The 115,343-nt window shown below is 37.8% G+C and carries 120 protein-coding genes, 2 pseudogenes and 1 other annotated feature (1 of these 123 cut by a window edge); of the genes and pseudogenes, 95 read left to right on the forward strand and 27 right to left on the reverse strand.

Annotation, left to right across the window (positions count from 1 at the left end):
• On the forward strand, nt 1-801 hold the 3' portion of the coding sequence (locus ACWATA_RS09965; RefSeq protein ID WP_473049795.1) for a hypothetical protein. Its footprint begins 36 nt before the window's first position; only the last 801 of its 837 coding nucleotides appear in the window; the start codon falls outside the window, past its left edge; its stop codon occupies nt 799-801.
• 29 nt (nt 802-830) lie between these two features.
• Here ACWATA_RS09965 and ACWATA_RS09970 read toward each other — a convergent pair whose 3' ends face one another.
• On the reverse strand, nt 831-965 hold the full coding sequence (locus ACWATA_RS09970) for a hypothetical protein (protein ID WP_014459590.1): 135 nt from the start codon (nt 963-965) through the stop codon (nt 831-833).
• 81 nt (nt 966-1,046) lie between these two features.
• The gene (locus ACWATA_RS09975) at nt 1,047-1,538 is read right to left on the reverse strand and encodes a hypothetical protein (RefSeq protein ID WP_028409022.1); all 492 of its coding nucleotides are present in this window, start codon (nt 1,536-1,538) and stop codon (nt 1,047-1,049) included.
• Between the two features lie 407 nt (nt 1,539-1,945).
• On the opposite strand from ACWATA_RS09975, the gene ACWATA_RS09980 reads away from it, so the two are divergent.
• From ACWATA_RS09980 to ACWATA_RS09990, 3 genes are all read left to right on the forward strand, one after another.
• A complete protein-coding gene (locus ACWATA_RS09980) occupies nt 1,946-2,365 on the forward strand; it encodes a hypothetical protein (RefSeq protein ID WP_028412901.1) in 420 nt (139 codons plus the stop codon).
• Nucleotides 2,366-2,437: 72 nt separating this feature from the next.
• Nucleotides 2,438-3,412: a UCP032817 domain-containing protein gene (locus ACWATA_RS09985; RefSeq protein WP_473049796.1), complete on the forward strand. Its 975-nt coding sequence runs from the start codon at nt 2,438-2,440 to the stop codon at nt 3,410-3,412.
• A 127-nt stretch (nt 3,413-3,539) separates the two neighbouring features.
• Complete coding sequence (locus ACWATA_RS09990; protein WP_033579376.1) at nt 3,540-4,118, forward strand: HAD-IA family hydrolase; 579 nt, start codon at nt 3,540-3,542, stop codon at nt 4,116-4,118.
• A 2-nt stretch (nt 4,119-4,120) separates the two neighbouring features.
• Here the strand turns inward: ACWATA_RS09990 and ACWATA_RS09995 are convergent, their stop codons facing one another.
• The 3 genes from ACWATA_RS09995 to ACWATA_RS10005 all read right to left on the reverse strand — a co-directional run bounded on the left by ACWATA_RS09995 (nt 4,121) and on the right by ACWATA_RS10005 (nt 9,047).
• On the reverse strand, nt 4,121-4,717 hold the full coding sequence (locus ACWATA_RS09995; protein WP_028412904.1) for a mechanosensitive ion channel family protein: 597 nt from the start codon (nt 4,715-4,717) through the stop codon (nt 4,121-4,123).
• An 843-nt stretch (nt 4,718-5,560) separates the two neighbouring features.
• The gene (locus ACWATA_RS10000) at nt 5,561-6,583 is read right to left on the reverse strand and encodes a hypothetical protein (RefSeq protein ID WP_033579375.1); all 1,023 of its coding nucleotides are present in this window, start codon (nt 6,581-6,583) and stop codon (nt 5,561-5,563) included.
• Between the two features lie 1,000 nt (nt 6,584-7,583).
• Nucleotides 7,584-9,047, reverse strand: coding sequence for a hypothetical protein (locus ACWATA_RS10005; protein WP_013083667.1), 1,464 nt, complete (start codon nt 9,045-9,047; stop codon nt 7,584-7,586).
• Between the two features lie 313 nt (nt 9,048-9,360).
• Here ACWATA_RS10005 and ACWATA_RS10010 point away from each other — a divergent pair, with 313 nt between their 5' ends.
• The 5 genes from ACWATA_RS10010 (at nt 9,361) to ACWATA_RS10030 (ending at nt 15,330) form a co-directional block, all read left to right on the forward strand.
• Entirely contained in the window at nt 9,361-10,242 is an 882-nt protein-coding gene (locus ACWATA_RS10010) for an HAD family hydrolase (protein ID WP_099331105.1), read from the forward strand.
• A 504-nt stretch (nt 10,243-10,746) separates the two neighbouring features.
• Nucleotides 10,747-11,571, forward strand: coding sequence for a pyruvate, water dikinase regulatory protein (locus ACWATA_RS10015; protein ID WP_473049797.1), 825 nt, complete (start codon nt 10,747-10,749; stop codon nt 11,569-11,571).
• A 120-nt stretch (nt 11,572-11,691) separates the two neighbouring features.
• Nucleotides 11,692-13,194, forward strand: a complete 1,503-nt coding sequence (locus ACWATA_RS10020; RefSeq protein WP_473049798.1) for a malate:quinone oxidoreductase — start codon at nt 11,692-11,694, stop codon at nt 13,192-13,194.
• 251 nt (nt 13,195-13,445) lie between these two features.
• The gene (locus ACWATA_RS10025) at nt 13,446-14,105 is read left to right on the forward strand and encodes a 2OG-Fe(II) oxygenase (protein ID WP_033579371.1); all 660 of its coding nucleotides are present in this window, start codon (nt 13,446-13,448) and stop codon (nt 14,103-14,105) included.
• A 400-nt stretch (nt 14,106-14,505) separates the two neighbouring features.
• Entirely contained in the window at nt 14,506-15,330 is an 825-nt protein-coding gene (locus tag ACWATA_RS10030) for a thermonuclease family protein (RefSeq protein WP_473049799.1), read from the forward strand.
• A gap of 65 nt (nt 15,331-15,395) precedes the next feature.
• On the opposite strand, the gene ACWATA_RS10035 is transcribed toward ACWATA_RS10030, so the two are convergent.
• Entirely contained in the window at nt 15,396-15,539 is a 144-nt protein-coding gene (locus tag ACWATA_RS10035; protein ID WP_158307786.1) for a hypothetical protein, read from the reverse strand.
• A 159-nt stretch (nt 15,540-15,698) separates the two neighbouring features.
• Between ACWATA_RS10035 and ACWATA_RS10040 the strand changes: the two genes are divergently transcribed.
• The 9 genes from ACWATA_RS10040 to ACWATA_RS10080 all read left to right on the forward strand — a co-directional run bounded on the left by ACWATA_RS10040 (nt 15,699) and on the right by ACWATA_RS10080 (nt 23,865).
• Nucleotides 15,699-16,253, forward strand: coding sequence for a GNAT family N-acetyltransferase (locus tag ACWATA_RS10040; RefSeq protein ID WP_013057535.1), 555 nt, complete (start codon nt 15,699-15,701; stop codon nt 16,251-16,253).
• 197 nt (nt 16,254-16,450) lie between these two features.
• Nucleotides 16,451-17,011, forward strand: coding sequence for a hypothetical protein (locus tag ACWATA_RS10045; RefSeq protein WP_460092121.1), 561 nt, complete (start codon nt 16,451-16,453; stop codon nt 17,009-17,011).
• Nucleotides 17,012-17,210: 199 nt separating this feature from the next.
• Nucleotides 17,211-18,041: a YitT family protein gene (locus ACWATA_RS10050; protein ID WP_116740831.1), complete on the forward strand. Its 831-nt coding sequence runs from the start codon at nt 17,211-17,213 to the stop codon at nt 18,039-18,041.
• Between the two features lie 312 nt (nt 18,042-18,353).
• The gene (locus tag ACWATA_RS10055; protein WP_165635331.1) at nt 18,354-18,767 is read left to right on the forward strand and encodes a DUF4395 domain-containing protein; all 414 of its coding nucleotides are present in this window, start codon (nt 18,354-18,356) and stop codon (nt 18,765-18,767) included.
• 244 nt (nt 18,768-19,011) lie between these two features.
• Nucleotides 19,012-20,535: a nickel ABC transporter substrate-binding protein gene (gene nikA / locus ACWATA_RS10060; protein WP_367078057.1), complete on the forward strand. Its 1,524-nt coding sequence runs from the start codon at nt 19,012-19,014 to the stop codon at nt 20,533-20,535.
• Between the two features lie 2 nt (nt 20,536-20,537).
• Nucleotides 20,538-21,479 carry a nickel ABC transporter permease gene (gene nikB / locus ACWATA_RS10065; protein WP_028412916.1) on the forward strand — a complete coding sequence of 314 codons (942 nt, stop codon included), beginning with the start codon at nt 20,538-20,540 and terminating at the stop codon, nt 21,477-21,479.
• Entirely contained in the window at nt 21,476-22,282 is an 807-nt protein-coding gene (gene nikC, locus ACWATA_RS10070; protein ID WP_165635329.1) for a nickel transporter permease, read from the forward strand. The genes nikB and nikC overlap by 4 nt, the downstream gene beginning before the upstream one ends.
• Before the next feature lie 5 nt (nt 22,283-22,287).
• Nucleotides 22,288-23,085 (forward strand): ABC transporter ATP-binding protein, encoded by a 798-nt coding sequence (locus ACWATA_RS10075; protein WP_165635328.1) that lies wholly within the window; start codon nt 22,288-22,290, stop codon nt 23,083-23,085.
• A gap of 9 nt (nt 23,086-23,094) precedes the next feature.
• Nucleotides 23,095-23,865 (forward strand): ABC transporter ATP-binding protein, encoded by a 771-nt coding sequence (locus tag ACWATA_RS10080; protein WP_165635327.1) that lies wholly within the window; start codon nt 23,095-23,097, stop codon nt 23,863-23,865.
• A 64-nt stretch (nt 23,866-23,929) separates the two neighbouring features.
• Here ACWATA_RS10080 and ACWATA_RS10085 read toward each other — a convergent pair whose 3' ends face one another.
• The gene (locus ACWATA_RS10085) at nt 23,930-24,226 is read right to left on the reverse strand and encodes a hypothetical protein (RefSeq protein WP_034268885.1); all 297 of its coding nucleotides are present in this window, start codon (nt 24,224-24,226) and stop codon (nt 23,930-23,932) included.
• Between the two features lie 134 nt (nt 24,227-24,360).
• Between ACWATA_RS10085 and ACWATA_RS10090 the strand changes: the two are divergent.
• A pseudogene (locus ACWATA_RS10090) lies at nt 24,361-24,462 on the forward strand (DNA topology modulation protein FlaR); the annotation flags it as partial.
• 46 nt (nt 24,463-24,508) lie between these two features.
• Here the strand turns inward: ACWATA_RS10090 and ACWATA_RS10095 are convergent.
• A complete protein-coding gene (locus ACWATA_RS10095; protein ID WP_473049800.1) occupies nt 24,509-25,828 on the reverse strand; it encodes a DUF2254 domain-containing protein in 1,320 nt (439 codons plus the stop codon).
• A gap of 173 nt (nt 25,829-26,001) precedes the next feature.
• Here ACWATA_RS10095 and ACWATA_RS10100 point away from each other — a divergent pair, with 173 nt between their 5' ends.
• Nucleotides 26,002-26,448, forward strand: a complete 447-nt coding sequence (locus tag ACWATA_RS10100; RefSeq protein WP_034268877.1) for a DUF4385 domain-containing protein — start codon at nt 26,002-26,004, stop codon at nt 26,446-26,448.
• Here the strand turns inward: ACWATA_RS10100 and ACWATA_RS10105 are convergent, their stop codons facing one another.
• Entirely contained in the window at nt 26,449-27,762 is a 1,314-nt protein-coding gene (locus ACWATA_RS10105) for a hemolysin family protein (RefSeq protein WP_033579360.1), read from the reverse strand.
• A gap of 269 nt (nt 27,763-28,031) precedes the next feature.
• Here ACWATA_RS10105 and ACWATA_RS10110 point away from each other — a divergent pair, with 269 nt between their 5' ends.
• Nucleotides 28,032-30,065, forward strand: a complete 2,034-nt coding sequence (locus tag ACWATA_RS10110) for a Na+/H+ antiporter (RefSeq protein WP_028412925.1) — start codon at nt 28,032-28,034, stop codon at nt 30,063-30,065.
• 47 nt (nt 30,066-30,112) lie between these two features.
• On the opposite strand, the gene ACWATA_RS10115 is transcribed toward ACWATA_RS10110, so the two are convergent.
• A complete protein-coding gene (locus tag ACWATA_RS10115; protein ID WP_325076384.1) occupies nt 30,113-30,649 on the reverse strand; it encodes a histidine phosphatase family protein in 537 nt (178 codons plus the stop codon).
• A 263-nt stretch (nt 30,650-30,912) separates the two neighbouring features.
• Between ACWATA_RS10115 and ACWATA_RS10120 the strand changes: the two genes are divergently transcribed.
• Nucleotides 30,913-31,794 carry a M23 family metallopeptidase gene (locus tag ACWATA_RS10120; RefSeq protein ID WP_473049801.1) on the forward strand — a complete coding sequence of 294 codons (882 nt, stop codon included), beginning with the start codon at nt 30,913-30,915 and terminating at the stop codon, nt 31,792-31,794.
• Nucleotides 31,795-31,823: 29 nt separating this feature from the next.
• On the opposite strand, the gene ACWATA_RS10125 is transcribed toward ACWATA_RS10120, so the two are convergent.
• On the reverse strand, nt 31,824-32,282 hold the full coding sequence (locus ACWATA_RS10125) for a hypothetical protein (protein WP_098113156.1): 459 nt from the start codon (nt 32,280-32,282) through the stop codon (nt 31,824-31,826).
• A gap of 211 nt (nt 32,283-32,493) precedes the next feature.
• Here ACWATA_RS10125 and ACWATA_RS10130 point away from each other — a divergent pair, with 211 nt between their 5' ends.
• The 4 genes from ACWATA_RS10130 (at nt 32,494) to ACWATA_RS10145 (ending at nt 35,419) form a co-directional block, all read left to right on the forward strand.
• Complete coding sequence (locus tag ACWATA_RS10130) at nt 32,494-33,126, forward strand: GntR family transcriptional regulator (RefSeq protein WP_473049802.1); 633 nt, start codon at nt 32,494-32,496, stop codon at nt 33,124-33,126.
• A gap of 81 nt (nt 33,127-33,207) precedes the next feature.
• The gene (locus ACWATA_RS10135) at nt 33,208-34,239 is read left to right on the forward strand and encodes a zinc-dependent alcohol dehydrogenase (protein ID WP_205664127.1); all 1,032 of its coding nucleotides are present in this window, start codon (nt 33,208-33,210) and stop codon (nt 34,237-34,239) included.
• Nucleotides 34,236-34,997 (forward strand): glucose 1-dehydrogenase, encoded by a 762-nt coding sequence (locus ACWATA_RS10140; RefSeq protein WP_013083640.1) that lies wholly within the window; start codon nt 34,236-34,238, stop codon nt 34,995-34,997. Before ACWATA_RS10135 ends, ACWATA_RS10140 begins: the two co-directional genes overlap by 4 nt.
• A gap of 62 nt (nt 34,998-35,059) precedes the next feature.
• Nucleotides 35,060-35,419, forward strand: a complete 360-nt coding sequence (locus ACWATA_RS10145; protein ID WP_155017333.1) for a hypothetical protein — start codon at nt 35,060-35,062, stop codon at nt 35,417-35,419.
• Between the two features lie 42 nt (nt 35,420-35,461).
• On the opposite strand, the gene ACWATA_RS10150 is transcribed toward ACWATA_RS10145, so the two are convergent.
• Complete coding sequence (locus tag ACWATA_RS10150; protein ID WP_033579352.1) at nt 35,462-35,692, reverse strand: hypothetical protein; 231 nt, start codon at nt 35,690-35,692, stop codon at nt 35,462-35,464.
• A gap of 253 nt (nt 35,693-35,945) precedes the next feature.
• Here ACWATA_RS10150 and ACWATA_RS10155 point away from each other — a divergent pair, with 253 nt between their 5' ends.
• Nucleotides 35,946-36,458 (forward strand): P-loop NTPase family protein, encoded by a 513-nt coding sequence (locus tag ACWATA_RS10155; RefSeq protein WP_473049803.1) that lies wholly within the window; start codon nt 35,946-35,948, stop codon nt 36,456-36,458.
• Between the two features lie 77 nt (nt 36,459-36,535).
• Here ACWATA_RS10155 and ACWATA_RS10160 read toward each other — a convergent pair whose 3' ends face one another.
• A complete protein-coding gene (locus tag ACWATA_RS10160) occupies nt 36,536-37,207 on the reverse strand; it encodes a VOC family protein (RefSeq protein WP_155010062.1) in 672 nt (223 codons plus the stop codon).
• A 43-nt stretch (nt 37,208-37,250) separates the two neighbouring features.
• Complete coding sequence (locus ACWATA_RS10165; protein ID WP_028412934.1) at nt 37,251-37,655, reverse strand: hypothetical protein; 405 nt, start codon at nt 37,653-37,655, stop codon at nt 37,251-37,253.
• A gap of 128 nt (nt 37,656-37,783) precedes the next feature.
• Between ACWATA_RS10165 and ACWATA_RS10170 the strand changes: the two genes are divergently transcribed.
• From ACWATA_RS10170 to ACWATA_RS10180, 3 genes are all read left to right on the forward strand, one after another.
• Nucleotides 37,784-39,016 carry an MFS transporter gene (locus ACWATA_RS10170; RefSeq protein WP_155010063.1) on the forward strand — a complete coding sequence of 411 codons (1,233 nt, stop codon included), beginning with the start codon at nt 37,784-37,786 and terminating at the stop codon, nt 39,014-39,016.
• On the forward strand, nt 39,013-39,462 hold the full coding sequence (locus ACWATA_RS10175; protein WP_155010064.1) for a GNAT family N-acetyltransferase: 450 nt from the start codon (nt 39,013-39,015) through the stop codon (nt 39,460-39,462). Before ACWATA_RS10170 ends, ACWATA_RS10175 begins: the two co-directional genes overlap by 4 nt.
• An 85-nt stretch (nt 39,463-39,547) precedes the next feature.
• Nucleotides 39,548-40,285 (forward strand): YdeJ family lipoprotein, encoded by a 738-nt coding sequence (locus tag ACWATA_RS10180; RefSeq protein WP_155010065.1) that lies wholly within the window; start codon nt 39,548-39,550, stop codon nt 40,283-40,285.
• A gap of 186 nt (nt 40,286-40,471) precedes the next feature.
• Here ACWATA_RS10180 and ACWATA_RS10185 read toward each other — a convergent pair whose 3' ends face one another.
• Entirely contained in the window at nt 40,472-41,383 is a 912-nt protein-coding gene (locus tag ACWATA_RS10185) for a DMT family transporter (protein WP_473049804.1), read from the reverse strand.
• A gap of 167 nt (nt 41,384-41,550) precedes the next feature.
• Nucleotides 41,551-41,697 (reverse strand): hypothetical protein, encoded by a 147-nt coding sequence (locus tag ACWATA_RS10190; protein ID WP_013057506.1) that lies wholly within the window; start codon nt 41,695-41,697, stop codon nt 41,551-41,553.
• Nucleotides 41,698-41,915: 218 nt separating this feature from the next.
• On the opposite strand from ACWATA_RS10190, the gene ACWATA_RS10195 reads away from it, so the two are divergent.
• Together ACWATA_RS10195 and ACWATA_RS10200 are read left to right on the forward strand one after the other, a co-directional pair.
• Nucleotides 41,916-42,806, forward strand: a complete 891-nt coding sequence (locus tag ACWATA_RS10195) for a LysR family transcriptional regulator (protein ID WP_028412938.1) — start codon at nt 41,916-41,918, stop codon at nt 42,804-42,806.
• Nucleotides 42,807-42,891: 85 nt separating this feature from the next.
• Nucleotides 42,892-44,064: an iron-containing alcohol dehydrogenase gene (locus tag ACWATA_RS10200; RefSeq protein ID WP_473049805.1), complete on the forward strand. Its 1,173-nt coding sequence runs from the start codon at nt 42,892-42,894 to the stop codon at nt 44,062-44,064.
• A 36-nt stretch (nt 44,065-44,100) separates the two neighbouring features.
• Here the strand turns inward: ACWATA_RS10200 and ACWATA_RS10205 are convergent, their stop codons facing one another.
• Nucleotides 44,101-44,433 (reverse strand): hypothetical protein, encoded by a 333-nt coding sequence (locus tag ACWATA_RS10205; protein ID WP_154973649.1) that lies wholly within the window; start codon nt 44,431-44,433, stop codon nt 44,101-44,103.
• Between the two features lie 199 nt (nt 44,434-44,632).
• Here ACWATA_RS10205 and ACWATA_RS10210 point away from each other — a divergent pair, with 199 nt between their 5' ends.
• From ACWATA_RS10210 to ACWATA_RS10240, 7 genes are all read left to right on the forward strand, one after another.
• A complete protein-coding gene (locus ACWATA_RS10210) occupies nt 44,633-45,670 on the forward strand; it encodes an EAL domain-containing protein (protein ID WP_473049806.1) in 1,038 nt (345 codons plus the stop codon).
• Between the two features lie 172 nt (nt 45,671-45,842).
• The gene (locus tag ACWATA_RS10215; protein ID WP_473049807.1) at nt 45,843-47,087 is read left to right on the forward strand and encodes a YeeE/YedE family protein; all 1,245 of its coding nucleotides are present in this window, start codon (nt 45,843-45,845) and stop codon (nt 47,085-47,087) included.
• Between the two features lie 313 nt (nt 47,088-47,400).
• Nucleotides 47,401-48,507 carry a CapA family protein gene (locus ACWATA_RS10220; protein ID WP_335707120.1) on the forward strand — a complete coding sequence of 369 codons (1,107 nt, stop codon included), beginning with the start codon at nt 47,401-47,403 and terminating at the stop codon, nt 48,505-48,507.
• 93 nt (nt 48,508-48,600) lie between these two features.
• The gene (locus ACWATA_RS10225) at nt 48,601-48,786 is read left to right on the forward strand and encodes a DUF4083 family protein (protein ID WP_013057499.1); all 186 of its coding nucleotides are present in this window, start codon (nt 48,601-48,603) and stop codon (nt 48,784-48,786) included.
• A gap of 100 nt (nt 48,787-48,886) precedes the next feature.
• Nucleotides 48,887-49,120, forward strand: coding sequence for a ribosome rescue factor BrfA (brfA, locus tag ACWATA_RS10230; RefSeq protein ID WP_028412944.1), 234 nt, complete (start codon nt 48,887-48,889; stop codon nt 49,118-49,120).
• Between the two features lie 104 nt (nt 49,121-49,224).
• A complete protein-coding gene (locus ACWATA_RS10235) occupies nt 49,225-49,710 on the forward strand; it encodes a GNAT family N-acetyltransferase (RefSeq protein WP_028412945.1) in 486 nt (161 codons plus the stop codon).
• Nucleotides 49,711-49,837: 127 nt separating this feature from the next.
• Complete coding sequence (locus tag ACWATA_RS10240; protein ID WP_473049808.1) at nt 49,838-51,169, forward strand: TIGR00366 family protein; 1,332 nt, start codon at nt 49,838-49,840, stop codon at nt 51,167-51,169.
• A 69-nt stretch (nt 51,170-51,238) separates the two neighbouring features.
• Here ACWATA_RS10240 and ACWATA_RS10245 read toward each other — a convergent pair whose 3' ends face one another.
• Nucleotides 51,239-52,078, reverse strand: coding sequence for an SDR family oxidoreductase (locus ACWATA_RS10245; protein WP_473049809.1), 840 nt, complete (start codon nt 52,076-52,078; stop codon nt 51,239-51,241).
• 230 nt (nt 52,079-52,308) lie between these two features.
• Here ACWATA_RS10245 and ACWATA_RS10250 point away from each other — a divergent pair, with 230 nt between their 5' ends.
• The 5 genes from ACWATA_RS10250 to ACWATA_RS10270 all read left to right on the forward strand — a co-directional run bounded on the left by ACWATA_RS10250 (nt 52,309) and on the right by ACWATA_RS10270 (nt 57,409).
• Entirely contained in the window at nt 52,309-53,271 is a 963-nt protein-coding gene (locus ACWATA_RS10250) for a carbohydrate ABC transporter permease (RefSeq protein WP_057244664.1), read from the forward strand.
• The gene (locus ACWATA_RS10255) at nt 53,271-54,098 is read left to right on the forward strand and encodes a carbohydrate ABC transporter permease (RefSeq protein ID WP_013057493.1); all 828 of its coding nucleotides are present in this window, start codon (nt 53,271-53,273) and stop codon (nt 54,096-54,098) included. The genes ACWATA_RS10250 and ACWATA_RS10255 overlap by 1 nt, the downstream gene beginning before the upstream one ends.
• A gap of 70 nt (nt 54,099-54,168) precedes the next feature.
• Nucleotides 54,169-55,452, forward strand: coding sequence for an ABC transporter substrate-binding protein (locus tag ACWATA_RS10260; protein WP_430079039.1), 1,284 nt, complete (start codon nt 54,169-54,171; stop codon nt 55,450-55,452).
• A gap of 219 nt (nt 55,453-55,671) precedes the next feature.
• Nucleotides 55,672-57,075: a suppressor of fused domain protein gene (locus ACWATA_RS10265; RefSeq protein ID WP_473049810.1), complete on the forward strand. Its 1,404-nt coding sequence runs from the start codon at nt 55,672-55,674 to the stop codon at nt 57,073-57,075.
• Between the two features lie 133 nt (nt 57,076-57,208).
• The gene (locus ACWATA_RS10270) at nt 57,209-57,409 is read left to right on the forward strand and encodes a hypothetical protein (RefSeq protein WP_176343894.1); all 201 of its coding nucleotides are present in this window, start codon (nt 57,209-57,211) and stop codon (nt 57,407-57,409) included.
• Between the two features lie 63 nt (nt 57,410-57,472).
• Here the strand turns inward: ACWATA_RS10270 and ACWATA_RS10275 are convergent, their stop codons facing one another.
• A complete protein-coding gene (locus tag ACWATA_RS10275; protein WP_014459650.1) occupies nt 57,473-57,796 on the reverse strand; it encodes a YnfA family protein in 324 nt (107 codons plus the stop codon).
• Between the two features lie 312 nt (nt 57,797-58,108).
• Between ACWATA_RS10275 and ACWATA_RS10280 the strand changes: the two genes are divergently transcribed.
• Nucleotides 58,109-59,095, forward strand: coding sequence for an MBL fold metallo-hydrolase (locus tag ACWATA_RS10280; protein WP_367031960.1), 987 nt, complete (start codon nt 58,109-58,111; stop codon nt 59,093-59,095).
• 42 nt (nt 59,096-59,137) lie between these two features.
• Here the strand turns inward: ACWATA_RS10280 and htpX are convergent, their stop codons facing one another.
• Nucleotides 59,138-60,010: a protease HtpX gene (gene htpX, locus ACWATA_RS10285; RefSeq protein WP_014459652.1), complete on the reverse strand. Its 873-nt coding sequence runs from the start codon at nt 60,008-60,010 to the stop codon at nt 59,138-59,140.
• Nucleotides 60,011-60,261: 251 nt separating this feature from the next.
• Here htpX and ACWATA_RS10290 point away from each other — a divergent pair, with 251 nt between their 5' ends.
• Together ACWATA_RS10290 and ACWATA_RS10295 are read left to right on the forward strand one after the other, a co-directional pair.
• Nucleotides 60,262-60,600: a PadR family transcriptional regulator gene (locus tag ACWATA_RS10290; protein WP_028412951.1), complete on the forward strand. Its 339-nt coding sequence runs from the start codon at nt 60,262-60,264 to the stop codon at nt 60,598-60,600.
• Complete coding sequence (locus ACWATA_RS10295; protein ID WP_049165142.1) at nt 60,590-61,267, forward strand: DUF1129 family protein; 678 nt, start codon at nt 60,590-60,592, stop codon at nt 61,265-61,267. Before ACWATA_RS10290 ends, ACWATA_RS10295 begins: the two co-directional genes overlap by 11 nt.
• A 180-nt stretch (nt 61,268-61,447) precedes the next feature.
• On the opposite strand, the gene plsY is transcribed toward ACWATA_RS10295, so the two are convergent.
• Complete coding sequence (plsY, locus tag ACWATA_RS10300) at nt 61,448-62,035, reverse strand: glycerol-3-phosphate 1-O-acyltransferase PlsY (RefSeq protein ID WP_028412953.1); 588 nt, start codon at nt 62,033-62,035, stop codon at nt 61,448-61,450.
• 465 nt (nt 62,036-62,500) lie between these two features.
• On the opposite strand from plsY, the gene ACWATA_RS10305 reads away from it, so the two are divergent.
• The 15 genes from ACWATA_RS10305 (at nt 62,501) to ACWATA_RS10375 (ending at nt 74,134) form a co-directional block, all read left to right on the forward strand.
• On the forward strand, nt 62,501-62,689 hold the full coding sequence (locus ACWATA_RS10305) for a hypothetical protein (RefSeq protein WP_016764545.1): 189 nt from the start codon (nt 62,501-62,503) through the stop codon (nt 62,687-62,689).
• Between the two features lie 306 nt (nt 62,690-62,995).
• Nucleotides 62,996-63,307, forward strand: coding sequence for a hypothetical protein (locus ACWATA_RS10310; RefSeq protein WP_028412954.1), 312 nt, complete (start codon nt 62,996-62,998; stop codon nt 63,305-63,307).
• A 364-nt stretch (nt 63,308-63,671) separates the two neighbouring features.
• The gene (locus ACWATA_RS10315; RefSeq protein WP_028412955.1) at nt 63,672-63,998 is read left to right on the forward strand and encodes a nucleoside triphosphate pyrophosphohydrolase; all 327 of its coding nucleotides are present in this window, start codon (nt 63,672-63,674) and stop codon (nt 63,996-63,998) included.
• A gap of 38 nt (nt 63,999-64,036) precedes the next feature.
• Entirely contained in the window at nt 64,037-65,011 is a 975-nt protein-coding gene (locus ACWATA_RS10320; RefSeq protein ID WP_028412956.1) for an HNH endonuclease, read from the forward strand.
• Nucleotides 65,012-65,149: 138 nt separating this feature from the next.
• Complete coding sequence (gene deoR, locus ACWATA_RS10325; protein ID WP_026106623.1) at nt 65,150-66,094, forward strand: DNA-binding transcriptional repressor DeoR; 945 nt, start codon at nt 65,150-65,152, stop codon at nt 66,092-66,094.
• 5 nt (nt 66,095-66,099) lie between these two features.
• Nucleotides 66,100-66,423, forward strand: coding sequence for a hypothetical protein (locus ACWATA_RS10330; RefSeq protein WP_165635313.1), 324 nt, complete (start codon nt 66,100-66,102; stop codon nt 66,421-66,423).
• 182 nt (nt 66,424-66,605) lie between these two features.
• Nucleotides 66,606-67,907 carry a pyrimidine-nucleoside phosphorylase gene (locus ACWATA_RS10335; protein WP_013057477.1) on the forward strand — a complete coding sequence of 434 codons (1,302 nt, stop codon included), beginning with the start codon at nt 66,606-66,608 and terminating at the stop codon, nt 67,905-67,907.
• A gap of 21 nt (nt 67,908-67,928) precedes the next feature.
• The gene (gene deoC, locus ACWATA_RS10340; RefSeq protein WP_014459662.1) at nt 67,929-68,603 is read left to right on the forward strand and encodes a deoxyribose-phosphate aldolase; all 675 of its coding nucleotides are present in this window, start codon (nt 67,929-67,931) and stop codon (nt 68,601-68,603) included.
• Nucleotides 68,604-68,662: 59 nt separating this feature from the next.
• A complete protein-coding gene (locus ACWATA_RS10345; RefSeq protein ID WP_013057475.1) occupies nt 68,663-69,061 on the forward strand; it encodes a cytidine deaminase in 399 nt (132 codons plus the stop codon).
• Nucleotides 69,062-69,080: 19 nt separating this feature from the next.
• Nucleotides 69,081-70,262: a NupC/NupG family nucleoside CNT transporter gene (locus ACWATA_RS10350; protein ID WP_028412960.1), complete on the forward strand. Its 1,182-nt coding sequence runs from the start codon at nt 69,081-69,083 to the stop codon at nt 70,260-70,262.
• Nucleotides 70,263-70,410: 148 nt separating this feature from the next.
• The gene (locus tag ACWATA_RS10355; RefSeq protein ID WP_013057473.1) at nt 70,411-71,025 is read left to right on the forward strand and encodes an AmiS/UreI family transporter; all 615 of its coding nucleotides are present in this window, start codon (nt 70,411-70,413) and stop codon (nt 71,023-71,025) included.
• 42 nt (nt 71,026-71,067) lie between these two features.
• Nucleotides 71,068-71,312, forward strand: a binding site (T-box leader).
• Nucleotides 71,313-71,379: 67 nt separating this feature from the next.
• Complete coding sequence (locus tag ACWATA_RS10360; RefSeq protein WP_325077830.1) at nt 71,380-72,609, forward strand: MFS transporter; 1,230 nt, start codon at nt 71,380-71,382, stop codon at nt 72,607-72,609.
• 84 nt (nt 72,610-72,693) lie between these two features.
• Nucleotides 72,694-73,110 (forward strand): DUF4275 family protein, encoded by a 417-nt coding sequence (locus ACWATA_RS10365; RefSeq protein ID WP_473050215.1) that lies wholly within the window; start codon nt 72,694-72,696, stop codon nt 73,108-73,110.
• Nucleotides 73,111-73,378: 268 nt separating this feature from the next.
• Nucleotides 73,379-73,726 (forward strand): DUF805 domain-containing protein, encoded by a 348-nt coding sequence (locus ACWATA_RS10370; RefSeq protein WP_028412962.1) that lies wholly within the window; start codon nt 73,379-73,381, stop codon nt 73,724-73,726.
• 51 nt (nt 73,727-73,777) lie between these two features.
• Nucleotides 73,778-74,134 carry a DUF805 domain-containing protein gene (locus ACWATA_RS10375; RefSeq protein ID WP_028412963.1) on the forward strand — a complete coding sequence of 119 codons (357 nt, stop codon included), beginning with the start codon at nt 73,778-73,780 and terminating at the stop codon, nt 74,132-74,134.
• A 283-nt stretch (nt 74,135-74,417) separates the two neighbouring features.
• Here ACWATA_RS10375 and ACWATA_RS10380 read toward each other — a convergent pair whose 3' ends face one another.
• Nucleotides 74,418-75,494 carry an LLM class flavin-dependent oxidoreductase gene (locus tag ACWATA_RS10380; protein ID WP_473049811.1) on the reverse strand — a complete coding sequence of 359 codons (1,077 nt, stop codon included), beginning with the start codon at nt 75,492-75,494 and terminating at the stop codon, nt 74,418-74,420.
• A 320-nt stretch (nt 75,495-75,814) separates the two neighbouring features.
• Between ACWATA_RS10380 and ACWATA_RS10385 the strand changes: the two genes are divergently transcribed.
• From ACWATA_RS10385 to ACWATA_RS10410, 6 genes are all read left to right on the forward strand, one after another.
• A complete protein-coding gene (locus ACWATA_RS10385) occupies nt 75,815-76,627 on the forward strand; it encodes an amino acid ABC transporter substrate-binding protein (protein ID WP_421545011.1) in 813 nt (270 codons plus the stop codon).
• Between the two features lie 153 nt (nt 76,628-76,780).
• Complete coding sequence (locus tag ACWATA_RS10390) at nt 76,781-77,590, forward strand: SRA domain-containing endonuclease (protein ID WP_325075324.1); 810 nt, start codon at nt 76,781-76,783, stop codon at nt 77,588-77,590.
• Between the two features lie 180 nt (nt 77,591-77,770).
• A complete protein-coding gene (locus tag ACWATA_RS10395) occupies nt 77,771-78,682 on the forward strand; it encodes an NAD(P)/FAD-dependent oxidoreductase (protein ID WP_257042432.1) in 912 nt (303 codons plus the stop codon).
• Between the two features lie 114 nt (nt 78,683-78,796).
• On the forward strand, nt 78,797-79,075 hold the full coding sequence (locus tag ACWATA_RS10400) for a hypothetical protein (RefSeq protein WP_028412968.1): 279 nt from the start codon (nt 78,797-78,799) through the stop codon (nt 79,073-79,075).
• A 252-nt stretch (nt 79,076-79,327) separates the two neighbouring features.
• Nucleotides 79,328-80,329 (forward strand): DUF3231 family protein, encoded by a 1,002-nt coding sequence (locus ACWATA_RS10405; RefSeq protein ID WP_473049812.1) that lies wholly within the window; start codon nt 79,328-79,330, stop codon nt 80,327-80,329.
• Between the two features lie 160 nt (nt 80,330-80,489).
• The gene (locus ACWATA_RS10410; RefSeq protein WP_367078079.1) at nt 80,490-80,837 is read left to right on the forward strand and encodes a DUF805 domain-containing protein; all 348 of its coding nucleotides are present in this window, start codon (nt 80,490-80,492) and stop codon (nt 80,835-80,837) included.
• Nucleotides 80,838-80,869: 32 nt separating this feature from the next.
• Here the strand turns inward: ACWATA_RS10410 and ACWATA_RS10415 are convergent, their stop codons facing one another.
• Together ACWATA_RS10415 and ahlS are read right to left on the reverse strand one after the other, a co-directional pair.
• Entirely contained in the window at nt 80,870-82,054 is a 1,185-nt protein-coding gene (locus ACWATA_RS10415; protein ID WP_473049813.1) for an iron-containing alcohol dehydrogenase, read from the reverse strand.
• Nucleotides 82,055-82,108: 54 nt separating this feature from the next.
• On the reverse strand, nt 82,109-82,957 hold the full coding sequence (gene ahlS / locus ACWATA_RS10420; protein WP_098999503.1) for an AhlS family quorum-quenching N-acyl homoserine lactonase: 849 nt from the start codon (nt 82,955-82,957) through the stop codon (nt 82,109-82,111).
• Between the two features lie 321 nt (nt 82,958-83,278).
• On the opposite strand from ahlS, the gene ACWATA_RS10425 reads away from it, so the two are divergent.
• The 8 genes from ACWATA_RS10425 to ACWATA_RS10460 all read left to right on the forward strand — a co-directional run bounded on the left by ACWATA_RS10425 (nt 83,279) and on the right by ACWATA_RS10460 (nt 91,105).
• On the forward strand, nt 83,279-84,667 hold the full coding sequence (locus tag ACWATA_RS10425; protein WP_098999504.1) for a sigma-54 interaction domain-containing protein: 1,389 nt from the start codon (nt 83,279-83,281) through the stop codon (nt 84,665-84,667).
• Entirely contained in the window at nt 84,664-85,761 is a 1,098-nt protein-coding gene (locus ACWATA_RS10430; RefSeq protein ID WP_473049814.1) for a sugar diacid recognition domain-containing protein, read from the forward strand. The genes ACWATA_RS10425 and ACWATA_RS10430 overlap by 4 nt, the downstream gene beginning before the upstream one ends.
• Before the next feature lie 126 nt (nt 85,762-85,887).
• Nucleotides 85,888-87,156, forward strand: coding sequence for a GntP family permease (locus ACWATA_RS10435; RefSeq protein WP_047750704.1), 1,269 nt, complete (start codon nt 85,888-85,890; stop codon nt 87,154-87,156).
• Nucleotides 87,157-87,176: 20 nt separating this feature from the next.
• Nucleotides 87,177-88,313, forward strand: coding sequence for a glycerate kinase (locus ACWATA_RS10440; RefSeq protein ID WP_473049815.1), 1,137 nt, complete (start codon nt 87,177-87,179; stop codon nt 88,311-88,313).
• A 325-nt stretch (nt 88,314-88,638) separates the two neighbouring features.
• A complete protein-coding gene (locus ACWATA_RS10445; RefSeq protein ID WP_473050216.1) occupies nt 88,639-89,532 on the forward strand; it encodes an alpha/beta fold hydrolase in 894 nt (297 codons plus the stop codon).
• A 134-nt stretch (nt 89,533-89,666) separates the two neighbouring features.
• On the forward strand, nt 89,667-90,338 hold the full coding sequence (locus ACWATA_RS10450; protein ID WP_098600098.1) for an HAD family hydrolase: 672 nt from the start codon (nt 89,667-89,669) through the stop codon (nt 90,336-90,338).
• A gap of 19 nt (nt 90,339-90,357) precedes the next feature.
• Nucleotides 90,358-90,813 carry a GNAT family N-acetyltransferase gene (locus ACWATA_RS10455; RefSeq protein ID WP_473049816.1) on the forward strand — a complete coding sequence of 152 codons (456 nt, stop codon included), beginning with the start codon at nt 90,358-90,360 and terminating at the stop codon, nt 90,811-90,813.
• Nucleotides 90,814-90,889: 76 nt separating this feature from the next.
• Nucleotides 90,890-91,105 (forward strand): DUF3951 domain-containing protein, encoded by a 216-nt coding sequence (locus tag ACWATA_RS10460; RefSeq protein WP_014459685.1) that lies wholly within the window; start codon nt 90,890-90,892, stop codon nt 91,103-91,105.
• A gap of 55 nt (nt 91,106-91,160) precedes the next feature.
• Here the strand turns inward: ACWATA_RS10460 and ACWATA_RS10465 are convergent, their stop codons facing one another.
• On the reverse strand, nt 91,161-91,943 hold the full coding sequence (locus tag ACWATA_RS10465; RefSeq protein ID WP_098999509.1) for a class I SAM-dependent methyltransferase: 783 nt from the start codon (nt 91,941-91,943) through the stop codon (nt 91,161-91,163).
• A gap of 117 nt (nt 91,944-92,060) precedes the next feature.
• Between ACWATA_RS10465 and ACWATA_RS10470 the strand changes: the two genes are divergently transcribed.
• Nucleotides 92,061-92,486, forward strand: coding sequence for a hypothetical protein (locus ACWATA_RS10470; protein ID WP_310876482.1), 426 nt, complete (start codon nt 92,061-92,063; stop codon nt 92,484-92,486).
• Nucleotides 92,487-92,516: 30 nt separating this feature from the next.
• Here ACWATA_RS10470 and ACWATA_RS10475 read toward each other — a convergent pair whose 3' ends face one another.
• Complete coding sequence (locus ACWATA_RS10475) at nt 92,517-93,272, reverse strand: hypothetical protein (protein ID WP_310876481.1); 756 nt, start codon at nt 93,270-93,272, stop codon at nt 92,517-92,519.
• Between the two features lie 333 nt (nt 93,273-93,605).
• Between ACWATA_RS10475 and ACWATA_RS10480 the strand changes: the two genes are divergently transcribed.
• From ACWATA_RS10480 to abc-f, 6 genes are all read left to right on the forward strand, one after another.
• Nucleotides 93,606-94,640, forward strand: coding sequence for a LacI family DNA-binding transcriptional regulator (locus tag ACWATA_RS10480; RefSeq protein WP_310876480.1), 1,035 nt, complete (start codon nt 93,606-93,608; stop codon nt 94,638-94,640).
• A gap of 311 nt (nt 94,641-94,951) precedes the next feature.
• The gene (locus ACWATA_RS10485) at nt 94,952-96,211 is read left to right on the forward strand and encodes an ABC transporter substrate-binding protein (RefSeq protein ID WP_063247804.1); all 1,260 of its coding nucleotides are present in this window, start codon (nt 94,952-94,954) and stop codon (nt 96,209-96,211) included.
• 89 nt (nt 96,212-96,300) lie between these two features.
• Nucleotides 96,301-97,233: a carbohydrate ABC transporter permease gene (locus ACWATA_RS10490; RefSeq protein WP_033579310.1), complete on the forward strand. Its 933-nt coding sequence runs from the start codon at nt 96,301-96,303 to the stop codon at nt 97,231-97,233.
• The gene (locus ACWATA_RS10495; RefSeq protein ID WP_028412981.1) at nt 97,233-98,063 is read left to right on the forward strand and encodes a carbohydrate ABC transporter permease; all 831 of its coding nucleotides are present in this window, start codon (nt 97,233-97,235) and stop codon (nt 98,061-98,063) included. Before ACWATA_RS10490 ends, ACWATA_RS10495 begins: the two co-directional genes overlap by 1 nt.
• A gap of 26 nt (nt 98,064-98,089) precedes the next feature.
• A complete protein-coding gene (locus ACWATA_RS10500; RefSeq protein WP_014459694.1) occupies nt 98,090-99,412 on the forward strand; it encodes an alpha-glucosidase/alpha-galactosidase in 1,323 nt (440 codons plus the stop codon).
• Nucleotides 99,413-99,782: 370 nt separating this feature from the next.
• Nucleotides 99,783-101,411, forward strand: a complete 1,629-nt coding sequence (gene abc-f, locus ACWATA_RS10505; RefSeq protein WP_473049817.1) for a ribosomal protection-like ABC-F family protein — start codon at nt 99,783-99,785, stop codon at nt 101,409-101,411.
• A gap of 221 nt (nt 101,412-101,632) precedes the next feature.
• Here abc-f and ACWATA_RS10510 read toward each other — a convergent pair whose 3' ends face one another.
• On the reverse strand, nt 101,633-103,765 hold the full coding sequence (locus ACWATA_RS10510; RefSeq protein WP_473049818.1) for a GDYXXLXY domain-containing protein: 2,133 nt from the start codon (nt 103,763-103,765) through the stop codon (nt 101,633-101,635).
• Nucleotides 103,766-104,101: 336 nt separating this feature from the next.
• Between ACWATA_RS10510 and ACWATA_RS10515 the strand changes: the two genes are divergently transcribed.
• The 12 genes and pseudogenes from ACWATA_RS10515 (at nt 104,102) to ACWATA_RS10570 (ending at nt 115,186) form a co-directional block, all read left to right on the forward strand.
• Nucleotides 104,102-104,455, forward strand: coding sequence for a YwqH-like family protein (locus tag ACWATA_RS10515; RefSeq protein WP_043983084.1), 354 nt, complete (start codon nt 104,102-104,104; stop codon nt 104,453-104,455).
• Nucleotides 104,456-104,461: 6 nt separating this feature from the next.
• A complete protein-coding gene (locus ACWATA_RS10520) occupies nt 104,462-104,734 on the forward strand; it encodes a DUF5344 family protein (RefSeq protein ID WP_045292218.1) in 273 nt (90 codons plus the stop codon).
• Nucleotides 104,735-104,934: 200 nt separating this feature from the next.
• The gene (locus tag ACWATA_RS10525; protein ID WP_323873714.1) at nt 104,935-107,343 is read left to right on the forward strand and encodes a T7SS effector LXG polymorphic toxin; all 2,409 of its coding nucleotides are present in this window, start codon (nt 104,935-104,937) and stop codon (nt 107,341-107,343) included.
• Between the two features lie 12 nt (nt 107,344-107,355).
• Nucleotides 107,356-107,757, forward strand: coding sequence for a ribonuclease toxin immunity protein CdiI (gene cdiI, locus ACWATA_RS10530; protein WP_098999515.1), 402 nt, complete (start codon nt 107,356-107,358; stop codon nt 107,755-107,757).
• Nucleotides 107,758-108,026: 269 nt separating this feature from the next.
• On the forward strand, nt 108,027-108,338 hold the full coding sequence (locus ACWATA_RS10535) for a hypothetical protein (protein ID WP_098999516.1): 312 nt from the start codon (nt 108,027-108,029) through the stop codon (nt 108,336-108,338).
• A gap of 561 nt (nt 108,339-108,899) precedes the next feature.
• Nucleotides 108,900-109,100 (forward strand): annotated as a pseudogene (locus ACWATA_RS10540) (tetratricopeptide repeat protein); the annotation flags it as partial.
• A 212-nt stretch (nt 109,101-109,312) separates the two neighbouring features.
• Complete coding sequence (locus ACWATA_RS10545; protein ID WP_098999518.1) at nt 109,313-109,780, forward strand: DUF2004 domain-containing protein; 468 nt, start codon at nt 109,313-109,315, stop codon at nt 109,778-109,780.
• Nucleotides 109,781-110,333: 553 nt separating this feature from the next.
• Nucleotides 110,334-111,878 (forward strand): pre-toxin TG domain-containing protein, encoded by a 1,545-nt coding sequence (locus ACWATA_RS10550; RefSeq protein ID WP_473049819.1) that lies wholly within the window; start codon nt 110,334-110,336, stop codon nt 111,876-111,878.
• A 17-nt stretch (nt 111,879-111,895) separates the two neighbouring features.
• The gene (locus ACWATA_RS10555) at nt 111,896-112,627 is read left to right on the forward strand and encodes a PoNi-like cognate immunity protein (RefSeq protein WP_325075341.1); all 732 of its coding nucleotides are present in this window, start codon (nt 111,896-111,898) and stop codon (nt 112,625-112,627) included.
• 430 nt (nt 112,628-113,057) lie between these two features.
• Nucleotides 113,058-113,525: a DUF6985 domain-containing protein gene (locus tag ACWATA_RS10560; protein ID WP_325077811.1), complete on the forward strand. Its 468-nt coding sequence runs from the start codon at nt 113,058-113,060 to the stop codon at nt 113,523-113,525.
• A 381-nt stretch (nt 113,526-113,906) separates the two neighbouring features.
• A complete protein-coding gene (gene cdiI / locus ACWATA_RS10565) occupies nt 113,907-114,296 on the forward strand; it encodes a ribonuclease toxin immunity protein CdiI (RefSeq protein ID WP_452637465.1) in 390 nt (129 codons plus the stop codon).
• Between the two features lie 410 nt (nt 114,297-114,706).
• Nucleotides 114,707-115,186, forward strand: coding sequence for an Imm30 family immunity protein (locus ACWATA_RS10570; protein WP_098578644.1), 480 nt, complete (start codon nt 114,707-114,709; stop codon nt 115,184-115,186).
• Nucleotides 115,187-115,343 lie beyond the last annotated feature (157 nt).

A 115,343-nucleotide genomic window follows, 5' to 3' on the forward strand; every position in this document is an offset into this window, starting at 1 on the left:
GACCAATTATTTGGCAAAAATTATGTGCAATTGATTACTTATTTATTAATAGCATTAATTGGAACATGGTTGTACAAAGAGTTCAGAACTCAATTACTAAATAGTGAAAACTATAAAAGAGAAAAGTACAGTGAGGTATTAACAATTTTATTAGAATTGGAGTATGCACTAAATAGATTCTTAATAAATGAAGTAGAGTTTACTCAATTAGAAGAGAATTTAAAGGCTGCTTATCCGTATTTATCTTATGATCTAAGTAAGGAGGTTGGAAGCTTCAGTACTGGAATAGAAAAGAAAAAAGTCGAGGAATTCGTCGAAAGATTGAGTACAGAGAGAACTAACCTTAAATATAACCAACCTAATGCTTTCTCTTATTTAAATGAAAGAAGTATATCTCGGTCATTTGGTCACTTATTTAGAACAATGCTTTCACCTGTGCTTATACCTTTCTTGTTGACTTTATTAACTGTAGTGGTTTCATTTATGCTATTATATCTCACGTCTGCTATGTCAACTGTTGAATCTGTTGTCAAACAATATTATTTGATACAAGGTGTAATAGATTACATATGTTTCTTAATGATATTAGTTGGTATCGCTGATATTATTAATAACCAAAAGGTGTCTAGCATGAAACACTTAGTTATTTTTCTTATTATTTTTATAACTTTGTCTATTACTGCATTTTTACTTTTTTCAAAATTCATTATTATTCCTACAATTCTATTTGTATGCTACGGAATATTATTAAAAATTTACTTACCAAAAATTATTGTTGGGCTAAAAATAAATAATATATAAATAAAAAGAAGAATCACGGCAGGCGAACTTCACTCAGTTCCACCTTGCTGTGATTCTTCTTTTTTTACCGGAGCGTCACGCTTGAACATGTGATAGTAGGTAAACCCTAAGCATAGAGCGCCGGCAATTGAACAAAAATATTGCAAAAAACGGACGAAATCCATTGGAATGACCTCCCATTTTCAGTTTCGCTTCTAGTATGTACAGGGAAGTGAAATAATATGTGAAAAAAGGGAGGTTTTCTCTTATAGTTCGTATGGTTCTTGGAGAGTAAGGTAAGGCTGCTGATCTTCAAGACCAAGACGCTTATTTAATTGTCTTTTCATTAAATCGTACTGGTAGATGAGGTGAAATTGATTTTTTTTCGGTGTTTCACAGCGAATGTATGTTTCTTGCCCGTTCTTGTCTGTGAAATGAATGGTTAACTCACCGAAATAGCGTTGAACAGGAGCTCCGTGAAGGCCTTTTTCATTTTTGACAACCTTTGAAAATTCTGCTCGTTGAATACGGTTAAATGGAATAATAGCTACTTGATTGATAACAAGACGCTGATCGTACATGTCAATTTTAGATATGGAAATTTGATTAATTCCTTCTGCAAATTTAACATGCCCGTTTACAGAAACAAGCGGTTTGCGATCCTCAGGATCAACAGCGCCTTGAGGTCGCTTAATGACGTAGAAGCTAGCTACGCCAAGTGCTACGATACCAACCACAACAATAAGTGCAAACATCATTTTGCATTCCACCTCCTGAGTATAGATGTGTAATCTGAATTTAACAGCAAGCTGTTTCAGTTGCCATATTGCCTCAACAATGAGGATAGAGAAAAGCAGTTCGGCAGTTCATTATAAGTATATACATACGTTCGACAATATGGTGTGATATTCCTTCTTATTATGACTTTTTTACGACAAAATGGGCAAAACTCTTTCCGAAAATGAAGTGAATCAGTTACAATTTAAGGATAAGGTACCAAATTTCTTTTCTATCTCAAAAAAGTGCAGAAAAGCGTAAAAAATTCTAGGTACTTTCTCATATTTTTACTATTTTTATAGAATTTATCCCAATTTCTAATCCTTTATCGTGTATAATCTCTTGTGTGCAGCATGATATACATAAAGGTGTAAGGAGGCACAGTTCATTGTCTTTATCAGCAAAAAAGATATTATTATTAGTTTTAGTAGTTATATGTTTAGTGTTAGTTGTGATGCAATTCATAAATCGATCAGCAGAGCCGACTTCTGGACAGGCCCAAGAAACACTGAGTAAGCTTCCTGAACAAGAAACCGTTAAAGAAAAAGCGAAAGGCGACGAGGAAGCGCACAAATATCGAGTGTATTATATTACTATTGAAAAAATCGAAAATGGTACATACAGCGGAACAACAAAAGAAGGAACGGGCATTAAATTTTCCGATAAAAATTTAAATGAACCGATTCCAAGTAATTTGAAAAAAGGGGATATCGTTAAAGCATACTTTGATCTTGAATATAGCACGAAAGGTCTAGTCAAAGTAGAAAAGGTAGACGAGATACCCGATGATGACGAGAGCTCAAGTTAATTGAGCTCTTTTTTTGTGTTTTACGAATGTGGTAAAATATTGAATATATAGATACGATACAGGGGGAAGAAGATGATAGCAGCCATTATAGTAGGAGCGGTAATTCTTTTAGCTTTGATTATTAAAGGGATTGTAAAGTCGAGAAGATTTCGCTTGTATAAAGAGGAGCTTCCAGATGAGCTCGGAATACATAAAAATCAAGGGTTTGAAGATATTGTTCATTCACTAGAAGATTCTTTACCGGCAGCCTATGTTCAGCAAGTGAAACAGCGCATGAAAGGAAAAAATACAAAAGACGATGAAGTGGAATGGACGTTTTTTGAGATGAAGCGCTACTTTTTATTAAATGCAGTCATCAAAGACGTACCGATGTTTAGTGCAAAAGTGGATGAAGTATGGCATGAAATGATTATGTTTACAGTAGATTATGAACGTTTTACAGACCGTTTTTTCAACCGCTTTTTGCATCACCAGCCAAATGTAGAAACAGCTCCATCCCCACAGCCGGATAAGCGAGCGTTCTTCGATTGGATGTATGCTCATTTGTTTGACATAACGGGTAACAGCCGACTGCTTTGGGGGAAGTTTTTTCAGCATCCGCTTGATAAAAGTACGCTTCAAGATTTTCAAAGGTTATCAGAAGATGAATTACTAGATCGCTATTTTTTAAGAAACGGCAAATGGGAAACACAACAGAGGCATTTGATTCAAACATTAAAAGAAGAAGTCACTGCTGCACGAAAAAGAAAAAAAACGGGCGGATCAACTTATTTTAAAAAAGCGGCTAAAAAAGGAAATGTATCAAACGAACTTCTTCTTCAAGGCTTTGTTTTTTATTCTCTCTACAAAGCCACCAACTTTTCAAGCCATATGAATGAACTGTTGCTATATAAAAAGACGATGTATGCGGGAGAGACAGCCTCTTACAGTGGGTATAGCTGTTCAAGCCCCTGGGAAGATAACCGCCACCATCACCACAACGATGGAGGTCATCACCATCATGACAGCGGCAGCAGCTGTTCGAGTTCAAACTGCAGCAGCAGCTAATAAAGTAAAAAAACTCGTTTTATACGAGTTTTTTTACTTTAAATGCAACGACGACAAAATGATTCACTGACAAGCAGTGAAAAATTTGGTATAATCGTTACGTTTTTAAAAAGGAGAGACAGCGAAAATGAATATTTTATGGGACTTTGATGGAACCATCTTTGATACCTATCCGACTATCGTGAAAGCATTCAAAGAATTACTAACAGATCAAACGATTTCAGAAGATGATATTTTAAAACAAATGAAAATATCTTCTGACGTAGCAATCAAGCATTTTGATATTGAAAAGTCTTTGTTTGATAAACACTTCCATGTGCTCGAACAAAAAATCAATCCTAAAGATAAGCCTGCTTTTTCTCACGTAGAAGACGTACTGAGCTTTGCGGATACAAATGTAATTGTTACGCACAAGTCTAGACAATCTACGCTTGATATCCTGGCATTTTTTAATATGGAGCACTACTTCACGGAGATTATTACAAAGGATGATGGCTACAAACGAAAGCCTGATAGCGGAGCTTATGCCTATCTTCACGATAAGTATCAGCTCGATTTAGTAATTGGGGATCGCGAACTCGACTTAAAACCTGCCCGTGAACTGGGAATTAAAACATGTGCATTTCAAAATAACGATATTGAAGCAGATTATCACCTTACATCATATGATCAATTCTTTACAACGGTCGTAAATAAAAACTCGTGAAGCTATTCTTCACGAGTTTTTATTTGTTCAGGTGTATGTATTTCGGGGATTTCACCGAGCGTGTAGTTCGCTACTTTTGTAATGTTACTATTAGCAAAAAAATAAAACTCTCCGTCGACTCCGCGAATTTTTGTCGTGCGCAATCCAATTTCTTCAACAGTTCCTTTCGTATCATTTATAGATACGTGATCTCCTACTGAGAATTGATCTTCAAATAGAATAAAAAACCCATTTAAAATATCTTTAATCAAATTCTGTGCACCTAAGCCTGTAATAAACCCTGCTACGCTAATACCAGCTAAAAGTGCTTTCATATTAATTCCGATTGCCTCTAAAGACGTAATAAGTGCAATAAAATATACAACGTACATGACAATGCTCAGACAAAGTTTTTTCAGCGTTATTTCTTTTCGTTCGTTGTACCTCAGCAGTTTAGTTTTAAATCTGAAATCAAAGATTTTATTAATGACACTGCGAGCAAACCGGATGACAATTTGAGCAATGATAAAAATGAGGATAATCTTTATGATTACTTCACTAATGTCAATCCACCTACCGGTATTAAATAAAGTTTGCTGTACCCACTGTATGTATTTCATGACTAAGTCCCTTTCTTGCTTTATAAATTTTTCTCTACTGAATAGTATAATTTATTTTAAAAAATATACTACTAGAATTTATTAAGAGGCGTTTGAACTATTGTTTTATTTTAATTTATTTGTATTTGGTATATGTAATGAAAACTCCTTAATTTAGAAAAAGTGAAAATCCTCAGGTATAGATATTTTTAAAACATTTCTTTATACAAATATTAAATAAAATCTTATAGCAGAGATTAGTATAGATCTTATTAGCAAACATTATATACAGATATTAAAGAAAGAAAAATCCTCTAAAAACCCAATGATATCAAGGGTTAGAAAGAAAATAGTATTTCAATAAATAACTGTGTGGAAAATAGCCCTTTTTTGTGAACAGCATCCTTTGGCTAAAGGATGTTTTTTATCGTAGTAGATATGGAAGCTATTTTATTTACTATGTTTTTTCTTCTACAATAGATGGATTTTAAAATCAATAGTATGAAGATTGCTGTTAAAAGTATGAATTATTTCCACTGTGGATAAAAGTAGTTATATTAAAGAGTAAATAACCTGGAAATTATCGTTAATAAAAAAATAAAAGGGATGTTTTTATTAATAAAGAGGATGATATAACAGTCATTGAATATGTTTTCTTTCTTTTGTGGATAAGTATGAAGGTGTTTTTTTAGTAATATTCCATAGTTATACACAAGAAATATCATTTATTTAAACTCATTACGTTTATATAGATAGGATAATGAAATTTGAGAGCTGAAAAAATGGGTGTTTGTTTGTACTATTTGTATCAAAAAGAGAGGAGAAGGGATAGAAAATAAAAAAAAGGCATGCCAAAGAAGCCCCTTATGAAGCTGTAAGTTCGGCAGGGACTTGATCTTGAAGATTTTTTGAAAGCTCTTTTCGAATGAGCGTACGGATTTTCCCACCGTAATTTTCAACGACTTGAGCATCATGGCTGAAGAAGGCCTGTTCAATCAATGTATAAAGGGCAGACTTCACTCGTTCAATACCATATTCAAAAGAAAGCTGAACCAAATCAGCGATGTCTTCGTTTTGGAATGAAGACATAACAATTCCTGTAGAATCTGTGCTGTGTCCAGATAATTTTACAAAAGTCTCTTCAATAGTACGTCGAATCGCCGCATCGTATTGATCTCTCTTTTCTTGTTTTGACATCTTGCCATTTTTAGCTCCGTCTTTTAAAACAAAGAAAATAGTAGATCCTTGGACAACGGTTTTAAATGCGCTCGCCTGCGTTTCAGCTATTTTTTGCATCATACCCTTGTAGTGAGTATATTTCGGCGTAAAAATTTTATAGTCATTAAAGCTAATTTTTGAAGTGTTTTCTCCAGGATTAAACTGACGCTTAATCGTATCGTTGTCATAAACCAATTCTTTGCGCAGCTCTAAGCGAAGGGCATTTACGTTTTCAATTAGAATAAGTTCTTCAAAGCGAGTATATTCTAATTCCATAAACCCAAAGCCGTGTTCTTCAAAATATTGGGGGTAGGGAACAATACAAATATTGATTCCTTTGCCGCTGCGAGAATAGGAAATTAATTCTGTTTCTGCTAATACTACATTGTTGTTGCGAACTGTTCGAACTGTACAATTCAAAGCGGCTGCAATCTCTTTTTCAGAAACATCACAAATAATACCTCTTTCATCAACGTGAAGGAAGTGATAAAAAATTAATTGTGAAATTTGAGATTTAGATAAACGGTGATGTTCTGCCACTGTTTTGATTGTAGGGTTCCCATGAGCGTCTAGGTCCATGTGATCTTCAATATCTTTATATTTTTCTACGGTGCTAGACAATTGGCGAATAATTTGTTTTCCAATTTTCGCAAATTCTTTTTTTATCATGAGAATCCCTCCAATCTATTTCATATCAACAATAATTTATTAGGGTAAAATAACAAAGAATACCTTGTGAAAATTATATCAATAAGAAACAGAATCGCAAACGAACGAGTAGTACGCGAAAAACGGCAAAAGGCTCAAAGAATGCTGTCATAGCAAGGGATTCAGCGTATAGGTTTTTTAGTACGACAAAAACGGCAAAAGCAAGCAAGCGCCGGTAGAACAGTGTTTGTTACGATCAGTAAAAATCAAAAAAAACTTTATGCGTTTTAGTACGACAAAAACGGCAAAAGGCTCAATATAGTACGCCGAAAATAGCAAAAGTGAAGAGTGGTACGCCAAAAACAGCAAAAGTGATCTCGATTCACCTAAAAAAAGGGAAAAAAATCACTTCTCTGATCGCTGTAAATAACACAATGAATTTCAATAGTACGTCAAAAATGGCAAAAGCTATTTTTAGTACGTGAAAAACGTCAAAAACGACCTGGTAGTACGCTAAAAACAGCAAAAGTTATCGTTTGGTACGTCAAAAATGGCAAAAGCTTTATATATGCTGCGAAAAAAATAAAAAATAGGGTTTGAAAAGGACATAACAAAGGGAAAAGCAATGTTTAGTACGCAGAAAACGGCAAAAGTAGTGAAGGAGTACGTAAAAAACGGCAAAAGGTAGGATTGTTTTACGAAAAAAAGAGAATAATTAACAATTAATAAGTGATGACGAGTAAATAAAATGAATTTAGTACGTCAAAAACAGCAAAAGAAGCAAAGTAGTACGTCAAAAACAGCAAAAGAAGCAAAGTAGTACGTCAAAAACAGCAAAAGACAGTAATTAGTACGCAGAAAACGGCAAAAGTAGCGGAGGAGTACGTCAAAAACGGCAAAAGCTTTTGTGTAGTACGTTAAAAATGACAAAACTTCCAAACTATGAAATGAAAATAGAGGGAGATTTTGTATCAAAAAGACGAAAATGGCAAAATGTCAAATAAAAAAGGAAGGGAATGATTTACCCTTCCAATGTTTCTCTATGTTCTCCTCCAAAATAGTCTTGAATTTCATAATTTTGAAGAGGAATAAAAGAGATTTCAAATCCTTGAAGTTTTTGCTGATAACTTTGGATCAGTACTTGATTGCTAACAAATTCTGCTAGAGATTCATTAATTAATTTTAGGTTTACATCAATTTTCTTTGAACGAAAACGAACTTTTGAAGCAAAATATTGATACGGGTAAAAATGAGTGTAAGACTTTTCTTGTAAATAACAGTCTAAACGCTCTTTTTGAAATGCATAAAGCAGTAAAGAAGACAGCGAGTTATCTTTAAACTTTTTAATAACATCACTGTAAATTTGTACAAACTGCTGATTTAAAAAGCCTTGATGCGTATCATCGCTAAATACAATCGTTGCATATCGTCTGCCCGTTACTTCATCGGTTTCAATAACAGCCTTTTGAAAGAAGTTGATCGCAAATTTTGTATCTCTGGAATTTTTCTTCTTTGCTACACCTTCTACGTGATATCTGGCAATTTTCATAATGCGGGCTTCAACGGCTTCATAGTTTTTTACACCTTTTGAATTATAAATTTCTTTCACGATATCCGCTAAATCAAGAGTCACCGTTTTTTCTTTATAAAACATCTCGTCGCGCTGTGAAAGAGCAAACTGGATAATTTGGGAATCTTTTGGGTCTAAAACCATATTTCGTTTGGAAAGAACCGTTTGATTATCATTCACAGGGATAATGGTGCGAATGAAATATTCTTCATCAACTTTATAGTCATTATATAAAACGACTTCTTGGGAGTTTGTTTTAACTTCCATATTGGTTTTAAGAGAATGACTTTCGTTTGAGAAGATAGGCGCCTCTACCCACGAATTTAATCGTTTATCAATCCAGTTGCTTAAATTTCCATTGTATTTTTCTAAGATGATTTCCGCAATTAAAAAAGTAAAGTCCGTGTGAAATGCTTTCTCTATTTGATAATTCATTTTTGAATCTAAATAAGGAAAATCGGTAATGTTTGTTTTTTTGCTTTTAGCCCATGCCTCTACTTCTTTTAACTTTATCTTTAAAATATCTTCAGGTTTTTCCACGCCAAACAGCTTTTTTAAGTGTTCGGTATCCACTTTTTTATCCATCACTTTTTTGGCTAATTCAATGTCTTCAAAAATAGGATTAGGCTTTTCTGCTTTAATATCTTTTTTTAATGTTTGCAGCCAGTTTTTTTTATTTGATTGTCTTCTTTTGTAGGCTGGGTTTCGTATTTCCTTAGGATTTATTAATTTATTCTCTAAAACAAACGTATCTTGCAATATATTTAAAATGTAGTCTTCTATAAAATCTTTTTCATTCGAAAAAAACGAATGAGAATCATATAAAAAGTCTATGCACTTTGCTTTGATATTGTCATCGATCGCATCGCTGATTTGTTTAATAAGGTAAGGAGAAAAATTGGATGGTTCGTTCATGTTGACCTCCTCTGTATGTATTTAATCTGTAACACTCTTATTATATCTTTTTTGAACGATACTCTAAAGGCTAAAAGGAAAATTCGTTTTTGTGAATGCTGTTTTATATCAAATTAGCCTAACCAGCTATTAGTATATAAAGGCTTATTGCAAATATAAAATTCTTTCTTTATAGCGCTTGTACAATTTTAGATGTAAGGAGAGTATTATAGTAGCTTTATAAAAGAGAAAAGCAAAGTACATTCATTGAGTTTGAAAATGGAAAAGTTTATACTTGCCAAGTACACTCTTTTTACAAATAGGGGGAATAAATATGTTGTTAAAACCTAAAGCAATTTTTTTAGATATGGACGGTACGATATTAAATCGCTCCAACAAAGTAAGTATTCAAACAAAAGAAACCATTGACGAATTACGAAAACAGGGAATTTTTGTTTTTATTGCTACGGGAAGAGCGTTTGATGAAATAGAAGAGTTAGTTCCTGAAGGCTTTCAAGTAGATGGATTTATCACATCAAATGGTATGGCAGGATACGTAGGAAAAGAATCAGTCTTTCAGCATTCGCTTTCACTTCAATTGGTGGAAACTATTATTGAAAAAGCAAGAGCGAACAAGGTATACTACGAGCTTTTCCCGTATGGCACACCTCGCGTGACGTTAAAACAAGATCAGCCGTATGTTGAAAATGAAATTAAAGAGCCAAAGCCAGACAGTGTGGAAATTAACGAATGGCTTTCTCGTAAACAAGCAATTAAAGAAGAAATTGACTGGAAAGATTCCGTAGAAGGAAGTGAATTTTCAAAGTTCTATTTCTTTGCAAGAACGCACGAGCATATCGATAAATGGAAAGAAGAGCTTGAAAAACTCAAGCAAGAAACAGACTTTACAACTTCTACTTCATCTAAACACAATGTCGAAGTGATGGTGGCAAACGTAAATAAAGCAACGGGAATTCAGCAAATGCTAAAACATTTTAATTTGCCCGAGCAAGACATTCTAGCAATTGGCGACAGCAACAATGATTTACCAATGTTTCAGTTTGCCAGCTATGCTGTAGCGATGAAAAACGCGCCGGATCATATTAAAGAAATTGTCGATGACATAACGGAATTTAACTGTGACGAAAACGGCGTATCTCATTATCTTTCTAAATTTTTATTGCAAAAATCTACTAGAAGTAATCCCGTTTTATAAAAATGAATCTATTTCACGACAATGCATTATAACCAGCTCTTCAAAACATCGTCTGTTAGGCGATGTTTTTAGTATACATAAGGTGAAAAGTAAACCGTTCATTATTTTTATTTATAAACAACATAATTATATAACTATCCTCGTACCTATCCCTGCAAAACACCTCTCAGCCCTGATGAGTGCCACCATGCCAAAGCATAAAACATTTTAAAATCTAAACTTTTTCTTTCTTCAAACTTTTTATAAAATGCGCAGAAAAGGGATTGTATCTCCGTATATTTAATGCTAATATAACATTTAATGAAAATAGTATAACATATTTATATTTATTTCGTAATTAGTATGACATAAATTCTTAATTTAATTGTTTTGTTAAAGTGTTTATAATCACAGTGACCAGCATATTTATCTATTCATTACTATTAAATTGTGTATCTTGTAAGCTGCTAAATAAAAATATTAGCGTTATTAAACTATCAAAATCAAAGAATAGGAAGATTTAATGTGATTAAAAGAAAAATTGTCTATATAGTTTCCGACTCAGTAGGTGAAACGGCTGAGCTGCTGGTAAAAGCAGTTTTAACTCAATTTAGTGGAGAAGATATTGAAATTCAAAATACTTCTTACGTAGAAAATGAGGAAAATATTGATAATATCATTGCCGAAGCAAGGTGTAACGAAGCCATCATTGCGTATACTATCGTCATCCCACCTTTAAAACAGTATCTTGACCAAACGGCACAAGAAGAAGGAATTGTAGCCATTGATTTGATGACCCCTCTTATGAGTGCCTTTAGCCAAACCTTTAATAAAGAACCTAATCTTCAACCGAGATTAACAAGAAAATTAGACGATAACTATTTTCGAAGAGTAGAAGCAGTTGAATTCGCTGTTAAATATGATGATGGACAAGACTTCAGAGGCATCAAGCGAGCTGATCTAGTGTTGATTGGTGTTTCGAGAACATCTAAGACGCCACTTTCTATGTATTTAGCTCATAAAAGTCTTAAAGTAGCGAATATACCGTTAGTTCCAGAAGTGACGCCTCCTGATGAACTTTTTACTATTCCAAAAAATAAATGTATTGGTTTAGTTATTACACCGGATAAGCTCAATGAAATCCGAAAAGAACGATTAAAAAATTTAGGTTTAGCGTCTCAAGCCAATTATGCCAATGTAGATAGAATCCTTGAAGAGCTGGAATATGCTGAGAAAATTATGAAGCGCATTGGTTGTCCTATTGTTAATGTCTCAGGTAAAGCAGTTGAAGAAACCGCTGAAGTGATATTGAGCATGTTAAAAAAGGACAAGATGAAAGGGTATGTATAAAAATTCCCATTATGTAAGACAGACAACTTGTCAGACATACTTAATTTATAGAGAGTCAGGTAGAACAGGCGTGTTGCTAAAAGGTGCTTTTTTAAAATATAAAAGATAAGGAAGATTGTGATGAGCAATGTATATAAAAAAACAGACGTTATCTTAATTGGGGCCGGAGTGATGAGCGCAACGTTGGGATCTTTACTAAAAGAGTTAGCGCCGGAATGGGAAATCAAAGTATTTGAGAAACTCGCAGATGCAGGAGAAGAAAGCTCCAATGAATGGAATAATGCAGGGACGGGCCATGCTGCACTGTGCGAGTTGAACTATACATCTGAACAAGCTGACGGATCCATAGATATTACGAAAGCAGTGCGAATTAATGAACAGTTTCAGCTTTCAAGGCAATTTTGGTCGTATCTTGTAAGCAGTAATTTAATTCATCATCCGCAAGAGTTTATTATGCCAATCCCTCACATGAGTTTCGTACAAGGAGAAAAGAACGTATCCTTTTTGAAAAAACGTTTTGAAGCGCTATCAAATAATCCGTTGTTTCAAGGGATGGAGTATTCGGATTGTCCTGAAAAGTTAAAAGAATGGATGCCGCTTGTTATGAAAGGCCGTACATCGACTGAAGCAATTGCGGCAACCAAAATTGACTCAGGGACGGACGTGAACTTTGGAGCTTTAACTCGTATGTTGTTTACACATTTAAAAAGTAAAAGCGTAGAAATAAACTATAACCACAGCGTTGAAAATCTGACACGTAACGCAGACGGCTCGTGGGAAGTAAAAGTACATGATATTCATAGCGGCAAACAGGAATATCACACGGCAAACTTTGTTTTTATCGGAGGAGGAGGCGGAAGTCTGTCTTTACTCCAAAAAACGGATATTCCTGAGTCCAAACATATTGGAGGGTTCCCGGTAAGCGGATTATTTATGGTATGCACTAATCCCGAAGTTGTAGCGCAGCATCACGGGAAAGTGTACGGAAAAGCAAAGGTTGGCGCTCCACCGATGTCGGTTCCGCACCTTGATACACGCTATATCGACCGCAAAAAAACACTGCTGTTTGGACCTTTTGCCGGATTTTCACCAAAGTTCTTAAAAATGGGTTCAAATTTGGATTTAATCAATTCTGTAAAACCGAATAATATCTTAACGATGTTAGCAGCAGGCGTCAAAGAGATGGGCTTAACGAAATACTTGATTCAGCAGGTGCTGTTGTCCAATGAAAAGCGTATGGAAGAACTTCGCGGGTTTATTCCAAACGCAAAAAGCGAAGACTGGGATATCGTCGTAGCGGGTCAGCGTGTACAAGTAATCAAAGATACGGAAGCCGGAGGTAAAGGAACTCTTCAATTTGGTACAGAAGTTGTGAGTTCAGCGGATGGTTCCGTTGCTGCATTGCTCGGGGCTTCGCCAGGTGCTTCGACTGCCGTTCATGTTATGCTTGAAGTGCTAGAAAAATGTTTCCCGCAGCATATGAAGAACTGGGAACCAAAAATAAAAGAAATGATTCCTTCTTACGGCTTGTCACTGGTAAAAAATCCAGCGCTTTTTAACGAAATTCATGCTTCTACAGCACAAACGCTGAATTTAAGTAAAAAAGAACTTGCGTACCGCTGATTTTAGGCGGCCTTTGGCACGTATGCTTTAGATTAAAAGAATTTTTTTAGGCTACTTTATAAAGTGTTTAAAATATAAGTGAAATCTATAAGAAAAAATGAAGAAGCTCCGTTATATTGCGGGCTTCTTTTTATTTATTTCCTTTGCTAGCAGAATTTACTTCGTATGCATGATATAATTCTTATTAGTAAGCGTTTACATATAATGGAGTGAAGAATTGGAAAATAGCTATTTTGAGGAGCCGATAAAAGATGATTACAACTAATACATCTTTACTAACGAAAGAACAAACGATTTTTAGCCATTCAGGGAATAAAATTAAATTAGAAGACAGAGAGATTAATATTGTTGCTCGATTTGAAGAGCCTCTTGTTCTAGTTTTAGGAAATGTCCTAAGTACCGAAGAATGTGACGAACTTATACAGCTATCCAAAGATAAAATGCAGCGATCAAAAATTGGAGCTGAACGTGAAGTAAACAGTATTCGAACGAGCAGCGGCATGTTTTTTGAAGAAAGTGAAAACGAGCTTGTACATCAAATTGAAAAGAGACTTTCTAAGATAATGGGACCGTCTATTGAATATGCTGAAGGCCTTCAAGTTTTAAAATACTTGCCTGATCAAGAATACAAAGCGCATCACGATTATTTCACTTCTGCAAGTAAAGCATCTAAAAATAACCGTATTAGTACATTGGTTATGTACTTAAATGATGTGGAAGAAGGAGGAGAAACTTATTTTCCTAAGCTGGGTCTTTCCGTATCTCCGACAAAGGGAATGGCCGTGTACTTTGAATATTTTTATAGTGATGCTGAACTTAATGACCGTACTCTCCACGGGGGAGCTCCTGTTATAAAAGGAGAAAAGTGGGTCGCTACCCAGTGGATGCGCAAACAAAAAATTCGATCGTAAAAACAAAGGTTTGAAGAGCCCTATTAGCTATTGTTAGTAAGGGCTCTTATTTATGTTACAAAAAAATAGTCATCATGGTAGTCAGTTATTATATTGAAATATTCACACTTATTCTATTTGTGCGGCTATTCCTTATTCTTATAAGCCGGTAGACGATAAATGTATTTGTAGTGTAAAATATCCTCATGATTAAAAATCTGGATACACAAAAACGAAAAATGTGTTCGTGAAATAAAAATAAAATAAATGCTATTTAAAATAATGACTTTAAAACAAGCTGCGCGAAAAACTCGTGAAAGGTATTTTCACGAGTTTTTGTTTTTAGGTGATTTACACTATTTATAAAATCATTTTACTTTTATATAGTAGATAGGGAATGTGTTAAAGGAGGACCCGGGTTTTGAAAGAAATAAAAGCAATTATTTACATCATGATCGCGACGTTTGTGCTGCTTCTTACTGGATGCAGTGATGAGCAGGCAAGTCATTCAAGCACACCTTCTACGGATACAAAACAAGAAGTTCAAGTAGAAGGTTCATCAGATCAAGAAGAAGACCATAGTCCTTCTAAAGCAAGTCGTGAAGACGTAGTAGGTGAGGCAGCTACGGTAGAAAGAGTGGTGGACGGCGATACGCTTAAAGTAAAAATGCTGAACGGAAAGACGGATCGCGTACGACTACTTCTTGTCGATACCCCAGAAACAAAGCATCCCAAACTAGGCGTACAGCCCTTTGGTCCAGAAGCATCTGCTTACACGAAAAAAAGGCTAGAAGGGCAGGAGATCACTCTTGAATTTGATGTGCAAGAACGTGATCAATATGGACGGTTACTTGCGTATATATGGATAGACAATGAGCTATACAATGAAGAGCTGCTAGCAAAAGGGCTAGCCCGCGTAGCGGTATTTCCTCCTAATACAAAGTACGTAGACGAATTTAAGAAAATACAGGAGCAGGCTCGAAAAAGCGAAAAAGGCATCTGGAGTATTGAAAACTATGCACAAGAAAAAGGATATAACACGGATGCTGTAAAAAATCAGTCCTCTTCTAATCAAAAAGATACTCAATCTGCCACAAGCTGTGAAGGTAAAATAAAAGGAAATCAAAACTCTAAAATTTATCACGTGCCAACAGGGGCGCACTACAATCAAACCATGAACAACATCATTTGGTTCTGTACCGAAAAAGATGCACAAGAAGCAGGATACAAAAAAGCAAAAAACTAACAAAGAAATTCAGTAGCTGCTGAGTTTCTTTTTTGTGAGTTCCGTAAGTATGTGTATAGGATTGGCTAAATACCGTCCAACAAAGAACGACCAATTCGTATAAGAAGACGCACGGGCCATATGAGCAACTGAGGCACTTGTAAAAGAACCTCCGCTATAAGTTCTCTCCCGCTCATCGTATTATCTTTCTGCTGCCGGCGTTTTTTCATAGTCATCATCCATTCATTTGAAAATATACATTAATTATACAATGAAAGGAAGATTAGGAGTTAATTTTTTCTTTCTTTTCTTTTTCGTGTTAAAGTAGATAGGTAAGAAGTTTTGCTGCAAATAAAGCAAGCAAAGAGGATAAAGGGAGTTTGAAAATCGTGAAAATAAGGAAAGCAAGAAAAGAAGATGCTTCTGCTGTAACGGAATTACTTTATGACATGCTTGGCAGTATTGCACGCTCTCATACGGCGGCTACAACGAATGAAGAAGCGCTTTTAAGACTTAAAGCGTTTATTCTGTCTGAGAAGAATCGCTATAGCTATCATCATATTACAGTCGCAGAAGTCGATGAGAAGGTAGTTGGACTTATGCTTTGCTATGAAGGAAGTATGTTACAAACGCTTTATGAACCAGTTAAGCGTTTTGTACGTGCTAAACTTAATAATCCAGCGTGGGAAATTGATATAGAAACGGAACATGGAGATTATTATATTGACTCTCTATGTGTAGATGAAGCTTACCGCGGAAAAGGGATAGGAACGGCTCTTTTAAATGTAGCCAAGCAAGAAGCCAAAAAGCGTAAGATGTTTTTATCGTTAAACGTTGAATATAATAACGTAGAAGCCAAAAAATTGTATCAGCGTATAGGCTTTCAAGAGCATAAAACCATTTTTATTGATAAAAAACCATTTTTTTATATGAAGACTGCCTGATCATCTTTACGGTAGTATTTTTTGTGATAAAATGGATATATAAGTAAAATAATAAGAACCAACAGCTCAGCAGTTTTGCTGAGCTTTCCTGTAAATCGCGTAAACGTATCAAAATGGAAAGAACCCTACATCCAATGGACCATAAGCAAGCGGTCATGAAAGTATGTTTGCTGATGTGCCACATGAAAGGAGCGTGCATGAACATCAGAGATCTTCCGTTTAATATGAGTTATCGATTTAATGAACAGCTTCGAGAAGTTCCGGTTAACCCACACCAAATGAAGCAGGGAATTATCTATTTAAAGAAACGAGCTCTTGAAGAAGAGGATGAGTGTGCCGCTGCTAAAACATATGGACATATTGGTGTATATGAGCGCATACTTGGAGAATTAATGAGCAGTGAAAGACATCTGCAGCTGGCCATTTATCTATATGACCGACATGCTGATACAAAAGGTGAATTTTTGAATACGATCCGACTTGGACATACATATCACTGGCAAGAACAGTGGGATAAAGCGAATGAAACGTTTCAGCTACTCATTGAACAATTAAAAGCAGATGAAGACCTTCACATATATGAAGACTTTGTCTATCAGCATTATGGAAAATGTTTACTTGATCAGCGGGTTGTTTCCAGAGCGCATCACTATTTTCAACGCTCGTTAGAAATTCGATTGAAAAAAGGCGATAAAGAATTAATTGAGTCGACTAATTCCTGCATCCGTCTTTGTTTAAATAAATTAAAACATTCCTAGTATACATAAAAGATAAATGACTCATAGCCTTGGTTACACATAATGCATAAACTTTCCGTTTGACAAACGTATGTGAACATATTATAGTCATACATGGCAATTTAAGAATACGTAATATAAAAACTAAACATAAGCGTCTCTTCTCTTTTGGAGAAGGGGCTTTTTTATGTGAATTTTTATGCTGAGGAGGGTTTAATCGATGAGTAAAACAGTAAAAGATGTCATCTTTTTATTAATAGGTTCGTTTGTATTTTCACTTGCAGTTAACATGTTCGTCATTCCAATAGGACTAGGTGAAGGCGGCGTTACGGGTATCTCCATTATTTTATATTATACAACGCATCTTTCAACGGGCATCACTAACTTTATTTTAAACGGTATCTTACTTATCGTAGGGTATAAATTTTTAGAGAAAAAAACCATCGTTTATACGATGATTACGATTATCGCTACATCTATTTTTCTTCACGTAACTGAAGGCTGGGGTCTTCATCTTCATGAAGAGCTCATCGGCATGGTTTTTGCCGGTGTACTGCTAGGGGTTGGAATTGGGATGATTTTGCGAGTTGGCGGAACGACAGCAGGTTCAGCCATTATTGCTCGAATTCTAAATAAGTTTTTAAACTGGAAAGTCAGTTACGCACTTTTAGCTGTTGATTTACTAGTGGTATTGGCTTCTTATTTTATTATTGGAGCCGAAAAGTTATTATTTACAATCGTTATGCTTTACATTACAACAAAGGTAATTGATTTCGTTATTGAAGGATTTGATGCGAAAAAAGCCGTTACCGTTATTTCAAGCAACAAAAACGAGGTGGCGGACCAAATCAATGAACAGCTTGATCGCGGTGTAACGATTCTAAACGGTCGAGGGAACTATACAAAAGAGTCAAAAGAAATCTTGTATGTTGTTATTAACAAGCAAGAGCTTATTAAGCTTAAAAAGCTGATTAAAAAAATTGATGATGAAGCATTTGTGATTGTACACGATGTACGAGACGTAATTGGAAAAGGCTTTTTAAGCGCATAAAGCCGCAATTCTTGGCAATTTTTTCTGACGTTGGTGTTTTCCGAAAAAGTATGATATAAGTGTGTCTAAAGACAATTCAATATACGAAAGGAAGAACCCATATGCGTAATAAAAGGCATGTAAAACGTCTTCTTCAACGTCGAATCCGTTCTTTACGATACGTTGTCTTGATTTTATTTACGATACTGATTTTAAAGTACGTTAGTGAAATTATGTAACTTTTTTATATGAGTCTTATCGCTCATTTGGAGTGCTTTTTCTTTTAAATTAGTAAACCAATTTGTATAATAGGTTTTAAGAAGGAGGAGTTCCATGAGCATTCCCAAACCATTAGTTCAGCTTAATCAACTCTTTATCGTTATAACGGTTTTGCTCGCTTTACTTGCGGCAAAGTGGCTTTTACTTTTGCCTTTTCTCGTTGGAGTAGTCACACTTGCAACAAAGCGTAATCCCGTAATTATGGCAGGGAAAACGCTTCTCAAAAAGCCTGCTTCTTCTTATCAAATGGAAGACCGGGATCAGCAGCTTTTTAACCAATGGATTGCAACGATATGTATGGGAGTTGCTTTCATTTCCTTTTTAATGGGTTATACGCTTGTCGGCTATTTATTTAGTATAATGGTGATTCTTGCTGCAGGTGTAGCGCTGATGGGGTATTGTATAGGCTGCACGATTCGTTATCGATATATGATGTGGAAATATAAAAGAAAAAAATACCCTGCATAAACAAAGCCTCGAGAAGGCTTTGTTTTTTTTTGCTCATTTGTATACGTTATCAATAAATTCAATCATCATAACGGATGAAAACAGATGTTAGAGCACCTGTATACTTTAAAAACCTTTGTTGACAAAGTAAGGTAAACAAATTAAACTTTTTATGATAATAATAATCGTTACGATTTAAAGGAGGGGAATTATAGTTAGAGACAGTACATAAAAAAGGATAGCTTTTAATAAAGGAAGGGTTTATATGAAAAAAAAGATAAGTCTGCTATGCTTAACGCTTGCTACGATAGGTATGCTAGCGGCATGTTCGAGTAAATCCGCGAGTACCGGACAAGAGAGGGAAACAAAATCACTTACTTTTGTATCGAATTTTCCAAGTGACACGCTCGATCCACAGTTAAATTATACCACTGTACGAGCCGGCATTGCGGAAACACTAGTCAAAGTGAATGAGCAATTACAGATTGAACCATGGCTTGCAAAGAAATGGAAAACAGAAGATAATGGGACGACATGGATATTTGAGATTAGAGACGGGATTACGTTTCAAAATGGCAAGGATTTGAATGCTGAAGCCGTGAAACATTCGTTAGAAAGAACGATAAAAGAAAGCGAAGCAATGAAAAGTGCACTTAAAATTAAAGAAATGAAAGCCAGTGGCCAAATCTTGATCATTACAACAACAGAGCCGCTTGCTACGTTGCCTTCTGAACTTGTTCATCCAAACACGGCAATTATTGATGTAGATACTTCAGATATAAAAAGTAAACCAGTGGGAACGGGACCATTTAAAGTAGCTTCGTTTAAACCGGATAGTGAAATGAAAGTAAAAAAATACAAAGAATACTGGGACGCGGAACCAAAATTGGATGAAGTTGTGTTAACATTTAATGATGATGAAAATGCACGCACGTCTGCTTTACAATCAGGTGAAGCTGATATTGTATATCGTCCGGCAATTGAAAGCTTAAATACTTTAAAACAAGATTCATCTATTGTAGTAGATATACAGCCGAGCCTCAGAAATCAAATGCTTTTCTATAATTCAAGGCAAGAAGCGTTTAAAGATAAAAATGTGAGAAAAGCGTTTGATGTATTATTAAATCCCACGGATGTTGTCAACACAGCGCTCGCAGGTCAAGGTTCACCAGCAGCAGGTCCATTTTTAGATAGTTTGGATTTTTCGAACGATCAAAAAACGAAAACCTACGGACCAAGTGAGGCTCAAAAACATTTAGAAAAAGCCGGTTATATACTCAAGGATGGAAAAGCAATAAAAAATGGAAAACAACTTTCTTTTAAGCTTGTTACATACCCTTATCGTCCAGAACTGCCTTTAATGTCGCAAATGCTTCAGTCAGAAGCAAAAAAGATTGGTGTGAAAATAGACATTCAACAAGTGGAAAATATGGATGAGTATATGACAACAAAAGATGATTGGGGAATCGTTACATACAGCCTAGTAACCGCGCCGCGAGGAGATGCAGGATATTTCTTTAATGCTCTTTATACGGAGGGAGGGGCATTTAATGTTGGACATTTTCATGAACCAGCATTAGCTTCCATTATTGATGAGCTTAATAAAACCATTGATCAAAAACAGCGCAATAAGTTAGCAAGACAAGCCGGAGAAATAGCAGAAAAGGAAACGCTGCATTCTTCGATTGTTCACCCGAACAATTTTGTAGCCTATAGAGACAATGTGAAAAATTGGGTTACAGCCAAAAGTGAATACTATGTGATAACAAAGGATTTAGATGTGAAGTAGATATGAAATTAATTGGTAAAAGAATAATAGAATTACTCATTTTTTTAGTTATACTATCGTTTCTCAGCTTTGTTTTAATGAAGCTAGCTCCGGGAGATCCGGTTAAGCAAATGCTTCGCGTAGATGACGTGGCAGTGTCTGAGGAACAAATAAATAGTTTGAGAACAGAGCTAGGGTTTAACGAACCTGTATATATTCAATATGGAAAATGGCTGACGCGTTTTTTTCAGTTTGATTTAGGATCTTCGTATATGACAAAAGAGCCAGTCATCGACGAATTAGTTGAGAAGTTTCCGGCTACGCTGCGCTTGACGGTTGCATCTTTGGTTGTGATGCTGTTAATAGCTGTGCCACTCGGAACGCTGTCAGCACTATATCCAAATAAGTGGATTGATTATCTCAGCAGAAGTATTTCTTTAATTGGAGCGTCTATTCCAAGCTTTTGGCTCGGTCTTTTGTTTATACAGCTGTTCTCTGTACGTCTTCAATGGCTTCCTTCAATGGGTACAGGCACAGCAGCCCATCTTGTGCTGCCTTCTTTAACACTTGGTTTTGCCATGTCCGCTGTGTATATGCGAATGATTAGAGCTAGTCTGCTAGAAGGATTGAAACAAGATTTTGTACGATCTGCTCGAGCAAGAGGAATAAGTGAAAGCCGCATTTTTATTTTCCATGCGTTTCGGTATAGCTTAACACCCATTCTTACCATTTTAGGGACAAGCTTAGGGAGTTTACTTGGAGGAACGGTTATTATTGAAGTGCTTTTTGCTTATCCTGGAATTGGAAAACTAGTTATTGATGCGATTATGAATCGTGATTATCCTGTGATTCAAGGGTATATTTTGTGGATGGGCCTGTTTGTTGTTTTAATCAATTCACTTGTGGATTTGAGCTACAAATATGTAAATCCCCAGCTCTATGTAAAGGGAGGGGATAAAACGTGAAAAAGCCGCAGCTTCTTTTTGTAGTAATAAGCATGTGTGGTATTGTGCTTATTTTATTTTGTCTGTTTGGAAGTCAGCTAATACCAATGGACCCCACACAAGTCAATATGCAAGACCGGCTTCAAAAAGCCAACAGTGATCACTGGCTAGGGACTGACCACTTAGGCAGAGATCTTTTTTCACGAATCATAGCTGGATCTCAGACTACGATTGGAACTAGTTTTCTTGTCTTAGCGCTCTCTCTTTTGATTGGAGTCCCGGTTGGTTTAGTTTCAGGGTATATTGGAGGAAAGATAGATCGCTTTTTAATGAGAATTGTAGATGCTTTTTTAGCTTTTCCTGATTATATTGCAGCCATTGTCTTAAGCGGACTGTTAGGGCCTGGATTATTTAACTTAATTGCTGCAATGGTTATTGTAAAGTGGGTTAGTTATGCAAGGGTAGTGCGGAGTATTGTGCTTCAAGAGAAGTCAAAAGAATATGTGCTGATCGCTAAATTAAATGGAGTGGGAACACTGCCTTTAATCCTTCGCCATTTTCTTCCTCACGTCGGGGGACATATTCTTGTTCTTGCTACGCTGGATATAGGGAAAATTATTTTAATGATGGCTTCATTATCCTATATTGGACTAGGGACTCAGCCGCCTACTCCGGAATGGGGAACGATGCTAAATGAAGGCAGGGCTTACTTTTACAATGCTCCGCAGCTAATGTTGATACCAGGTGTGGCCATTATTTTATTTGTGCTGACGTTTACAGCTTTAGGTGAATATATTCGAGGGAAATATCAAGTTAATCGATAAAAGAGGTGATCGTCATCGTTTTAGAAGTAAAGCATCTAGCCATTTATAATAAAACAAAACAAATCATAAAAGACGTTTCTTTCACAATCGAACAAGGACAGTGGATGGCGCTCGTTGGAGAAAGCGGAAGCGGGAAAAGCATCACTGCTGCTTCGATAGGAGGACTGCTGCCTTCAGGTGTAACGCTTAAAGAAGGCTCTATCACCTTTAAACAGAAAGGAGAGGCTCCTATCCTTGGAAAAGATATTTCGTATATCTTTCAAGATTATCGAAGCGCTTTTACGCCTTTTTTAACAATTGGAAAGCAGTTTGATGAAACGGTTCGTACTCATAGTGAGCTGTCTAAAAAAGACAGGAAATCCGCCATTTTTCAGGCTTTAAAAGCGGTGAATTTACCTAATGAACGCGTGTATAAAAGCTATGCTGCTCAGCTGAGCGGAGGACAGCTTCAGCGAGCAGCGATTGCTTTAGCGCTGGTGATGAAGCCTGCCTTGATTATCGCAGATGAACCAACTACGGCTTTAGATAGCGTGGCAGCAGCTGAAGTTCTTCAGCTGCTGTATAAGCTGAAAGAAGAAGCTGGCTGTGCCATTCTGTTTATTACTCATGATTTGCGTCATGTGCGGAAATATGCGGACCGGGGAGCCATTATGCTAGCAGGAGAAATCGTGGAAGAAAACAGTATCGAATCTCTGCTTCACACTCCGCGTCATTTTTACACAAAAAAACTGTTTAACGCCATTCCTTCTTTACGGAAAACGCCTGATCGATTGTTAGATACGCAGAAAAAAGTGTTGATATAGGAGTGAGATATGAAAGAAAAAAATATATTACGCGTCACGCAGCTTGTGAAACAGTATAAAGACGTTAAAGCGCTAAATAATGTTTCCCTGCATATCGATAAAGGGGAATGTGTAGGGATTGTCGGAGAAAGTGGAAGCGGAAAAAGTACGCTTGTAAAAAGCGTGCTAAGGTTAACAGAGGCTCAGCAGGGAGAAGTATGGTTTGCAGAGAAACCTCTTCACCGGTTAAAAGGGAAAAAACTGCAGCAAGCTCGTCTAGGCATGCAAGTGGTATTTCAAAACCCCGCGGCTTCTTTTAATCCAAAAGTAAAAATCATCGATTCTTTGCTCGAGCCTTTGCGGCAGCAGCGAACCGTTCCTTCATTTTTATCTCATGTGAGCAGAAATGAAAAAGAAATCGCTTTTTATTTGTTAGAAAAAGTTGGAATTAACGCAGAATATGCGTTGAATTATCCCCATGAACTCAGCGGAGGACAGCTTCAGCGTGTAGCGATTGCGCGTGCCATTAGCGTAGGTCCGTCTCTGGTACTGTTAGACGAACCAACAGCGAGCCTTGATGTTACGGTACAAGCAAAGATTTTAAATTTATTAAAAGATTTGCAGGAGACTTTTCAGCTGTCTTATCTTTTTATTTCGCATGATTTAGCAGCAGTAAAATTTATGAGCAGTCGCATGATGGTTATGCAGCAAGGCGAGGTTATCGATCAATTTGACCGTGCACAGCTATTTGATAAAAACAGGCATCCCTATACAAAAAAGCTTGTGCGTTTATTTGAATAGAAAATAAAGCTCTTCGTTTAATATACTAAACGAGAGCTTTTTTATAAATGAGAATGAGACAAAGTCAGGGACGCGGCGGTGGAGTATGCATATGGATAAAGTGATAGCCTGCTTGGCAGAGCATGATAAAACTAATGGTGAGTACAACAAGAGGAATTAGCTTGTTTTTTCCTCGTTCTTCATATAGTCCGGCTGCGCTTAAAAGAAAGCCAATAGTAGCTAAAGGAGGAGAGGAGCGAAAGAATAAATCTGCAGCTGTAAACCCTTGGTTTGTATATTTATAATAAAAAAATAGACCTGTAATTAATAAAAATAGTCCAATCCAAAACAGCGTAAGTTTTCCAAAAAGGGTTTTAGGCACTGTGTTTTCACTCCTTTTGTCAGTCAAGTACCATAAAATACTAGCATAAAACGTTTTGGTTTGCATTAGAGAAAAAGAACTTGAATGATACAATATGTGTAAAAGAACAGGTTTGAAGTAGGAGGAGATGAAGTATTCAAAGCGCTTCATGTAAAAAAATACATATCGTTGGATCCGTTGGAAGTGGAAAAACGACTCTAGCCCGTTTGTTATCCCATAGATTAGAAGTTCCTCACATCGTAAGAAAAAGCCGCTCAGTTGATGAGCGGCTTTTTTTGGTTTTTATTCTATCAACATAGACCGGCATTTTTTTTCACAAGCTTTTGCAAGGTTTTTGAGAAGCTGATTAAGAAACTCTTTGTCCATTTTAAGCCACTCTTCCTTTTGCAGTCCTTCTACGATATAGGAAGAAAAAAACCACACGTCGTTTTTGATGGCAGAGCGATTTGTTTCAGCGATTACAGTTAATGCCTTAATGACAGCAGACATCACGGAAACATCTTCTTTTCCATAATGGCGAATTTGATAGAACGCTTTGTACAAATAATCCGTAAAAGAAGGTTTTTCTAGCAGCACTCGAATACGTCCTTCTTCATCGCAATAATAAGGAGAGGAAGAATAACTTTGTCCGAGTTTGATAAACACTTGCGTGAGCTGTTCAATGCAGTTAATAGCTGTTTCAGGGTCATTAATAGCTGGTGAAATAGCTCTTAATGCAATTTCACTTAGTTTTTGAATACCTAATTTTACGTCTTGGATCGATTCTTGGTCATTTGTAATAAACAAGCAATGAAGAAATTTTTCACGTTCTAACGATTGATTGTGAGTGATTACAGTTAATAACGGTGTGTCTGCTTCTACATACTCTCCGGGTGCTTTTTCGAGTTTAACAATGACATTTAATTTAGATGCTAGTGCTGTTAAATGGTTGAGTTCGATATATTGAATATATCCTTGTCTGTTACTTTTAATTTGCAGTGTGTTTTCACTATCAAAATCAACCTGTATTTCATTCTTTGATTCGGGGTGCTTTTGTTGTTCTAGCCGTCTCTCTTCAATGGTAAGCATCGTTTTTTTGGCAATGTTTGAAATTAAATTTCCGACTTTAATCCAGTTGATGACGTGGTGAATCAAAAACACAAACATCCCTAAGCAAATGAATGCTACCACGATGGCTAATGAAGGAACAATAAAAGTATTGCTGACTTGGTTGCTGCGAACTTGAATGAGCACTACAAGCACGTATACGTATCCACCGATAAAAGTGCCAAGCACGCGCTGAGTTTTGGCATCTGTATTAAAGTTCTGAATCGTTCTAGGAGAAAACTGACCTACAAACGTAGTCAGTACCACTAACACAGAAGAAAACGTAATTGTCGTCATCGTTAATAAGGAATTTGATACTGAACTTAAAATAGTATGAGCAAGCTCTTTATCCGTTAGAAACACGGAAGGAACTAACTTTAACCACTGTTTGTGAGCTGTCAAATATCGATCTAAAAATGTACTAATAGTGGCTAAAATAAAAGCAACAATTCCGTATATAGAAGGAGTAATCCAAAAATTAGCTTTTATTCGATTTTGCTGTAGCTTTATTGACATAACGAAATCTCCCATATCATGATTTAATAAGTTCGGACTTCTTTTAGTATGAAGAAAAAAGTTAACCATACTTATCCACCTATTATTACCCTCACCTGCATGTGAAAAACTTCTTTAAGAAAAGTTTTATCATTCATTTGTAAAGGGTAGAGATCAAAAAGGAGGGAAGAGCCGTGGCATTTGATTATTCACTTGACTTTGAACATATCGATTTTAGAAAACATCCTGAAAAGTATAGAGTAGGAAAAGGAGAACAAGGAGTTCTCCTTGTTGAGCCATATAAAAGTGAAATTCTTCCTCACTGGCGTTTTCGTACACCTGACATTGCTGAGGAATCCGCCGACGCCATCTATCAGCTTTTTTTAACCTACAAAGAAAAAAGCGATTTTGTTGGAATGGACATGGCCCGGAAATTTCTCCAAATGGGATACACGCGATCGAGGCGCTACGCGAACTACAAAGGCGGAAAGAAATACAACAAAGACGGCGAGCGTAACGAACGGCAAATTGATGAACAAAAAGCAGAATCGGCATCAATTTTTATGGAAAAATGGAAAGAGGTACGAGAGAATAAAGAGTACTTGCAAATGAAAAAAGAGCATCAAAAAAAGTACGGATAATCAGCTGGGATCCGTACTTTTTTCCTTTGTTATTTCGATTCGTTTAATATGGTGATGTTCAATATCAATGACTTTAAATGAAAAACCTTCGTTTTTGATGCTATCACCTTTAGCAAGATCAAACTTTTCGGTCAGCATCCAGCCGCCAATGGTATCAACGTCTTCTTGTTCAATAGTTGTTCCGAGTAAATCATTTACTTCTTCAATCAACACCTTCGCATCTAGTACGTAGTGATTTTCATTAATTTTGTGTACGTCCGGTATTTCATCATCATCAAATTCATCACGAATTTCACCAACAATTTCTTCTAAAATGTCTTCAACCGTTACAAGCCCCGTTGTTCCTCCATACTCGTCTATTAAGATGGCCATGTGAATTCTGTCCCTTTGAATTTTAAGCAATAAGTCGTAAATGGCGATGGAATCAATGACTTGAATGATGGGTTTCATATACGTTTGCACGGTACGTGGTTTGATATCATCTTCTTTTATGTAATCCGCTAATATTTCTTTAATATTAACTAATCCCACCACTTGATCTTTGTTTCCATCTATAACTACTGGATAGCGAGTATATTGCTCTACTCTAGCCATTTTTAAGAATTCTTCTATCGTTTCATCTGCTGATACGCTAACAATTTCTGTACGAGGCACCATGATTTCTTTAGCCGTACGATTATCAAATTCAAAGATATTATTCATGAACTTAAATTCCGATTGATTAATTTCACCGCTCTCATAGCTTTCAGATAAAATAATTCTAAGTTCTTCTTCACTATGAGCTACTTCATTTTCAGAAGCTGGCTTCAGGCCGAATAATCCGACAACGCCTCTTGCTGAGTGGTTTAAAAGCCAAATAAACGGATAAAGTAACTTAGAAAAAAGAATAAGAGGACGGGAAAATAACAGCGTCACTTGTTCGGCCTTTTGAATCGCCACCGTTTTGGGCGCAAGTTCTCCAGCTACCACATTTAAAAATGTGACAATCGAAAAAGCAAGAACAAAAGATATGACATGCGAAAGTGATGTAGCAAAAGGAAGCATGTCAATAAGCGGCTCTAATAAATGACCTACCGTAGGTTCACCTATCCAGCCTAGACCCAATGCGGTAACCGTAATGCCCAGCTGTGTGGCTGAAAGATAACCATCTAAATTTGATACTACTTTTTTTGCTGCTAAAGCGTTCCGGTTTCCTTCTTCAATTAACTGATCGATTCTAGTCGACCGTACCCTAATGACGGCAAATTCCGTTGCAACAAAAAAGGCTGTTAATATGATTAATACGATGAATAAGATGACATTTACTGTTTCCAAATTTATCTCCTTACCCCGTTGAAACGGATAAGGGAACACCTCCTTTATAAAAGTTTGATGAGCTGATTTATATGGTAAATAAAGAATATCATGTATACTGTTCCCTTAATCTCCGTAGAAATAAACTTATCGAAAAGAAAGAACACTTTTTAATAACCCGCAACATTTTTTGGCAGAAAAAGCGTAAACTAAACATTATAAAATGAACGAAAAGAGACAACGTGATACCTTTAAAGAGATGTAAATAGAAGTAGGAGTCGATTGTTTTTATGGAATTTTTTCTGACGATATTAGTCTTATTGGCTTTGATTGGTCTATCTAATATCATTAATCATTTTGTGCCATTTATTCCTGTTCCGTTAGTTCAAATAGCTTTGGGAGCAGGGCTTGCTATATTGCCATTTGGCGGAGATGTCCATTTGGAACCTGAATTATTTTTTATTTTATTTATTGCCCCGCTATTATTTAATGATGGGAAAAACGTGTCAAGAGCTGCTCTTTGGAAGCTTCGTACACCTATTTTATTACTAGCGCTGGGACTGGTTTTTGTAACGGTGGCAGTAGGGGGATATCTAATCAATTGGCTTATCCCTTCCATTCCGTTACCGGCGGCATTTGCACTAGCCGCTATTTTGTCCCCAACAGATGTAGTGGCAGTTGGAGCTATGGCGAGCCGAGTAAAGCTGCCTAAGCGAATTATGCATTTGCTTGAAGGGGAAGGACTGATGAATGATGCCTCTGGTCTTGTAGCGTTTCAAGTAGCAGTAGCTGCTACCGTAACGGGCGTTTTTTCAATCGTAGATGCTACATTTCAGTTCCTTTGGGTAGCGCTGGGCGGTTTGTTTGTAGGAGCATTTATCGCTTTTCTGATTATCAGACTGCGTGTACTTGTTCGACGTTTAGGAATGGAAGACATTACGATTCATATGTTAATACAAATTCTAACTCCATTTGTTGTCTTCTACATTGCTGAACACTTTCATCTATCGGGAATCTTGGCAGTTGTAGCAGGCGGCATTGTGCATGCGATTGAGCGCGACCGAGAGGAATCACCTAACCAGCAGCTTAAAGTGGTATCAAAAAGTACTTGGACGGTTATTTTATATTTGTTAAATGGCTTGGTTTTTGTGCTGCTTGGTCTGCAAATACCAAAAGTGGCGAAAGCAATTATTCAAGATCCAAACTTTAATAATGGACAAGTGCTTCTTTATATTTTGATTATTACTGTCTTTTTGCTTGTACTACGATTTATTTGGGTGATGGTATCATGGTCAGTAGGCTGGTATTACAAAAACAACAAGCATCTAAAACCTGAGCCTCGGTCTATTGGTATTATTACGGTTTCAGGTGTACGAGGAGCTGTTACGTTAGCCGGAGCGTTCTCGATTCCTTATACGCTTGATAACGGCAGTGATTTCCCGGAACGCTCTCTGATTATTTTTCTAGCAGCAGGCGTTATATTGTTAACCTTAGTTGCGGCAAGCATTCTTTTACCTGTTATTGCGAAAACAGAAAAGGCGCCGAAGAAGCCTGAGCGCAATACAAAAGAGGTTAAAGCACGCATTAAAGTGCACAAAGCTGCTATTCAGCGGTTAAAAAGAGAAATGACCGAAGAAAATCGTGGAGCAGCGCTTTCGTTAATTTCAACGTATAATACAACGATTAATAACATCATTGTTAAAACGCATCCTTTAGAAGCCTCTGAAAACAAACAGTATGAAGAAGAAATTCGATTGCTGGCTCTCCAGGCCAAGGGAAAATTGGTGGAAAAGCTATTAAAAGAGGAAAAAATAGATCGTGAGACAGCGTATATTTGTTTGGAACATACGCACAAGCTTGAAATGGCTGTAACCAATCGTGTAAGGTACAAATTATTGGTGAGCTGGATGAGGTTTAAAAAAGTTTTACTACTACTAGTCCGAATTTTTTCACCGAATAAGCAGGCTTTAAGAAAACAAAGCCTGCGCAGAAGAAGTAAAGTGAACAAAGTACGTATTCAAATGATTGAAGAAGCGATAAAGGTCATTAAAGAAAACATGAACGAAGAAAATCGAATGATTTCACTTGCTATCATTAGTGAATACCATAGATCCATGGCAAGACTTAGAAAAGAGAGTACGGAGTATAATTCAGGCAAACGTAAAAAAGCAACGAGAGATTTATGTTATAAAGCGTTTCATACCGAGCGGGAAACGGTGCAAGAACTTTATGAAAAAGGAGAAATCACGCGTGAAATCGCTCATAATATCCGAAAAGATATCGCTTTGCGTGAAGCATTAACAATTGAAGAAAATGGTTATTAAAAAGTCGCAGAGAGTAGTCTCTGCGACTTTTTCTAGTAAGCTTCATTCTATTGCTTTTCAAAAAGATAAAGCTTTCCGTTAACAGCAATATCAAACCGAGGCCCTTTAAAGCCGCGTTTTATAAGTTCTTTACGCATAAACTTCATAATGCCTCCGTGGCTGACAATCAGCAAATCATCTTCTGACTCGGAAATAGCGCGATCTAGCACTGCTGCTACTTTTCTCTTAGTCTCAGCCATATCTTTACGAGCTTGTTTGTTGCTGAGTCCGGACATGCGAAACAGTAATGCCCAGAGAATAAAAGGAAGTTTGAATTTTACTGGAATAATAGGCATAGGTATTTCTCTAAGTTCCGGAAGGAGAGTGATCTCTTGTTTATAAATATGCTTTGCCGTTTTGTGTGCTCGCGGCATATCGCTTGAAAAACAGCGTTTCCATTCAATATTATTTAAATCAGTCTCCCCATACGTAATATCTGATTCATCATATTCCTGAAACCAAGCCACTAGTTCATCGGTGGATAAACGGTGGTTTTCTGGAAGCCCTTTGTTTACTTTGTAATGACGTACTAATGCTACTTTCATTGTGAAATCTCCTTAAAATTTAAGCGCCAAAAATACTTACTCGGCGCAGCTTGATTTTTTTATTTAACGTTATTTTCATCATGCTGCACCCCCTTTCAAATATTTGTAAAATAAGTATAAAATGGATTGAGAAAATTGTAAATACGGCATAGAAGAAGATTTTTAGATAGAATAATTGGAAAATGAAACCTTTTTATAAGATAAAACGTATTACTTATAGATAATTCAAACAAATTGAAATACATATAAAAGGGTGGATTACAATGATGGAGACAGAGAGAAAAGTAAATATCAGAGAAAAGTTTGGAACTTTATTTGCACAAGGGGATTTTCAGAAGCTTTATGATTGTGTAAGCGAAGAATTTAAACGTCAAGTTTCGCTTCAGCAATTTTTGGAGCAGAGCAAATTGTTTAATCAAGGAGAACAGTTCTACAGACTAGAAACAAATCTTTATTTAACTCCTCAAATTGAGCAGTTTATTTGGATAAATTCTACCCAGACAAAAGCCATCAGCGTTATATTTGATGAACATAACATTATACAAGCACTTGTGCTTGCTCCTATAGAATCATTTTCAGAGAGAGAGAGATGGAGTGCAAACAAATATACGATGCCGATTCAAAGTGAATGGTTTGTCTATTGGGGAGGAAAGCATGAGATGTTAAACTATCACCATCCAGTCGAAAGCCAAGGGTATGCATATGATTTAGTCGTGCGAAAAGGAAAGAAAAGCTATAAAAATGATGGAATGAAAAACGAAGATTACTATGCCTATGGAAAAAAGGTTGTAGCACCGCTAAAAGGAGTTGTCGTTTCAGCAGCTGACGGCCAAGAAGACAATGAAATTGGGCACACGAATAAAGAAAATCCCTTAGGAAACTACGTTATTATTGAGCATGAAGGGAAAGAATACAGTGTGCTTGCACATTTGAAGAAAGGGTCGGTTTCTGTGAAAAAAGGAGACGTGGTTCGTAAAGGAACGCTGCTTGGAAGATGTGGAAATTCCGGGAATTCATCCGAACCTCACATTCATTTTCACGTCATGGATGCCTCTGACATCGAAACGTCAAAAAGTTTACGAATTCAGTTTCATGCGGCTATTGAACCGATTCGCGGAGATACAGTTATTCCATTTTTCTATTGATTAAAAGCCATAGCGTTTGCTGTGGCTTTTTATGCAGGGATTTCCTCAAATATAAAGTCAAGCAGCCGTTGAAACAAGTAAAGGATAATAGCTACGGTAGTCATGACAAGGAAAAGTCCAAAATGACTGATATCATACAAATTATAAAGTCCGATTTTAGCGAGAAAAGGAACAATAACATAACCATGAATCAAATCCAAAATAATGTTAACCATTATGTACAAGATAAACCCGGGATACGTAAGGTAAAAGACAAAGATCGTAATCACAATATGAAGGCAATAAATCGTTGCTCCCATGCTAGTAAGAAAAAATACGTTTTCTTGAACCGTCCACCAGTGCATTTTTTCCGCTACTTGATAGGCGATTGTCATCATTAATGCAGCAAACAACCCTACAGTAAAAAATCGTTTAACCCGCTGTTTATCAAGCAGTAGCAGTAAAAACCATGGAATAACAAGAATTCCCCATAATATAATTTGATTCATCCATCTTCCCACCTTTTATTTATCAGTAGTTCTTAGTGTAAGAAAGAATTGTAAAAATATACATTTCGCAAAGAAAACGTTTACAGTCAGGTTTCTTATCTATATACTAAATCTTGAATACTTGTATACAAGTTGGTTGAGGAAGTGATGACACATTAAAAGAGTAACCTACCCGGAAAGATGGCTTCGCGGAGCCTCGCTGGGAGAACAAGTGGTAAACAAATTAAGAATTCAAATTATGAGCGGCGAGCTGAAAAAAGGAACCATACTATCAGAAAATCAGCTCTCGTCAGAGTTTGGAATGAGTCGATCTCCTATCAGAGAAGCGCTGCGGATCCTTTCAAACGAAGGGCTCATTGATTTACAGCGAATGGGAGCAGTTGTTATTGGTTTAACAACTAGGGATTTAAACGAGCTGTACGATGTTCGTCTGCTTTTAGAACACTTTGTCTTAGAACGTTTATCTGAAGTCAACCATGATTCGCTTATTAAAAAGCTGGAGCAAAGCATTGATCAAATGAAGATGGCAGCTAAATACGATGACTATGTAGAGTTTGCTTATCAAGATTTGCGGTTTCATGAGCTCGTGATTATCGAAGCAGACCACAAGCGGATATTAAAATTGTGGGAAAGCATCCGTGAAATTATTTTAGCTGCTCTTTTAATTACGACTGAAAAAAGATTTCGAGATGATAAAGCAGCTGTGCTCCCACTGATTAAGCAGCATCATGAAATGATTAAGGCATTAAATTCTCAAAATACAGAACGCATTCAAGATGAAGTGAAGCGTCACTTTGAAGACACGCGAAATACCATAACAGCTTCACTTTTGAATGAAGCATAAAAAAAGGGATGAAATATTCGAAATATTTTTGAATATTTTTCTCTTCAACTTGTCGACAAGTATACAAAAGGGGATGGAGAAATGAAAGCAGGTGTCTACGTTTCAGAAACAAAAGCCGTTATGCAGCAAAAAGCGAAACCGGTTATAAAAAAAGGAGAAGCGCTTGTAAAGGTATCTCATGCTGGAATTTGCGGAACGGATATGATGATTTATTTTGGAAAACACCCTAGAGCACAGGCGCCACTCACTATGGGACATGAATTCAGCGGAGTGATAGAGGAAATCCGAGGAGAAACGGAATTTTCTTTAGGTGACCGCGTAGCAGTTGAGCCTACGCTTAGCTGCGGAACGTGCGAAGCTTGTGTAAAAGGACAGTTTCACGTTTGTAAAAAGTTAAAACTAATCGGCATTGATCAAGATGGAGGTTTTGCGCAGTACGTGGCTGTTCCTGTGAACCGCCTTCACCTCTTGCCAGAGAAACTGTCTAGCGAGCATGCAGCCCTTGCAGAACCTGTAGCGGTTGCCGTACATACAGTGCGACGCTCGCGTTTGAAAGTAGGAGACCAAGCTGTCATTTTAGGGGCAGGACCTATTGGACTGCTAATCGGGATGATTGCGAAACGAGCAGGAGCAAAAAAAGTAATGATCTCTGATATTAGTTCTTATCGCTTAACTAAAGCGAAAGAACTTGGCTTTATACCAATTGATGCAGCGAAAAGAGACGTAGTAAAAGAAGTGCGTTTGCTTACGAATGAAGTCGGTGCAGACGTTGTATTTGAAGTAGCCGGAAATCAAATTACAGCAAAACAAATGGTTGAAACAAGCCGTATTCAAGGAGAGATTGTAGTGGTGAGCGTATACAAAAGCGCTCCAGAAGTAGATTTAGCAGCGATGCACTTTAAAGAAATTTCATTAACTACAACGAGATGTTATACAAGGGAAGATTTTCAGACGGCTATTGATTTACTGGCAAACGGTGAAATAGAAGCAGATTCTTTAATTTCTCATAAACTGCAGCTTGAAGATATTCAAGCGGGGTTTGAGTTTATGCAGCGGCCTGATGAATCACTTAAGGTTTTATTTGCACCAAACGGAGAGGAGAATGAACAATGACAGTAGATTTGTTTTCTTTAGATGGTAAAGTGGCAGCGATTACAGGAGCAACAAGAGGAATTGGAAGATCAATGGCGATTGCTTTGGCAGAAGCAGGTTCGGATATCGCTCTGCTGCAGAGATCAAAGGAATTTCTTGGAGTAAAAGAAGAAATTGAACGTCTGGGAAGAAAATGTTTTATTGTTAATTGTGATCTAGAAAACGCTTCTGAAGTAAGCGAAGCGATCTCATCGGTTGTTGCTTATTTTGGCAAGCTCGATATTTTAGTGAACAACGCGGGCATTCAAAGACGTTCACCCGCTGTAGACTTTGCAGAAGAAGATTGGGACGCTGTTATGAACGTTAATTTAAAAACCGTATGGTTGTTATGTCAGCAGGCGGGCCGCCAAATGCTTAAACAAGGAAGCGGAAAAATCATTAATATGGCATCTTTGCTTTCTTACCAAGGAGGTATTACCGTTCCAGCTTATGCCGCAGCAAAAGGCGGAGTTGCTCAGCTTACAAAGGCTTTATCTAATGAATGGGCAGCAAAAGGCGTAAATGTTAATGGAATTGTACCAGGGTACATTGCTACTGATATGAATGAAGCACTTATTAACGATGAAACGCGCAGCAGACAAATTATTGAACGTATTCCCGCAGGAAGATGGGGACAAGCAGATGATTTTAAGGGAGCGGTCGTCTTTTTAGCATCTGATGCGTCTGCTTATATTCACGGGCACTTGCTTGCCGTAGACGGAGGATGGCTAGGAAGATAACGCATGAACCAATAAATTTTTTCATATCATGAACAAACTCGATTAAAAGGGGCGTTCATGGTATGAAAGTGTGGGTATTGAATGTTGGTATTGCTGTCACAGTACTGACAACTGCTTGGGCGGTGTATACAAAGCCTGAAGAGAAAGAGGTTTCGCTAGTTTCTTACAATCGGTTCTCCATAGCCGTCCCAAAAGAAAGCAGCGACTTTGAAAAAGAGTTAAAATCAGCTTTGACGCAGTATGGTTTTCAAGAGGTTAGAGTGCTGAATGACTATGCGGAAGCTCAAGTTCTCGTTCTTCTGCCCGCCGAACAACTTTCTTTCTATAAAAAGAAGGAGATTCAGCAAGTCGTAAATCAACTTGCCAAGCAGTATCACGTTAATCCTGATGTAGTTAATGTTCAGTTATATGAAAAAAAGTAAAAGCCTTTTAGAAAGGGGAATCCCCTCTATAAAAGGCTTTTTTTACTCTTTTTTCTTCTCTTGTTGAGCGAGCTCTTCTTGTCTTTTAAAATGTGATTTTCCTAACGCATACACAAAACTAAAAAACAAAGGAAGTAAAATAGTCAGCAGCACAAGGCGAGTAAGCATATCGCTCAAGTCATTTCTCGTTAAGTAAATATTAATAGCTGCGATGACAATATAAATAAAAATCCCGAGGTTTCGTAAAAATCTCTTTAGCATAGATGCATTCATTTTTTTCACCTTACTTTTATATACTCACATTTAAGGTAAAGGAAACGATTAATAAAAGCAACCTATTTACTACAAAGCAAGAAGGAATACAGAAATTTATGATGAATGTTTATATGTTATCTGAAAATTATGCGAATAAAACTGCTAACATGAAGCTTCTTTATACAGCAGTCTGCTTTTAGTACACCGAGTCAGTATAAACAGTTGCCTTCTCTTCAATTAGCTTTATTTTCTAAAAAGGTAAGGTGATGAGATGAAAAGAGTGCTGGTAATGGGCGTTTCTCCAGGAGTAGGAAAGTCCACATTTGCCAAGAAATTAGGGAAAAAGCTTGATCTAGAAGTACATCATTTAGACAGCCTGTATTGGCAGCCGGGCTGGACGGAAAGAGACAATGATAGTTTTAGAGAATTGCAGGAGCACATTGTAAAAAAAGACAGCTGGATTATCGACGGGAACTACAGCAATTCGTATGACCTGCGAGTGAAGCATGCAGATACCATTATTTATTTAGAGCTTCCTCTAATCGTTTGTGTGTACCGAGTGATAAAGCGGAGGATTGTATATGCAAGAAAAACGCGTGAAGATATGGCAAAAGGATGTCCTGAAAAAGTAGATTGGTCATTTTTTACATTTATTCTTACGACGTACAGAGAGCGGCAAAAAAAGATGAGAAAACGGTTTGAAAAGCTTAGAAACGATGAGGATTGCAAGGTTTTTATGCTGATGAACAGAAAGGACATCGAGAACTATATACAAAACCTATAGGTGGAGTAGAGCTGAATTTTGAACAAAAACAGCCATGTAACAAGTTCGTTTGTTACATGGCTTTATTGAAAAAACAATCATTCTTGCGTAATCTTCAGCATTCCTTTTTTATCTAACGCAACTGCTAGAGAATGATTAACCTTCACCGTTAATGGATGAACTTCAGAGTCTCGGTCCGAAAAAAACCACCGTCTTTTAGGCGCCCCTACAAGAAAAAACGCACTGCCGCTTCCTAAAAAGTTAAAGTTCTCGTTTAATGGCCTGTTGTTGCGCACGTTGATACCCGAGTTAATAAGCTGTGTCCCTACAGAGCGGACATGAGGCGTTGTCAAGTTGATTTCTCCTATGCTTAAAAGCGACTTAGAAGAAAAGGGGTCGTTGGATGGCGGGCAGTCTGAATGTCTTGAAATGTATTCAACAATATTATGAGCAGGATCTTTAAAATAAAACGAATGAGCATCAAATGCTTCAAAATAAATCTCATCTTTCTTCTCTTCTGTATTGAGGAAGACTCTCTGAGTAGCCCATTTCTTTGCTTCCATAAAGCGGTTTGCTGGAACATTAAAAGCAAAATGGTAAAAGGGCTTTGTATGTACAGAAGTCTCTTTAAAGGTTAGCTCACTTTCACCAACTCCAACGGAAAAAGAACGCGGTGAAGCGGCGGTTAATGGGAAATTGAGGGAATTCACATAAAAAGCCTTCATTTCGTCCAGTAGATGAGTGTACAGGACAGCTTGATTAATCATCATAAACCATTCCTCCTCGTTTAAACGTTGTCTAAATCACATGGCATTAAACAGATGTTTCATTATCATCCCTTTGAACGCTGCTTTTCCAGTGAAGCTGAAAAGATCCTTTATGCTCAGAGCCTATAAAGTTAATACGATATCTTCTCGTTCTTTCGGGTGTTAGATAAAGAGAGTTATTAGTCATCTCAAAGAAACGTGTACGTCTTGGATCTTCTACATATAGAGAAAGGTCTCCACTTTTAGTGTTTTTAGATAGCCTGAAAACGTAGGTTACGCCTTTTTTGAGTTTAATGCTCCGAGAGTAGCGGCCTGTAAAGCTGTCATATTCTCCAAAGAAAACCTCACTTCGCTCTTTTTTTATTCTCCCACCTACAATTTGATTTTCCTGGCCGTTAAAGTTAATAAGTAAAAAAGCAATAAGAACAATAAGAAAACTATATTTAAACATAAAAACCTCCATCTACTAAATTATAGATAGTTTTGGATTTCGTCAAATAGTGTTATAGTTTAAAAAGGGAAAAATTAACAAAAAATATTATCCCTTTGTATGTTACGCCTAACGGAAAGGAGAAAAAATTGACTCAGCGTTTTTATTTTTTAGCAGCAAGTCAAGTAACCACAAATTTAGGTTTTGTTCTTTATACAATGGCCCTGACTTCCTATATAAATCAAAACACCGGTTCAACAGCTCTTGCATCAATGATTACGATGACGAGCTTACTTGCTCGCCTCCTTAGTGGTCTTAGCGTACCTTTACTAGCCGATACATATAAATCTCTTCATATTATGCGGGCTGTACAGGTTATGCAAATAGGAATGCTCGCTGGATTGTATATGCTACTCACACAAGAATTTACAGTCACAGTACTAGCGATGTGTTTTGTCATTGTTGGGATCATTTCTTTTTTTAACGGTTTTTTTACTATTTTTAAAACGTCGGTTGTCCGTAGCTTAGTAAGTGATAGTCAAAGAATGCAGGCGAATAGTTTGCTTTCAACAATTGACCAAACCTTTCTATTTGCAGGGTGGTCCCTTGGTGGTTTCGTTTTGTCTTTAACAGGATTCACTTATTCTTTATATATAACGGCAGGTCTTTTATTGTTCTCGTTTGTTTGCTTGCTGTTTATAAAAGAAGCCCGCACATATAAACAACCAGAAAAGCGAAGCGTGGCAAAACTAATGGAAGGATGGCGTTTTTTATGGATACATAAACGCATCAGAGCACTCGTTATAATGGACATAACTGAATCACTCGTTGGAACCATTTGGATTGGGGCTATTACTCTTTCTTTTGTGAAAGAAGTGCTTGGAAAAGGGGAAGTATGGTGGGGATATATAAACGGTGCGTATTATTTTGGAAGCATAGTCGGAGGAATTATTGTGTACCGAATGTCTTCTATGGTAAAAGGAAGGCTTTTGCTTCTTATGTTCGCAGGCTCAATCGGTTATGCTGTTTTAACCGGTTTTTACGGCTTAGTAACGAACCCGTATTTAGCTTTAGCACTTTTGGTAATGATGGGTCCTGCCTATCAGCTTCGAGACGCAGCGCAGGAAACCATTTATCAAAATGCCTGCAGCAGTGGGGTTCTTTCTAAAGTAATAGCGGCAAAATCAACTCTTGTACAGGGTGCGTTTATTCTTTCTATCGCGTTTGTAGGTACAGTAGCGGACTTCTTTGGGGTGAGGATTGTATATCTATTTGCAAGCTTCCTATTGCTAGTAACGTCTCTCATAGGTATTGCAGTATTAGTTCATAACAAGCAGTCTGTGGAAACAACATCACCTGTTGAACGGGGAGAGAATATATGAAGATCATCACGCTAACGTATCTTATGGAGCATGATATAAAAGAGCTGTTAATAGAAAGCCAGGAGGAAGGCTTTTTCTTTCTTACCAAGCTAATAGCTGAGTATAAAAACGGGCAAAACGTATTTAATAAAACAGGCGAAAGACTGTGGGGAGTTTACGGTGAACAAAACCAATTAATCGCCGTAGCGGGCCTTAATCAAGATCCTTACAGTAAGTGTGCTAACGTTGGAAGAGTAAGAAGGTTTTATGTTTCAGCTCAGTTTCGGAGAAAGGGTATAGGTAAACGACTTTTAAAAGAAATTATTCACTATGCAGAGAACTACTACGACAGCCTCGTTCTTTATACAGATACTGAGGAAGCGACGTTATTTTATGAACGAACCGGTTTTAAACGCGTATATAATCAATATAAAATTACTCATGAATACAGTTTAAAAAGAGTCTAGCTGCTTTTTATACAGGTTTGGATATAAAACGAAAATATTGTCATTCGCTTAAATTAACAAATAAACGAAAGGAATGATTTGACGAATGAAAAAACGAACCGAGCGTGTTTATTTTCATGCTGCTATATTTATGCTGGTGGGAACGTTAGTAGGGTGTGCTGGAAACAAGGACGAAAAATCCATAGAAGAAACCACAAGTGAAATGAATATAAATTCCTCAGTAAAAGAAGCTACAGGCAAAACGGATGGAAGCCCCTCAACAAAAGAAGCTGCGAGTAAAACAGATGAAAGTTCCTCAAGCAGTGAGTCGAAGCAATCAGACAAAGCTGATAAAAATGACGCCTCTTCAGAAAAAGCTGTTGATGAAAATTCCGATAGCATTTCGTCTGGAAATAGTAATTCAAATGTTAGTAAGAAGGAAGACAAAAAAACACTATCTAATTATTCGAGCAAACAAATTGAATATGCTCGAATTTGGTTACAGCTAGGACCAAATCAAGAGATAGATGAGCTAAATGTTCGCCACATTTCAGCCGGAGAATTAGTCAATATTTATGACGATACTAGTGCTAGCTATCCAAAAGACGTTGTTACATTAGAGGGTTCTCGTTCTGTTGATGGTTCAGTGACTTATAGTAGTAACGGAAATGGTACAATTAACGTGTACAACGTTCCTTCACATTGGTCCAGTTCTGCTCAGGTAGATAAGGATTTTATGAAAAATTACACAGAGGATATTATTCGAAATGCAAAGCTGGTTCACGTTGACCCAGGTGAGGATAAAAAAATCATAAAATTAATCAACATATTAAATGTTTATTAATAAAACCAACGGGGGCTTAATTCAATTAGGACATTAAAATAATATACGAATAACGCTCAGACAAAATCTGAGCGTTATTCGTTACCATTCATATTGCTAATTCACTATTAAAATAGATGCTAATTAGGCTTTTAATTACATGGCTTTTAGCTTGTTTTTTTGCATCAACCGAACCCGTTACTCTTTTTAGTTTGCTTTTTTAAGTTTGAGAGCTGTTTTAGGAGCAGGGCTTTTTTTAACAATATACAAACCGCTAAAAATAATAAGTCCTCCAAGCAGCTGCATGGAATTGATGGTTTCTCCAATGGCTACAGCAGCAAAGACAACGGCGAACAAAGGAATAACATACATGTAAACCATTACTTTTGTAGACCCAATTTTTCCAATTCTTACATACCACATTACCAGCCCGTACACCGTCACGAACAAAACAGAGTATGCCAAAGAGCTCCAGCTGCCTATATCTGTTGGCCAGATAAGCGTTTGATAGGTGAAAAGACAGTAGACAGTAAGAGGAATAGCTCCGATCAAAGCAGACCAGGCAGTCACGCGCAAAGCAGAATATTTTACGACTAAAGGTTTTGCTAAAATTGGATACCAGCCCCACGCAACGGCCGCTACAATCCCCATGATATTTCCGAACCATGCAAGCTGCGACAGCGCATGACTAGAGTGACCAAACAGCAGTACAAACGCAGCCCCGAAAAAAGCAAGCACAGAGCCTAGCTGTGTTTTTAATGAAAAAGCTTCATGCTTATATAAGATAGCTAAGATTCCTGTGAAAATAGGAGACATCGAAATAAGTAAAGAAGCATTTGTAGCTGTCGTATATTTAACAGATACCATAAACAGCGTTTGATAGAGTGTAACGCCTACTATGCTGACCGCTATTAAACGTCCCCAGTCTTTTTTTTCGATTCGAATGCCTCGCTCTACGATTCCTGTAATAAGTAAAAGAATAGGAGCAACCGTTATAAAACGCAGCGCGCTAAATTGGATAGAAGACATATGAGCAACTCCAAATTTTCCGATTGTATAATTGGCTCCCCAAATTAACGCAACGGATAATAATATCCATTCCAGCCAGCCTTTTTTCATGTCATCACCTCGTGTAAGTATAAAAAGTAAATAAGTGCGGATATCCTTAGTTACAAAGTATACAGGAAGAAATTATGTAAAAGGCCAGCCAATTCAGGTATTTTTATCTCATCCACTTGTTTATAATACAAACAAAAACGCAGCTGCAATGGCTGCGTTCATGACTGTTATCCACATTGTTCTATCTCATCTAATCGCACAAGTTCGACTTTAAAAGCATGATCAATCGGTCGAATTTCACAGTATCCTGAATCATATACGTGAATCAGTACAAAGCGTTTTCCTTTATATAGCACTTCTTTGTAGGCTGTCACGAGATACACCCTTTCTTTTCATAAGTTTGTTTTTCATTCTATGAACAAAAAACGACGTAATTGCCTAATATAAAAAGAATTTTTAAGGTTGATAAAATTGCTTGGCAAAACAAGTTCGCTTATACTGTACTGTGATTCTATTTACGTATAGGTTCTGATTAAGAACAGCTTTAGCATATGGATAACGAAACAAAACAGCAGTACATAAGGAGCAGCACATGGATATTAACTATTTATATACATTTAAAGAAGTAGCGAAGTGGGGGAGCTATACACGAACGGGCGAGGAATTAGGGTATGCTCAGTCAAGCGTTACCACTCATATAAAAAAATTAGAGGATCATTACGGTCAAAAACTATTTGAACGAACAGGACAAAAAATGAAGCTAACTCAGCCTGGTGAAGAATTGCTTTATTATGTGAATCAAGTAACCGAGTTATTAAATGAAGCAAAAGAGCGCCTTACTACGAATGAAGATGCTAGAGGAACAGTTTCAATAGGAACCGTGGAGTCGCTGGCCGCTTATTTTATTACACCGTATATTCGTGAATTAAAAAAGCAGCACCCTTCTCTAAAGATTATGCTAGAAGCGGGTTTATGTCCAAATTTAACACAAGGGATTATTGACGGAAAGTATGACGTAGCCGTTTTGCTTGATCGCCTTCAAACCTCTTCAAGTTTAGAAGTGATTCCTATTCGAAAAGAAAACATGGTTATGATTGCTTCGCCTTCGCATTTTTTTAGTGAAAAAAACAACGTTGTAATGGAAGAGTTTGAAGGTGAAACCATCATTTTAACCGAGAGTGGCTGCCCTTATCGTACGCTTTTAGAAGAGATGATGCGCAGCAGGGGTATTCATATGCAATCGGTGATTTCATTTAGCAGTCTTGAAGCAATTAAACAGTGCGTAGCGGATAATTTAGGTATTGCTCTTGTGCCAGAAATAGCGGTAAAACAAGAGATTGAAAATGGAAAACTGATTAAAATCCCGTTTGACCATGAAGAATTTTATCTTTATTCACAGCTCATATTCAAAAAGAAAAAATGGCTGACGGCACCCATTCAACACTTGATTTCACTTGTACAAGAAGGTTATCAAAAATATTGATAATAGATATAGAGAATCTTCAATAATGATGAAGCTGCTTTCGTGATACACTTTTTACAAGAAAAGAAAACTAGAGGTGTAGAACATGAATATATTTTTGCAGCACAATCCTACCAAATTATACTTTGGAAAAAATCAAATTACGAAGCTATCGCAAGAGCTTGCTTCTTATCATAAACAAGTAAACGTTCTGTTAGTATACGGAGGAGGAAGCATCAAACAAAATGGCGTATACGACGAAGTGAAAGCTGAACTTCAGTCTATTAACGCAGTTGTTCACGAGCTGTCTGGTGTAGAACCGAACCCTCGTTTGACTACGGTAGCTAAAGGCGTTGACATATGTAAAAAAGAAAACATTGATTTTCTCTTAGCCGTTGGGGGAGGAAGCGTGATCGATTGTACAAAAGCTATCGCAGCTGGAGCCGTGTATGAAGGGAATACATGGGACTTAATTACACGCAAAGTAGAGATTACAGGTGCTCTTCCTTTTGGAACGGTCTTAACACTTGCGGCAACAGGATCTGAAATGAATTCAACTTCTGTTATTACAAATTGGGAAACAAAAGAAAAGCTAGGTTGGACGTCTTCTCATGTATTTCCCGTCTTTTCTATCTTAGATCCGGCGTACACGTTTTCAGTGCCGCGCGACCAAACAGTCTATGGAATTGTTGACAGTATGTCGCATGCGCTTGAACACTATTTTCATCGTACAGAAAATACGCCGATGATCGACGGCTTTATTGAATCATTGCTAAGAACAGCTGTACAAGAAGGTCCTAAGCTTCTTACAAACCTGACTTCTTATCAGTATCGCGAAACAATGATGTATATCAGCACGACGGCTTTTAACGGAAGCTTAGCAAACGGAACGGACGGGGGAGACTGGGCTACTCATCGTATTGAACATGCTCTGTCGGCCGTGTATGATATTCCCCACGGAGGCGGCCTTGCTATCTTGTTCCCTAATTGGCTGGAGCATGTGCTAAAAGAAGATCCTTCTCGTGTAAAACAACTGGCTGTAAACGTATTTGGCATCAACCCAGAAGGAAAAAGCGATGAAGAAACAGCAATGGAAGGTGCAAAAGCGCTTCGCACTTTCTGGAATGACTTAGGAGCCCCGAACAGCTTGCGTGACTATGATATTGATGACTCTGAATTTGATGCGATTATTGAAAAGACCTTTGTAAAACCAGGTGTTGGTACTTATAAAGAGCTTGATTATGCAAGCGTTCGAGATATTCTAGAAAGATCCAAATAAAAAGACGAGCTGCCTGCTCGTCTTTTTTATATGTACTTAATAATCCATTAGAAAATAAAGAAAGAGAAAAAAGCACAGCAAGATGCAGCCTGCTCCTACCGTTATTTCGGAAAAACCTTGAATAAACGTATTTTTGGGAATGCCTCCTTCATTTTGTAGCTGAAATACGCGTTTTCTTTTGCGCTCATGAACGATTACCAACGAACCAAAAGCAACCGATAATAATGTAAAGAGCGGCACCACAATTAAAAACAGCTTAATAGAATACGCCCAGTACAATATATAGAGCGTATAATACATTGCTCCAGTACTTAAGGCAAAGAGTAGTAAAGAAAATAAAAACCACTTCGTAAAACGGTTTTTGCTCATGTATGGTTCACTTCCTTTTATCAAGTGCGTCTTATGATGTAGACAATAAAACACGTCTATCATTTTACCAAAACTTTTTGGTACATTCTATTTTAGCGGAAAAATAGGGTTTGCAAGTTTCTTAAAAGTGGTATAGTTCCTAAGAACTATACGTGTATACATACAAAAAACTGATGATAAATGAGGGAGAAGATGAGCTATGGGATGCGACGCGTGTCTGCCAATTAGGACAGGATATACGGTTTCTTTTCAGCAATCAAGGGATGCAAAGAAATTGGAAAAATACTTTAAAGATATTTCTCAAAACCAATGGAAGACTCTTGGAGAAGACATGATCTGGATGAGGGAAGATATCTTTTGGGATTTTATGGATTATATTCATCAGCATCTAGACCCTCGGCATGTGTGGGCTGTAGAAGCCAAGCAGCGGAGCCCGTTTGAAAACCTGCGGCGTATGGAGCCAATCACCGATTTCCAAAAAATGAAAGATGCCTTGTGGATTGATGAGCTGATTGAAGACAAGCGAATTTGCTCGTATTATCAGCCGATTGTATCGGTTGATAATGAACGCGTGCATATCGTTGGCCACGAAATTTTATCAAGAGGATTAGAAGAAGACGGAAGTATTATACCTCCTTTTAAAATGTTTGAAGCTGCTCAAATAAGAAATAAAACCTTCGCTCTTGACCGAGCCTGCCGCTTAGAAGCTGTAAAAAATGCTAGTATTATTGATCATCAGCTGATTTTTATTAACTTTATTCCTACAGCAATATATAACCCTGAGCATTGCTTAGCATCTACATTTACATTAATTAAAGAATTGAATATAAAGCCCGAGCAAATTGTGTTTGAAGTGATTGAAACGGAGGATGTTCAAGATATTGAGCATTTGAAAAACATTTTGAATTATTATCGCTCCCACGGATTTAAATATGCTTTAGATGACGTAGGAGTTGGCTATAATACGCTGAATCGGCTTTTAGAAGTGGAGCCTGACGTCGTGAAATTGGCATTTGAATTCACAAACGGAGTCAGTAAGAATGAGAAACAGAAAAAAGTGGCCCAAGAGATGTTAGCTATCACCCATAAAATGGGGGCGCAGGCTCTTGCAGAAGGTGTAGAAACAGAAGAAGATTTAAAATGCCTGATAGAGATGGGTTATGATTTGTTTCAAGGGTATTATTTTGCAAAGCCTAATCCTAAACCTTTAAAAGAGATTCATTCTATTTACGTTTAGCAGCCAAAAGCAGAAGAACAGAAACTTCTGCTTTTTGTATGAACGAAAGTAAGAATACTCAAAAAATAAACAATTCACTTTCATTTTGCTAAATAGTTTACAGAGAAAGGGAAGTGCTATAAGATGATAAATATTAATTCTTAGTATTTCTATCAGAAAAGGAGTGGATGATTTGGCACAAACGTTGCACTCATCATATAAATCAAAGCCAACTACTGTTGTAACAGAATTAAGCCCTATGCAAAAGCCGTTATTTTCAGGAGGGGTTATAGCAGCAGTTATTTTACTTCTAGCGATTGTGCTAATGACTGATTGGACGCAAGGTGTGTTATTTATTATCGGTCTAGCACTAGGAATGACGCTTCTTTACGCACGTTTTGGCTTTACATCAGCGTTTCGCCGACTCGTATCTGTCGGCAACGTTCAAGGCTTGCAAGCGCATATGCTTATGCTAGCGATTGCGTCAACGCTGTTTGCTATTATTTTAAGTACAGGCTTTAGCTTTACAGGGGTAATGCCAAAAGGATATGTTTCACCTGTAGGAGTCAGCGTGATAGTTGGTTCGTTTATGTTTGGAATTGGCATGCAGCTAGGAAATGGATGTGCCTCAGGAACGCTGTATTCGTTAGGCGGTGGCTCTTCTTCCATGATTTTAACGCTTTTAGCCTTTATTGTAGGCTCTATGTTCGGGGCGTATCATTTGCCATTTTGGCAAAAACAACCTTCGCTTCCTCCTATTTCATTAGCTGAATCGACAGGCCTTGGTTATTTTGGTGCTTGGATTGTACAGCTTATCGCGTTTGCAGCGATTTACTGGATTACGATTCAAATTGCCAAAAAGAAAAATCCGCCTATGATGAAGCAGCTTCCTACGACAAAAGGGTGGAAAAAGATCATTCGCGGCTCTTGGCCTCTATTCACTGCAGCGATTGTGCTGGCTGTATTAAATGCATTAACGCTGGCTGTAAGAGGAAATCCTTGGGGTATTACTTCTGCCTTTGCTTTATGGGGCGGAAAAGCAATGATGGCAGCTGGAATAGATGTATCAAGCTGGGGATTTTTCCAAGGTGCAAATGGAGAAGCGCTAACGCAAAGTGTGCTAGCAGACTCTACCAGCGTATTGAATTTTGGGATCATACTAGGCGCTTTCATTTCAGCGACGGCGCAAGGAACGTTCAAACCAGGAAAGATTAAACCCGGGGTTGCAGGAGCAGCTGTTGTGGGGGGCCTTTTAATGGGATATGGTGCGCGACTTGCCTTTGGCTGTAACATTGGCGCTTACTTTGGCGGCATTGCTTCATTTAGTCTTCACGGATGGGTATGGATGGTTATGGCAATGCTTGGCACAGGCTTAGCACTATTTATCCGCCCGTTATTTGGACTCAAAAACCCTAAATCTAATGATTCGATTTGTTAAGTTTAAATAAAACCTTCTTTGCATGAGCAAAGGAGGTTTTTATTTTAGGTGATGTTTGGAATCGCTCTGCTATTTTGTGAATCACTTGAAGTTTAGTACAGCTCATCAGTTTTCTCCGCAGCGTTTGCGCGACTTTTCTCTTAGCCAAATCCTCTTGTCCTAACCCAAAAAGAATATAAAAACTTCCTTTTTTTATAAAAATTTCACTTATTTTGCCGATATAACAGGAGAATTGTATGTATTTGGCGAAATAAGCAGTAAACACCAAGTCCAGACACAGTTATCAAAACGTAAAAAGGGGTTTTAACGTTACATGAACAAGTATTTAAAAAAAGCTGTTATTTATGGAAGTTTGTGTTTTTTACTGGGAGCGTGCGGAGGAGCAGGAGAACAAACCTCTTCTGAGCCGCAGAAAAAAGAAGAAACAGTAAAGTCTAAAGAAGAAGCGAGTAAAAAAGAGAAAAAAGACGCAATCAATACAACCATTAAAGTTAGCGCAGCAGGAGATTTTACCTTAGGAAACGATGAAAGCTTTGGGTACGATTCTACTTTTAACGACGTAGCAGCAAGAAATGGCCTGCCGTATTTTACGCAAAATGTAAAATCGATCTTTGAGCAAGATGACTTAACAACGGTTAATTTAGAAACAACGCTGACAACTGCGACGGAAAAAGCAAGTAAAACATTTCGTTTTAAAGGTGATCCTTCGTTTGTAAATATTTTAAAACAAGGAAGTATTGAAACCGTTAACTTAGCTAATAATCATACGCATGATTATTTACAGCAAGGATATGATGATACACGAGAAAACTTAAAGAAAAGCGGAATAGGCTATTTTGGCTATGAAGATACATATATCACAACGGTAAAAGGAGTCAAAGTAGGATTGCTTGGATATCCGGGCTGGGATGACACAAAAGAAGTAAGAAGTCAGATTAAAGACGGAATTAAGTCTTTAAAAAAGAAAGGCGCCAAAATTATCATTGTGCATTTCCACTGGGGATCTGAACGACACTATGTTCCTGATACAGCGCAGCAGGCACTGGCGAAGTATACAATTGATAACGGAGCAGATTTGATTTTAGGTCATCACCCTCACGTTGTTCAAGGAATTGAAGAATACAAAAATAAATTTATTGTCTATAGCTTAGGAAACTTTATGTTTGGCGGAAACAAAAATCCAAGTGATAAGGATACATTTGTATTTCAACAGACCTTTACGATTAAAGATGGAAAGCTAACGACTAATAAAGACATCAACGTCATTCCATTCCGTATTTCTTCCACAACGGCGCGAAACGACTACCGACCTACGCCTTTAACAGGAGCAGAAAAGGACCGGGTGAAAAATAAACTGATTGATGTTTCCAATCAAATCAAACAGGAAAAGTGGACGGTCTACGATGAAGGTAGTAAATGAAGCTCTCGGTATTGAGAGCTTTTTTTTATGCAATAAAGCGATATACATCCAAATAAATGATATAATGTAAAAAAATAGATTAAAGGTGGAACTATGGTTAATATAGGTGATATTATTTTTCAAATTCTTATGCTGCTGATCCTGATAGGAATAGCAGGAGTAATAATTGCATTTATTATAGGCTTAAAAAGGTTGATTCAAAAGCAGGGGGCAAATGAAAAAAGGCTTCAGAGAATGGAACAAAAATTAGATGATATGCTGAAAAATAAAGAGTCATGACTATACAGAAGCACTGTTAACACATCAGTGCTTCTGAACTTGACATTTTATAAAAAAGCAGTAAGATATGTATACATCGTTTATATAGGGAGGAAGTTACATGGCAAAGTCAAAAGCAAAAAAAATGCGTGATAAAATGACGCGTGAAGGAAAACGAAATCCAGAATTAAACCGCAGCCTGTTTATATTTGCAGACATGGAAACGCGCAAAACCAAAACAAAGAAGGAAAAACTTCAGCATCAGCACACAAAACATAAAAAACGATTATCAGACGGAGCGTACAGTACCGGAGATGATCGTTTTTTTATTGCGCTTCATACATCTACAAAATGAAAAAAGAGCTTTTTGACTATCCATCTTCACTTTGCCTCAAACATTTTTACTGTAAACTTTCACAAAAAACCCTTATGATAGGAAAAGAAGGAGATGAACTAAGAATGCTTACGATTGAAAAAGTACCTAAAAGCCAAGCGGGCGTTTTGCAAAATTTGTATTCTCTTTATCTCCATGATTTATCTGCGTATACACCTTCTTTAGATATTCGCGAAGATGGAGCTTTTCATTTTGAAGAGCTGCCCTTGTTTTGGAAAGTAGAAGGCCTCTCGCCATACTTTATTAAAGTAGATGATAAGCTGACGGGCTTTTTTTTACTTCTTGAACAGCCCGCACTTCAGCAAGAAGCAGATTACTGCATCAATGATTTTTTTATCTTAAACAAATACCGAAAGCAGGGCATTGCTTCTGAAACGGTAAAAGACATTTTCTCTCATCGAAAAGGAACGTATATGATTATTGAGCTTGCAGGCAATAAGCGGGCTATTTCATTTTGGAAACATATTTATGAAAGCTTACATATTTCCTTTCAAGAAAAGAAAATTGAACTTGACGGAGAGCCAACTCTTATTCAAACGTTTAGTGTGTAAACCCCTTCTGGAAAGCAGAAGGGGTTTTTTATTAAACTAAATATTAACAATTTTCAACAAATTATGTATAATTAAAGATGCTTGTCGACATTTATTCACAGGAGCATTCCTGTAAAGGAGGAGTAAAATGAAAGCGTTATCTAATTTCTTCACGGCGCTTGTTCAGCGTTTTTTACCTGATCCGTTTGTATTTGCTTTAATCCTGACGCTGATTTTATTTGTATCAGGTATTGTTTTTACTCCTCACGGGCCGATTGAGATGGTTCAGTTTTGGGGAAGCGGCTTTTGGAACCTTCTTGCATTTGCGATGCAAATGAGCTTGGTGCTTGTCACAGGGCATGCGCTTGCTAGCTCGCCGCTTGTAAAGAAGTGGCTTGTAAACATAGCACTGTTAGCCAAAACTCCGGCGCAAGGGGTTATTCTGGTCACGCTAGGCGCAGCCATGGCTTGTATGATTAACTGGGGGTTTGGCTTAATTGTAGGTGCGCTGTTTGCGAAAGAAGTAGCGAAACGCGTGCCGGGATCTGATTATCGGTTTTTAATTGCCTGTGCTTACATAGGGTTTTTAACATGGCACGGAGGCTTGTCAGGTTCGATTCCTCTTGTCGCTGCTACACCTGGAAATCCAATGGAAAAAACGGCTGGACTTATTCCACTCTCAGACACAATTTTTACAGGCTACAACTTATTTATTACCCTCGGATTGTTGATTGTCCTTCCTATTATGACAAGACTGATGATGCCGACGGGAAAAGAAGTGGTAGAAATCGATCCAAGACTATTGGCAGAAGATGAAATGGCGCCGGCTACAGTTGTTGAGACAACTTCTTCTAAGCCAACATTTGCTGTACGCATGGAGAACAGCAGGTTTTTAAGTCTAACAATTGCACTTCTTGGGTATTCATATTTAATTTATTATTTTGTTACAAACGGTTTTAAAATGGATATCAACACGGTGAATTTATTGTTTTTTACGACGGGTATTTTACTTCACCGCACACCTTTATCCTATATGAATGCCGTTTCCAATGCTGCGAAAGGAACCGCTGGGATTGTGATTCAGTTTCCATTCTACGCAGGTATTCAAGGCATGATGGAGCTATCAGGCTTAGGCGGGAAGCTAACGAACGCATTTATCTCGATTTCAAATGAAACGACATTTCCGTTTCTTGCGTTTTTAAGTTCTGGCGTTGTGAACTTTTTTGTTCCGTCAGGAGGAGGACACTGGGTTGTACAAGGACCTTTTATTATGCCGGCAGCTGAACAGCTCGGCGTAGATCCGGGAGTCGCTGCGATGGCCATTGCTTACGGAGAAGCATGGATGAATATGGCGCAGCCGTTTTGGGCACTACCTGCACTAGCTATCGCAGGGCTCGGAGCACGCGATATAATGGGCTACTGCGTGACGACCTTAATTGTATCAGGCTTTATTTTTGCTATAGGACTAACGTTTTTTTAATACGAAAAGGTCAGCTGAAAAGCTGACCTTTTTCATTACTTTTTTCTTTCCCAAGCGTATCTATCTACTTTATAAACCAACTTCGCGCGCACTCCAGTCCCAAAATTCTTCTGCAAGCCGTTCATTTTTTGCTCTTGAAGAAGGAGGAGTCACGCGTTTTTTATAAAAATAAGCGCCGCTAATATGCGTCACTTCAGGACTGTCAGCTAAATAAATAGCTGTTTCGGCACCTTGAAGAGGCGTTAAAAAGAAAGGGCGAAGCACGGCGTGAACGCTTTTTCCAAAACCCGTTTGACGATTAACGCCGATAGCGGTAGACACGGCTCCGGGGTGAAGGCAATTTACGGTTACAGAGGTGTCTTTTAACTTTTTACTTAAATGAACCGTAAATAAGTTATTTGCTAATTTAGACTGAGAGTATCCTCGCCATATTCCGAATCCTGTTGTTAAGTGAGGGTTGGTGAGGTCTATTTTTCCCGCTTTATGAGCACCGGAGCCAACGTTTATAATGCGTCCCTGTTGAGCTTTTTTCAGCGGATCTAAAAGTAAATTAGTTAATAAAAAGTGACCCAAATGATTGACACCAAGCATCATTTCAAATCCGTCTTGTGTTGTTTCCCGCTTAATTGTCACGACGCCCGCGTTATTAATCAGCACATCAAGTACACTGTAGCGAGACGTAAAGTCTTCACTGAAAGCCCGGATACTGTCAAGAGAACCTAGGTCACAGGTCATAAGAGATATGGAATCCGATTCGCTTTGGCGTTTCGCTTCTTCTAAAGCGGCATTTCCTCTTTCTTCATTTCGGCATACCATAATGACTTCGAATCCTTTTTTAGCTAGTTCAATCGTTGTGGCCAGGCCCATTCCTGAATTGGCACCTGTAATTAGCGCTCGTTTTGCTGTCATGCGTATGTTCCTCCCAACTACATCTTTTTTCTAGTGTATAAGATAAGAAGATATGTCGTCCACTTCTAGCTTTTTCTTTTATTTCTTTCATGCTTTAGAAAAGTATGTAAAATGTGCACAGGGGAGAAAATGTTGCACAAAGGTCAATATTTTACACCCTACTCGTCAATTAAAGCGGTTTCATAAATAGCGGATTTCGCTAAAATAAGACATAGGGAGGTGCTAGTAAGATGAATAGCCAAAGTAAATTACAGGAGACAGAATATGTTCCTTTAAAGCAAGAACTTAAAAGAGAACCATCCATTAATACGAAAAAACGTAAAAATTTGAAAAATGTAGGTTTATTTGCTCTATTTGTAGGGCCCGCACTTTTAGCGTTTTGTGTGATTGTACTTATACCATTTTTTACAGGGATTTATTATTCATTTACAGACTGGAACGGAGTAAACGGCACGATTAACTGGGTGGGGCTTGATAACTTCAAGTACTTGTTCACCGAAGATAAGCAGTTTCAGCAGTCGTTTTGGATCACAACAAAATATACGGTCGTTGCGATTATCTTAACGAATGTGGTTGGGTTCGTGTTAGCAATCCTTGTTACTCAAATGTTAAAAACACGAAACATTTTACGTACGGTTTTCTTTATGCCGAATTTAATTGGCGGACTTTTACTAGGATTTGTATGGCAGTTCATTTTCGTAAAAGGATTTGCATCTATCGGACAAATCACGGGAATCTCACTTTTTGAACTTCCTTGGTTGGGAGACGCAAAAACAGCATTTTGGGGCATCGTGATTGTAAGTGTATGGCAAGGAGCAGGTTATATCATGCTTATTTACACAGCAGCACTGCAAAACGTACCGCAAGAGCTTATTGAAGCAGCAAAAATTGACGGAGCAAGCAGATGGCAAATTCTTCGTCACATTACAATTCCAATGGTAGCGCCGGCAGTAACGGTTTGTTTATTCTTAACGATTTCATGGTCATTTAAAGTATTTGATGTCAACTTATCATTAACAAACGGTGGTCCATTCAAATCAACAGAAATGTTAGCGCTTAACATTTATACAGAAGCATTTGTGAATAACAGATACGGTCTAGGTGAAGCAAAAGCCTTAATTTTCTTCATCGTCGTAGCAGCGATTACGATTATTCAAGTAACATACACGAAGAAGAAGGAGGTTGAATCGTAATGGGAAACAAATATACGAGCAAAACCTTTATTGTTGAAATTTTAGCGGTCCTGCTTGGACTGGTGTTCTTGGTTCCCTTTTATTACGTGCTTTCAAACTCACTGAAGTCATTTGCAGAAATTTTATCAAACACATCGGCACTGCCAACAACGATTCAGTTTCAAAACTTTGTTAATGCATTTAACCAAATGAACTACTTAAAAGTGCTTAGCAACTCGCTAATCATTACAGTCATCAGTAACGCAGTTCTAGTCATCTTCTGTTCAATGGCAGCTTACATGCTGGTTCGAACAAAGAAAAAAATCAGCAGCATTATCTTTATGGCATTCGTAGCGGCAATGGTTATTCCATTTCAATCCATCATGATTCCACTTGTAAAAGTAGCAGGAAACTTAAATCTGTTAAACAGCATTTGGGGTATTGTGATCATGTACTTAGGCTTCGGTTCAGGTATGACGATTTTCTTATACCACGGATTTATTAAAGGAATTCCAGTTGAGCTAGAAGAAGCGGCAATCATCGACGGATGCTCACGTCTAGGCGTATTCTGGAGAATTGTATTCCCGTTATTAAAGCCAATTACAGTGACTGTCGTCATCTTAAACAGCCTATGGATTTGGAATGACTTCTTACTTCCGTCTCTTGTTTTGCAAGATCCTGAGCTAAGAACGATTCCGCTTGCGACATTCTTCTTCTTTGGTCAGTATACAAAGCAGTGGGATTTAGCACTAGCAGCACTTGTAATCAGTATTATCCCGCTATTAATCTTCTTCTTTGCAATGCAAAAACACATTGTTAAAGGAATTACAAGCGGTTCAATTAAATAATAGAAGCGGCAACAGGGCTGGTTTTGAGGCTGAGGCATCAAAACCAGCAGCAAATAGGGAGGAACAGAAAATGGCATTCAAAATGAAAAAATGGCCTTTAGCAGTAGGTGTTTTATCGGCTACGCTTTTATTTTCAACCGCATGTTCAAACGAAAGCGCATCTGGTAATAAAAAAAGCGGCGGAGATCAAGTAGTAGTAGACGTATTTCAAGGAAAAGTAGAAATTGCAGATCAGCTAAAAGCTCTAACTGATCAATATACAAAAGAACATCCAAACGTGAAGTTCAATATCCAAACGGTTGGTGGAGGAGCTGACGGTGCAGCAGCCTTAAAAGCGCAGTTTGCGTCGGGCAATGCACCCGACCTTTTCACAAACGGCGGATATCAAGAGGCGAAAACGTGGAAAAATAAATTAGAAGATTTATCAGATCAGCCTTGGGTTGATGACGCATATGAAAACACACTTACACCAATGACGATGGACGGTAAAGTATATGGACAGCCAATCAGTCTTGAAGGCTATGGATTTACATATAACAAAAAACTGTTCAAAAAAGCAGGCATCAAAGAACTTCCAAAAACGTATTCAGAATTAGAAGCAGCGGCTAAAAAGCTAAAAGCAGCCGGCATTACGCCATTTTCTATCGGCTACGGAGAGTGGTGGGTGCTTGGAAACCACGGCTTAAACATTCCATTTGCCAGTCAAAAAGATCCGGATGCATTTATTAAAGGATTAAATGACGGCAGTACGAAAATCGCAGGAAACGAGCAGTTCAAACAGTATGTAAAGCTGCTTGATTTAACAGTGAAATATGGAAACAAAAATCCGTTAACGACGGACTACAACACGCAAGTAACGAAATTTGCGACCGGTGAAGCAGCGATGATTCAGCAAGGAAACTGGATTCAGCCAATGCTTGATAAAATTACGCCGAACATGGATGTAGGTATTCTACCTATGCCGTTAAGCGATGATGCAGCTGTATCTGACAAGCTTGCAATTGACGTTCCAAGCAACTGGGTTATTCACAAACAAGCACCAGCGGCAGATAAAAAAGCAGCCAAAGACTTCTTAAACTGGATGGTTACATCTAAAGAAGGTCAAAAAGCGCTAGTAGAAGACTTCAAGTACATTCCAGCCTTTAAGTCAATCGAAGCAAAAGACATCGGACCTTTAGGTGACGAGCTTCTTAAATATTCTAAAGAGCAAAAAACGATTCCTTGGGAATGGACAAAGTTCCCTGAAGGCGTAACGCAAAAATTTGGAGCAGATGTACAAGAATACATCGGTGGCCAAACGTCTGAAGATGAGCTGTTAAAATCATTAGATAAAAGATGGGCTGAGTTGAAGTAATGGAAAAGACAACCTTTGGGTTGTCTTTTTTTGTGGAATCAAAAATGTAATATTTTTGTATCTTTATCCTTTTTATAGAAATTAATTGTGTATAAAAGGTTAGATATTCCTATTTAGATAGGTTAGCTGAAACTTTATAATGGATAATATAGGGAAAAATTTGATTAAATACAAAAAGTTTGATGGTTTTCTAATTACAGTGATAAAAGAGGGAATTTAATGGGTAAAGTGTATGAAGCAAGTTCGCTGCTTGCTTATGCAAAAGAGCGTGTAAGTACATATAAAAAGCTTAATGAAGAACTAGGTGATCTGATGAAAATATGGCAAATGTATTGCACCGACGAAGCTGTTCAACTGACAGCAAAGAATAAACAAAAGAATGACGATTTTTTTGATAGGGGACTTATGGGAGAGTCTCTTCAGCACAGCTGGGAATCTATTGCGATGGAAACTTTTCAAGAAGGAGAGTATAAGGACTATATAACATATAAAGGGCGTTCGAATCCCCCTATTTTCTCACAAAAGGCTACTCAGCATTTAGGCAGTTATTTAACAGACAGTGCTGAAATACTACAGGTAGTTCATAATGATGATAATTATTATGCAATTAATATTACAAATATTTTAGAATGTATTGATTATGAAAATTCGATACCTAATAAGTTTGGTGGTTTTGAACAAATAGCATTTATAGAAAACGAATTGAAAAAGAGTCATATTTTCCGTACAAAATCAACCAAGCATCGTTTCGGAGATTTTCCAATAATCTCTCAAGAAATTTATGTATCAGATGACGTACGCGATTATATCCTTCAAAGTGATTTAACCGGTTTTACTTTCTATGAAGTATGGTCATCACAAGAAGAAGAAGCATCAGTTGAAGAGTTAAATCCATTTGTTCGGGAATCGCTCGATGAGGATGTGGAAGCTCACTTACAAGCATATTATGGGCCGATTATCCGCCGTGTCGAAGCAGAATCAGCTGAGGTGACAGAGGCAGGTTTTTATGAAATGGCTCCTACAGAATCAGTGCCGTTTTATACGGTCGCAACACATGGTTATAGTACGCTTCGCCTGCCGACACCCCCTGGATTAGACAGCGCGTACGTTGAACTGGTGATGCATGCAGATCAAGATCCGTTTGAAGATAAAAGGTACAGCTGGATTCCACAAGTCATGCATCAAGTAGGAAGCTTTGCAGTAAACCATATGAATTGGATTGGTCAGTGGATGGTATTTCCAAATCAAGAGCTGGATCGCTACGTGGATACCTATGAACGAACGTTAACAGGTGAAAAAGTGAAGCTGCCATTACAGGTTCAACCGTATTCACCAGAAAGCGGCTTTTGTGGTGTTATGGTCGTGCCGCCTCTGCCGCAGTGCCAAGAGGCATTTATGATGCCGTATCTTGAAAACGGAAAAGAAACCCACGGAGAGTGGCCAGTCTATTTCCATACGCTTCTCCCTTTGTACGAAGAAGAAATGGAGTACTATTTCCAGCATGGACAAGAAGCGTTGCTAGAAAAGATGATGGAAAATGGCATCGAACACTTATTTAACTTACATAGACCTAATACGTTTAAGGAAAAAAGAAAAGGCTTTTTCGGCAGATTTAATAAGTGATAAATAAAAAGAGGCTGGGACAAAAGTATGTTAGACGAAGTGAAAAACGAACCATTTATCAACCATGTTGATGAGTGGTTCGTTTTTTTGTTAGGGTAAACGTAGGTTTCACCTGTTTAGATTCTTCTAGCCGTTGATTGGAGGGCAAGACGAAGACTCCTGCGGGAAAAGCGGAACAGCTGAGACCCCGCAGGAGCGTAAGCGACGAGGAGGCTCAGCGTCCGCCCGCGGAAAGCGAAGTCTTGCACGGAAATCAACGGCGGTGTCTCAAGCGGTTCAGCTCATGTCTCTCATTTGTTCGTCTTTAGATTGGATTCAACTCGTTATGTCCTAGCCTCTTTTTATTTTGCTTCTTCTTACAAAAAGGGAAAAAGCGCGCTCTTTCCTGTGTGATTACTTAACTTCTTGGCCAAAGCATAACCGCTACGCCAATCAGACACACAAGTCCGCCAATCCAATCGTATGTATCGGGCATTTTTTTATCAACCCACCATGCCCAAAACAGGCTTAAAACAATAAAAATACCGCCGTAAGCTGCATATACACGTCCAAAGTCGGGGAACGACTGCCACGTAGCAATGACGCCGTACAGCACCAAAGCAATACCGCCCAGAAGTCCTAACCAGCTTGATGCTCCTTCGCGCAGCCACTGCCAAATCAAATAGCCTCCGCCAATTTCAGCAAGACCTGCTAAGATAAAAAGAAAAATCGCTTTAATCATCACCTATACTCCTTATATCATCATTTCGTCTCTTTATTCTATCTTACTTTTTTCGTTTGATGGACCATTTGTTCGTTTTAAATAAGTGTACTGGAAAGCATTCCTTTATCAATTTGTCTTCAAACCTGCTAAACTATTAGTAGTATGAATTCATTATAAAACGTTTGTAAGAGTACAAAGAGTCATCCAATTATTGATGCTCAGCGCACTTTTACAAAAGGTAGAAGTTAGTAGTAAAGGGACTATTTAAAAGAATAAAACGTTTAACAGTATAAAGCAGTAAAAAGAATGCAGATATAGGGGTTTGGTAAAATGAGTTTAGATCATAAAGTGATACGCATTGAACTGCCTACGCCATTTCCAATTGGACCAGTGAATGTGTTTTTATTAAAAGCAGACAAGTTAACGTTAATTGATGCAGGTATGAAAACCAAAGAAGCGTGGAGCGTTTTTGAAGAGGCGCTTCGTAAAGAAGGATATAAAGTCACAGATATTGAACAAGTGATTCTTACTCATCAGCATCCGGATCACACTGGATTTTTAGAATGGCTGCCGAGTGATATACCGGTTTATGGTCATAAGCTTGTGGAGCCTTGGATTTATCAAGATGAAGAGTTTGTTCAGCAGCATAATGAGCTATATCGTAATTTCCTTATGGAGTTTGGAGTCAGTGATGATGTAATGGAAGAATGGCTTCGTAAAGCAACGGCTGCAATTCAAGTATATTCACCTAAAGGGCAGAAGCTAACGGGTTATTTAAAAGAAGGAGATACACTTCCGTATGCGAGTGAGTGGGAAGTAATTGAAGCGCCGGGACATTCGTTAAGTCAGCTGATGTTTTACAATCGCAAAGAAAAAGTTGCGTTTGGCGGAGATCATATTTTGCCAAAAGTACCGTCAAACCCGTATTTAGAGCCAACCATTCAAAATCCCAAGCCAACGCCGCTACTGGACTACTTAGCGTCTCTAGAAAAAACGTTGAACTATGACATTGATTTGATTTACAGCGGTCATGGTGAACCGCTTAGTGACATTCATTCTTTAATTATGGAACGTATTCAAAAGCAGCATAAATGGGCGCTGCGCGTGTTACAAGCGATGGGGGAAGGAAAGAAAACAACGCTTGAAGTCAGCGCTGCATTTTTCCCGGATATGTATCAAAAAGCACCTGACTTTATTTTCTCAGAAGTGTACGGCCAGCTTACGTATCTAGAAAAAGAAGGCTACGTGGAATTAACAAAAAATAAAGACGGCGTCTTGCTGTGGGAAGCTGCACGTGTGCTTGCTCCTCAGTCATAACATAAAAAAACCAGCTTCTTTAAAGAAGCTGGTTTTGTCTGCTTACAGTGAATGCAAGCGCTCAATGCGTTTTTCAAGCGGTGGATGAGTAGAAAATAAGCGTGAGAATTTTTCTTTACCGCTAATTTTAAAAGCGGCAATTGATTTTTGACGGTCATCTACTAATGAAGTAGTATGACGAAGCGATTCTAACGCATAAATCATTTTTTCCTTGCCGCCGAGTTTAGCTGCAAGCTCATCGGCTTTGAATTCACGTCTTCTTGAATGCCAGAAAATAATTGGGCTGCTTAAAATACTAAAGAGAATCTCAAATACAATCGATGTAAGGAAATAAACAACCATCGCAAACTCTTCTCGCACAAAGTTTGACACCGCTTTGGCTACTAAACGAGAGAAGAAAATAACGAATGTATTTAATACTCCTTGCAGTAGCGTAGTTGTGACCATATCACCGCTTTTAATATGCGCTATTTCGTGAGCGATAACGCCGCTGATCGCATCGCGGTCCATTCGTTCAAGCATTCCGCTTGAAACGGCAACAAGCGAGCGTCTTTTACTTGGCCCCGTTGCAAACGCGTTAACTTCGGCTGAGTGATAAATTCCGACCTGAGGCATTTTTCTTAATCCTGCCACAGATGCAAGTCGGTGCGTTTCTTCTAAAACAAATCGTTCGTATTCACCTTGAGGGGAACGTTCATCAATAACTTGAACACCCATCATCCACTTTGCCATTAAGCGTGACATCATAAGAGAAATAATCGCGCCGCTGAAGCCGGCAATGACGCTAAATGCCAGCAGGCCGCCGTAACCGCCGCTTCCCATATAGCTTTGAACACCTAATAAAGATGTAATCGTTGTGATTGTAATTAATACTAGAATATTAACGAAAATAAACAGTGAAATTCGTTTTAGCACAAGTCTTCCTCCTTTAACTAATACGTGCATGATAGGTATACGGTTAGTAGAGAGGAAAGGTTTCATTTATTTATTCAAATTTACTAAAAAGATTACTATGTTAAGTGGTTTAATAAAAAAAGTAAATAAATGGTTGAAACTTTACCATAAATAGGTTATTATGAATGATATAAAGCTATCTTGTCTTGCAAGGTAGCTTTACTTTAAAAATGTATCTTGTATAACAAGATAGTGAAAAGGAAGAAATCGATATGTCTTTGAGAAGTCAATTGTTAAAAGGAATTTTAGAAGGGTGTATCTTATCAATCATTCAAAAAGAAACGGTTTATGGCTATGAGCTATCCCAGAAGCTTCAACAATATGGATTAAATGATGTGAGTGAAGGTTCGATTTACCCAATTTTACTACGTCTTCAAAAGGAGGGATTAATAAAGGGAGAAATGAAAGAATCGCCTTCGGGTCCTAAACGAAAGTACTATCATCTTACGGCATCTGGTGAGAGCGCATTATGTGAAATCCAAGAGGAATGGATCAACATTCAAAACCCTGTAAATAAATTGTTGAATAGGAGTTTTTACGATGAACGCTAAGGAATTAATTAAATTAAATAATAAGAAGCGAAAAGAGCTGACCAAGGAAAATGAAGAGTACTATGATAATATGCTTGTTTACATTCGAACGAGTGTGTCAGTTTCTGAACAGCAGGCTGAAGAGTTATTGATGGAGCTTTTAGATCACCTTATTGACGCACAAGCGGAAGGGAAGCGTGCTGAAGAGGTGTTTGGAGAGAACCTTAAGACGTACTGTGATGAAATGATTAAACAGTTACCTAAAGAACCCTTAAAAAGCACTGCTTTTTTTATAAGCTTTTTATTGTTACAGCTAGCAAGCTTGATGGCTATAGTAAGCGGGATAGGAAATATCGTTGTACATTATGTTAAGGATAGCAGCCAGACTGTTTATATGGGAACAGCAATCGTCACTTTTGTTATTGTTGCAGCTATTATTTCTCTTGATGTTTTTCTGCTTTTGAAATGGATACAAAAATCTGTTTACAAAATTACGAATAAGATTAAGGACTTTTTTCTACTCTTTGTCTTAATTTTTATTTCTCTTGCAGGGATGGTTTTTTTACCAAAGCTTATTCCACCTTTTGGGTATGTAATAGAATTTGGAGGCTTCTTATATTTAGCTGCTGGTGCCGTAACACTCATCGTTTTAAGGTGGTTAAATAGTAAATATCAAATTACAAAATGAGATATAGGAAGCAGTAAAGTGTATTGTTTACTCTATAATCAAGAGCATTTTTAAAGAAATTTCATAATTTACGTCTATCTTGGGACAAGGCGTACTAAAATAATAAAAAAAGGTGTTCAACTCATGAACACCTTTTTGGTAAACATATTTAAAGATTACTAGTCAATAACTTCATGACGTTTAAAAATTAACCTTAGGCTCTGTACCCAATTTAATTCGTTTGAAGTTTTTAATATGCTTCCATGTAATGAAAACAAAAATAACGGCTGCAAATACGATTAGTACAACATCACCTACATAAATTGATGCTAAAAAGGCAACCAATGCGCCAATAGGTGAAGATAAGGATACGTATTTAGAAATTTTGAGAGAAATTAAAAAAGCAAGAATCCCTAGAATGAAAGCTAATGGTGAAAATGCAAGGAATACACCAGCGGCAGTCGCTACAGATTTTCCTCCTTTAAACTTTGCAAAAATCGGATAGCTATGTCCAAGAATAGCAATAAATCCAGGGACAAGCATATGCAAGTGACTATTCATCATAAGCGGTAAACAGACGGCTAGCGAGCCTTTTGCTATATCGCCGATCAATACTATAATACCTGCTTTCTTTCCTAAAGTGCGAAAGGTATTAGTAGCTCCTAAGTTACCGCTTCCGTGCTTACGAACATCGGTTTTGTAAAAGCCCTTTCCAATCACTAAAGCAAAAGGAATTGACCCAATTAAATAAGCTAATAAGATAATTATAGCGTTTGTTAGTACGTTCATTATTGGCACCTCAAATTGTGTTGTTAGTATTCATTAAAATATAAATGCGGTAAAAGCAGTCTTTTGTGTGGCTAAAGGCCTCTAGTTTTTTCGGTGGAGTTTTTGTAAATTCGATTGGATTTCTAGTGAACAACCCAATAATTTTTGATATGTTAAGATATTTTTGAACTTTTAAGCCTTGATACGTATTAGTATAGATTGAGATGTCTATTATGAATATGTAAAAAGAAGAAAAGAGAAGAAACGAAAAGGCAAAAACAAAAAAACTTGTAATACAATTTTAAAAATATACCATAAATATTTAAAGGTTAAAAGATATTTTGGGTATATTGTAGTGGAAAAAAGCGTTTTGATCATTTTTTATGAAAAACAAGACAAAAAAATTAACAAATCCAAAAAAATATAATAAAATGTAAAACAGTGTTTCGAAATATTAACTTCTTAAAATTGAAAGGGGTTCTGCACTTGTTGTGGACAGATATCAAAGAACGAGAAGTAGTTATGTACAAAAACTGCCAGGCGAAAATTTTAGAAAAAAAAGGGCCGAATAAAATAGTCGTTCGAAATCTAGAATTCCCGGAAAAAGGCGATTGGATATCAGCCGAACTTGATTTTGAGGCTGTTGAAAAATTTGAGAAGAGTCGAGAACACTAATACAAAAAACATTTTATAATACTTCTATTTATCATATAAGAAAAAGCCGAGCTTACATTTTGAGTTCGGCTTCTTTGTTGATGTTTACTTCATTCTCTCGACGAAGAGCTCCTCGTTATTACATGTAAAACAAAGCCTTTTCCTCTCATTCATTTTCCACTACTACACTAGTCCCGTATAAAAACGTATCTTTATATGGGACTATCGATTTATTTTTAGTACACGTATTTTTACCACTTTTTTCATATACAACCGTTCAGAAACAAAACTTCTGTGCATACATTGAAGACAAAGGGGGAGGATACATTGGGAAAAACAAGTCGTATATTGAAATGGGTCAGCGGAGGATTAGAGGCTCTTTGGGGGATTCCAATTCTAGGCGGGACCTTGGTTATTGGCCTAGCCTACACGCCGCTTATTTTAATGCTCGCATTGCATATTGTAGGTTTAGTATTTGCGATTAAAACAAACAAAGTTCGGACAGGGCATATCATGGGAATTGTCTGTTCTGCTATTGCGTGGATTCCAATTGTCGGCATGATCATGCACATCTTAACGGCTATTTTCTTACTTATAGAAGCAGCCAAAGATAATGAACCATCTGAAGACGCAGCATAAAAGAAGAGCCGCCTGATTTTAGGTGGTTTTTTTATATTTCCAAATAAAGACTGGTAGGCTCTTTTGCTTTGAAAAATCCTTTTTATGTTAGAATATTAGAAGTATTTTCTAAAAAAGGGAGTAAACACAATAGATAAAGAAAATCAAAAGAAGAACAGATTTCTTGCCGTAGGAGTTATATTAGCCGCTCTTGTAAGTTTTATATTTCTACTATGGAGTATAGGCTGGGTAATTCCAAATGCAATGAGTGCCAGCGGCTATAAAGGTAAAGAAACGTTTATTGATTTAAATGTGTTTAACGGAAACAAAGCAGAATTTGAAAGATACTAGTTTACTAGAAAGGTAAGAGATGGAGGAAAAAATAATGCCTACTTATAACAAGCTAGTGCGAGATAAAATTCCAACAATGATTGAGCAAAGTGGAAACACCTTCAAATCACGCGTGCTGCAGCGAGAGGAGTATCAAAATGAGCTGAAGGAAAAGGCAAAAGAAGAGCTTCAAGAATACATAGAAGCCCAAACCCATCAAGATGCTATTGAAGAACTCGCAGATTTACTGGAAGTGATGCACGCGTTAGCAACTGTGCACGGAGCCACGCCAGAACAGCTTGAGAAAGTGCGTGAGGAGAAGGCCAAGGAGCGCGGGAAGTTTGATGATCGGATTTATTTAGTGGAAACAGAAGAAGCGTAGTTTGGTGGTGCAATAGTGGAAGGAGCGAGCGGTGGCAGGTGAGTTTTAATTTAAAAGTAGGAGAAATAAAAAAAACTTATTTAACAGAACAAGAAATTTGGAAGATCATTAATCAATTTTTCGCTAATGGTCACTTTACCACAACATATAAATATGGATTGATGAAAGCTTTAATTGAAAACCTATATAATGTTGACAATCGGTTAGTCCTCACTTTTGATCAAGTGTATTTTTCATTTGCTAAAATATATTGGAACTTGGTTATTCACCATGATTTAAATCAATTAAATACGTCCAACAGACAAGCTGGAATTCAAAAAGAGTTAAAGGAATTTCAGTTAATGCATGGTGTCCCCAATAAAGTAGTATTTGATCATTTACCAAGTAATCTTCAATTGCAATTAGTAGAAAGAACTAAAAAAGTGGGGGCAAGGTATGTAGTAGGGGCGTTATATGGAGATATGGAAGGTTCTGTTTATGAGTTTGATAAAAGAACAGAATACATAAAGTTTAATAGCAGTATATATATTTTTTTACAAAAATATAGACAAATTGTTACTCATTTAACCAATTATCATTTGGCGAAATTTTTAGAAAAGCACAATGACAAAAATAAGTTGGAAGATGTCTTGTTGAAAGTGGAAAATATATCAAAACGCGAATCGCTGCATGCATTCTATAACATCCTTTGGAAATATGAAACAAAAGAATGTTTTTATTGTGGGAAAGTTCTTTCTGATAAACGCATCGCTACTCATGTAGATCATTTTATTCCATGGAGTTATATCCAATCAGATAATATGTGGAATTTGGTGCTAAGCTGTCAAAGCTGCAACACAAAAAAGAGCAATAAACTTGCTAAGAGCTTATATCTTGAGAAGATGTTTGTTCGTAATGAGAATCTTAAATTAACAGCAGTTCACAATGATTTTAACTATTATTCGGAGCGTAAGTTAGAAGCTCTTTATGAGTATGCTGGAATGAATGGATACGTAGAAAACTGGTCTCCTTAAACCCGAGTATTTCTCTTTTCATCTCAGTTACAAAATCCCCTCTTGAAATTTTGTTCACCAAACAAGTAAACTAAAGACATAAGTTTGGTAAAATTGGGATAAGAAATTCATGAGGTAAGGGAGAACAAGTCGATGGAGATGGATCAAGAGAAATTTAATAAAGTGATTGAAGCGGCAAGGATGTATTATATTCTTGATTATAATCAAAGTGAAATTGCAAAAAAGCTTGGTGTATCAAGGCCTACGGTTTCTCGATTGCTGCAGACAGCAAAAGAAGAAGGCATTGTTCAAATTAAAATTGTGGATTCATCTATCAATAGTGAAAAATTGTCTTCTCAGCTTGAACAAAAATTCAATCTAAAAAAAGCAATCGTCACACCGGTGCCTCAATATGAAAATCACATTATTAAAAGTCATCTAGGCGTGGCAGCAGCTGACTATCTCTATGACATCGTAAAAGATGGAGATATTATTGGGGTGACGTGGGGAACAACTCTTTATCAAGTGGCCATCGATTTAAAACAAAAGTATGTGAATGACGTGCAGGTTGTGCAGTTAAAAGGCGGAGTAAGCCATTCGGAAACGAGCACATATGCTTCTGAAATTATGTACTTATTTGGAAAGGCATACAATACGCCTCCTATGCATCTTCCTCTGCCTGTGATTGTCGATCACGTGGTAGTCAAAAAAGCAATGGAAACGGATCGTCATATTAAGCGCATTTTAGATTTAGGCAAGCAAGCCAACATTGCCGTGTTTACTACGGGACCCATTAAAACGGATTCGCTGCTTTTTCAGCTTGGCTATTTTTCCGAGCAAGATGTAGAGATGATTTCTTCGCGAGCCGTAGGAGACATTTGTTCACGCTTTTTTGATAAAGATGGACAAATTTGCAATGAAAGCCTGGATGAACGGACGCTAGGACTTGATTTGGAGGAACTTAAGAAGAAAGAGTACGCCATTTTAGTAGCTGGCGGGGATCAGAAAATCGACAGCATTTACGGAGCGCTGCAAGGGAAATTTGCAAATGTACTCGTTACTGATCAGTTCACGGCGCGCTTTTTATTAGATAAACAAGAGTAAAGGAGATGAAGACGCTGTTTTTTCAAGAGCAAAAGCTTCATCGAATTGAAATAGTAGAAGATATTGTATCTTATTCTGTGTCGTCTCTGCAGGCACAGCGAAACCGGTATCCTTTTCAAACAGACGTTTCAAAAGATGGAATGATTGCCAAGGGAACGACGGGCTACATCATTAAACGGTGGGGAAGAATGTACTTTTCTCCTGATGCTAATCAAAAAGGAATTGAACGATTTACGCCGCCTGATCAGCCATATGTATTAATTCCTTATAAAAAGGTAAAGAATAAGTACCAAATCATGTTGTCATTTGTGATAAAAGCTGAAAAATAAGGGAAGACTTCCGAGTGCGGAAGTCTTTTTTTATTCACTAAGACAGCGGCTATAAATATTTTTGAACAAATGTAAATATATCTGTTTACAATTGTTCAAAGCTATTATATAGTAAGGGTGTAAGTTGTTGAAAACGTTTTAGTGGATGCACAATATGCAGATACTTTTAGGGGGAAAACGTCATGAGAATGGTTGACTTAATTGAAAAAAAACGTAATGGACATGAATTAAATAAAGCAGAAATCGATTTTATTATCGAAGGTTATACAAAAGGGGATTTACCTGATTATCAGCTATCGGCATTTGCGATGGCGATTTACTTTCAAGGAATGACGCAGGAAGAACGCGTAAATTTAACGCAAGCAATGGTTGAATCAGGCGATCAAATTGACTTATCAAAAATTGAAGGTATTAAAGTAGACAAACACAGCACAGGCGGCGTAGGTGATACAACAACACTTGTATTAGGACCTTTAGTAGCTGCGGTTGATGTACCGGTTGCCAAAATGTCTGGCCGCGGCTTAGGACACACTGGCGGTACGATTGATAAACTAGAAGCAGTGCCTGGCTTCCATGTTGAAATTACAAACGAAGAATTCATTCGTTTAGTAAATACAAATAAAATTGCCGTTATCGGCCAAAGCGGAGACTTAACGCCAGCGGATAAAAAACTTTATGCGCTTCGTGATGTAACAGCAACGGTTGATTCGATTCCGTTAATTGCAAGCTCAATTATGAGTAAGAAAATTGCCGCTGGAGCAGATGCCATTTGCTTGGACGTGAAAACGGGGAACGGCGCATTCATGAAGAAGCTTGAAGACGCTGAAGAATTAGCAAAAGCAATGGTTGAAATCGGAAAGGGCGTAGGCCGAAACACAAAAGCAATCATTTCAGATATGAGCCAGCCTCTAGGTTTTGCGGTTGGTAATGCGCTTGAAGTGAAAGAAGCAATCGACACGTTAAAAGGCGAAGGCCCTGAAGATTTAACGGAGCTTTGCTTAACATTAGGAAGTCATATGGTTGTACTTGCTGAAAAAGCAAGCAGCTTAGACGAAGCGCGTGCAATGCTTCAAGAAGTAATTAAAAACGGAAAAGCATTAGAATCATTTAAAACATTCTTAAGCGCACAAGGCGGAGACGCTTCTGTGGCAGACGATCCGTCTAAATTACCGGATGCAGCGCACAAAATTGAAGTACCAGCAAAAGAAGATGGCTACATTTCAGAAATCGTTGCAGAAAAAATCGGCGTAGCGGCAATGAAGCTAGGTGCAGGACGTGCAACAAAAGAATCTGAAATCGACTTAGCAGTTGGTATTATGCTTAATAAAAAAGTTGGAGATTCAGTGAAAAAAGGCGACTCTCTTGTTACAATCCACAGCAACAGCGAAGATGTACAGGAAGTAATGGATATCGTTTATGATTCTTACAGCACGGTCGCTGAAAAAGTGGAAGCTCCAACGTTAATTTATAAAGAAATTCATTAAGAAAGAGAGAGGAAGAATAAAATGAGTCAAAACATTACGGGTATTATTGATCATACATTATTAAAAGCAGATGCAACAGAAGAGCAAGTTACGGTTTTAGCACAAGAAGCAAAAGAATATTCATTCGCTTCAGTTTGCGTAAATCCAACGTGGGTAAAAAAAGCAGCTGAGTTATTAAAAGATGCTCCAGAAGTAAAAGTGTGTACGGTAATCGGTTTCCCTCTTGGAGCTACGACTTCAGCAGTAAAAGCATTCGAAACTACAAATGCAATCGAAAACGGTGCAGATGAAGTAGATATGGTAATCAACATCGGCGCGTTAAAAGATAAAAACTATGACTTAGTGCAAAGCGACATTCAAGCAGTAGTGGATGCTGCAAAAGGAAAAGCGCTAGTAAAAGTAATTATTGAAACAGCTCTTTTAACTGACGAAGAAAAAGCAAAAGTTTCTGAGCTAGCTGTAAAAGCTGGAGCTGATTTTGTTAAAACGTCAACAGGCTTCTCTACAGGAGGCGCAACGGTAGAAGACGTAGCGCTTATGAGAAAAACGGTTGGACCAGATGTAGGTGTAAAAGCTTCTGGCGGCGTTCGCGGCTTAGAAGATGCAAAAGCAATGATTGAAGCTGGTGCAACACGTATTGGTGCAAGCTCTGGCGTATCAATTGCAAAAGGTCAATTAAGCAACTCTGATTATTAATAAATGACAGCAGGTTAGTACTAACTAACCTGCTGTAAACTAAGCAAAGGATGATGACTGTGGAGCCAAAACAATTAATAGATGAAGCAATCGCAGCAAGCAAACAAGCACATGTACCGTATTCTCACTTCCATGTTGGTGCAGCTCTTTTAACAACCGATGGGAAGATTTATCGTGGATGTAATATTGAAAACGCTTCCTATGGATTGACGAACTGTGCTGAGCGAACGGCTATTTTTAAAGCTGTTTCAGAAGGGGACAAGCAGTTTTCAGCTATTGCAGTTGTAGGAGATACGGACGGCCCAATTTCTCCTTGCGGCGCATGCAGACAAGTATTAGCTGAGTTCTGTGATGATCACACACAAATTATCTTAGCAAACCTAAAAGGAGATTTTGTGATTACAAACATTAACGAAATCTTACCAGGCTATTTTTCATCAAAAGACTTACAAAAATAAGTAAGCAGTGGAGGATACTATGAAATATTTAATTGGCATCTTAGGATTACTCGTTGTCTTTGGATTAGCGTATCTTGCAAGTAATAACCGTAAAGAAATCAAATATAGACCAATCGTTATTATGGTTGTGATTCAGCTTCTTTTATCAGCTTTACTTCTAAACACGAAGTTTGGCTTGATTATTATTAATGCGATTGCCAGCGTTTTTGGAAAGCTGCTTTCATACGCAAATGAAGGCGTAGAGTTCGTATTTGGCGGAATCGCGAATAAAGGATCAATGCCGTTTTTCTTAAACGTGCTGCTTCCAATCGTTTTTATCTCTGTCTTAATCGGGATTTTACAGCACTTTAAAATTCTTCCTTTCATTATGAAATGGATTGGGTTGGTTCTCAGTAAGATTAACGGAATGGGAAAATTAGAGTCTTATAACGCAGTAGCTTCTGCCATTGTAGGTCAGTCAGAAGTATTTATTACCGTTAAAAAGCAATTAGACAAACTGCCGCCAAACCGTTTATATACGCTTTGTGCATCAGCTATGTCGACTGTTTCAATGTCCATTGTTGGTGCTTATATGACAATGATTGAACCAAAATACGTAGTAACAGCAATTGTGATTAACTTATTTGGCGGATTTATTATTTCTTCTATCATTAACCCTTACACAGTAACGGATCAAGAAGATATTTTAGAGGTACAAACAGGTCATAAGCAAACGTTCTTCGAAATGCTTGGCGAATATATTATGGACGGATTTAAAGTAGCGATTATCGTAGGTGCGATGCTGATTGGTTTCGTTGCGCTGATGGCTGCGATTGATAATGTGTTTGAAATGCTGTTTGGTCTGTCGTTCCAGCACCTGCTTGGCTATGTGTTTGCACCGTTCGCATTTATCATGGGTGTTCCTGCTTCAGAAGTAGTAGCAGCTGGCGGAATTATGGCAACAAAACTTGTAACAAATGAATTTGTGGCAATGATGAGTCTTTCAGATATGGCTTCAACATTCAGTGCTAAAACGCTTGGAATTGTATCCGTATTCTTAGTATCATTTGCTAACTTCTCATCAATTGGAATCGTGTCAGGAGCGGTTAAAGGCTTAAGTGAAAAGCAAGGAAATACAGTAGCGCGCTTTGGTCTTCGTTTACTGTACGGAGCTACGCTTGTAAGCGTACTGTCAGCGATTGTTGTCAGCTTCATTTTATAAATGTAATAGAAACAGAAAGAAAAGCAGTTTCCTTTTCAAAAGGAAGTGCTTTTTCTTTTTTACATGTAAACCGTAACTCCGCACATCCTAAAGAAAAACATCGACACAGAGGAGGACAAGAAAAGCTGGGGGCTTTTCTTACTGAAAAATGGATCAAATTGGACTATTGCTGTCAGGAGCAGCTTTATTTTTAAACGGACTCATGCTGCTTGGAAAAGCAGATGAAAAAAACGTAGGCGTATTTAACTTATTTGTTGGAGCTTTTCAAGTTATTGTTCCGTTTTATTTAATTATTACGTCAGACCAAAGCAACTGGATTTTATATGAAAGAACGGCAATCTTTTTATTTGGCCTTACGTATTTATATGTAGGCGTGACGGTATTAAAAGGAATGCAGGGAACGGGGCTGGGCTACTATTCACTTTGGGTATCGATTATCGCTTTAGTGTACGTGACGGTTTCTCTTGTTCACTATCATGACGTCGTAAACGCCATTACATGGATTCTTTGGTCGTTTTTATGGTTTTTATTTTATGTGCTTAATACGAGCAAAAAAGATGTATCTGCATATGTAGGGAAAGTGGCGATTGTACAGTCGTGGGTTACCTTAACAATTCCAGCGCTGTTTTCGCTAACGGGCGTATGGGGAAATAAAGATATGTACAATATGTGGGGAATCGTGCTGGTAGCTTCCATCATTTATTTTGTATACGTAGGATACCGACTATTCTTTTCTCAGCCGAAAAAAATGATTTTGAAATAAAGTATTTACAAAAAATAGATAATAATGGTAAGGTGTTAGAAATTAAATGCCGTGAAGAGAAAAGTAGACAGCGCGTATTCTTAGCAGAGAGCTCCGGAAGCTGAAAAGGAGCAAGAAAAACGCTGTTGAAGCAAGCCTCTGAGCAGCGCATTGGATCTAACGTGATAGTGCGACGGCTGCTTCCGTTACAAAGCTAGAGTATAAGCGAGAGCCGTACTCGACAAGGTTTATATGGCGACATATGAACAAACTAGGGTGGCACCGCGATTCATAATCTCGCCCCTAAGACACATGTCTTGGGGGTGGGATTTTTTTATTGACAAAAATCAATAGTGAAGCGGAGGCCTTTCTTTTATGAAAAGTAAGCTGTTGTCTTGGAAATACCCGTGTTTATTGCTGTTTGGAATTGGCACTAGCAATATCGGCGACTGGATTTATTTGATCGCTTTAAATGTCATGATGCTTGATATGACGAATTCGCCGCTTGCGATTTCAGGGCTATACATGATAAAGCCGCTTGCTGCGCTATGTACAAATATATGGTCTGGAAGCTTAATTGACCGCATGAACAAACGGAAGCTTATGATGTTTTTAGATTGGATGCGCGCCGGGGTCATTGCTTGCCTTCCGCTCTTCTCATCCATACTGATCATTTATGTGCTGGTATTTATCATCAGTATGGCAAGTTCGATGTTTCGTCCGGTATCGATGGTCTATATTACAAAGCTTATTCCAACTGAAAAGCGAAAAAGATTTAATTCGCTGCGCAGTTTGATTGACTCAGGAGGCTTTCTTCTTGGTCCGGCCGCAGCAGGTGCGTTATTTATGGTTGGAACGCCCGCGTTTGCTATCTATGCCAATGCTGCAGCGCTCGTGTTGTCAGGAATGGTTACTTTATTAATGCCTAACTTAGATATAAAAACAAAAACTAAAGAAAATAAACTCTCTGTAAACACCATTCGAGAAGATTGGAAAGCGGTGTTTCGTTTCAGTAGAGCCAACAGATACATTATCACCATTTATGTATTGTTCAGTTTCTTAATGGTCATGGCCACGGCAATTGATTCTCTTGAAGTTTCATTTGCAACAAGAGTCATTCATTTATCCGAAAGCGAATACGGATTTTTAGTAAGCGTAGCAGGTGCTGGCATTATGATTGGCGCAGTTGTGAATACACTGTTTGCTCAGAAGCTGTCGACGAACTTTCTCATAGGCGCCGGCAGTGTAGGAGTATCGCTTGGCTATTTGCTGTATGCGTGTTCGTCTTCTTTTCAAACTATTGGAGCGGGATTTTTTAGCTTATCCTTTGCGTTAGCTTTTGCAAGTGCTGGTTTTCAAACCTTTTATCAAAACAGCATTCCCGTTGACATGATGGGGAGAGTAGGAAGTATCTATGGACTGCTTGAGTCACTGCTAATTATTATGATGACCTTCCTATGCGGAATGGCTGCACACATTGTTTCAATTCAAGGAGCTGTAATTGGTGGAAGCCTGGTTATGCTTTTAAGTACGGTTGTACTGTTTTTGTGCACGTTAAAGCCGGCGTTTTATAAAATAAGTTTAGTCAAAAAACAAGGAATCTAACGCATAGGTACTAATGGACAAATAAGCTAAGAAGCCGATAAAAAGAAATGAATACAGAATAAAGGATGAGAAAGCATAGTGAAAATGAAAGATGCGTTAAAGAAAAAAGGAATGTTTGTTAAAAAATTACCGAATCAAGGTGAGCTCTTCCGAAAGCAGTGGGAACATGAATTTGCAGATGCTTTAAGCGCATCGCAAAAAAAGAAAATTTATATGGATCAGTTTCTGTGGCATGCGTTTAGCTATGAAAAGCTTCCTTGCTTGCAAGAGGAACAAGCGGTTCAAGCGTTTGAGAACCAAGTTAAGAACGACTGTTATTTGCTGTTTGAGCATGATGAACGAGTGCTGCAGCTATCTAAATGTAAGCATCTAACAAGCGCTGATTTAAGTGAAAATACAAACATGTATTTAGAAGATTTATATGTCGTAGATAAAGACTTTACATGGACTTATGTGATTACTCATGAAAGCTCATGTGGACCTTACTTTTACCGCACGTAAGTAAAGATAGAGCCTGCCGATTAATACGGCAGGATTTTTGTTATAAAAAAACATTTTATAAATTAAAAGTAATTATAGTAATTAAATGGTTTTTTAACTGAATTTATTGGGTATTTATTACTAACTATTATCCATCTCTCTCCTATATCTATATTACCATTTGGGATTTTTTCAAAAAATAGGATATGAAATTAATTTTTTGTATGCTAAGGTAATTACTGCTAGTAAGCTTGTCTTACAAAATTCGGTTTAAAAAGGAGGTTTTTGTATGAAATGGTATTTACATGTGCTAAAAAATTATGCAACGTTTCAAGGAAGAGCAACACGTAAAGAGTATTGGATGTTTGTCTTATTTAATTTTATTATATGGTGTGTGCTTTCAGCTATTGAACTTATAACAGATATGCCTCCGTTTTTGCGTATAGTTTATCTTGTTGCAGTCTTCATTCCATCCCTTGCTGTGACGGCACGTCGACTGCATGACATAGGAAGAAGCGGGTGGTGGCAGCTCATTACTATTATTCCGATTGCGGGAAGTATTTGTCTATTAATTCTTCTTTGTCTACGGAGTGAGTCGCAGTTAAACCGGTTTGATGTACCTAATAAAGTTGCGTAGGACTTAAACGGTTAGGTAGTTTAATTTAATAAACAAAGAGAGGGTTTAAAAATGTACTGGTATATAAAAGCGTTAAAAAATTATGCGACGTTTCGAGGAAGAGCAACGCGTACGGAGTATTGGATGTTTACATTATTTGCTTATATCTTTATGATCATTCCATATATCTTGGTTTTTATCGATTCACTTGCAGTATTTGGAGTTATTTTAGTATTACTTTACGGAGCAGCAATGATTCTGCCTTCACTTGCCGTTACTGTTCGCCGACTTCATGATACAGGAAGAAGCGGCTGGTGGTATTTAATTAACTTTGTTCCAGTTATTGGAGGCATTTGGCTGCTCATCTTACTTTGTCAAAGAAGCGAAGTAACAGCCAATATTTACGATACAGACACGCAGGCGTCTTAACCAGAGTAGTTTATTAGTTTAAAAAGTTAGTAAACTAAACGTGCGAATTGTATCTAAATTAAAAAGAGGTTGGGACAAAAGTAATTTAGTTGAAGGGAAATCCGAACTAATTAAGATTCTTGATGGAGAATCCAATTAGTTCGGATTTTTTCATAGCGTGATTGTGAACGTGAATTTTATGTGTATAGGTTCTTCTAGCGCCGCCCGCGGAAAGCGAAGCCTTGCACGGAAATCAACGGCGGTGTCATAAGCGGTTCAGCTCATGTATCTGATTTGTTCGTCTTTAGATTGGATTGATTTCATTATGTCTCAATCTCTTTTTTTCATTTTCCCATACGCTGCTGGGAATTTCTTTTCGAAGAACAGGTGCAATATCACTTGCGAAGCGCTCTAGCTGTTCGCGCTGTTCTGCTTCGCTTAGACCGTCTACGCTGATGCTCAGCACTTCGTTTCCATAAGCATGGTGATAGTCTATTATTTTTTCAATGATTTGCTCCGGGCTTCCTACTAAAGCAGGACCGTGTTGAACGATATCTTCTAGTGACGTGAACGGCGATTGATTATGTTTCGCTGCCTCTGTATTGCTAAACGCGTTATAGTACGGGCGATAGCGGCGAATCGCTTCTTCCGTTGTATTAGAAATATATAGGCTGCTTGCCCCTGAACCGACGATGGCTTTGCGTGGGTCATGGCCATAATAAGCAAAACGTTCGCGGTAATGTTCAATCAGCGCTTTATATTTAGCCTGAGGGTGAAAAGAATTGGATGAAAATAGAGGCTCTCCGTATTTAGCCGCAAGTTCTGTAGACAGCGGGCTTGACGCGCTTCCATGCCAAACGGGAATAGAAAGCTGAAACGGTCGAGGCTGAGTCGTAACGTTAGTTAAAGGCGGACGATAACGGCCGCTCCACGTGACATTTTCTTCTGTCCAAAGCTGTTTCAAAAGAGTATATCTTTCAGCAAGAGACTCCCATTGTTCTTCTTCTGTAATGCCAAAAAGCGGATAATGACGCGGGTCATTGCCTTTTCCGATAATCAGTTCAAGCCGTCCACCCGACAGGTGATCAAGCGTTGCGTAATCTTCAGCTACTCGTACAGGATCTAAAATGCTTAGAACGGTAACGGTAGTAAGAAGACGAATGTGTGACGTTTTAGCAGCGATTGCACTTAAAACAACGGGAGGAGAAGAAGACAAAAAAGGAGCTCCGTGTCTTTCGCCGACTCCGTAAGCATCAAAACCTAATTTTTCGGCAAGCACTGCTTGATTTAACACATGCTGAAATTTTTCTTGAGCAGTTAATGTTTCTCCAGTAACCGGGTTCGGGATATTTTGAATAAGACTAAATAAAGCAAATTTCATACGTTTTACCTCCAAAAGATAAAATGCTGGACGACAATAAAAAAAGCAAACGTACACATATTGTCGTGTCCATTTGCCTCCAGTTGACTGGTAGATATGTAGTTTTATTGTTTTATTAGTTGTATCTTAAGCGGTAGACACTGAGCTGTCAAGATAATCTTTTTTCTAAAACATACTTGATTTATCGGTTAACTAGTATTATGATGTGAATAATCTTACACGAAGTAAGCCCACTGGTTAACCAGAGGCTCTTGATGAAGCAGATGCTTTATCAAGAGCCTCTTTTTATTACATAATAGAGGGATTCAGGGGAGGAACGTATGAAAAAATATTGGCTGTTTTTACTTTCAATTGTAGTAGCTTTGAGCGTGGCAGGATGCGGAACAAACGCATCTTCAAGTGCAGGAGAAAAGAAAGAAAAAGATGTTCAAACGATTGTTGTTGGAACAGGCACTCAGTTTCCTAACATTTGCTTTATTGATGATAAAGGCAAACTGACCGGTTATGATGTAGAAGTAGTAAGAGCGATCGACAAAGAGTTAAAGGATTATAAATTTGAATTTAAAACAATGGAATTTTCAAATCTGCTTCTTAGTTTAGAAAGCAATAAAATTGATATGATTGCTCATAACATGGCTCAGAACGCTGAGCGAAAGAAAAAGTTTTTATTTAATGATGAAACATATAATTATTCTCCGCTTTATGTAACAGTTCCTAAAACTCGAAATGATATTCATTCATTAAAAGATTTAGAAGGTAAAAAAATGATTGTAGGAGCTACAAGCAATGCGGCTGTCTATCTAGACAAATATAATAAAAAACACGGTAATAAAATCGATGTAGTTTACGCTGGTCAAGGTGCGGATGATGCTACTACTCAATTAAAAACAGGCCGGGCAGATGCTACGCTTGCGACGCCATTTTCCATCGATTTTAGCAATCAGGCGCTAAAATTTCAGCAAAAAACGGTTGGAGATATTGTGATTAATTCAAAAGTGTATTTTATGTTTAACAAAAAGGACGAAAAGTTAAAGTCAGAAGTTGACCAAGCGATTAAAAAGCTGAAAAAAGACGGGACGTTAAAAAAACTCAGCACAAAATGGCTAGGAGAAGACTACACGGTGCAAAATTGACTATAGCAAAAAAAAGCAGCTGTCCATACAGCTGCTTTTTTTGCATGATATAAATCCAATAGATAGAAGAAACGATCTGCAAAGAAAACAAAAATTAGTGTATAGTAGAGCTATAAGTACTATAAAAGCAGGACCGCAGTAGGAGGCCATTCATTGATTACGGATTTACAGCGCGGAGATTTCTTTCAAAAAGGACATCGTTATCGCAGAAAACAAATTCATAAGCTTTATAAAGGACAGGAACAAAGCGAAATATCAACGCCAAAAGCGCATCCATATATTTTTATTTTCACAAAAGAAAGCGGAAGTGAATACGGAACGGGACACGGATGGAATAAAGATAAAACCGCTTTTTTCTACACGGGAGAAGGCCAAAGAGGATCGATGCAGCTCATTAAAGGCAATAAAGCGCTTCGTGAACATTTTTTATCAGGAAAAGCCGTTTATTTGTTTCACTACGTTGAGCCGGGAGTGGTCGAGTTTGTTGATGAAGTGACGTATATCAATCATCAATTAGAAATTATGTGGGACTCAGACGGAGAGCTGCGTGAAGCCATTATTTTTGAACTTGAACGAAATTTCGTGATTGAGGAAAAAGCAGCACAGCTGGATGTTTCAGCTTATTCAACTGAACAGCTTCGTTATATGGCGCTAGGGAAAGAAAAAAAGACAAGTGTTTATGAACAAATGACAGCTCTTAAACAATATGTTCACAAACGCGCAGCGGGTATTTGTGAAGCCTGCGGAGAAAGCGCGCCGTTTATCGCAAAAGATGGAAGCTCCTTTTTGCAAATGTACTATCTTTCAAAGCTATCAAAGAGCGGACTCGCTAAACCAAAGGACGCTGCGGCACTATGTCCCAACTGTCATAGTCGTCTACGCTACGGGAAAGATAGTGAAGTATATAAAGAAGATTTGATTACTAAAATTAATGAAAAAGAAGCAGGAAAGAAAAATGAGTAATATCGTCTTTTTCATTTTATAAAAAACCGTCTCTAGGCAGGGTAGCTGCCGAGGCGGTTTTTTGTATGTAGAATGACTTCAAAAAATAAAGACAATAAAGCGTATAAAAATAATACAAAAACAGATAATGAGAAACTGAAGCTTTCGTTTAGAAAATAATAAAAGCTGGGGTGATGTGCTGTGGCAGACAAGTATGACTGCGTCATTATAGGTGGAGGAATTGCAGGACTTCAAGCCGCTATTCAGCTTGGAAGATATAAGCGCAGTGTATTGGTTATTGATTCAAACGATGGACGTTCCAATCTCTGCAAAAATTATCAAAATATATTGGGATGGCCTGAGGGAATAAGCGGGCAAACTCTAAGAGAAACGGGAAGGCAGCAAGCAACAAGCTACGGCATTCAATTTACAGAAGATCGTGTCATACAGTGTCAAAAAGAAATAGAAGGGTTTAACGTCATCACAAAATCTGCTCACTACGAAGCAGCTACTTTATTGTTTGCGACCGGAGTCGTAGACCGGATTCCTTCTGAACTTCAGCAAGAGCTATATCACTGTATGGGAACAACCGTATATGTATGTCCCGACTGCGACGGATATGAAGTAAATAATAGAAGGGTATTAGTACTAGGGTCAGGAAAAGCAGGAGCCAGTTTATCTCTTACGTTAACATATTGGACAAATGACATTACGTACATTAATCATGACAAAAAAGAAATTGGACCTTTAGCAGATACCTTGATGCAAAAGGGAATTACCTATAAAGAAGCGGCAATAAAAAAAGTCATAGCTGAAGCAGAAATGTTAAAAGGCGTCATCCTCGAAAACAATGAATTTATTTATGGAGAAAGAGGTTTTTTAGCGTTCGGAGGAAATAAAGTTCGAACAGAGTTAGCGCATGAGCTCGGAGCAGAACTCCTAGAAAATCAGCACATTATCGTAAATCCGCGTACAAAAGAAACAAATGTTTCAAACGTGTGGGCAGCAGGAGACATTGTGGCTCATTCTGAACAAGTTACGGTAGCGATGGGAGAAGGTTTACAAGCTGCTATTTGGATACACAAACGCTTGTTAGAGCTTTATGAAAAATAATTGTTTTTTTATAAAAAAGTTAAGATTGCATGTTTTGTTTCCTTTTTGTTAGGGAACTGGAAATAAAAGAGAGATAAAACATGATTAAAAATGAGGAGAAGGAGTGGCAAAAAAGTGGTATATAGTCAAGCAGTAAGAAAACCTGAGTTTCAACAAGCGGAATCGGAAGGGTTAAATGAAGCCATTCACGAGTACATAACTCGTCGTACGCGTCACAATGCACCGGTTGTGGATGCGCTTCGATATATTATGACCATTGAACATAAACACGAACGTATGCAGGTAGCAGCAGAACTGTTCGGAACAGCTATCCAGCGTGTAAAAGATCAAGATATTATTCAATATCTAAAAAAGTGCGGAAGTTACAAAAGAATTTCTGATACGACGGAATAAAACCGTTTTCTTTGAAAAAGCGCCTTGAATGGAAAGGGGCTTTTTTTGTTTCCTCCATTTAAAAGCAAGGGGAAATACATAGAATTCTTCCAGTTTGCGCATAGTAAATGAAGCAGAATTAATTGAGGAAGAGACAGAGTTTTGTATCTGATTACGTGAATGAACGTTAAAGTAGAATACAATCTTCACTTGTACAGATGCCGACTTTTGAATAAATAGAGCTCTATGTATCCCTAGCAGGAGGTTTAGTGTATGAGTCAAGAAATACCCTTAAGTTCAAGTGAAATTGCTACTCTTTGGATGACCTATCAGCAAAAGACAATGATCCGAAGAATTTTAGAATATTTTATTGCGCACGCAGAAGATGACGGGGCAAAAGAAATTATGCAAGATACGTATACCCAAGTGGTGAACTACATTGAAGATATCAAAAAAATTTTACAGAATGAAGGGGCAGCCATACCGGTAGGATACACAGAAAAAGACGTAAATGTCGATGTTCCTAAGCTTTATGATAAGATGTTTGATATTATGTTTCTTCGCCTTTTAAAAGAAATTAGCATGGGGCTACATACGCTTCATTTAACCATGTCCTACAGAAAAGACATGATTTCACTATATAAAGAGCTTACCGCTTTCACGCAAAGTGGCTATGACAAATGTGTAGATTATCTTCAGGAAAAAAACGTGCTTCCAAGACCTCCAGCTGTTTCAGTACCTAAAACAGTGAAGTTTGCCGAAGGCACAGATTACATGAATGGAATCCATTTGTTTTCGAGTAAACGTGCATTAAATACTGTAGAGGTAGCACATATTTATTATGCAATTGAAAGCAACGTTCTTGGCATGCAAATGATTACAGGGTTCGCTCAAGTAGCAAATGAACCTGAAGTGAAGAAGTACTTTGTAAAAGGAAAAGAGCTGGCTAAAAAAGTTGTAAGTGATTATAGCAAAATTCTTCTAGAGAGCGATATCCAGACGCCTGCGACGTGGGGTGCGAAAGCAACCGAGTCAAAAATAGCGCCTTTTTCAGATAAACTAATGATGTACTGCGTGAGTTTATTCTGTAGTTTCGGGCTGGGAAGCAACGCTTTGGGCACCGCGTTTAGTTTGCGTGGAGATCTTCCTCTTACACTTGTCAGTACGGCCAAAGACATTTTAACATACGGGCAAGACGGGGGAAAAATCATGGCCAAAAACGGATGGCTTGAGGAACCGCCAAGTATGGAAGACCGAAATAATTTGATTAAATAGAAAAAGCATAATATATGAAGAAAACTTCTTTTTTTAAAGAAGTTTTTTCTTTTGGATAAAAAATGTCGTTATTTGTTCATTTAACGGTTTGTTTTTTGAATAAAAAGGATATATAAACTATAAATTTACAATTATATGATAAAAAAGGAGGATGTTGTAGTTGAAATGGTACATAAAGGTGTTAAAGAATTACGGGGTATTTTCTGGTCGAGCAAGCCGAACTGAATACTGGATGTTTGTGTTAGTTAACTTTGTTATTTCATTTATTCTGTCTTTCATACAGTTCGCTATTGATAAGCCTCTTTTTCTGCCTGTAATCTACTCGTTATTGATTGCAGTCCCTTCGTTAGCGGTAGGAGCAAGAAGACTCCACGATACGGGAAAAAGCGGATGGTGGCAGCTCATTACATTGGTTCCACTCATTGGAGGTATTTGGCTAATTGTTTTATTCTGCCAGCCTAGCGATCCAAAAGAGAATCGTTTTGGTACAACGGCCAAAGCAGCATAAATAGAACTCCCCCTTATATAAGGGGGAGTTTTTCAGTGCATAGGTTCTACTATAGTTCCATCGTAAGCGGATTGGTAAATGGCTCGTATGTCTTTTTCATGAAGAGGCAAAGGACTTCGAGCAAGAATTCGTTTTTGCTCGACGCCATCTTCTGTCAGCTTTTGAAGGGCACTTTCTGGAATATCAAATCCGCGAAGAGTCTGAGGAATTCCGACGTCTTTGACAAGTGACTGCAGGTGTTTTACACACTGATAAGAAGCTTCTTCTGTGGATAAAGAAGTAGCGTTTCCACCTAGTGCTTCAAAAATATCCCGCATTTTTGTCACGCAGCTGCTGCGGATATAGCCCATAACGTATGGAAGCAGTATGGCGTTTGATTCACCGTGAGAAATATGAAACTGTCCGCCTAATGGATATGCAAGTGCATGAACACCAGCAACACCAGCGTTAAAAAAAGCGAGACCTGCTAAATAGCTTCCGTAGCTCATCTGAGTTCGTGCTTCTTTATCTTCGCCATTTTCTACAGCTGTTCTTAAAGAAGAGCTGATCATACGTATAGCCTTTAGGGCTAAGGCGTCCGTTGCTGGATTTGCATTTACCGATACATAAGCCTCAACGGCATGAGTTAATGCATCAATCCCTGTAGCTGCCGTTACTTTAGAAGGAACGCTCAGCGTAAGCTCGGGATCTACAATGGCGGCGTCCGCAAGCAAATGGTCGTGGGTCACGACGTCTTTGCTGCTTTCAAGAGATAATACAGAAATATTCGTTACTTCTGAGCCCGTGCCGGAGGTCGTAGGAATTAAAATTTTTGGAAGCCCTTTTTCCGTAATTTGTTTCGTGCCAGTTAAGTTCAAATATTCTTCTACAGCTCCGTCATGAACGGCTAAAACGGCCGTAAGTTTTGCTAAATCTAATGCGCTGCCGCCGCCAACTCCAATGACTAAATCAAATTTTCGGCTTTTTGCGTAAGATACGAGTTTTTCACCAAGCGCTAAGGGCGGCTCTGGTGCCGTATCTGCGTATACATCTACTTCGTATCCATTTTGGATAAGAGGAGCACTCACTTTATCTACAAGTCCAATGTCTTTTAACACGGGATCTGTGACGATTAAAATATGAGCAGGGTCATATTTTTTTACTTCCGGAAGCAGTTGCTGAAGTGATCCCCATCCTGTGTAGCTGAGAGGGGTGAAAACTAGTTTTGAAATGGTCATTTGTTTGCCCTCCGATTTATAGAAAATTTTTTTATATTAAGCAGCTGCTTGATTTCATTCGTAATAACCTTCAGTAGATTTGCGGAACTGCTGAAATTGATTTGCATCGTGACCAAACCAAACTTGCGAATTAGTTTCGTAGGCTAGACGGCGTATACGTTCAACCGTGTTTGCATATCCAAGAGAGTCATAGATAATACCGGGTGGTTTAACAGGAGGACCATAGCTCTCAGCTGTATAGATTGTATCGGATGCTAAGATAATGCCACCTGTTTCAGGCAAATGAACATGAAGACCAAGCATACCCCAAGCATGTCCGCTTCCAAAATTCAAGACATTAATTCCTTCTGCCAGTTTGATGGTATCTTCGTTTCGTTTAATCGTTTTCCAACGAAGGTCATTTTTTATCCAGGCGTCAATGTCAGCCCAAATGTAAGCACCTTCTTTTTGATTGCGTGCATAAGACTGAAGAGTGCCGTTTAACTCATCTTCATGAACGATAACAGTGGCGTTAGTGAACAATTCTAAGCAGCCGGCATGATCAAGATGAAGGTGGGAGGCAACAACAAATTTAATTTCTTTAGGGTCAACCCCTAATTGTTCTAATCGATTTGGTAAATAACATTCTTCTGTAGCGGAGTAAGGAAACATTTGTTGAGTTGTTTCAGTCCAACGCCCTTGTGGTCCCATTGATTCAGGGTTGCAGGCTGTATCAAACAGAATTTTCCCTTCAGGATGATCAATTAATACAGTATAAATTGGAAACTCTACAAATTCCGTAGGTGCCTGAGGGTTCTTAACAGTTGCTGGGTTATGCATTGCAAGCATCCAGTTTTTATCCATTTGCATCGAGCCGTTGTCCATCACATAAAGCTTTGGGTTAGGTTTGATAATATTACACATATAATAGCCTCCTAAACGTAGTTGGATTTTTGTTTGCGCTTTCAAAATAGCTTTATACTACATTTACCCTATATGCTGGAGAGAATAATCCTTTTTAAAATGGATAGACTCTTTCCTATTCTTTCAACATACTAAACTGCAATTTTTATGCCAGTATTTGAAAAGTAAATATTAGCGCCGTTTTCCTCGGTTCTTATAACCAAGTGCTGAAAAAATTCACCGCTTTTAGAAGGAAAAAGGCTATTGTGCATTGAATGGTTAGTGGTGAAAAGTTTCAACATATGTTGGCGGGAATTCACCATAAGAAAGGAATGCGAAACAATGACTTCTTTTAAAGGGAAAAAAGATTTGACGAACGAAACGTTACAGGCCATCATTGAATTCTCTACGGACGGAATATATGTAGTAAATAAAAAGGGAATAACGATATATGTAAATGAAGCTTATGAAAAAATCACGGGAACAAATAAACGAGACGTATTAGGAAAGCATATGCAAACCGTTATCGATGAAGGATATATTGATCAATCTGTTTCCCTACTTGTGTTAGTAGAAAAACAGCAGCGCTCTATTATGCAAACCATTTCAAGCGAAAGAGACGTTATGGTAACAGGAAATCCAGTGTTTAACAAACAAGGTGAAATAGAGCTCGTTGTGACCACTGTACAGGATATTACACAGTTAAACGCAGTTAAAAAAGAGCTGTTAAAGGTAAAAGAGTTTTCGCATATGAATGCAAATAAATACGCTGTGAAAGTGAATGGCTCGGAACAGCCCCTAGTGTTTCAAAGCAATAGGATGAACTTGGTTTATCAGCAAGCCAAACGAGTAGCTCCGTTTCCTACAAGTATTCTTCTATCAGGTCCCTCAGGATCCGGAAAAGAAGTAGTCGCTAACCTTATTCACGATTCAAGCGATAGAAACAATCAGCCATTTATTAAAGTGAACTGCGGAGCCATTCCTGAGCCGTTGCTAGAATCGGAGTTGTTCGGCTATGAAAAGGGAGCTTTTACTGGCGCTCGAACAGAAGGGAAAATAGGACTGTTAGAACTCGCTGATGGCGGAACCTTGATGCTTGATGAAATTGGTGAAATGCCGATTTCCTTGCAAGTGAAACTGCTTCGAGTGTTACAGGAAAAGCAGGTACAGAAAATTGGAGGAACTAAAACAAAAAGTATCGATATACGAATCATTTCGGCAACAAATCAACATCTAGGAGAGCTTATTAAAAAGGGGAGGTTTCGTGAAGATTTATACTACCGTTTAAAGGTAGTCGAAATCAGCCTTCCGCCTCTATCTCAACGTAAAGAGGATATCAGTTTACTGGTTGATCATTATGTTTCCTACTTTTGCAGCTTGTATTACGTCCAAAAGCGCATATCAAATAAAGCGAAGCAAGTATTAGAAGCTTACCAATGGCCAGGAAATGTAAGAGAGCTTCGAAATATGGTGGAGAATATGATTGTGTCTATTCCTGGAGAAACAATCGAAGCCCATCATTTACCTTTTCATACTTATCATGAAGATGAAAAATGTGATTATTTACCTCTAAAAAAGAAAGTGGAGCAGTTTGAACAGCGACTCGTTAAAGAGACTATTCAACATTGTCCATCACTCCGGCAGGCAGCGAAAGAATTAGGTATCGATCATTCTACTTTAATAAAGAAACTAAAAAGATGGGAATGTAAAGAAAGAGAGGAGCAGGCTTGAGATACGTAACAAAAGAATTAGCTCAGAAAATTGTGTATAGAACAATGGAGATTATTGATTGCAACATTAACGTGATGAACGAAAAAGGAGTCATTATTGGTTCTGGTGACAAAAAGCGAATGGACCAAATCCACGAAGGAGCGCTAATGGTATTAAAAAGCGGCAGTTCCTACGAAATTACTCAGCAGCAGGCTGACACGCTGCGTGGAGCCAAACCGGGCGTGAATTTGCCTATTCTCTTTAACGGGGACATTGTTGGAGTCGTGGGATTAACAGGACTGCCAGAACAGATTCGTAATTACGGAAAGCTTGTGCGTATGGCTGCTGAAATGATTTTTCAAGAAATGATTTTAATAGAGGAAATTCAGTGGGATGAACGATTAAAAGAAGAGGTGGTTCATCAGCTTTTTCAACAAGAAGAGCCGCTGGATTCCTTATTTTTTGAACGAGCGAATCGGTTTAATATTAACTTATACCTTCCAAGAATGGCACTAATTATTAAAGCTGAAAATCGCCATGAAGTTATGAAGGTTGTAAAGAAATACATAGCTAATAATGATCTATACGCTATGCTTCCAGACGGAGTGGTTCTATTAAAATCTATAGAAGACGGCAGCGCTAGCAGCTATGCTGAACAGCTGGAAAAGCAGCTTCGTGCGTCTGATTGCCTTTATAAATTATCTGCAGGATCTGTTCAAGCTGATTTTAAATGCCTTCATACATCGTATCAGCAGGCAAAAGATACGCTTTCGGTTGGTTCAAAGCTTCATCCAGAAGCTGATTTCTACTGCTATTCGGATTATCAAATTCCCGTACTGTTACGTCAACGCGCCGGTTTTCAAGAAAATCATGATCTGTTGCAATACTATGAAAAGCTTAAGGAATATGATAAGAAAAAAGAGCTTATCGAAACGTTAACGATCTACATAGAAGAAAATGGCGAAGGAAGCACGGCAGCTAAAAAGCTTTTTATTCATCGAAATACGCTAAGCTACCGTTTAGATAAAATTCAAGATATTACGGGAAAAGATCCAAGGAAAGTAAAAGACCTTCTTGAACTATATATAGCCATGCTGCTATCTAAAATTTCATAATTGTGCACGTGCATAAAAGATCTTGTGATAGCAAGGTCTTTTTTTGTTGAAATGACTAATGAAAGAATTAAAGGTAGCGCTTACAATTAGCACTGGGGATAGAAGAAATAAGAAAGGGGATGCTTTATGGACGTTCAAGTAAGCGCATTAGGCGCGATTTGTGCATTAGTAATTGCCATTATATTAATCTTAAAGAAAGTGGCTCCTGCATACGGAATGATAGCCGGAGCTTTAATAGGAGGACTGATAGGCGGAGTTAATATTGCTGATACCGTTACTTTAATGATTGAAGGAGCGCAAGGCATCATTCCTGCAGTGCTGCGGATTCTTGCAGCTGGGGTATTAGCCGGCGTATTAATAGAATCAGGTGCTGCAGCGGTTATAGCAGAAACCATTGTAAAAAAACTCGGGGAAACAAAAGCACTTTTAGCTCTAGCGCTAGCCACACTTATTCTTACGACAGTAGGCGTGTTTGTTGATGTTGCTGTGATCACAGTAGCCCCTATTGCTTTAGCTATTGCGAAACGTACGGGTATGTCAAAGCCTGCTATTTTACTAGCAATGATCGGAGGAGGAAAGGCAGGGAATTTAATGTCTCCTAATCCTAACGCCATTGCTGCTTCAGATGCATTTAATATTCCGCTTACATCCGTTATGGCCGCAGGGATTATTCCCGCTATATTCGGCGTAGCAGCTACTTATGTAGTAGCCAAACGATTAGTGAAAAAAGGAACAATGGTTCAAGCTGAAGAAATAGATACAGTGGATGCAAGCAGCTTGCCGCTGTTTTTAACAGCCATCATAGCGCCAATCGTTACCATCGTCCTGCTGGCGCTGCGTCCGCTTTTTGATATTAATGTTGATCCGATGGTTGCTCTTCCCGCAGGAGGGATTGTTGGTGCCATTGTGATGAAAAAAGGAAAACAGCTTAATACATACGCTATTTCAGGGTTAGGGAAAATGTCAGGTGTAGCCATTATGCTGCTTGGAACGGGGACATTAGCAGGAATCATTGCTAACTCTCAGCTAAAAGACGTGATCATTCAAGGCTTGTCTGCCATTGGGTTGCCTGCTTATGTTTTAGCACCGGTTTCAGGTATTTTTATGTCAGCCGCAACGGCTTCGACAACGGCAGGAACAGCAGTCGCAAGCCAAGTTTTTGGCTCGACGATTTTAGAGCTAGGCGTTTCTGCTTTAGCCGGGGCTGCTATGGTTCATGCTGGAGCAACCGTACTTGATCACCTTCCGCACGGAAGCTTTTTCCACGCAACGGGCGGAAGTGTAAATATGAAAATAAAAGAACGTTTAAAATTAATCCCTTATGAATCGCTGATTGGACTCATTATGGCAATTGTATCCACGCTTATATTTGGTGTATTAAAGCTATACGGGTAAAAACAAAAAGGAGTGTTTCTATGAAAATTGTGATTGCACCGGATTCATTTAAAGAAAGCTTAACGGCTTTGCATGTTTGTGAAGCGGTTGAAAAAGGAATAAAAGCCCATTTTCCAGACGCGGAGATTAGTAAAGTACCTATGGCAGACGGAGGAGAAGGAACTGTTCAGTCGCTTGTAGACGCAACGGGTGGAGAGATTATACAAGCGCGAGTAACCGGACCTTTAGGTAAAGAGGTGGAAGCTTTTTACGGAATTCTTGGAGACGGCAACACGGCTGTTATTGAAATGGCAGCCGCTTCAGGTCTTCATCATGTCCCTGTCGATAAACGAAACCCGCTTATCACAACAACGCGAGGAACCGGCGAGCTCATTCTTAAAGCGTTAGATCACAAAGTAAAGCATATCATCATTGGCATCGGAGGAAGTGCTACAAATGATGGAGGAACTGGTATGGCAAAAGCTTTAGGGGCAAAACTTCTTGATGCTAACGGAGCAGAAATTAAAGAAGGAGGAGGCAGTTTAGATCAGTTAGCCTCTATCGATCTGACAAACTTGGATTCTCGGCTTGCTGAAGTCAAAGTAGAAGTGGCGTGCGACGTAGACAATCCGTTAACGGGTGAAACCGGAGCATCCGCTGTGTTTGGTCCTCAAAAAGGTGCGACTCCTGATATGGTTAAACAGCTTGACCGTAATTTAGCTCATTACGCAGCGATTGTTGGAAAAGAAATGGGTATTCATATTCAAAGTATTCCTGGTGCCGGAGCGGCAGGAGGACTAGGAGGCGGCCTGCTGGCATTTTTATCTGCGGGCTTAAAGCCAGGTGTAGACATCGTCATTAAAACAACTCAGCTAGAAAGCTATATTAAAAATGCCGATCTTGTCATTACCGGTGAAGGAAGAATAGATGGACAAACCATTTACGGAAAAACACCCATTGGCGTAGCCAAAACAGCAAAAAAGCATAGCGTTCCGGTGATAGCGATAGCAGGGAGCATTGGAACGGGAAGCGAAGCTGTATATGAACATGGTATTTCTGCGTTATTCAGCGTCGTGCCCGGAGCGGTCGATCTGTCAGAAGCGCTGGAAAAAGCGAGTGAAAACATTGAAAGAACGGCTAAAAACGTAGCGTCAGTTATACGCTTAGGCATCAAGTGAAGAAGTTACAGTTTTTATTGTTCTCTTTTTAATAAATAGTAAAAGGTCTCTTCCATAAGAAGAGGCCTTTTTTTCGTTTAGTGCTGAAGTAAGCTGCTATCATTCTTTTAAATTTTATATAGGAAATAGAACTAAACGTTTTCTGAAGCGTCATAGTAAGTAAGCAGTTCCAAAGATTCTCTAGCATTCTCGTCGGCTTACTAACTGCTACTTACGGAAAGGAAAGGTAAACGTGCAAAAAAAGTTTAGGTTCTTGAGAATTTTACGAAACATGATAGTAGCTATTTTAGGGATATGCATCATTTGGGTTGTAACGAATCAAGTAATGACGGCAGTAGAAAAGAAAAAGTACCCGCCTATTGGTCAATTAGTAGAGGTTGATGGCAGAGATATTCATGTATATACAAAAGGTAAAGGGGAAAATACGATTGTACTACTAACCGGCCTAGGAACGCCTGCGCCTGCACTGGATTTTGAACCTTTAGTAAATGAACTGTCGAAGGATAATAAAGTTGTGGTAGTAGAACCATTTGGATACGGATGGAGTGACACTACGAATAAAAAAAGTACGGTAGAAAATAGTGTAAGCGAAATTAGAGAAGCTTTGCAAAAATCGAATATAAAGGGTCCGTATATATTAATGCCGCATTCAGTTTCTGGCGTGTACAGCATGTATTACGCTAATAAATATCCAGATGAAGTAAAAGCAATTATTGGAATAGACCCTACGTTGCCAAAAGCGCTGGATTATTTTAAAGAAGAAACGCCGAATATACCAAGTTTGATGAGTGTTTTAGCGCCAAGTGGACTTGCGCGCTTAGCCCTGCTTACTAGTCCTAATCAGTATCTACCGCTAGCCGAAGAAGGAACGTATACAGCAAAAAATTTAAAAATGACAAAAGCAATCTCCAGCTGGAAAGGCTACAACAAAAACGTCATTGATGAAGCAAAAGAGCTGAACAACAATATAAATAAAACTCTCGATATGTCGTTTCCTTCAAAAATGCCCGTAATGATTTTTACTAGAAAAATAGATAAAGAAGCAAAAGAAGGAAAATCAAATATTACGTTTTACCAAAATCAATTAAGTCACGTATCGTCGCAAAAACTAGTTGTTTTACAAGGTCATCACTATTTACACTGGACGAAGTACAGAGAAATAAGCAAATATGTAAATGATTTTATAGATACATCTATTAATTCAAGTACAAGGAAATAAAGGATATAAGAAAAAGGAGTCCAAACAAGAGGTCTCCTTTTTTATAGGAAAGAATTAAATCTAGTTAGCTGTCTAGCTATAAATGTTATAATTAACCAATCGCTGGAATGATTTATATATAAAGGAGGAAAATCATGATTAAAGCCGTCATTTTTGATTTAGATGGGACACTATTAGACCGAGACAGTTCACTAAAGCTTTTTATTCAAGATCAGTACGAGAGATATAGTGAAGAACTAGCACTCATACCGAAGCAAGAGTACACATCTAGATTTATTGAGTTAGATCAAAAAGGCTACGTATGGAAAGATAAAGTATATGAGCAGCTTTTGAACGAATATGATCTTTCGAATCTGACGTGGGAGGAGATGCTAGATGATTACCTTCACTATTTTCCAGCTCACTGCGTTCCGTTTTTACATATGGAGGATGTACTAAAAGAGCTAAAGAAAAAAGGGTTGTTACTAGGCATGATCACAAATGGTTTTACGGACTTTCAGTGGATGAATATTAAGGCGCTTGGAATTGATCACTATTTTGATACCATACTTGTTTCCGAACAAGAAGGCATTAAAAAACCGCATAAAGATATCTTTTTGCGAGCATTAAAAGCGCTTGATGTGTCGGCTGAAGAAAGTGTATACATCGGGGATCATCCAGAAAATGATGTGCTTGGCGCAAGAGGCGCGGGCATGCATGCTGTATGGAAAAAAGACGTTTTCTTTGACGGAAGTTTCAAAGATTCGTATGTAATAGAGAATTTAAAAGAGGTGTTAAACGTTATTAATGAGTTTCAAGAATGCTGATGTGAAAAGGAGAAACACGATGAAAACCGAAGTTCGTCTATTGACTGATGAAGATCTTAAAGAAGCAGCAATCATCTATACAAACGTTTTTAGCGCCCGGCCTTGGAATGAACCTTGGAGTATAAACACTGCTTATGCCCGTTTATACGATATCAGTAAAACTCCAGGTTACATAGGGATAGGTTACTTTCATAGTGAAAACAATAAACTCACAGGATTTATATTAGGAAATGAAGAACAGTGGGCGAACTATAAGGCGTTTTATGTAAATGAAATTTGTGTGTTAAGCAGCACTCAGCAAACTGGCATAGGAACGAGTCTTTTATCTTTCCTTAAAGAGCTACTTATACAAAAAGAAGTGAAAGAAGTCTATGTGTCTACTGAAAGAGGCCAAGGCAAACCAGAACGTTTCTTTGAAAAAAATGGTTTTGCAACTGATGAATCTCGTATACTGATGGCGGTAAATGTAGATTGAATATAAGTGAATGGGTGTAGGATATCCGCTTTGTTATTTTAAGAGGCAGGCTTCATAAAGCAGGAGGAAATAATTTATGATTTTTTCGCTACTAGTTTTAGCCGCTATTTTAATGGTGAGTATTCCGTTGATGATTATTATGATTAAAACGGTGTGGCATCGAAAGCTTCCCCGTAATTACTATACGCCGTTTGATTATCTTGCTGCACAAACAGAAGAAGAGTTTCACGAAGCGCAAAATGAACGAGAAATAGAAGAAAAAGAAGGAGATGCCAAAAGAAGAAAAAGCTAAGGTGATATGTGTATCCTTCTTTGTAATACTAGAAATAAACAGGCTATAAACCGTGTTAAGGAGTGGAATTGACTCTTTGTTTTTTACAAACGTAAATCATTTGGGTGCTTTGGTTGGTCAAAGCGCTCTTTTTCCAATCTCCGTAGACGCTCGTAATCATAAATCCGCTACGTGTTAAAAGATGCGCCATTTCTTGCGGGAACGTGTAGCGTAAATCTATTTTCGTTGTTATTTCTTTTATGATTGTTTTATCGTAATCTCTTATCTTTCTAGTGGTGAGGTTATGCTGAATTTGCTTGATGGCGTCATAGTGGCTGTTTATGTAGACGTCTGTTGTATATCCGGTGTCGGAATCTTGATAGCTTTTCCAATACTCTTCGGCGTCTGTTGACGTTAGCTCTTCTATAGAAGGAAAACGTATTCCAACAATAAAGGTTCCACCTTCGTTCAAATGCGTATGAACGCTTCTTAAAAAGGCGTGCTGCTCTTCATTTGTTAGAAAATGCTGAAATGAATTTCCTACGATATAAATAAAGTCGCTTTTTACTTTTAAGTCGAGTTTAGTACAGTCTTGTTCCACCCATTTAACAGATAGCTTCAAAGCCTCGGCTTTCTTCTGCGCTTCTTGCAGCATAGGTGGATGAATATCTACTCCAATCAGTGAATGTCCCGCTTGTGCTAATGGAATAGTTGCGCGCCCTGTACCACAGGCTAAGTCAAGGATCATTCCGCGTTTGTTAGCTGCTTCTGTTAGTAAAAAAGCAATGTCTTCTGTATACTGCTCATTTTCATCATCGTATAAAAGAGGGTTATTATATTCGTCTAAATTTGTTAACATAAAAGCGGACCTCCGTGTAGGTGTATTTTTACATAATTATAGCAAATAAGGTTCCTAATGTTCTTAAAAACATAGAGAAATGGAGTGGTAAATAATTTGGAGTATCTATATTCTTTTATGATTAGAAAAATAGCGCTGGGATTTGTCGTCGTGAAGGTTTGGACTTTATGCGTATTCTTAGCTGCTGTATCTATTATTTTCAGCTATATAGATCGGTGGCTGCATTTGGATCTTAACCTGCCAGTATTTGATATTCCTACTCGATTTGGTGATTTTAGTTGGATGGGTAAAGTAATAGCACTGCTCATTTTGCTTTCCACTGTAATTGAATTAGCCGTGAACGTTTCAATTAAAAAAACAAGTAAAAAACGTGAACCTATGTTTTCAGTGCTCTACCATTTAATTGCTGTATGCTCATTGGTGTTCATGTTAGGAAGACTAGTCGCTTTATTTTTTATCGCTGCTTTTATTTCAGAACGAATCTTTATGCGGGCAGGGCTGCGTAATAAAGCATCAAATATCGCCCGAAATAAAGAGGCTTAAATTACAAAAAGAAAGAGGCAAAACTAGTTTTTAGCTCTTTCTTTTGGCAGCCCACCCCTCCACAATTTCTGTAAATCCACCTAGGTGTTCTTCAAATATCCGTTTTCGATGTCCGTTTGCTCCGGATGGATGAGGAAAGCCAAATAAATACGTATGCCGAGAAAACGAAGGTTCACGCGAAAGTTTTCTTAAAACATTTTCAACTGCTTTTCCTAGCGGAATGATTAAACATGGATTCTTTATTTCGCTCAATTCATGCGTGAACACTTCAAAAGCATAGTGTGAAAGAAGCGCTGATCGTTCAATTGGCGGCTGATGACCCGTATAGTTTTTTCCTTTGTAAAACACAGGATACTTTAATATGGACGTGGTATGCAGCATATCTCGCTGTGAAGCAAATAACTCAGCGGCACTGTCTATATCGATCGCTTTTTGAACGCCGCATCGATCTAACATGTCTATTAAATTTACTCTCATCGTTCCGCTAAAGCTAGCGGATTTTTTTGTTTCGTGCAGTACTTGTTCAAGCGGATGATGATGGGACAGGCTGGAAAGGCATTGTTTAAAAGCGGTTTTCATTTGAAACCAGCCTGGTGTGATGCCGGCAATAATAATATGAGCGTCTGGATTTATGTAATCGTTATGGGGTGAGTAGTACATGCTTAGTTCCTTTTCTTGACCGATTAAAAAGTCTTTTTGCAACAGCTGTTCTTTCGTGAAATTCATGTTATGTAATTGTTGAAGGGCAGGCAGACATTGTTGAAAATAAGAATGTTTGCTAATCATAGGCTCTCTCTTTCCTTATCAGTATTTCTCCTTTTATTTTCCCCAACAAACCGTTTTATATCAAATATGAACAAATTCTTATAAAAATTAATATTTACTAAAAGTTTACTTAAGTTTTAGTGAGGGGTGATAAAAACAAAGTAGTAATAGCAGTAATTTTGTCATTTTAAAGGCGAAACTAACAAAAGAAATGAAGAATTTTGGAGGATATTTTAATAAATTTACTGAAATTTTAAAATTATTTATTGAAAGCGTTTTATTAATGTGCTATTCTTCCAATATAAGAGATAAATATTTAGTAAAAATAGAAGATTATAATAGAGAGGTAAAAAGATGGCAACTTTAAAAGATATAGCGGCGTACGCTAATGTTTCCAGTTCAACCGTATCCAGAGTACTAAATAATGATCATACGCTTTCTGTATCTGAGGTTACTCGTGAGCGCATTCTTCATGCAGCCAAGGAGCTGCAATATACGCCCGTGAAGATACGAAAAGGAACGGCAAACGGAAAAGACATAGAAGCTCCAAGGATAGGTATCATTTTTGCTCAATCCCTTGAAGAAGAGTTAGTAGACCCTTTTTTCTCTTCTATTCGCCATGGAATAGAGAGTGAATGCGCAGAAAAAGAAATTTTTACAGTAAAGTCATTTAGACTAAAAGGCATGAAGCAAGAAGAGCTGCTGCAGGATCTTGATGGAGTAATTGTAGTGGGAAGAGTTAGTCCAGAAACGGTTCAAGAAGTGAGCAATCATTTAGATACTATTGTTTTTATCAATCACAAAGCGGATGAGGATTTGTACGATTCGGTCATGATTGATTTTGAGAAAGCTACTAAACATGCATTAAATCATTTATTTGACCTCGGTTATAAAAGAATTGGCTATATCGGAGGGACAGAAAGAGAACATTATATCAATGGAAGTTCTATTATTGAAGATCAGCGTCAAACGGTTTTTGAACGCGTTATGCATGAAAAAGGCCTGTTCGATTCTGAGAAAGTTTATATAGGAGAGTACTCAATGAATGAAGGATATGAGCTGATGGGACAAGCGATTAAGCAAGGAAATCTTCCTCAGGCATTTTTTATCGCAAGTGATGCAATGGCGATAGGGGCGATGCGTGCCCTGCAGCAATCAAATATAAAGGTTCCTGAAGACGTAGCGATTGTAAGCTTTGATGATGTGGATGTCGCAGCATTTGCGAGCACGCCGCTCACCACGGTTAAAGTATATACCGAAGAAATGGGAAGGCAAGCTGTTAAAATGCTAGTGGATCGGCTAAGCGGCAGGTCTATTCCTTTAAAAGTCATGGTGCCGACTAAATTAATTTATCGTGAAAGCTGCGGAGCTTTACTCAAGAAGCAGTAACCTAAAAGCTATAAATCGAAAGGGGGTGATAAAAAAGCAGAATTCATACATAAAGAGTGATAAGGGGGAAGAAAAATAGAAAAAATCATAAAAAAGGCAGGTTAAAAAGCCCTAGAAACTACATACTTATTGGCAGATAAGTATGTAAATGAAAAAGCTTTTTCATCTCTAGGACTCTTTGAACCTTTGTAAAAGTATAGGACTAAATTATAAGTGACTTTATTTCGTTGTGCAATGAATTTGTCTATGGTTAAAATACTGAATATTCAGTTATTTATAACTTAATAGAGTATAAGGAGGAAAGAAGATAAATGAAAAAGCTTACGTATCTTTTCGTTCTATTACTAGTCTTTTCTGTTGTGGCAGCGGGCTGCGGAAATAAAGAAGCATCAACAGGCGGAAATGGGAAAACAACGTTAACGCTTTTTTCTACGATGAGTAATAAAGGCGAGAGAAAAGCGCTTCAAAACGCAATTGCAGAATTTGAAAAACAAAATCCAGATATTAAGATTGATGCAAATTTTCCGGGTAACGGCTATGAAGATATGCTTCGTGTGAAAATGGGTGCAAATGATATGCCCGATTTATTTGATACGCACGGCTGGTCTCAGCTTCGCTACGGGGAGTATGTAGCAGATTTAAAAGATATGGATTGGGTTCAGCATTTGGATCCGGCGCTAAATCAAATTTTAAAAGATAAAAGCGGCAAAGTGTATGCGTATCCTTTAAATCAAGCAAAAGACGGAATTAGCTATAATGCGACGCTGTTAGAAAAATACGGAATAAAGCCTCCTAACACAATGGATGAATTTATAACAGCGTTAGAAACAGTAAAAAAGAAAAGCAAAGGAGAAGTAGCGCCTCTATGGATTCCAGGAGGGGAAAATGGAAATATTGCTCAAGTGTTTGATCAGCTTGCTACACCTCAGCTTATTACAGCAAAAAATAAGAACTATGCTAAGCAGTTGGAAAAAGGGACATTCAATTGGTCAAACTATACGCCTCTAGCGGAAACAATGGCAGAAATGAAGAAAAAAGGGCTGCTGAATGAAGATGTATTAACCGCAAAAGTATCTCAAGCAACGGAATTAATGGCTCAAAATAAAATTGCTTTCACATTTGTGGGCGGATCTCTTGGACCGGATGCAACAGAATTAAATCCTGAAGTAAAAGTAGGAACTGTACCGGTGCCTGCTATTCATAAAGGCGGTACGCAAAGCTGGATTGGTGGAGAGCGCTTTACCCTTGCTGCGTGGAAGGATTCTAAGCACCTTAAAGAAGCTAAGAAATTTATTGAATTTGTGTCACAGCCGGAAGTTGCCAAAAAGATTGCCGAAGGAACGTCTTCAGCATCGGCTCTGACAAACAATAAAACACAAAACTACTACTCTGAATACTACGATAAGTATAGCGATATTAAAGTTGAGCCGTACTTCGACCGAAAGTATTTACCGAGCGGTATGTGGGCAGTGATGTCTTCTACAGGTCAAGAATTGCTAGCGGGAAGTTTAACGCCAAAGCAATTATCAAAAGAGATGGAAAAAGAGTACAAGCGTCTGAGTAAACAATAAAATAGTGTGCAAAAGTTCCTTGTTCGCTAAGAAGCAGGGAGATAGGCTTCTGCTTCTTTTCAACACAAGCTGAAATAGGAGTGAACACGATGAATGAAATAGTCAGGAAAGAGTCGGTTTCCGTAGTAAGAGATACGGAAAAACGAAAGAAAAAATTAAAAACAGAGTCTTCTTTATGGTGGATGTACCTTCCCGGCTTAGTAATTATCACCGTTTTTATTATCTATCCTTTTATTAACGGAATTAGACTTTCCTTTACTAATTGGAATGGATTTTCACAAACATACGATTGGATTGGGCTCCAGCAGTATAAACGTTTGCTTGCAGACCCAACGACTTGGCTTGTGATAAAAAATACGCTGCTCTACGGAATAGGCAGTACAATTTTCCAAAACATTATTGGCTTGTTGTATGCTTTGCTTCTCAATCAAAGCATTAAAATGAAAGCTGTAACAAGAACAATTGTCTACCTTCCAGTTATTATCAGCCCAATTATTATGGGGTATATCTGGTACTTCTTTTTTGCCTACCAAGGAGGCGCTTTAAATGACCTTCTTGTATTTTTAGGCTTTGAGAAGATTAATGCTTTGGGAACTCCGGAGCTTAACTCTTGGATTATTGTGTTCGTCAATACGTATCAATTCGTTGGAATTGCGATGATTATTTATTTAGCGGGGCTGCAAAGTATTTCAAAAGATTATTACGAAGCGGCGCAGCTTGACGGAGCATCGGCTCTTCAGCAGTTTAAAAACATCACGCTTCCACTGCTCATGCCTTCGATTACAATTAACGTCGTTTTAAATATTATCGGAGGTTTAAAACTGTTTGACGTCATTGTTGCGCTGACAGGAGGAGGGCCTGGAGATGCATCGCAGTCAATGTCTACTTTTATGTATGATTTATATTTTAGAAGACAGGACGCCGGCTATGCTGCAACTCAAGGTGTGTGCATGGCGCTCATTATCTTAGTCATTAGCTTATCAGCACTTGTGTACTTTAAGCGAAAGGAGACAGAAGCGTGATGGACTATACAAATAAACGGAAAAAACGGTTTTTTACCTTTCTAGCGCTTTGTATAACGCTCGTTCATATTGTCCCTTTTTATATTCTAGTTACGACTTCTTTAAAGGCAACCGGGGATTTTAGTTCAAAATGGGTATTTCCAAAAAGCATACACCTTGAAAATTTCACAGCGGCTTGGGAGCAAGCGAACTTAGGAAATTCTTTTGTTAATACATTTATCATTACGTTCGTTTCGGCGATTCTGCTTATTTTTTTAGGATCAATGGCTGCGTATCCTTTAGCGCGCCGCCAAACGAAACTAAATAAGTACGTCTATTTTATTTTTATCGCCGTGATGGTAATACCGCCTTTAACAGCGCTAGTTCCGCTGTACAAAATGGTTGTGAATATGGGGATGATGAACACGTATCAAATTGCTATTTTAAATAATGTCGCAGCATTTTTGCCGCTAACGATCTTTTTATATGCGAGCTTCATTCGCTCCACTATTTCTAAAGAGCTCGAGGAAGCAGCAAGAATTGACGGGGCCGGCACGTTAACGATTTTCTTTAAAATCGTATTTCCACTGCTAAAGCCTGTCACTGCGTCTATTTTAATTATTGCAAGCGTCTATATTTGGAACGACTATCAGTTTGCGATTTTCTTCCTTCAAGATAAGGAAATGCATACATTAACCGTTACGCTAGCAAGCTTTTTTGCCGAAAATCAAAATAATCTTAGCTTAGTAGGAGCAGCTGCGATTATTGCGATGCTTCCAATGACCATTTTATTTTTAGTGCTACAAAAATACTTTATTGCAGGGCTTTCATCAGGATCTGTAAAAGGATAAAACCAATATGAGGAAGGAAGATGACAATGTCTAAAATCACATTTATCGGAGCGGGAAGTACAGTTTTTGCAAAAAATATTTTAGGAGACTGCATGTTTGTGCCTGCTTTAGCTGGCTTTGAGTTTGCACTTTACGATATAGATGCTGAGCGTTTAAGAGATTCGGAAAATATGCTAAACAATCTAAAAGAAAACTACAAAGTGAATATTACGGTTAAAGCCTATTTGAACCGCAGAGAAGCTTTAACAGGAGCAAAGTATGTGATTAACGCCATTCAAGTAGGCGGTTATAAACCAAGCACCGTTATTGATTTTGAAATTCCTAAAAAATACGGCTTGCGTCAGACAATTGGAGATACAGTAGGAATTGGAGGAATCTTCAGATCACTGCGCACGATTCCGGTCCTGTTTGATTTTGCAAAAGATATTGAAGAAGTATGTCCAGATGCGCTGTTTTTAAATTACACCAATCCAATGGCAACACTAACGGGTGCAATGCTGCGCTATACCAATGTAAAGACGGTAGGCCTTTGTCACAGTGTTCAAGTATGTACAAAAGATTTATTTGATTCTCTCGGAATGGACCATGAAGGAATACAAGAGAAAATCGCAGGCATTAACCATATGGCATGGCTGCTAGAAGTAAAAAGAGATGGACAAGACTTATACCCAGAAATCAAGCGTCTGGCAAAAGAAAAACAAAGAACAAAGCATCATGATATGGTGCGTTTTGAGCTAATGGATAAGTTCGGTTATTATATTACCGAATCGTCTGAGCATAACGCAGAATATCATCCATACTTTATTAAACATAAATATCCAAATCTTGTTGATCAGTTTAACATCCCTCTTGATGAATATCCGCGCCGATGCGAAGAGCAAATTAGCAATTGGGAATCCATGAGAGAAGAAATGGTTAACAACAGTCAGTTAACTCATACACGTTCGCATGAGTACGGCTCTAGAATTATTGAAGCAATGGAGACAAACGTGCCGTTTAAATTTGCGGGTAACGTATTAAATACCGGAGGCTTAATTAGTAACCTGCCGACAAAAGCGTGTGTAGAAGTTCCATGTGTTGTAGACCGAAGCGGTATTATGCCGACTTATGTAGGAGATTTACCAGAGCAGCTTGCGGCGTTAAATCGCACGAATATTAATACGCAATTATTAACTATTGAAGCAGCTGTCACTAGAAAAAGAGAGCACATCTATCAAGCAGCGATGCTAGATCCTCATACAAATGCGGAATTATCCATGGATGACATCATTCGTATGTGCGATGATTTAATTGAAGCACACGGCGAGTGGCTGCCTGACTTTACAGGGAAAGTGAACCAATACGTGTAAGAAAAGAATCCTCGGCTGAGATCAGCTGAGGATCTTTTGTACTTAGGAAAAGAAGGGGATATCATCCAAATGGATATTGACATTTAAAAATGTTCATCATACACTGTAAGAAGCAAGTCATTTTATACTAAGAAAGGAAAGGTACCGTAGACAATGGATAAGTAATCCTATTTTTTTAGACATTCTTTTAAAACTTTATTTTAAATGAACATTTGTCTAGATAGGATTAGTCTGTACATTTTTAGGTGCCATTTCTATATGTCTTATATGAAGTGATTTCTCCCTTTTTTTACTCTATAAAAGGGTGCATATTTGCGTATTCCTAATTATGACCTCTAATCCTCTCTAGAAATCCTAGGGAGGTTTTTTTATGTTATTGTTAGAAGCTATAAATATTGAAAAAAGCTATGGAGATCGCCTGCTGTTTCAAGCAGAGAAGCTTCAAGTACATCGCGGAGAGCGAATTGGAATTGTGGGGAAAAACGGAGAAGGCAAATCGACGTTGCTTCATATTTTAATGAAAAAAATGAGTCCAGATCAAGGAATTGTGCAAACATATTGCCGTTCCTCACTGATTCCACAGCTTGATATTCAACCTACAGGAGACGTTTCTCCTGAGATGAAAAGTCAGTGGAGTGTGCCAACTGAAGCGGACTTTCTTAGCGGAGGAGAAGAAACAAGAAAGAAAATTGCAGCTGCTCTTTCATCCGGCGCGGAACTGCTTGCAGCCGATGAGCCAACGAGCCACTTAGATGTAAAAGGCGTAGAAAAATTTGAAGAAGAAATGAAGTCTTTTACAGGCAGTCTGCTGCTGATTTCACATGACCGAGAATTATTGAACCGCCTTTGTACGTCTATTTGGGAAGTAGAAGGCGGCAAAATTCACTGTTATGAAGGCAATTATCAAGAATATGTGACGCAAAAAAAATACGCGGTTGAAAGACAGCAGTTTGAATATGAACAGTATGTAAAAGAAAAGCAGCGACTCGAACTGGCGTCTGAAGAAAAAAGCCAAAAATCAAAGGCGCTAAAAAAAGCGCCGAGCCGCATGGGCAATTCTGAAGCGAGACTTCATAAGCGAGCGGTCGGAAAACAAAAAGCGAAGCTAGACAGAAGCGCAAAAGCGATTGAAACAAGAATTGAAAAGCTGGAGAAAAAAGAAAAGCCAAAAGAAATGGAAGAAATTCATTTTGACCTATCGCAGTTTCACCAAGTGCACAGCAAGCAGGTACTAAGCTTTGACAAAATCTCAGCGTCAGCTGGTGGCCGTATCTTGTTTCAAAACCTAAAAGGCGGTGTGAAGCCAGGAGCGAAAGTAGCGATTGTCGGCAAAAACGGCGCCGGAAAATCTACGCTGCTGAATATGATTGAGCAGCGAACAGAAGGAATCACGGTTGCGAAGCCTGTAAAACTCGGCTTTTTCCATCAGCGCCTTGAAAATCTAGATCCCGCTAAAAGCATTTTAGAAAACATTAAAGAAGACAGTCCGTACACCGAGCAGTTTATTCGTACGGTGCTATCGCGCTTACTTTTTAAACGTGAAGACGTGTATAAAAAAGTAGAGATGCTAAGCGGAGGAGAACGAGTCAAAACGGCATTAGCAAAAGTCTTTTTAGGAAACTATAACGTTCTTCTTTTAGATGAACCGACCAACTATCTTGATCTTCATACAAAAGAAGCGCTTCAAGAAGTGTTAAAAGCTTATCCAGGGACGATTTTATTTGTGACGCACGACCGCTATTTTGTTAAAAAGCTTGCGACGCATGTTTTGACGTTAAAACAGTCCAAAGCGGGGCTTGCGGCGATTGAAGACACGGATAAAAGCAAAAAAGCGTCACAGCAGCAAAATGAAGCCGAGAAACTTGCGCTTCAACTAGAATTAACAAAAGTGATTAGCGAGCTTTCTATCACGCCAGAAGGAAAAGACAAGCAGCAGCTTGAAAAAAGATATGAAGAGCTGTTAGAAGAAAGAAAACGATTAAATAGAAAGGAAGGGTAATATCACTTCACCTAACAATGAATACAATGATGTTACTGAACATCAAAAGCGTATTGAAGGAAAATTAACGGATATAAATGTAAAAGGAACGCCCAAAAGAATAAAATGGATTGGCTATGGAATCATTATTTTCTTTGTGATTCTTATTCTAACGATAACCATCGGCGTATTTATCAATTAAAACAAAAAGCAGCCGCTTCAATTTTGAAGCGGCTGCTTTTTTATTTGCCTACTTTTGTAACGATCGCATCTCCATTTTTTCCAACGCGTACAGTAGCAAAACGAGCTTCGTTTTCCACTTTGCTGCCGGTTCCTTCTGGAATAAAATAATGTTCAATTCCGTACTGAATTCCCCAGTCGTGATAGCTGCCCGTAATGACAACGTCTTTCTTTTTAGAAGTATACGGCTTATTCCAGTCATCATCCGCTTGGTAGATTTTTGCGTATTCATACACGCCTTGTTTGTTAGGGCGAAGAACGAGCTTCACTTTTTCTCCGTCTTTCACATGAGGTAAGGTAACGTGCGCAATGTCGTAATTCAGCTCAACGTAATCGCCTTGCAGCAGCGAGCGCGGATCGATCGGCTGTAAAGCGAGCTTAATTTCTTTTCCGTTTTGAAGAAGCACTTCGTTTTTAGTGAAAATGCCGCCCAGCATAATAAGCTGAACAAGAATGATGATCCATACAGCGGTTCGGCTGCGGTCAAGAAACGACGGCTGCGGCTGATCAGGCGTTGACAGGTCCCATTTCCTGCTTAGGAAAAGAAAGATAAGACCTAAAATAACGAGCACAAGTGATTTATTAAATAAATCCCACACAAAGTCGTAATATTTCATCGCTAAAAAAACAAACCAGAAAATCATGCCAACAATAAAATCATACTTTGGCTCTTTTCGTACCGTCACAAATAAAAAGACGGTCGAAATTACAAAAAACATCGTACAGTAAATAATATTTAAAAAAGAAGGTTCGCTTAATTCAGTCAGCGACAGTAAAAAGATAAAAGCAAGAAGCAGCGCTGCTTTTTTAAACGCGTGGTGTACGTTTATCGCGTACACAGCGGCATTTAACAGAACCAAAGCGAGCAGCACATAATCTATTTTGATAGTGTCATAGTAAGCAGTCGGAACCTTTATTAACAGAAGCCCTTGCACTAGCACAAAAAGCAGCAGGCGAACGGGCGTATGCTTTGTGAATACTAAAAGCGCTACAAGTGCGATGACGTAGATAAAAAACAGAATGTCGTTCACAAAAAAAGAAGCGCCGCCGCTAATTAATACGCCCATCATTAAAAGCGTATATTTCACGGTTGGAATATCTGCTTTAATCAAATAACATGCCACAATCAGCAAAACTCCAATCACAAGCATTCCGTTTGTTGGGTACGTTCCTGTAATAAGTGTGACAAGTCCTCCTAAAGAGCTGCTGCCGATGACCGATGCAATGGCCGTAATCCCAATCACCGCTATTCGTTTGATTACGCGGAGCGAGGTTTTTTGTGCTGCCGTGTTGGCAGTGAGCCATTTGACAAACCATACGCTTGCACCAATAAATAAAATCACAAATCCTAAAGCTAAGAACAGTGACCATTCAGCGTAGTGTTTAAAAATAAAAGAGAAAAACTGTTCAATAACAAATAAAGCAAATGCTACGATGGAAATCCCTAAAAACGACCTTTGCGGCTTCACTTTTGAAAAATAAAAAAAGGAGCTTAGTAAAAACAGCAAATAAAAAATAATAAGACCAATCCGTAAGCTAGAGCTCCCTGTGAAATCCGGCAGGGAAACAGTTAAAAAAATGTAGTGAAACAAACAAAACGCTGCATACATGATCACAGGAGACGAGCGCCGTTTCTTTTTTATGATCCAAAAAATAATCAAGTTCACAAACGCCATTCCTGCGTAAAGTAAAAGCGTCTCGTGTTCGCCTCGCTGTGAAACTGCGCCAGTTGGTGAAATGAAAAAAGCCATGGTGAATTGAAATAAAACAAACGATAACACGTAAAACGGCTGATACTTTGTAAAAAAGCTCAACAAAATAACCGGCACAAGCCAAATTAAAAACAGCCAGTACGATTCAGCGTGCGTGTTGTAAATTTGAGAAAGAAGCGCGATGCTTAATCCAAATGAAAGAGCGCCGGCCAAAAGAGTCCAGTGACTTAAAAACGCCTGCTGAGGAAGCAGCTTTCGCACTACAAACGCACTTCCGTAAAACAGCAGCATCAGCCCCACGCTCAGCGCAATTTTAATGTAGCGGTCAAAGCCTTGCCAGTTCGATGCAAAGAAATATAAAATGCCGGACAAAACAAGAGCCAACCCCAGTAAATAACCGAGTCTTACGAGCTTTTCTCTCATACTCAACCTCCTCTTTATATTATGTATATACTAGCGCATGTTTAAATATTTGGAAATAGAAAGAATGAATGCGTTTTAACAAAAAAATTGTGTAAAAAGGCCTTTTAGTGGCGTGGAAATAACAAGCAAAGTAGTCCTAAAATCTTAATAAATTGTCAATGGTAAGATAGTTTTGGTTATTTTATCCTGAAGAGTGGGTATTGAACTAAAAACCTACATTATTCCCAAAAAATATAAGAAAACGTGCCGATGTGCTCTCTTTCTTTATTTGATAAGCTATAAAAGGGAATTACTGTTAGAGAAACCAAGAGATAGATATAAAGGAAGTGTCATCATATGAATGAGATGTTTGTTGCTCATCTGTATACCCAAGTGAAGCAGGCACATGAAGATATCCAGCAGCTTACGGCTAGTAAAAACACGTTAACGGAAGTCAAAGGCGAGCTTGAACGTGCAAAGGAAAAGGTAAAAGAACCAGAGCTCACTTCCGCCACTTGGTCAGGCAGCCTTGCTGTTGGGTTTGAAGACATCCGCACCGCTATGTTAGACGAATACGATGATTTGCTGACCCGTCAGCTGACGGATGCCCTTACGACAATTGATGCAAAAATTACGGCGCTTCAATCGGATATACAAGGGATGGAACGCGCCATTAAAATGCAAGAAGACGAAGCAAAAGATAAGGTGTGATGCAATATGGCAGACGAAATTAAAGTAATAGATGGTGAAATTAATAGAACGCTTAGTGACCTAAGCGCTGCTGCGCAGCAGTTCCAGCCGCTTTTTCCGTTTCACGTCGGAAGCGGACAAGATCTAGCGGTGCTCGATGAATTAAACCAGCTGAACCAGCAGCTGCAAACCTTAATTGTGGACTACAAGCAAACGCTCCTCGATGATTTGAACGCCACCAAAAAATCCGTGCAGTCCATAAAAGAAGCAGATGAAAAAGCTGCAAATGCCGCTAAATAATGTTCGTATTTTATATAAAGCTATCAAAAACAACCTTTCAACCAGCATAGATTTGGCATTCAAATAAAAAGGTTTTATCTAGCGGATGGTGCAAGCCTTGTAAAGAGGAGCGTCCGCTTAGGTTTAGAAAAATGACGGGCGGTTGTTCGTTAACCGTTCGTTGTTTTTCTACATCGATACAGCTAGGAGGTTACAGATTATTGAAAACACTTGATGTCGATGCTTTTCACGAAAATATTCAAGCTATCTTAGACTCTATTAAAAGTCAAAAAGAACAAATTCAGGGCCTGGTTTCACAGGTTCAGGCATTTTCAAGCTTAGATGATGCGTTTAAAGGAAAAGGAGGAGAAGCGATTCGGTCTTTTTACGAAACGGGACATGCTTCTTTTTTAACGCTGTATCATTCATTACTCACTTCCTATGAAGCTCGACTAACTCAAATCACACATGCGCTGCGCTCATTTGAACCGAGCGAAGACGGCTACATCACGCAGCCGTTTCTGCAAGACACTATTCCCGCGCATTTAAATCAAACAAGAAATACAACAGTTTCGCTTGTCGATCAAGCGAATGCAGCAATTCAAAAAGTCAGTCATCTTGCTTCTGTTTCAGCGCTTAACGATCAAGGTTTTTTAACAGAAGTAGAACAAGCAAAAAACAAAGCGGACAAAACGATGAATGATTTAGTCCGTTTTGACGAACAGCAAACGCAAAGCCTTTCAGCCATTCAAGATCAGCTGACGTCTTTAAATTCGCTGCTTTCTAAAGTGAAAGCTGGGTTTCAAAATGGTTCCATTCAGCCGGGCAATGTAAGTGAGCTGAGCGCGTTGGCGAAAAAAGCGATGACCGATTCAGGAGGCGTCTCGGTTTTTGAAAAAGGCATTCCAACAACCTTGACAAGAAAAGAAAAACAAGAGAAAGTGATAAAGGAAGTAGGCCTTGAAAAACTGATTCAACTTCAGGCGATGACGCCTGCTGAACAGTTAAAAGAAATTCATAGGCTTGAAAAAACCTCGCCTTACATAAGAGAAGTGCTAACACAAATTCAGCAGGATACAGCACCTGCTAACATGAAAAAACTAGCGGAACTGTCACCTGCAGAGCAAGCAGTGGAACTTGAAAAAAGCCCATACCTGCAGGCACTCAACGATTCTTCAACTGTAGGCATGCTAGCGTCTCAACAGGTTCTTCAAAACGCTACGGGCGTTGAGGGAATGCTTATGCAGTCGGTGATGAGTCAGGGGCAGATTAGGAGTGTCGGGACTAAAAAAACAGCTGAATCCTTTGACTTTACAGAAATCTGTGAAAATCCTAAAGCTAAAAAAGAAGAAACCGGTATAAAAGCTGTAGTCAAGGACGTAGGAGAAGGTGCTATAACTTTAGCAAAAGGTACAGTTACGGGTACTAAAGGCGTAGTACAAGACGTTTGGGCCGGTATGGGAGAGAGAGCAGATAAACGGTACAACTCCTTGTATGACTTTGGAAACTATATAACGATGGGCGGATTTGATGGCGCTGTTTCCTTCAAAGAAGGCTTAATTGAGCGAGGAGAAAAATCGTTTGATTCACCGTATGACTTCGTCAATCACGCAACGATGGGACTTTTAGATGTAGGGCAGCAGGCACTTAATCCGGACAAACCTCTTTCAAAAGAGCACTGGGAAAACAGCATGTTTCTGTTTGCGAGCGTAATTGGAGGAGCGAAACCCGCAGGAGCCGTAAAATCCGTTCCAAAAGTAACAAACGTTCCGCGTGTACCTGCACATAAAGCAACCAAAACATTAAGCAATATGCGAAATGTCGTCAGCCCAAAAGCAGCAAGCAATTGGTCGAAGAAGGTATATGAACCTGTTCAGAAGAAGCTTCAACCTTTATTAGATGCTGAGATACCTACTTTACGTCCTCGACCTCAACTGGTAGGAATAGGAGAGGCGTTACCTGGAAAGACCGTTGGTGAAGCGTTAAATGGATTAACGACGTATAAGATGGGGAATGTTTCGAAAGGTCAGTCCAAAGCGTTGGAGAAAGTGGAAAAACCTGGTGGTAAAGCGGATGTTGAAGGGGTTTATGATCAGGATGCGGTGGTTAAGGGGAATATAAGATATAAAGAAGGCTACTATATTGAGCATTTAACTGGGAAAGTAGAAAAGTGTACAAAACGTCACGGTGTAAGTGGCGGACATAACTATGATGAATTTAAAAAATACTTTGATAATAGTGATCAATATAAATTAGATGAAGTTAAGAAGGATGAGCATCCAGATGTTAAAGGGGTATACGATATAGAGTATAGATTAAAAGTTGAGATAAAAGATTATAGAGGACAAGGAACCGGAGAATTTAAATTTGTACCAAAGGAAGATAAACCTCCTCATAAGAAAACGGTTTATGACCCTGCTTTAATATCCAGTGACGAAATTGTTCGATTGGGGAATGAAGCAATGGAGGAAGGTATTGAATCGTCAAGAGTTAAACAATTAAAAGGCCAGACAAATAAACAAATGATTCGGGGAGTTTCAAGTAATGGATTGAAGTTTGAAGGATTTAAAAATACTGATACCGGGGAAATAGAAAATTTTTATCCAGTATTGAAATTTGGACAGAACTAAGGAGATAATACAATGAGTACTGTTTTTGATGATAAAAATAAGTTGATTCGAATGTATGAGGAGCAAGGGCTCCATAAAGGTTCAGTTATTGATGTGCTTGGTGATTTTGTAATGGAGTATGACTTTGTTAGGATACTAGAAGGCTTTTTGGAGGAATATGTCGAAAGACGGGATTATATGGGTGTAGTATATTCAGATGAATTTGATAGAGATGATGAAGAATTTTTTGGAGAAAATAGAGTTCTATTCTACTATGGTGTAGATGAAGAAATAGAAAATATTGTAGATTATGAAGAGTTATGTAAATATCTTCAAACTGCATGCCAATTTTACATTAAAAAACATCCTGAGCGTACTGAAAACGTGAAAGAACTTCTTTTTAAGATAAAAGATAAATATAATATAAAAGGTTAATTGATTCCTCTCTTTAAAAAAGAGATTATTGAAGAGTTGTTGATGAAAACTAAAGGCAAATATGCTTATTAAATAAGGGATAGTAAAAGCACTTCTGAATAAATCCAGAAGTGCTTTTTTCTTGAAAACTATAAAAACCATTAGACAAATTACAAAAAAATTTTGAAAAACTCAAAGAAGAATCTATGCATGCTATTCAAATTAAGCGAATTGAGCTATTTTTGAAGAACAGCTAGCAATAAATTAATTTATTATAAGTGGGTGAGAGCGTGGAAAATAATCCGAAAATTATTTTGGGAATACCGGGCACATGGAAAGATAGACAAGCATTTAAAGACAAATTTAACGAAAGTCAACAAGAGTTTGTATACCTAGGGGAACATATAGGCAAATTACAGACGCCTGAATATTTTTATCAAGTGGAATTTGTTAATGAACATATTCCTCATGTAGCTGAAGCGTTTGAGCTTTGTGGAAATGGGACATTTACTAAAGATGATATTGAAACCCTTCAAAATCACCGTAGTATGGCATATATTATTGCAGAAGGTGATCACTTGAGCAAGTTTTTGAAATTATAAGTGTCGGGAAGGCAGTCCTTCAATCGGGCGGTTTAGCAGTGAACGTTGAGTCATCTGGAAAGGCCACTACCAAAGATAATTGGTTAGAATACGTTAACAATGGTACAGAGAACAGAGCATTTGCTGCTTTCGTTCAAATGTCTAGAGAAGAAGATGTGTTTTACACCTGTGGTATGCATAATTTTTGGCTATAAAGATTTACTAACATCTACATCTAATACCAATCCAGCTGAAACAGTAGAGTTGTTTCAAACCTTTTGCCTATATACGTTGATCGAAAATCCTGTATTTAATAGTGGAGAAACATTTAGTGTTGATCCTAAAGCTCCGGTTTTTCAATTAAGGGAAGAATCGTGTGTGCTGTTTGAAAGTGATGCCCCTTTTTATAACCCTTATGGGGTTTGGCGTTTAAATAAAATAAGCTAGTCATTTAAAGAACAAGGTTGAAAAACTTTGTCCTTTAAGCGTTAATCGGAGATGTAGAGTGTACTACTAATGGTTCAGTGGTATTACCATATCAATTTGAGGTGGATGGTAAATAATTATTGGGAGGGATTTGTATTGGCACTCAATGATCAAGTGTATGACCAAATTGTAAAGTTATGTAGTGAAGGAAATGCTTTTGTTGAAAAAGGAAAAGATAATAAAGCAATAGAGAGCTATATAGCTGCTCTAGATTTAGTTTCGTTACCGAAGAACAATTTGGAAACAAGTACATGGATTTATACAGCATTAGGAGATACTTATTTTTCTAAGTATGAGTGACTGGTTTACAGTTAAAGATATCCTTGAATTTGAATTAATAGCTCATTAAGGAAAGCCATTAAGAGATGCTATTTTAATACTAATGTAATAAGAGCAAGAATAGGAGAGGTGACGTTTTGTATTTTTACAAGAGACAGTTTTATAATACTTGCTATTTGTTTAAAGTACGTTGTGAAAATGACAATTAGTGGTGGAGTAGGAGAGATAAGATGAAAATAAATGATGCGGTTTTTGGTGAGCTTGAATATAATTATGGATGGGTTAAGTACACTACCATTGAATTTTGTGGAAAAGAAGCTGGAATAGCATTAAGGGTTAAAGGTGAAGAAGACGGTAAGTTTGATGAAGAACAATATAGTGCTTATAACTCATTAGTGCAAAATTGGGAACAATTACAGCAAGGTTTTTTACAAGCAATATTAGACTATTACAAACTAGAGCGCCAAGAACTAGGGTATGACATTGAAGTTAATGAAAATTATCCGCAAATCGAAACGACTAATCAATTACTTGAGATGATAACTTTAGTTGGAATTGTTGTTCCGTATGGAGATATTAATGAAGATCGAGATATTGGGATAACCTTCGATTGTACATGGGACACAGAAAATGGACTAGGGCTTCGTCTATTAAATGAAAAAGTAACTGAAGTGGGTTACCAGGATGTTGCAATTTGAAATAGGCTGTTAAAAAGTAAAAACTCATGATGGTTGTACCGTCAGGGAGTACTGAGCGTAATGATAGAATAGAAAAACGGAGTACGAGCTTAGGCGAGATGACATTTTACTGGGTGATGAATATAGACACATGGCCGATATACAAAAGGTGCCATCCTGTTTTTATAACGTTACGAAATTTATATCCTATATTGTATGTAATCTAATAATAAAAGCATGTGTTGCCTACCGTAGACAATCAAGTGCTTTAAGTACATATGTTTTCTAAATTTCTATGTTAGCTTTAAATTTATAGGTAAGGTTGCTGATTTTTGAAGAAAATAGAAGAAAATGATAAGTATTACCTTGATTTATTAGTAGATTGGAAATTTAACGAATATATTATTTATTCCTTGATTGGCTAAATGCCTTTCAAGGGTTTTTTATAAAGTTGCATGTGATGAGAAGGTATTCAAGGAAGAGTAGAGATAGTAATCAAGAATTAATGACAGTAGGTAATGAGGGGTAAGGCTATATTTGAAAAGTCTTGACACGAAAAGAAAAACAAGAGAACGTGATAAAGGAAGTAGGTCTTGAAAAACTGATTCAACTTCAGGCAATGACGCCTACTGAACAGTTAAAAGAAATTCATAGGCTTGAAAAAACCTCGCCTTACATAAGAGAAGTGCTAACGCAAGTTCAGCAGGATACGGCACCTGCTAACATGAAAAAACTAGCGGAACTGTCACCTGCAGAGCAAGCAGTGGAACTTGAAAAAAGCCCATACCTGCAGGCACTCAACGATTCTTCAACTGTAGGCATGCTAACGTCTCAACAGATTCTTCAAAACGCTACGGGCGTTGAGGGAATGCTTATGCAATCAGTGATGCGTCAGTTGCAGGTTAGGAGTGTTGGGACTAAAAAAGAAACTACAAGTCCTAAAAAGCTGACTATTCAACAAAAAGAAAAGCAAGTTATTAAAACAGTTGGACTAAAACAGCTAAAAGAGCTGGAAATGATGCATCCACTGGATCAAAAAAAGAAGCTCGAACAGCTTGAAAAAAAAGCTCCCCATGTTAAAGAAGTTTTTAAACATATTCAAAAGGAAAACAGTCCAAAGGTTCAGAGGGATCTTGCGGCGCTTGCTCATTCTAAAGCAAAATTAGAAAAAGAGTTGAAAAAGTATCCGTATCTATATGAGAATTACAAAAAGCCTGAAATCGCAAGAAGTGTATATGAGGAAGAAGCCAAAAAGCAACAACAGGATGGTCTAGCAGCTGTTTCTTTTGTAGCGGATATGGTGCCTGTAGTTTCCAATGTAAAAGGTGGATGGGAAGAAAGTGTAGGATACGATCCTATTACGGGGAATGAACTATCTAGTTTTGACCGTTCTGTTTCTGGAGCAGGAATTGTTTTTGGCGGCTTTACGAGAGTGCCAGGGAAAGTGGTGAAATACGGAAGCGAAGGAGCAGAATACGTACTTCGCGTAAACAAAGCAGAAAAGACTGTAACCAAGCATAAGGTTAAAGATGTTTCCAAGGGCGAGTCGAAAGCTGTGGAGAAGGTAGAAGAGAGAGGGAAGGCGAAGGAACCAGATAGAAGTATTGGGAATAAGGATACGGGTGAAGTAGCCAATAAATCTGGAAAATCAGCTGAAACACTGGAAGCCGCTAGAGTACAACAACGAACGGTAATACAATCAGTAGAAAGTGGCGAAGTGGTCTTAAAAACAACAAAGCATAAAGGGAACTATGGTGAAATTAAAATGGATGACTTCTTTGAAAGTCAAACCTATACAAGAATTAGTGATGATCGTGTATTAACGTTGAATCAAAAAATTGTTAAAGGAATAGATGGTGTATATGAAAATGCATCTCCACCACCTAAGTATGTAATAGCGGAGGCTAAGTATAATACATCCAGGTTAGGAAAAACAAACGATGGGAAGCAAATGAGTGAAGATTGGATTCTTGGAAATGAAAGGTTAGATAGCACTTTGTCAAAGGAAAAAGCAGACGAAATTGTGACGGAAATGTTGCTCAATCCAGAAAATGTTCAAAGGATTGTTATACAGGTTATGCCTAATGGAAAAGTAGTAAAGAAAATCCTTGAAGAATAAAAGGTGGGAGAGAGAGTATGCTACGGGATAAAATTAAAACTAATATATATTTCGATGAGTTTATTCATTATGAGGAAAAACGAATAGAAAAATTTTTATTATTAATTGAAAAAGTTATTGAAGAAAGAGGGAAAGATGATAAAGGTTTAAAGAATGGATACATAGCATTGCAAGGCTATTATTTTAATAAATTAAGGGCTATGTACTCTGCGGGTTTCTCTGTTCAAAACATTCGTGAGTTTCTACCTGAAGTAATAGGTATTATGGAGAAAGTATGGAATAAAGAAAGTGGGTATATACGTATGCTATGGATGACCTCCATAGCAGTGATGCTAAATATTGAAGATAAAGAATTTAATAGACTTGTAACAATGATTAGGAAAGAAGGGTTAAATGATTATTTGATTAATTATCTTATTGCTTTTCGAAATGGTGAGGCCTCAGATTTTTATGAGCAGAGTGAATTTTATGTGAAAAATCCATATGTAAAATTAAAAGAAGTAATCGAAAACAATAAAATTTCACAAGAGAATTCCATAGAAAAACTGGAAGAATATATAAATAAATATTGGTATGAGGGCCATTCAGATGAAGCATGGTACGATGCGCATGAAAACAAACATGATATTTATAGTGGTTACTGGAGCTTTGAAAGTGGAGCAATCGCAAAAATCTTAAAATTAGATGACTCAGCTTTAAAAGATACTCCGTACTACCCTTATGATATGGTACATTTCCAAGAAAAATAAATGTAATACGCCACAGTGATAAATTTTTACATTAGGAGAACTACAAGATTTGTTTTTAGAATTCATAGAAGAAAGAGATAGCAACAGCTAATTGAAAGTTTGATTACAAAGGTTTCCATCAATATCACAAAAGATGATTATATAGTTCTAACGAATTTTATAACCTTGATTGGCTAAATGCCTTTCAAGGTTTTTTTATAAAGTTGGATGTGATGAGAAGGTATTCGTTTACAATGTAGTGAGACAATAAGAAAATGGTTAGTTTGAGAAGCGAGAGCTCATGAGTAATACCATCAAGGAGTTTTAATTTAATACTTGCTATTCGTTTAAAGTACGTTGTGGAAATCACAATTAGTGGTGGAGTAGGAGAGATAAATGTGGCAGCGTTTAAGCCGGGAGGATTTGCTAATAAATAAAAAGGAGAAATAAGATGAAAATAAATGATGCGGTTTTTGGTGAGCTTGAATATGATTTGGTGTGGTCTAAGGATACTAGCATTGTCTTTTTAGGCCATGAAGTTGAGATAGCGTTAATGGTAAAGGGTGCTGAGGATAGCAAGTTTGATAAGGGACAATATGCAGCATATATTTCACTTATGCAAAATTGGGAACAGTTACAACAAAGCCTTTTGCAATCAATATTAGACTACTACAAACAAGAGCGTCAGGATCTAGGTTATGATATTGAAGTAAATGAACACTATCCATTCGTTGAAACAACTGATGAAATAGCAGAGATGATACGTTTAGATGGAATAGTTGTTCCCTATGTAGGTTCTTTTGACGGTCGGGATATTGGACTTACATTTAATTGTACATGGGATATAGAAAATGGGCTAGGGATTCGTTTATTAAATGAAAAAGTAGCTGAAGTAGGTTACCAGGATGTTGCAATTTGAAATAGGGTGTTAAAAAGTAAAAACTCATAATGGTTGTACGGTCAGGGAGTACTGTGTGTAATGATAAAATAGAAAAACGGAGTACGAGCTTAGGTGAGATGACATTTTACTGGGTGATGAATAGACACAATGAAGATGGTGATAATTTGTAAAGGAAGAAGACGAACGATTACAAAAAACTTGATATACTCTTTTCAAAGTTTTTTTGAAAAGTGAATATATAGAAATTCTAGAATGGAATGTTCCCTGTCCAGCCCTTATTGAATCAATTTTTGTTAATGAAGAAGATTTATGACCAGAAGACATAGTGGAGATTGTCTCACCCTATGAAGAAGAATTCCCTATTATTAATTAAAGATATAATGTTACGGGAGGGCGAAAATGAGTAGAGAATATCAAGTAAATGAAAGTAAAGAAGAGATTGATAAATTGATGGTAATCTATTTTAATTTCATAAATGGAAAATATCTAGAAAAAGCATTAAAAAGCTTTGCTGAAAGAAAAGGTTATGGACAAGAGATTGTCTTTGCTCTTTTTCAGTCTGATTTAGATGAATATGATATGGCGCAACTGCCTAGACTACTAGATGAAAAACATGTTTTGATAGAGTTGGGATATCCAGCTGTTAAAATTGAACAAATAGCTTTTTTAGATTTTAAAACATTTTATGATTATTTAAATATAAATGTACATAAGGAAATGGAGAAAAAACCAGAGAAAACTGAGCTGATAGATTTATTGGCAGAAGTGAAACGTAGTTTATGTATATAATTTTTTTATCATTACCTAAAAAGGCACTCTATCACCTGAATGGGGAATTAAGTGACAAAGCGTTGTAAACTCACTACGGAGTTTTGGATATATGATAAAAATCTAGCTTTTATAAACGGGTAACGATCCCCCGAATATATAGTAAAGCAATTGAAGCACAGCGATCAAGCACCATATTTTGAAAACATAAATCGTAGTAGTGTCTGTTAAAGGAAACAGGTCTTGAAAAACTAATGCGACTTCAGATAATGACGCCTGTTGAACAGTTACAAGCCATTCACAAGCTTGAACAAACATCACCTTATATAAGAGATAAAGAATATATTTATTCCTATAAATAGTATGGGCATAATGGTTTGAAGATATTTGGCAAGTTAAATTACCAGTGGATAGAAAGCGAGAAAAGCACCATGAAATTTCAAGAGGATATTTCTATTTTATACAAAATGCGTTTTCTAGATAATGAAGGAGATAACATTGAAGAGTTTGAAAATATTCTTAATGAATTATCGCACAGAGGAATAAATGATATAATCCCTGACCTTTGTACAATTTTTGAGGAAGATATTGCTGAGCCATCAGCTGGCGATTACCTTATTGAAACGATATTTTATATTGCTGACCGTTCTGGGACGGAGGAAGGACTATACAACTTGGCTATCGGTATTCCTAAAATGTTACCTCATGCAGAATTCTGGGCGGAAAGAATTCATCGGACACTTTTAAATTCGGAAGGTTTAGTAGCATCTTATATTAACGCGTTAGAAGATGTAGATAGCTCAACAAAACAAATAATTAAAGGAATTCTTCTTGAGATAAGAGAGGACAATCCAGATGTATATTCAGAAAAAGTTAATTCAATCTTAGAGAAATTAAATGAAAATCAATAAAACAGAATCTGTACATAAAGCAACTAAAATATTACTTGATATCGGACCTGTCATCAGCACAAAAGCAGCAAGATCTTGAAGATGTTAAGGTAGCGGGGTTATATGTAGGAGTAGATTTACAAAAGGGAGTCAATAGCGTTATCGCTATTGGCTCTTT

The organism is Priestia sp. USM5, from assembly GCF_058323215.1.

What these genes read in the sequence shown, in the direction of transcription:
- ACWATA_RS09970 (WP_014459590.1), bottom strand. Translation starts at nt 965, where the DNA reads ATGGATTTCGTCCGTTTTTTGCAATATTTTTGTTCAATTGCCGGCGCT.
- ACWATA_RS09975 (WP_028409022.1), bottom strand. Translation starts at nt 1,538, where the DNA reads ATGATGTTTGCACTTATTGTTGTGGTTGGTATCGTAGCACTTGGCGTA.
- ACWATA_RS09985 (WP_473049796.1), top strand. Translation starts at nt 2,438, where the DNA reads ATGATAGCAGCCATTATAGTAGGAGCGGTAATTCTTTTAGCTTTGATT.
- ACWATA_RS09990 (WP_033579376.1), top strand. Translation starts at nt 3,540, where the DNA reads ATGAATATTTTATGGGACTTTGATGGAACCATCTTTGATACCTATCCG.
- ACWATA_RS09995 (WP_028412904.1), bottom strand. Translation starts at nt 4,717, where the DNA reads ATGAAATACATACAGTGGGTACAGCAAACTTTATTTAATACCGGTAGG.
- ACWATA_RS10000 (WP_033579375.1), bottom strand. Translation starts at nt 6,583, where the DNA reads ATGATAAAAAAAGAATTTGCGAAAATTGGAAAACAAATTATTCGCCAA.
- ACWATA_RS10005 (WP_013083667.1), bottom strand. Translation starts at nt 9,047, where the DNA reads ATGAACGAACCATCCAATTTTTCTCCTTACCTTATTAAACAAATCAGC.
- ACWATA_RS10010 (WP_099331105.1), top strand. Translation starts at nt 9,361, where the DNA reads ATGTTGTTAAAACCTAAAGCAATTTTTTTAGATATGGACGGTACGATA.
- ACWATA_RS10020 (WP_473049798.1), top strand. Translation starts at nt 11,692, where the DNA reads ATGAGCAATGTATATAAAAAAACAGACGTTATCTTAATTGGGGCCGGA.
- ACWATA_RS10025 (WP_033579371.1), top strand. Translation starts at nt 13,446, where the DNA reads ATGATTACAACTAATACATCTTTACTAACGAAAGAACAAACGATTTTT.
- ACWATA_RS10035 (WP_158307786.1), bottom strand. Translation starts at nt 15,539, where the DNA reads ATGAAAAAACGCCGGCAGCAGAAAGATAATACGATGAGCGGGAGAGAA.
- ACWATA_RS10045 (WP_460092121.1), top strand. Translation starts at nt 16,451, where the DNA reads ATGAACATCAGAGATCTTCCGTTTAATATGAGTTATCGATTTAATGAA.
- ACWATA_RS10050 (WP_116740831.1), top strand. Translation starts at nt 17,211, where the DNA reads ATGAGTAAAACAGTAAAAGATGTCATCTTTTTATTAATAGGTTCGTTT.
- ACWATA_RS10055 (WP_165635331.1), top strand. Translation starts at nt 18,354, where the DNA reads ATGAGCATTCCCAAACCATTAGTTCAGCTTAATCAACTCTTTATCGTT.
- nikA (WP_367078057.1), top strand. Translation starts at nt 19,012, where the DNA reads ATGAAAAAAAAGATAAGTCTGCTATGCTTAACGCTTGCTACGATAGGT.
- nikB (WP_028412916.1), top strand. Translation starts at nt 20,538, where the DNA reads ATGAAATTAATTGGTAAAAGAATAATAGAATTACTCATTTTTTTAGTT.
- ACWATA_RS10080 (WP_165635327.1), top strand. Translation starts at nt 23,095, where the DNA reads ATGAAAGAAAAAAATATATTACGCGTCACGCAGCTTGTGAAACAGTAT.
- ACWATA_RS10095 (WP_473049800.1), bottom strand. Translation starts at nt 25,828, where the DNA reads ATGTCAATAAAGCTACAGCAAAATCGAATAAAAGCTAATTTTTGGATT.
- ACWATA_RS10110 (WP_028412925.1), top strand. Translation starts at nt 28,032, where the DNA reads ATGGAATTTTTTCTGACGATATTAGTCTTATTGGCTTTGATTGGTCTA.
- ACWATA_RS10115 (WP_325076384.1), bottom strand. Translation starts at nt 30,649, where the DNA reads ATGAAAGTAGCATTAGTACGTCATTACAAAGTAAACAAAGGGCTTCCA.
- ACWATA_RS10120 (WP_473049801.1), top strand. Translation starts at nt 30,913, where the DNA reads ATGATGGAGACAGAGAGAAAAGTAAATATCAGAGAAAAGTTTGGAACT.
- ACWATA_RS10125 (WP_098113156.1), bottom strand. Translation starts at nt 32,282, where the DNA reads ATGAATCAAATTATATTATGGGGAATTCTTGTTATTCCATGGTTTTTA.
- ACWATA_RS10135 (WP_205664127.1), top strand. Translation starts at nt 33,208, where the DNA reads ATGAAAGCAGGTGTCTACGTTTCAGAAACAAAAGCCGTTATGCAGCAA.
- ACWATA_RS10140 (WP_013083640.1), top strand. Translation starts at nt 34,236, where the DNA reads ATGACAGTAGATTTGTTTTCTTTAGATGGTAAAGTGGCAGCGATTACA.
- ACWATA_RS10145 (WP_155017333.1), top strand. Translation starts at nt 35,060, where the DNA reads ATGAAAGTGTGGGTATTGAATGTTGGTATTGCTGTCACAGTACTGACA.
- ACWATA_RS10150 (WP_033579352.1), bottom strand. Translation starts at nt 35,692, where the DNA reads ATGAATGCATCTATGCTAAAGAGATTTTTACGAAACCTCGGGATTTTT.
- ACWATA_RS10155 (WP_473049803.1), top strand. Translation starts at nt 35,946, where the DNA reads ATGAAAAGAGTGCTGGTAATGGGCGTTTCTCCAGGAGTAGGAAAGTCC.
- ACWATA_RS10160 (WP_155010062.1), bottom strand. Translation starts at nt 37,207, where the DNA reads ATGATGATTAATCAAGCTGTCCTGTACACTCATCTACTGGACGAAATG.
- ACWATA_RS10165 (WP_028412934.1), bottom strand. Translation starts at nt 37,655, where the DNA reads ATGTTTAAATATAGTTTTCTTATTGTTCTTATTGCTTTTTTACTTATT.
- ACWATA_RS10175 (WP_155010064.1), top strand. Translation starts at nt 39,013, where the DNA reads ATGAAGATCATCACGCTAACGTATCTTATGGAGCATGATATAAAAGAG.
- ACWATA_RS10180 (WP_155010065.1), top strand. Translation starts at nt 39,548, where the DNA reads ATGAAAAAACGAACCGAGCGTGTTTATTTTCATGCTGCTATATTTATG.
- ACWATA_RS10185 (WP_473049804.1), bottom strand. Translation starts at nt 41,383, where the DNA reads ATGAAAAAAGGCTGGCTGGAATGGATATTATTATCCGTTGCGTTAATT.
- ACWATA_RS10195 (WP_028412938.1), top strand. Translation starts at nt 41,916, where the DNA reads ATGGATATTAACTATTTATATACATTTAAAGAAGTAGCGAAGTGGGGG.
- ACWATA_RS10200 (WP_473049805.1), top strand. Translation starts at nt 42,892, where the DNA reads ATGAATATATTTTTGCAGCACAATCCTACCAAATTATACTTTGGAAAA.
- ACWATA_RS10205 (WP_154973649.1), bottom strand. Translation starts at nt 44,433, where the DNA reads ATGAGCAAAAACCGTTTTACGAAGTGGTTTTTATTTTCTTTACTACTC.
- ACWATA_RS10210 (WP_473049806.1), top strand. Translation starts at nt 44,633, where the DNA reads ATGGGATGCGACGCGTGTCTGCCAATTAGGACAGGATATACGGTTTCT.
- ACWATA_RS10220 (WP_335707120.1), top strand. Translation starts at nt 47,401, where the DNA reads ATGAACAAGTATTTAAAAAAAGCTGTTATTTATGGAAGTTTGTGTTTT.
- ACWATA_RS10225 (WP_013057499.1), top strand. Translation starts at nt 48,601, where the DNA reads ATGGTTAATATAGGTGATATTATTTTTCAAATTCTTATGCTGCTGATC.
- brfA (WP_028412944.1), top strand. Translation starts at nt 48,887, where the DNA reads ATGGCAAAGTCAAAAGCAAAAAAAATGCGTGATAAAATGACGCGTGAA.
- ACWATA_RS10235 (WP_028412945.1), top strand. Translation starts at nt 49,225, where the DNA reads ATGCTTACGATTGAAAAAGTACCTAAAAGCCAAGCGGGCGTTTTGCAA.
- ACWATA_RS10240 (WP_473049808.1), top strand. Translation starts at nt 49,838, where the DNA reads ATGAAAGCGTTATCTAATTTCTTCACGGCGCTTGTTCAGCGTTTTTTA.
- ACWATA_RS10245 (WP_473049809.1), bottom strand. Translation starts at nt 52,078, where the DNA reads ATGACAGCAAAACGAGCGCTAATTACAGGTGCCAATTCAGGAATGGGC.
- ACWATA_RS10250 (WP_057244664.1), top strand. Translation starts at nt 52,309, where the DNA reads ATGAATAGCCAAAGTAAATTACAGGAGACAGAATATGTTCCTTTAAAG.
- ACWATA_RS10255 (WP_013057493.1), top strand. Translation starts at nt 53,271, where the DNA reads ATGGGAAACAAATATACGAGCAAAACCTTTATTGTTGAAATTTTAGCG.
- ACWATA_RS10260 (WP_430079039.1), top strand. Translation starts at nt 54,169, where the DNA reads ATGGCATTCAAAATGAAAAAATGGCCTTTAGCAGTAGGTGTTTTATCG.
- ACWATA_RS10265 (WP_473049810.1), top strand. Translation starts at nt 55,672, where the DNA reads ATGGGTAAAGTGTATGAAGCAAGTTCGCTGCTTGCTTATGCAAAAGAG.
- ACWATA_RS10275 (WP_014459650.1), bottom strand. Translation starts at nt 57,796, where the DNA reads ATGATTAAAGCGATTTTTCTTTTTATCTTAGCAGGTCTTGCTGAAATT.
- ACWATA_RS10280 (WP_367031960.1), top strand. Translation starts at nt 58,109, where the DNA reads ATGAGTTTAGATCATAAAGTGATACGCATTGAACTGCCTACGCCATTT.
- ACWATA_RS10290 (WP_028412951.1), top strand. Translation starts at nt 60,262, where the DNA reads ATGTCTTTGAGAAGTCAATTGTTAAAAGGAATTTTAGAAGGGTGTATC.
- ACWATA_RS10295 (WP_049165142.1), top strand. Translation starts at nt 60,590, where the DNA reads ATGAACGCTAAGGAATTAATTAAATTAAATAATAAGAAGCGAAAAGAG.
- plsY (WP_028412953.1), bottom strand. Translation starts at nt 62,035, where the DNA reads ATGAACGTACTAACAAACGCTATAATTATCTTATTAGCTTATTTAATT.
- ACWATA_RS10315 (WP_028412955.1), top strand. Translation starts at nt 63,672, where the DNA reads ATGCCTACTTATAACAAGCTAGTGCGAGATAAAATTCCAACAATGATT.
- deoR (WP_026106623.1), top strand. Translation starts at nt 65,150, where the DNA reads ATGGATCAAGAGAAATTTAATAAAGTGATTGAAGCGGCAAGGATGTAT.
- ACWATA_RS10330 (WP_165635313.1), top strand. Translation starts at nt 66,100, where the DNA reads ATGAAGACGCTGTTTTTTCAAGAGCAAAAGCTTCATCGAATTGAAATA.
- ACWATA_RS10335 (WP_013057477.1), top strand. Translation starts at nt 66,606, where the DNA reads ATGAGAATGGTTGACTTAATTGAAAAAAAACGTAATGGACATGAATTA.
- deoC (WP_014459662.1), top strand. Translation starts at nt 67,929, where the DNA reads ATGAGTCAAAACATTACGGGTATTATTGATCATACATTATTAAAAGCA.
- ACWATA_RS10350 (WP_028412960.1), top strand. Translation starts at nt 69,081, where the DNA reads ATGAAATATTTAATTGGCATCTTAGGATTACTCGTTGTCTTTGGATTA.
- ACWATA_RS10355 (WP_013057473.1), top strand. Translation starts at nt 70,411, where the DNA reads ATGGATCAAATTGGACTATTGCTGTCAGGAGCAGCTTTATTTTTAAAC.
- ACWATA_RS10360 (WP_325077830.1), top strand. Translation starts at nt 71,380, where the DNA reads ATGAAAAGTAAGCTGTTGTCTTGGAAATACCCGTGTTTATTGCTGTTT.
- ACWATA_RS10365 (WP_473050215.1), top strand. Translation starts at nt 72,694, where the DNA reads ATGAAAGATGCGTTAAAGAAAAAAGGAATGTTTGTTAAAAAATTACCG.
- ACWATA_RS10370 (WP_028412962.1), top strand. Translation starts at nt 73,379, where the DNA reads ATGAAATGGTATTTACATGTGCTAAAAAATTATGCAACGTTTCAAGGA.
- ACWATA_RS10375 (WP_028412963.1), top strand. Translation starts at nt 73,778, where the DNA reads ATGTACTGGTATATAAAAGCGTTAAAAAATTATGCGACGTTTCGAGGA.
- ACWATA_RS10380 (WP_473049811.1), bottom strand. Translation starts at nt 75,494, where the DNA reads ATGAAATTTGCTTTATTTAGTCTTATTCAAAATATCCCGAACCCGGTT.
- ACWATA_RS10385 (WP_421545011.1), top strand. Translation starts at nt 75,815, where the DNA reads ATGAAAAAATATTGGCTGTTTTTACTTTCAATTGTAGTAGCTTTGAGC.
- ACWATA_RS10405 (WP_473049812.1), top strand. Translation starts at nt 79,328, where the DNA reads ATGAGTCAAGAAATACCCTTAAGTTCAAGTGAAATTGCTACTCTTTGG.
- ACWATA_RS10415 (WP_473049813.1), bottom strand. Translation starts at nt 82,054, where the DNA reads ATGACCATTTCAAAACTAGTTTTCACCCCTCTCAGCTACACAGGATGG.
- ahlS (WP_098999503.1), bottom strand. Translation starts at nt 82,957, where the DNA reads ATGTGTAATATTATCAAACCTAACCCAAAGCTTTATGTGATGGACAAC.
- ACWATA_RS10425 (WP_098999504.1), top strand. Translation starts at nt 83,279, where the DNA reads ATGACTTCTTTTAAAGGGAAAAAAGATTTGACGAACGAAACGTTACAG.
- ACWATA_RS10435 (WP_047750704.1), top strand. Translation starts at nt 85,888, where the DNA reads ATGGACGTTCAAGTAAGCGCATTAGGCGCGATTTGTGCATTAGTAATT.
- ACWATA_RS10440 (WP_473049815.1), top strand. Translation starts at nt 87,177, where the DNA reads ATGAAAATTGTGATTGCACCGGATTCATTTAAAGAAAGCTTAACGGCT.
- ACWATA_RS10445 (WP_473050216.1), top strand. Translation starts at nt 88,639, where the DNA reads ATGACGGCAGTAGAAAAGAAAAAGTACCCGCCTATTGGTCAATTAGTA.
- ACWATA_RS10450 (WP_098600098.1), top strand. Translation starts at nt 89,667, where the DNA reads ATGATTAAAGCCGTCATTTTTGATTTAGATGGGACACTATTAGACCGA.
- ACWATA_RS10455 (WP_473049816.1), top strand. Translation starts at nt 90,358, where the DNA reads ATGAAAACCGAAGTTCGTCTATTGACTGATGAAGATCTTAAAGAAGCA.
- ACWATA_RS10460 (WP_014459685.1), top strand. Translation starts at nt 90,890, where the DNA reads ATGATTTTTTCGCTACTAGTTTTAGCCGCTATTTTAATGGTGAGTATT.
- ACWATA_RS10465 (WP_098999509.1), bottom strand. Translation starts at nt 91,943, where the DNA reads ATGTTAACAAATTTAGACGAATATAATAACCCTCTTTTATACGATGAT.
- ACWATA_RS10470 (WP_310876482.1), top strand. Translation starts at nt 92,061, where the DNA reads ATGATTAGAAAAATAGCGCTGGGATTTGTCGTCGTGAAGGTTTGGACT.
- ACWATA_RS10475 (WP_310876481.1), bottom strand. Translation starts at nt 93,272, where the DNA reads ATGATTAGCAAACATTCTTATTTTCAACAATGTCTGCCTGCCCTTCAA.
- ACWATA_RS10480 (WP_310876480.1), top strand. Translation starts at nt 93,606, where the DNA reads ATGGCAACTTTAAAAGATATAGCGGCGTACGCTAATGTTTCCAGTTCA.
- ACWATA_RS10485 (WP_063247804.1), top strand. Translation starts at nt 94,952, where the DNA reads ATGAAAAAGCTTACGTATCTTTTCGTTCTATTACTAGTCTTTTCTGTT.
- ACWATA_RS10490 (WP_033579310.1), top strand. Translation starts at nt 96,301, where the DNA reads ATGAATGAAATAGTCAGGAAAGAGTCGGTTTCCGTAGTAAGAGATACG.
- ACWATA_RS10495 (WP_028412981.1), top strand. Translation starts at nt 97,233, where the DNA reads ATGGACTATACAAATAAACGGAAAAAACGGTTTTTTACCTTTCTAGCG.
- ACWATA_RS10500 (WP_014459694.1), top strand. Translation starts at nt 98,090, where the DNA reads ATGTCTAAAATCACATTTATCGGAGCGGGAAGTACAGTTTTTGCAAAA.
- abc-f (WP_473049817.1), top strand. Translation starts at nt 99,783, where the DNA reads ATGTTATTGTTAGAAGCTATAAATATTGAAAAAAGCTATGGAGATCGC.
- ACWATA_RS10510 (WP_473049818.1), bottom strand. Translation starts at nt 103,765, where the DNA reads ATGAGAGAAAAGCTCGTAAGACTCGGTTATTTACTGGGGTTGGCTCTT.
- ACWATA_RS10515 (WP_043983084.1), top strand. Translation starts at nt 104,102, where the DNA reads ATGAATGAGATGTTTGTTGCTCATCTGTATACCCAAGTGAAGCAGGCA.
- ACWATA_RS10520 (WP_045292218.1), top strand. Translation starts at nt 104,462, where the DNA reads ATGGCAGACGAAATTAAAGTAATAGATGGTGAAATTAATAGAACGCTT.
- cdiI (WP_098999515.1), top strand. Translation starts at nt 107,356, where the DNA reads ATGAGTACTGTTTTTGATGATAAAAATAAGTTGATTCGAATGTATGAG.
- ACWATA_RS10545 (WP_098999518.1), top strand. Translation starts at nt 109,313, where the DNA reads ATGAAAATAAATGATGCGGTTTTTGGTGAGCTTGAATATAATTATGGA.
- ACWATA_RS10555 (WP_325075341.1), top strand. Translation starts at nt 111,896, where the DNA reads ATGCTACGGGATAAAATTAAAACTAATATATATTTCGATGAGTTTATT.
- ACWATA_RS10560 (WP_325077811.1), top strand. Translation starts at nt 113,058, where the DNA reads ATGAAAATAAATGATGCGGTTTTTGGTGAGCTTGAATATGATTTGGTG.
- cdiI (WP_452637465.1), top strand. Translation starts at nt 113,907, where the DNA reads ATGAGTAGAGAATATCAAGTAAATGAAAGTAAAGAAGAGATTGATAAA.
- ACWATA_RS10570 (WP_098578644.1), top strand. Translation starts at nt 114,707, where the DNA reads ATGAAATTTCAAGAGGATATTTCTATTTTATACAAAATGCGTTTTCTA.